This window comes from Delftia sp. PX-1 (assembly GCF_055797465.1).
On record NZ_CP184763.1, the window covers coordinates 3,094,035 to 3,209,377 of the forward strand.

Below are 115,343 nucleotides of genomic sequence, written 5' to 3' on the forward strand. Positions count from 1 at the left end.
CCAAGGTGCCGGAGCTGGGGCCGCCGCTGCCGGGCGATCTGGGCCCGGCCATCGTGAAGTCGCAGCAGCCGGTGACACCGACCTATGCGCCACCAGGCCGCGATCCAGAGGATGCACGGCGCAAGGAGGCCGATGCGGCCGCGGCATCCTCAGTGTTCTTCCGCTCGGGCACGCCCGGCAAGGGCCCAGCGCCAGGCTCGGCGCAAGTCGCCGCCGCCGGTCCGGCATCGGTCTTGGCGGGATTCGATCCAATGGCCGCCGGGCCGGCCTCGACGGCGGCCCAGCCCATCGACCCCACCGCTGCGCAGAACCGACAAGACCAGAAAGAGGCTTTCCTGAAAGGCGGCTCTACAGAAACCCGCAATTACGGCAATCTCCAGATGCCCGCCTCGCCGTACCAGGTCATGGCCGGGACGGTGATCGCCGGTGCGCTGGTGACGGGTATCAAGTCCGATCTTCCGGGCGACGTGATCGCCACGGTGACGGAGCCGGTCTATGACACGGCCACGGGCAAGTTCCTGCTGATCCCGCAGGGCTCGCGCATCCTCGGCAAGTACAACAGCCAGGTGAGCTACGGGCAAAGCCGCGTGCAGGTGGTGTGGAACCGCATCATCCTGCCAGACACGTCGTCGCTGAAGCTCGACAACCTGGCAGGCACCGATCCTACCGGCTATTCCGGCCTGGAGGATGGCGTCGATTGGCATTGGGATCGGATCTTTGCCGGCGCGGCGCTGACCACGCTGCTGGGCGTGGGCGCCGAGCTGGCCGCGCCGCAGAACCGGCAGGACGGCAACCGCGTCGTGATCGCCGGGCGCGACAGCGTGCAGGACAGCATCAATCAGGTTGGGCAGGAGATGACCCGACGCAACATGAACATCCAGCCGACGCTGACCGAGCGGCCGGGCCTGCCGGTGCGGATCATCGTCAACCGCGACCTTGTGCTTCGTCCCTACCAGCCCTTGTTTCTTCAACGTGGAGGCATGCGATGAGCACGACGAGAAAACTCAGGCTTGGGCCGCTCCCCCGGCTGGAGCCCACAAAGCTGACCTTCATCTGTCCGGCCAGCCTGAAAGACGATCTGGAGCGCTATGCAACGCTGCATGCGCAGACGTATGGCGAGGCGGCCGATGCGGTGACGCTGATCCCGCACATGCTCGAAGCCTTCATGGCCGGAGATCGGGGGTTTAGGCAAGTGAGCGTCAAGCGAAGAGTTCCCACCGACTCGGCCAAGCCGCCGTCCGGCGGCGGCGGCATGCCGGAAAGACTTCCCACGCCAACTGTTGATGTCGGGTAATAGCTTGAAGTGCACACCCATCAGCAACTATCCCGCATAGGCTAGTTGCATCAGCAATCAGATTGCCGTACATTTGTACGGTGTATCGGTATTTTTCCGTACATCTGGAGATTTGCACATGGGAAAAACTGAACGGCTGGAACTGCGCTTGGACGAGGAACTGCTGCAGCGTGTTGACGAATGGATGGAGAGAACGGGCCAAGCCAGTTCGCGCTCCGACGCGGTTCGCCAGCTCGTGGACCTGGGGCTGAATACCGTTACGGGTAACAGCATCCACTTGACTGCGGGCGACAAGCTGAACTTCATGCTGCTGCGCGACCTCGTGAAGCACCTGAAGGTGTCTACTGAGACCGATGTCGACTTCGTCGCAGAGTCGATCTACGGGGGGCACTACTGGGCGCCTACTTGGGACATGCAGGGGCTCTTCCACAACCACACGGACCGTCCGGCCGATGTCACCCTGGTGGTCAACGTGCTGGACACCTGGGACTTCATCGAGGGGCGGCTGGAGAAGCTCTCCGCCGAGGATGTGGAGAAGGTCAAGGCGGCCAACCACGGATATTTGCCGAAGTTCGCCGGCTTCGACGGCAACAATGAGAGCGGGCTGATGAGCATCGCGCGGTTCCTCGTGGAGGAGATGGGTCGGTTTTCCCGCTTTAAGGGGCGCGACTTCAACTCCCATGCTCCGACGGCAGCCAAGTATGGCCGCATGGCTGCGGCGTTCGAACCCATCCGGGCGACTCTCGGCTTCGGCCAGGACTTGAGCGTCAGCCAGATCATCGAGATTCTGAATGCAGAGCGCTAAGTCAGATCTGAGCAAACAGCGCGCTCGCTCAGCCTCGGCTTACATCCACGGCGTTGCTGCCGCCAGGACCGCGTCGATGACCTCGGCGACACCTGCTGCCGCTCGCCCCTCCAGCACGACGCCCATTTCCATCGAATGTTCAAGGGAGGCCGCTGTCACGTTGGACGAGCCGAGGTAGGCTGTGCTCCGGTCGCAAAGCACCGCCTTTGCGTGGAAGGTTTCCCGCCCGCCGTCCATGCGCGGAATCGAATAGTTGAAGACCCGCACGCCCTCCACCTTGAGCCACTGCGAGATGGCGTCGAATCCGAACGGATAGTCCTTCCGCGTGTTGTCTTCCAGGCTGCGAAGAATCAGGATGCGCTCGACCCCCGGGGAAACGTTCGACAGCAGCTCCGTCAGCCAGGTTGCGCCGGTGCTGTCAAAGAACGGCGTCATGACGACCATGCGCCTTTTTGCCGCCCGCACCATGCCGTGGAAGGCGTGCTCAGTGGCCTCCAGTTCTGTTGTTCGCCAACCCAGCGCCGATAGCTTTTGCTCCAGCATGCTCGGCCGAGGCGGCTTGGTGAGCACAACCTGCGCCACGGTTGCATCGCGGTGTACGGACGACCGATAGTGCTCAACGGTATGAAGGGCGAAGGCCAGGCGCGGGAAGCGTTCGTGCGCACCGTTGCGCGGTTTGTATCCCGCCGGCGTCAACTCAATGAGCCCCAGGCTCGTTGACCGTTCGAGTAGGCCCTGCGTTGCGCCTTCTTCGGTTACACCCAATTGCGCCGCATCGATGAGCGAGCGGGCTGACTGCGCCGAACTGGCGGGCAGGTCTGCCCACGCCTCCAGCACCGCTGCGGCGAGTCCGGCTTTCTCAGCCAGGCCGGCCAAGACGGTTTGCTCGAACGCGGTCAGCCTCTGGGTTGGCATTGCAGACCTACGGTTTGACCATGTCTAGGTAGCCGCGAATCGGCGTGCCCCGCTTGTCGAGACGAGGCCTGCCCCCAATGGACCGCAGAACCGACCGTGAGAGCAGCTTGTTGCCGGCAATGCACGACGTCTCCGGCATCATCACGCAGTCAGGGCAGGCGCCGCCGCGCTCCGTGCACAGTGAGCCGGTCCCGCATTGCGTCGCCTTGGCGCCGAGCATTGCGGTCAGCATCGCCGGGCCGGCATTACGCCAGAGCGCAGACAGGTTGCCCAGGTCCATCGTTGTGCCGTTGCGGTAGACCACGAAGGCCAGGTCAGCCGGAAAGATGTACTCGCCCAATGAACCCAGGTCCAGGCCGGAGTACTCCGACACGTGTTTCATCAGCAAGTGCGAGTAGCTGTGGAGCAGGGTGTACAGGTAGAAGTAGACCGGCGGCGTCGTGGTCTCAGGCAAGTTGTCCAGGAACGGACTCATCGGCTGTGCCGCGCCCAGCAGGCCTGCGCCAATCTTCTCTCCCGCGTTCAAGGTGAACATGTCCGGGCAGTTCAGGTCGCGGAGCCATTCGAGAACGAGTTCTTCCTTGAGGCGTACATACAAGGCCTCGTTACCCTGTTGCACGACGTAGACCGGATACCGCGTGCTATCGTTCTGCTTCACCGGTGGGAACAGGTTTAGGCGAACGGGCATGTCCATGCCCCGCTTGTCCCGCAGGATGGGCGTCGACTCCATGCGCGAGTAGCCGAAGCTGAAGCGACACAGGTCGAACTCGCGGATAAGGCCCATGTCCTCGAGACCCAGTTTATAGAGCAACGCGCGCGTCGCGGTCTGCACCTGGTCCGTCTTGTCCTTGTCTTCTGGTGCCAGGTCCTCATCCAGCCGAGTAAAGGACACATACGGCTTCTTCCCGTTGGTCCGCGTCTCCACATCCAGGCGCGTGTTCTTGAGGGCCGCGTGCTCGACGGCCAGGCGGAAAGGGTCGAACTTGGATGCGAACGTCGATTGCCTGTTCTGAAGGTTCGAGACAACCGACACCGGAAGGTCCAGCTTCGGCAGCAGAATCTGTCGTCGGCGAAGGTCATCCAGAATGCGCTGGCGACTCGTGTATGCCATTTCGATGACGCCTTTCAGCGTAGTCCGCATCGGCTCCGCAAATCCCTCGAGCGTGCGAATCTGCTCCACAGCAGCAAGGTAGTCCGCCAGGTCCTTGACGCATTCCGGCTTGCCCTCGCAGGCCTTCTGCACGTCCTCATCCGTGATGGGTTGCGCGGCAAAACCATACTCCCTCGCCACGAAGTCCTTGAGCTCTGCTTCCCGTCCAGGACGTAGTCGGGTCAGCAACTGCTGGCTGCCGTCCTTGAAGTCGATGAACAGGTCGGACTTGACGTAATACGCGCTCGACGCGCGGTAGGGCGTCGCCTGCATCCGTACCTCGGTCAGACGGTCCGGCCCCATTGCCGGTCCTAGTATGCGCAAGGTGTCTCGGTCGTTCTGCAGCCACTTCGGTGACAGCGGCTTGTCGCAGGCGGCACACTCGAAGAACCAATCGCCGATGCCGGCAGAGCGCCGATTCAGCTTGAACAGGAAGCTCCCGCAGACGCAGTTGTCGCGGCGCTTGATGACTTTGGCATCCCGGTCGCTCCAGTGCCACTGGCCCGGAAAGGCCGCCTCCCAGTGACCGGACCAGTGCACGAAGACGACATCGAGCTGCTCCCAGTCGCACTGGCCCTTCTTCTTGGGGTTGGGGCAGCGGTCGGGTGTCAAGTTCTCGAGGTTCTTGTCGAGCTCTGAGAGAGTCTCGTAGTCCTGGAACATTCCACAGGTTCGGCACACAAACGTCAGCGGCGCCGGCGTGTACTCCATGTGCGAGGGTCGGCACAGATAGAAGCGATCCTGGCCCGGCAGTTGGAACTCCGACCTGGTCGGGTCAAGCAGGACCTGGTCGACGCACTGCGCCGGCAGGATGCGTGGCTTCGTTGGGTCGCCGTCGCGTGCAGACGAGGCGGTGTTGAACCAGGCCCGACCCAACTCGTTCATGCGCTCGAACACCAAGTCCATCGTGGACTCTGTGAGCTGAATGGACTCGCCGGCCGAAGAGCGGGCAATGCAGGCCCCCATACCGCCTTCGAAGGTAAAGAAGCTCTCTGGGGCGTAGGCCGTTGCGAGCTGGTTGCGCGACCGGTTCATTGTTTTGGCTTTTGCCATCTTGTTTCTCCCTCAGCTCCGTGCTTCTGTTGCGCTATCGGTCGAATCGATATCTGCGCCGGAGCCTCGCCGAATGAAGGTCATCGCCCGCGCCGTCATTCCGTCTGCCACGCGCTTGTACGACGCATCGGCACCCGACTCGTGAATGAGGCCGGGCTGGTCCACGTCGCGCAGCGAAGTCATCGGCCGCAGCAGGCTGTTGCGCGCAGCGAAGAACTGGACCAGACGAGTACTGTTCACCAGTCGGTCCACACCCAGGTCCTGCTGGTAGTGGATGAGCTGGCCCTTGAGCAGCGAGCGGTAGTAGTTCTTCCCTTCAGGCGATGGCGAGAATGACAGCCCGAGTGCTTTCTCCATGAACGCCTCAGTGGCCTTCATGTTGGCCGGAACGGCCAGGAAGTCGCGCACGTCGGGCGCCATGGCAAAGGTGGTGCTATTGCGCTTCTTGTCGTCGTCCGCCGTGCACAGGCGCTCGATGGCGTTCATACCGCACACATACTCCTGGAAGAAGCTCGGCATAACCCGCACCAGCGCCTTCTCGGCCCAGCGATCAACCGCTGCCGGCAGAATCATTCGCTCCAGGAACCGGTGGAAAATGTCGTGAATCTCTAGCACAAACCGGTCGCGATACCGCTGCGGCACGGGCACCAGCAGCGAGAAGCCCACGTGCGTGCGGCCCACGCGTGACGACGCCTGGATGTACTCCGCGATCTCCGACGGGATGCCCGCGAAGAACATCGCGTTGAACTCTTCCACGTCAACGCCGTGCGAAATGGCGGAGGTGGCAATCACCGACCGAAGGGTGTCGTTCAGCTCCGGGAACGGCTTGTTGATACCAACACGGGTCTCGGCCCGCCGGACGATGTCCTGGATGTCGGCGGCGGACACCGCTCCCGAGATGAGTTCCGAGCTTAGAGCTTGGTCAGCGTAACCCTCGGCCTGGTGAAGCTTCTCGAACTGAACCTTTTCGGTATCGATAACCTGGTCGCCACCTTTCTTGTTCGTGACGTAGGTCAGGGCGATGCGGTGCAAGTCCACCAGTGTCAGCAATGTGGCGGCATCCGCGCCCGCCAGGAGCCGGACAAACTGAGCCCGCAGCGGGCCGGGAGACACCCACCGAATCAACTCGTCGCGAGCGGCCTTCTCCTTGGTCGGGTCCTCGCTGCGCAGGCGCTCGTACAGGCCGGTGAGCATCACGTGGTAGTGGCCGAGTACCGAGGCCATGGCAACGGTATGGCGGTGCCCATTGGTCAGGACCGAGGCGTAGACGCGCGCCCAGTGGCTGCGCAACTCCACGTCGCCTGCAGGAAGGGCCGCGCGCTCGGTGTCGTCAGACGTAGCATCTGGCTGGAGGGACGTCGCGTAGAACGAGTCATAGAGCGTGGGACCCGGATAAGGGAACTGGACCGTGTTATCGCGCTGGTAGAGGTTGCGCATCTGGCGCTGCGGCTCACTGACCGTGGCCGACGCGGCAATGACCTTGATTTTTCGACGGACCGTGGACTCGGGCTCGTATGAGAGATGACCTTTCAGCAGCGGCGAGAGTTGGTCGAGCGCTGCCTCCAGCGCTGATTCGAACAGACCCGAGAACGTCCCCAGGGACTCGTCCAGCAGGTGGGCCTCGTCCTGTATCAGCAGGGCCGGAAACGGGTCGAAGAACTTCTTTTCGCCTGCGGCGAAAGAGGGGAACAGGGCGCGCGTGCTGGTGCCAGGGTGACCATCCCAGTCCTTGGGTTTCATCGGCACGTACAGGCGCTCGCTGCCGGTCTCGACAAGCGGCGCAAAGCCGAACATCCCGAAGAACTTGCGAATGGTGCCCTGCGACTGGCCAATGGCAGCGAGCTTGTCGACCGTGCCCAGGAGTACGGACGGAGCCAAGTCGTAGATGTCCTCGTCGACGATGTAGAAGGGTAGCGGCGTGGGTTTGGCGAACCGGGCGTTCCAGGAGCACTTGTCCTTCGGGGCCGTGCAATAGTGCCCCATCGCGTTTGCACCGGTACCCGATTGACGGCGCAGCGCTAAGAGGCTCCCGTCCCTGTTGCCACAGAACGGGCACGAGGATAGCTTCAGCCAGCGCTCACGGGCGCTCTTGTAGGGCTGGACGTCTTTGTACTTGGCCTCCGCACTCGGGGCGAGTTCATCATCGCTGGGGACTTCTGTGTAGCCGTCCTCGGAATGCCAGTTTGGAGTGTTGCTGCCGCCCACCCAGAATCCGAGCGAGAACGGCTCGCCGGGATGCCCGCGCGTGTGTCGGACTTCCTCGGCCGCGCCCATCGTCGCGAAGGTGCGGCGCGCTTGTTGCAAGGTGAGCAGGCGCAACGGGTAGCGCATAAGGGCCGAGACACCTCGGTGCTTGGCCCGCAGGCGGTCGAGAAAGAGAACGAAGGCCAACAGGCCCAAGAACGCCTCGGACTTACCGCCGCCGGTGGAGAAGTACAGCAGCGTCACGGCATTGGCGTGCTTTGCAACCTCGGGGGTGTAGTAGCTGTGGAACTCTGGAATGCGCGTCGCGAAAGCCGGAATGGACGCCAGGATGAAGGCGAGCTGGAACAGGCGCCACTCGTCATAGCCCTTCGACTTCGCCACCTTGGCCATCGCGGAGTTCATCGAGACCCAGGCTTCGAACGGAATGCCGAGCGGCGACTTCTGCACGCCAGGCCCGCTCCAGCTTGCGCGGGACTTCTCGAGGATATCCAAGCCGCAGCGGATAGCGCCCAGCTCACGGCGCCAGGCGGCGACGTCCAGGTGCAGTTTTTCCTTCTCGGCCGACAGTTGCTCGGCGGCATTCGGCCCGTCCAGGCCCCGGTCCACCGGATGCTTCTCGGCCTTGGTCAGCCATTGTTCGTAGACCGTGATAAGTGGCCTCAGGTCGGCTAGGCAGTCGGGTTGCGACAGCTTCTCGATGTTTCGCTCAACGGCGCCATCGGTTGGAATGATGCGAGGCAGCACATAGCGCGGGGCCCACGTCGTGGTCAGGCGGTGCAGCGCGCCGTCGACCGTCAGAGTGATCCCGCCATTGAACCCCAGCGCCGGGTACTTGAGGTACTGGTTGTACCGGTAGGACGGCTTGACGCGGTCCAGGCGTAGGAACTGGTGGTCGGCCGCCGGCACCGCAGTTGTCACCGAGACATGGAATAGTGAGGGTTCCAGCTCCTTGAAGTTCGCCTTCGTGAGCGGAGCGGTCCAGTTTTCCAGCGCCACGTGGACGGTCATGCGAGTCGTATCGACCGGGTCCGGCACCGCCTGGACAACCCAACGCAATTCAATCTGGGGCACGATGACCGCCAGGCCCGAGGCGCGCACCCGTTCCAGGAAGCCCTTCCAGCCACGCACGTCAGACGGACGCACTCGTGTGCGCCGGTATCCCCACAACTTTCCACCTGCTTCGGGGTCGGAGCTGGCGGCCCAGTCGCCGAGCTGCTTGGCGATGGCCTCATTCAGGGCATCTGTCGCCTTCTTCGCATCGGCCTCGGCTGTTCTCGGGGTGAACTCGAAGGAGGGCAGGGCGAGCTCGAGCCGGAGCCACTTCGGCGGGGGAGGAATGTCGTCAGCCAGGCCGTCAGGAGTGGTCAGGCCGGCGGCGACCTCTTGGACTGGCCGAGCCTCGCCTTCCTCGCCACCTTCGCCATTCTCACCTTCGGTGCCCTCAGTTTCGCCATCTTCCTCTGCTGGTGCACGGTCCAGTCGGTTGTCGAACGGCAGGCCCATCGACTCGTAGACGGCCTTGCGAGCGTCGTAGCTCTTCGCAGCCCACTCCGGGTGCGTCTTGCCGCCTGGCAGTGCGGCAACGAGCTTGCCTAGTGCGTCCTTGACCTTGCTCCGAATATCGGCGCGGGCCTCCCGCGTCAGGGGGAACGTTGCCTCCAGTCGTCCGCCGGGCTTCACTTCATCCTCGGCCGGCAAAATGCGGACGTATACGGCGCCAGTTAGCGAGACACCCAGCGTGGTGCTCACAGCAGCCGAGCGAATCTGCAAGTCCATGCCGTGCGCGCTGATGCGGATGGGATCCGCCTCCTCGTCGCCGCCGCGCTCCTCTGGCGGCATCGGCACGATGAACTCCGACATCAACGCGGCGCTCGGTTTGGCCCCGTAAATGACCTTGTAAAAGTCGCCTCGGCCGGAGAGTCGCGCAGACAGTCCGTTGAGCAGGCTGTCGACAACCGCCTCTTTATAGGCCGGATGGATGTTGCGGGGATTCTTACTGAGAATGGGCAAGTGTCTCTCCCTTTGTGATCGTTGTCTCGCGCGCAAGTGGCGGCACAACATGTTCGACTCGATAGACGCAGCGCAACGCCTCCTGCTGTAGTTGCCGTATGACGTCTTCGGACACCTTCCGGTAAGTTGCGGCGCTCTCGGGCTGGAACAGAATCTCGGCGTACCGGGCGACCAGCTCCCGTCCCCGGTACTGGTTCAGACGCCGCGCATTGCGCACGAAGCCCCAGTGCTGCTCTGCAGCTTCTTCGCTGATACCCAAGGCCTTGCAGAAGACCTTGAAGTACTTGGAGTCCTTGGAGGCGTGGGGCCGTGTGTCGTCCTTCGCTTGTAGGGCTAGCCAGTAGTACACACGACCCGGCCGGCAGTCGGCGGCATTCGGGTCCAGTTCAACCATCTTGGCGTGAATCTCGCGAGCCAGCGCTGACCGCTTAGTGGACTTGAACATCAGCGCGCAGCGCCGCTGAACATCGTCGTGGTAAAGCTTGAGCAACATGCGCACTGGGTCCACCACGGAGCTCACGCCCTCGCCGTTCAGCTGCAGTGACGACTCCAGCTTGGCGCGCAGCTCGTCGCTCATGTCGAAGATGAAGTCATCGGGCTGGATAGCGCTTGCGGCCGCGCGGCGAAACGGAGGGTCCTCATCGGGTACGTGACGATAGACCCAGCCAGAAGCATATGCCCGGCCACCACCTTCGAGCTCGAACTTGTAGTACGCCTGCTCGCCGCTCTGGCCGTTGTGACCGTTGTCGTCGAACTTAAACGTGAGGGGCATCTCACGCAGCTTGTTGATGACCAGTGGGTTCGGCACCTCCGCTAGACGCCGCTCCAGCTCCTGGGCCAGCAGACCGATGCGACCGCGGTAGGCCTTGAACGCATCTACCTCCTTCATGCTGATGAGCGTTGTGAGCGTGGACTCGGCCTGACGATAGGCCACCAGCGCCACGGTGCCGTGCGGCACTTCCGGATGCGTCAACAGGATGCGGAGCACGTCGGGGTTGATGCCGATGAAGGTGAGGTGCTTGCCTTTGCGGTCGCCCGTGAGCGTCTTACCCACTGCAGAGAGCGTGTGCCAATCGATACGACCTTCAGCGGCGGCCCAATCCGCGCCCAGCTTTCGCTGTAAGAAGCGATGCGCCATTCGCACGTACCGGTTGCTCGGCAGCACCAGGGAGATGCCTTGCCGGCCAGCGACGGCTTGCTTGCGGACTTCCGAGAGCATGCGGGACGCCATTGGCGTAGCGTCATTCCAGTCGTCGAGGAGCTTCTCAGCACGCTCGATGGCGCGTTCAACCGCGTTGCGTACCGAGTTCAACGTGCCGGAGTCGAGCGCCGAGGCCAGCCGGAGCTTCACGGGTGTCCAGGCGTTCTGCTGGCTGCAGTAGTCGCCTCCGCCGGCCTCCGCCGAAGCAGCTGTCAGGTCGGTGTATCCCGCCGGCATGTTTGACAGCCGCAGAACGTACATGCAGGCTTCAAGAAGTGCTTGATAGGCCGGACTCTCATCTTTGCCTGCCGAAGCGGTCAGACGTTGGAATGCCAGCGCAAGCTGAGATGCGTCGCGGTCAACGATGCTCACGCTGAAGTTGGAGTTGCTACGCTGAGCGGGTTGCCAGTCGATAGCGACTGGGTGAGCCGAGAGCAGCACATCTTCAGATTCGGCGGCCCACACCTGCGTCTTAAGCGTGCTCACGGTATTACGAAGCCGCGCCCGCAAGATGAAGAAGGTCTTGGGGTCGTCGGTCACGACCACGGCACCTGTATCGGAAAGACTACTGTCTTGTGCAGTCGATAGAAAATCGGGAATCCGATCAACGGCAGCGTAGTTCGTACGTCGAGCCGACTCCGTGGCGTCTAGCAGCAAGATTTCTGGGCGTCCGGGGCCCTTCAAAGCTTGGGCAGCCAATGCTGCGCGCCACGACTCCTTCTTCGCGGTATGGTGCATTACCATGAGAGCGCCGGGTGCCTTCTCGGGGATTTTCCATTCCTGGCTGACCCTCTCGCGGAGATCACGCCGGAGCGCCAGACGTCCGACTTTGGCAAGGGTGCGTTCCAGAGGGTTGGAGGCTGTCGTAGCCCAGGCGCGCTTGGTTGGGTCGAAGACAAACGTCGGAACGAGCTCCGCGAGGGATGGATTCGGGGCACCGGGCGTGTGCTGGGTCAAGTCGTTCAGCGCCCACAAAGCTCCGAGGAACGCCGGTGACGTCGTGTACGACTCCGCCTCGAGTGTGCCGTTCGGTTGTTCCACCCATAAGCTGCGATAGAAGGTGCTCAATGCCTTGCGGTCGGCGAGCACGCTATGGAGTGGCGCACGGCAGGCATGCGTGCCCGGATAGAGCAAGGTGCGCATGCCGCGCAGGTCCTTGGCAAAAACGCGCTCGACGCTTGCTAGCAAGTGCAATAGAGGCAGCGCTGTTACCTTTGCCGGCCAGACCAGGCACAGTGTCACCCCGCCCTGATCGGCTACCTCAAGCACGGTGCTTACGAGCTCATTGGTCCAAGGCTGCGCTGCCACGGTCTCCCCGGCAGTCCGTGATTGGTAGGTTAGGCGGGCATTGCCGGAGCGGACCTGCGCCCAAGGCCGTTGTGGACGGACAGGGGCAGGCAGCTGCGGAGGGGGAAGCGGCACCACACGGGGTTTAACCGGTGAGTGCTTCCCTCCCACGGGCTTGGTGGCGTACTTGCGTGCCCGTTCGGCTTGTTTCTCGCGAGCCTTCGCTTGGTCTGCCTGGCGGTCGGCCAGTGATTTAAATTGAGGCATTACAAAGTCCGAACAGTTCTTGCCGTGCAGTCATCCCTCGGAAACGAGTCCGAAAGCCAGGTGCACTGCTTCCTCCATGGACCTGCTATCGGCGAGGGCCTCTCGAAGTGCCTGCGGGTCGGGAAGCGCAAGTTGATTGAGCTCAAACGCTGAGACGTTGATGGCACCCGAGATGCACCGGAAATAGCGGTCGACCGCATGCGCGCTCAGCAGCTTGGCGAGCTTAGTGGGTGGCAACGCTGGCTTGTCGCAGACCGCTTCGATGATGACGACGTGGTTCTCACCGATGAAGCCGCCGTACGTGTCGAAGACGCCCGGTGACACTGCAGCCGCCACAAGGCGCCGCGGCTGGTCGTTCGACGTCACTCGCTGCATGACCACGCATGGCGACGTGACTACGGACGTGTGCCCCTTGTCACCCAGGTCGACGAATCGATGCTCGCCGTCGTAGGCTGAGGTGTCCTCCAGCCGAACGATGCTGCCCGGGACGATGTCCCGCGACCACATAAGCGGCATCGCTGTGTGCGCCTTGGCCTTCCGGGCGTCCCGAAGCGAATCGAACTTGGGCCGTTTGTCGCGGTTCCAGACGTACGCGCCGATGCGCACCCGGTAGCCGTAGTCGGATAGGCGGAACCGGGATAGGGCGGCCGCCTTAAGCAGGGTCACGTCGTCGACGGAACGCGGGATGGGCCACACGGCGCCGGAGTTGGAGAGGGTGCATTCACCGACGCTCGTGTATTTGCCCGCCCCCGAGACGACGGAGACGTTGGCGCGCACCTGCGTGTGGTCTTCTTCGGCGCGGCGCCGTAGAACCGTCAAGGCGGTTTCTTGCTCGACGTCAATGAATACACCCTGGCGGTCGCTGACCATGCCAATGTGCTCGATGTCGGTGTTGCGCATAAGGAATTTGCGCAGTCGACCGAAGTTCTGCCCTGAAAGGAAACTGGTCGGAGTGACCAGTGCGGCATGTCCGCCGATCCGAATCAAGCGGACGCAGAGGGCGATGAAGAGGCAGTACAGATTCGGCTGGGCCTCGATTACGTCTGAGTACGTGTCGCGCAAGGGCTCCAACTCCTCGGCGGTCATCTTCCTGTAGGGCGGATTGCAGACGACGACATCCGCCGTACCGAGACAGGCGGCTAGGGTAGTCAGGGAGTTGGCCGTGTGGACGTTGAAGGATGGGACGTAGTTCGTTTTCTGGATTTCCGCGTGCAGCGCCATGCATAGGAAATGCCTGGACAACTCACACAGTGTCTTGTCCAGATCGCAGCCGCTGAGGTGCCTCTCGATGTGCTTGAGCACCTTCAGCGCCGTGAATCCCTGCGCAAACAGCGCGGTTCGCATTCGCAAGGCAATCGGTGCCAAAAAGGCCGCGCCTCCGCAGGCAGGGTCCATGAAGGACTGACTCCCAAAGTCGACGCCCTGCGCGGTAAGGTCTTCGAGTAAGCCCTCGGTCAGCGACGCCGGCGTAAAGAACATTGCCAGGCTCTTGCGGTAGCCCTCGTCGGCCAATACGGCGTAGGCGGAACTCAGCCAGTATGTCGCCTCAAGGTAGCTCAGCTGACTCAGCAGTGCCGCGAAAGCCGCAATCTGGGGCTCCGCAGCGAGCATCTTCGAATAAGGTAGGGAGGGCTGTGGGAGTGCCGGGAAAGCGGTCTTGCACCAAAGGCGAAGCACTGTCCCGACAAGCGTTGACGCGTCGCATTCGCAACGCTCAGTGACTTGGCCTAGGGCGCGGATGCGCCGGGTAATGGACAGCTTCGACGGGGGCATCATTAGAACCGGCCCCATCCTCCGCCTGCTCTTGTTGGCCTATCCTTTTGTGACTGTATGACCATTCTTTTCCTCCCTGGGCACGTTGTTGCATCTAGGTTCTTCGGCAAGGCTCGCCAGCGAGAAAGTGCGGCGGTAGTCGTCGGGTACCAGCTTCTCCAACATGTTGGTCTGCGATTGCTGTTCGCACTCTGCTGCTGCTTCCAGGCAGTCCTCCACCAGCGGCCACACCCGGAAGCTGATTGACACCGACTTCGTGGCTGGCTCCACCGAGGCCTCCCCAAGTCCATATAGTAAGTCGCAATACGCATCACCGAAACAGGCGGGAGCACGAAGCCGTGATTTTGCCCCCGTAGTTACGGACACCGTCCAGTCGCTAAGTCGTCGGAACTCCCTGGGCGACATCATCTTCAACTCGAATGCGGGTGGATCTCGTTGAAGTGCTCAAACGCACCTGGCAATTGTGCCAACACGGTCGGCGAATCGCGCAGGTCCATACGACTCATGTAGTCGCGCTTGAAGGTGTTCACAAAGCTCTCGGCCACGCTGTTGCTCTGCGGGCTACACACGGGCGTGTTGATCGGCTTCAGGCCCAGCGATCTAGCAATGCCACGCGTCTCGTGCGCGATGTAGGCGCTGCCGTTGTCAGTGAGGAACTCCAATTCACGCTCCAGGGGTACGGCTTCAACCGTGCCAAAGCGCCGCTCCACGGCTTCCACCAGCATGTCGCGCACAGGCTCTCCCGCAAGTCCCTTGCCCTCCCAAGCCCGCCAGGCCAGGATCTCCCGGTCACAGCAGTCCTTGGCGAAGGTAACTGTGACCGTCTCGCCAGAATCGCACTTGATCTCAAAGCCGTCAGAGCACCAGCGCATGCTGCTCATCGGCACACTGACCTGGCCATCGTGAATGCGGCTCGAATGCCGTCGCTTGGGTGCCTTGGGCAACAGCAGTCGATGCCGCGCCATGACCCGGTAGATGTGCTTATGGTTCAGCGCCTGTTGACCTTGCGACGTCGCTCTCGATTGAGCAGCGCATCGGCGCGGCGATAGCCATAGCTGGGCAACTCGACAATGTGGCGCCGCAGGTCAGCCAGCAATAGTCCATCCTGGGCTAGAGTACGGCCTCTGCGGCTGTCCTGCCAGTGGCCAGGGCGGTGAAGCCGCGTATGCAGATTCGAGCGCGCCACGCCCAGCACCGAGCAGACCGACTTCATTGGTCATCCCCAGGCAACAAGGGCGAGCACGCAATCCACTTTTTTGCTGCGGCAAGCTCCACGGCTTCCTCGAGGATCTCGTTCTCCAAGGTCTTTTTGCCCAGCACACGTTGCAGCTTGGCGATCTCGGCACGGACGGCTGCCAGTTTCGATGCCGGCACAACGGCCTCGCCTGCACCGACAGCCACCAGCGCGCCTTCGGGCTTCAGCCGCCGCCAAGTGAACAGCAGGCTGGCAGAGACGCCTTTCTGGCGGGCCACGAGCGAGACGCTTATGCCCGGTTCATACGTCTTGCGAACCAAGGCTGCCTTCTCGGCAGCCGACCAGCGCCGCCTGCGCTGGTCTCGGGTGATAACCTCAATCGTTTCTGTATGCCTAGTCATACGCACAGTCCTATGCCTATCTCGAAGATAAGCGATGGACCGTGTACGGAGATTCAGGGGGCTATCTCAGCCGCGATCCGCATCCACAATGCCGCGTCCGTCGCCCCCTTCGAAAAGGCATCGGGCCGTCGAAGCGGTGTCCAGCGAGAAGTTTGTTTTCTGCGTTATCCTGTGAGGTGATTGATAATGGTCTCGCTAGAGTTGCCGCCCCGCAAATCACTTCATCTCCCGCGGCAGCAAAAGGTCTGCGCTTCTGACGGTAAAAGCGACGGTAGAGACCTATGTCAATTACAGCCAATCCCTTTAACCACGTGGGTTTGGGCGTCTTGTTGATGATTGAGTGGGAATGATTGCGCAATAGGAAACGGCCGGGGTCGTCCGGCCGTATTTCCGAATCAAGCCCGCGGCACTGCGGGCTTTTTTCTGCCCGCCCGCCGTTGTTCAGTGGGATGCTGGAATAGCCGAATGCTCGCGCAGGTATGCCCTCAGCTTCGCGTCCGTGGCATACACATAGCACCCCTTCATGCCACGGGTCATCAAGGTGCGATAGGTGTTCTTGATGATGCTTTCCGCCAGCCGTGCGGCCTCGGCAGGCTGCTCCTTCGTCATCTTCACGAATCCCTTCATGGTCTTGTCATGTCTGTCCCTGGCTCGGGGCACTGCCACCAGCGTGTCGCCCATGATGGTCAGGTCTGGCCCGATGATGACTCCCACATAGTCCACTTCCAGCCCCTGGCAGGTGTGTATGCAGCCGACCTGTGCCACAGAGTTCGGTGCCACGATCCAGAGGCTGCCGTCCTGGTCCAGATTCCATTGGCGCTCGTAGTCTCCGATGACTACGTCCATAAGCTTGGGATTCTTCTTGCTGTTCCATGGCCAGCAGTAACCAGCCACAACGCGTGCCCGGTTGTTGGCGTTCTTCGTCTCGATGGCCTTGTGCAGATCCGAGGGGTCGTCAAACACCTGAAAGTCAAACGGAATATCTGCAAGGCTAGGGTTGGCGGTAGTTCGGATCTGCAACGTATGGTCTACCCAGGCCAGATAGCCGTCGGAGCCGGCGCACCGAAATTGGGAAGTCAGCGAATATTCCTCTACCTCAGCATTCCGCCCGGCTGCAAACTTGCGGATGATCTCCTTGGAACCTACATCCTTGAGAGTCACGCGCTGGTCTTCGTCGATGAAAAAGATGCTGCACTTGGCAGCTTCTATCAGCTCCTTGACCTGATGGGTGCCCAGATTCCCATAGAAGCCGCTTTTTTCGGTTAGGCGATGTGCTTCGTCCACGACCAAGACATCAAAGGCATCCTGCACGGTTTCCGTGAAGGAGCCTGATCCGCCGAAAAGATTGACCAGATGTGCGTTGTCGCGCGTCTGTATCAGCTTGTCGCTATAGACAGCGCGTGGGGCAGCGTTCTTGGAAATGTATTTGACGGTCAAGCCTTCGCGCAGAGCCGCAAGCAGGTTGACGGCGATCACCGACTTGCCGGTTCCAGGACCGCCCTCAATGATCAAGACGCGAGGCCTGCCGCTGGCGCTGGCCTGGCGGCATGCCGCCTTCGCAGCCTCGAACACTTCCTTCTGGTCGTCGATTAGCGCGAACTCGCTGTTGCCCTTCAGCAGCTTGCCGACCACATCCGCCAGCGCTTTGGATGGCCGCATCCTTCCTCGTTCAAGATCGAACAGCACCTGGCTGCCTCGGCCATGCCGGATGTGCTGTTTGATGAACTCGCGGAGTTTCTTGCGGTCTTCATCGCCTTTCAGGAACAAAGGTGCCCGCTCGATATAGGGCTGGTACTGGGGCGAGTCGATGATGCCATCGGCGGCATAGTTGTGCAGGTAGGCGCAAGGCTTCAGCTGCAGCCCGCCGTCATAGATGGCCTCGTTGAACCCCTCCAGAAATGCCGTGTACGACCACGCCTGGTAGCTGGGGTGAATGCGCGCCTGGTCAGGGCGCATTCCACCGCGCAAAAGCACGATGGCATCGCGGTCGGTGGCGCCGACCGATGACCATTGCTTGAGTTCGACCACCACCAGCCGTCGAGAGCCGTCGTCGGCATGTCCGGCAAGAATGACATCGATGCGTTTTGACGATTGCGGCAGGATGAATTCGACAGCGACCCCGATGTCGGGTGCGATTTCCGGGTCACGCAGAAGGCGGGCAATGTAGCCCAGCGACTCGCGCCATGATCGGATCTCCGCCTTGGCTACCTTGCGGTGAGTCGCTGCCTGGTACTTCGCGTAGATGACGTCTTCAATATCGCGTTCGTCGTAGTCGAGCAGGAATTGTGTCTTCTCGGCCTGATAAACGATCATGGCTCGGGCAGCTGGTCGTATTTGGTGCTGACGCCGCGCGACGCCTCGACAGGGTATTTGGCGGCGTTGGAAGCCAGCTTGCTGGCGATGGCTGCGTTGAGGTCCACGTCCAGCACATCCGCCAAGCGGATGAGGTACAGGGCGACATCGGCCAGTTCGTCGCGTACCGCCGAGGCGGTTTTAGGATTCGAGGCGGCCGAATGAGAGTCGGCCTCGGTCATCCATTGGAATATTTCGGTCAACTCACCCACCTCGCCCGAGAGAGCCATGACCAGATTCTTGGGTGAATGGAATTGCTGCCACTCCCGCTCTTGCGCAAACTGCCTCAGCGCGTGTACCGCGCCCGTCACGTCAATCAGACTTTTGTCCACATCCAGACCCTTTCGGAACGGATTGTTACCTATTCTGCAGTTCCTAGGACTCAGAGACCTGAAGTATCGCTGCGCCTAGGAAGATTCTGAGCCCGGGCGAGGCTTGGATGTAAGAACTAGCCGCCTGATTCCCAGGCCAGGTGCAAGCACTTGCGCGCAGACAGACGAGGTCCAGTGTTCCCCATGAAAGACATGGCTGCTACCAGACCAAGCATGCGTTTGTAACGTAAAGTACTATTTCTTTGCAATTTGCTGTGTGCTGCTGCGGACCTAGCCCGTGGGTATTGATTCCGCATGAAGATACTTCTCCCAAACGCTGATGGCTGTTGAAATCTCTCGCCTTCAAAGTCCTGCGGCCGTTCAGGCGGCGTTGGACGAGTTTTCACGTCTTGGTCGGACGGCATTCCTGAAGCGATACGGATTTGGAAAATCGCGCGATTTCTTGGTTCGCAATGCAAGAACCGGGCAGCTATGCGACTCCAAGGCCATCGTCGGAGCTGCGTTCGGCCATCAGTTCCCGCAGGAGGGACCGCTCAAGCCGACTGATTTCTCCGGTGGAGAGGCCACCGTCGTTCCTCGATTGCAGCATCTGGGCTTCGATGTCGTGCGCATTGGTGAAGACTGGACCTTCGATGAGGTGCAGGCCACGGTCGCGTCATATTTCGAGATGCTTTTGCTGGAGGCCGAGCAGCAGCGCTACACCAAGACCGAATTCAATGCGCAGTTGCGCCAGCGGCTGCGTGAGCGCAGCAAGGGATCGGTGGAGCTGAAGTTCCAGAACATCAGCGCCGTCCTGCATGACCTGGAGCTGCCCTTCATCCGCGGCTACAAGCCCCGGAGCAACGCTCAGCTTCTGTTGCGTCAGGCGGTGCAGCAGTTCGTCCTGAATCAGCCGGGCCTGGTTTCCCGTGTGGTGGATGCGATGGAGGAGGTCAAGACGTCTGCTGAGCAGAGCTTTCATGCCTGCCTGGTTGAACCGCCTGCGCTGGAGACAGTGGCGCAGTTAGCGAAAGACGGCGCCAAGGTCAGATTTCCACGCAAGACGAACTGGGCCCAGCGGGATGAAGCCAACCGGCATCTTGGCCGTGCCGGAGAGCAGTGGGTCATCGGATTCGAGCAGCGGCGACTTGTCCATGCCGGGTATCCGGAGCTTTTCCAGCAGCTGGACTGGGTGTCTGACCGGCTCGGCGACGGGAGCGGCTACGACATCCTCTCGCATGAGCGGCCCGGCGAGCATCGCTTCATCGAGGTCAAGACCACCAATGGCGGGCATGCCTCGTCCTTCATCATCAGCCGCAACGAACTGGATTTCGCAGCAGAGGCCGGGGATGCCTTCCATCTCTACCGGGTTTTTCAGTTCCGGGAGGAACCAAGGCTCTACATCCTGAACGGGCCGCTGGCGGACCAGCTGCACCTGGAGCCCATCGATTTTCGGGCGTCGTTCCGGCGCCTGGTGGGGTAACGCGCAGGTCGGCCGGGCCAGAGCTCCCCGCAGCTTTGATCACAGGCACATGAAAGAGGGCTGAAGAGGGCTGCCCTGCGCATCCTCTGGAGCGCGACGACAATAGCCCATGATTCAAGAAAAGCCCCTGGCGGCAACCGAACTGGAGCGGCCTGCCATGGCCTTGCGCACTCTTGCGAATGGGGTCCGGCTGCTGGCGCTGCCCATGCCGCATTTGCAGAGCGTCAGCGTGGGCGTGTTCCTGCGCGTGGGCTCCCGCGACGAGACCTCCACCAGCAACGGCATCAGCCATGTGCTTGAGCACATGGCGTTCAAGGGCACGCACACGCGTTCCGTTCAGGAGATCAACCTGGATGCGGAGCGGCTGGGCGCGGAGGTCAACGCCTTCACCGGCAAGGACATCACCGGCTATTTCATGACCGGCCTGGGCTGGCATGCGCAGGCCTTGCTGGGAATGATTGCGGACATCGTGCTGAACAGCGTGTTTCCCGAGCATGAGCTGCAAAGGGAGCTGCAGGTGATCCGGCAGGAGGCCATCGAGTACGAAGAGGACCCGGAGGACAGCGCCGGCGATCTGCTGGACCGCGCCATCTGGGGCGACGACCCCATGGGCATGCCGGTGATCGGCACGGTGGCCAATATCGAAGGCTTCACGCGGCAGGATCTGGTGCGCCATGTGCAGTCCCATTACGTGGGAGAAAAGACCGTCGTCGTCGCGGCCGGAAACTTCGATGTGCCGGCCTGGCTGGAGCAGGCGGCGCAGCTGTTCGCCGGCATGCCTGCGTCGGCCGATCCCGCTGTGGCACTGCCCCCTCAGCCCGCAAAGTATGTGGGGCAGGCCCTGGCGCAACGCTTCACGCAGGTGTCCCAGGTGTTCGTGAACCTGGCCTATCCCCTGGTGTTCGAGCCGTTGCAGGGCGAGCATCCGCAGCGTGCGCGTCTCGTGGCCTCGCTGGCGGCCCATCTGCTGGGCGAGGGGATGTCGTCGCCCCTGGTCGATACCGTGCGCGAGCGGCTCGGACTGGCCTATACGGCCTATGCGGCGATGGAGGGCGGTGACGTCTGGGCCAATTTCATCGTGCATGCCGTCACGACGCCGGACAAGCTCGAAGCGCTGGTGGCTGCGACAGGCGGCCTGCTGCGCGCCCAGGCTGCCGGCATCGACCCCGTGCATCTGGAGCGGGCCAAGAACCAGCTGGCGGTCTCGCGGGTGCGTGCGGGCGAGCGGACCTACGCCACCATGGAGCGGGCTGTCGAGGACCTCTTTGCCCATGGCAGCGTGACGTCCGTGGCCGAAACGCTGGCGATGATCGATGGCATCGGGGCCGAGGAAGTGCGCAAGGTCTTCGAGCGCATGCTGGCCCACCCCCCAGCGGTGGCCATCACCGGCAAGGGCGCCAGTGCCCGGGCCGTGCGGCAGCTGGCCGCAGGCCTGGCGGGCTGAGCCGGCAGCGCGCGGCCAGCGGCCAGCGGCCAACCGCAACACATGGCGCTTTTCCCGATGTCATGGAGTTGAGGGAACCGGCGGCGGCGTGTTCCATTGCCGCTTGAGGTAGTGCGACTTCGGGTGCTCCTGCAGGAAAACGCAGCACTGCACCCACGCCGCTGACTCCGGGGGCACTTCGAACGGGGCGATCGGGCCGATCGCACCGATCGCGCGCGCGAGATGCTCGAACACGACCTCGGCCATGGCCGAGCACATCTGCGGCGGGCGCGGGTTGGTCAGCGTCAGGGTGGCGATCAGTTGCTGCGCGTGGGGGTCCTCGCCGCACAGTCCGACGGCGATGGGTGCCACGCGCGACTTCAGGTCCGCGAGCCGTGCCCATCCGCGCTCGGCCAGCGCAAGGTGCATGGCGTGCAGGACCGGCACCCACTGGATCGACGGGAGCAAGGATGGCGATACCTCGATGGCGATGTGCGGCATGGGGCGGCGCCTTCAGTCGAGCTTGATGCCGACTTCGCGGATCAGCGTCTGCCAGCGTGCCCGCTCGCTGTCCAGCAGGCGTGCAAATGCCTGGGGCGAGTTGTCGATGGGAACCGAGCCGAGTTCGGCCAGCCTGTCTTGCGTGGCCTTGGCCGCCAGCGCCGCGCCCATGTGCTTGATCAGCCAGGCCTTGCGGTCGGCCGGGGTCGCGGCGGGCGCGAGGAAGCCGTACCAGCCGCTGATCTCGGCGTCCACGCCCGACTCCTTGAGCGTGGGCACGCCGGGCAGCGCAGGAATGCGCCTGGCGGACGTCACGGCCAGCGCCTTCAGGCGCCCGCTTTGCACATGCTGCAGGATGGCCGGCGTGGCTTCGAACACCATCTGCACCGTGCCGCCCAGCACGTCGTTGAGTGCAGGTGCGGAGCCGCGGTAGGGAATGTGCAGGATCGAGGTGCCGGTCTGGCGCTTGACGAGTTCTCCCGCCAGGTGCTGCGGCGTGCCGTTGCCGGCGGATGCGTAGGAGAACTTGCCCGGGTTCTTGCGCAGCCATTCGAGCGCCTCCTTGGCCGTGGTCGCCGGGAAGGAGGGATGCACGGCCCAGATCAACGGCACCGAGGCGGCCCATGCCAGCGGTGTGAAGTCCTTGGCCGGATCGAAGTTGAGCCTGGAGTACAGCGCCGGGTTCGCGGCCATGGGGCCGAGTGCGCCCAGCAGCAGCGTGTAGCCGTCGGCCTCTGCGCGTGCTGCCGCCTCCGTGCCGATGTTGCCGCCCGCACCGCTGCGGTTGTCCACGATCACCGTGCTGCCGCTGTCCGTCTGCAAGGCATTCGCCATCAGGCGGGAGACGGCATCGGTGGTCGCACCTGCCGGATAGGGGCAGATGATGCGGATGGGCTTGGAAGGGAATGCCTGTGCGCGCGCCGAGGGGCTTGCGCCCAAGGCTGAAATGGCCGTCGCCGTGCTGGCGTACTGAAGGAAGTTGCGTCGTTTCATCGGTGCTCTCGTGACCAGAGTTGTCTCGTGGCCGTAGTGTCGGCAGGCCCTTGTTTCTTCGCAATTCGCATTTTCTGGCCGCGCCTATCGGATAATCCGATGGCCATGTCCGCACGCAGCCGCGACCCCCTCGATCTCGTCTCATTGCGCCAGTTGCGCTACTTCGTGTCGGCGATGCGGGCGCACAGCTTCAGTGCGGCATCGCGCGATGCCTCGATCTCGCAGGCGGCGCTGTCGGAGCAGATCGCCTTGCTGGAATCGACCCTGGACGTGCAGCTGTTCGACCGTGCGAGCGGGCGCGCCGTAGCCACGGCCTCCGGACATGAGCTCGACCGCCGGGTGTCGGCCTGCCTCAGTGAGCTGCAGGCGGCGCTGCGCGACGTGCAGGCGCGTGCGAGCACCGTGGCGGGCCTGGTGCGCATCGGCCTGGTGCAGTCCTACGCGGGATGCTGGGTACTGCCCGTCGTGCGCAGGGCCCAGGCGCAGTGGCCGCAGCTGGCGATCGCACTGCGCAGGCGCACCGCACAGGCCTTGGTGGAGGGCGTGTTGCGTGGCGATTTCGATCTCGCCGTCAGCTTCGACCCGGAGCCGCATGCCGATCTGGAGATCCTGGCCTGCTTCGACGAGCCGGTGGTGGCCGTGGGATTGAAGCCCCGCCGGCGGCGACGCCTGCTGGAGCTCAGCGAGGTCGCGAACCACCCCCTGGCCTTGCTGCCAAGCGAATACGCCATGCGGCGCCAGCTCGACAACGCCTTTGCGGCGCAGGGGCTGAAGCCGGGCGTGCATCTGGAGTCCGATACGCTGGAGGACCTGGTGCATGCCGCCCGTGAAAACGGCATGGTCGCGCTGCTCAACGGTGCCGCGGCAATGAGCCTGGACGTGCAGGACGCAGTCCCGTTGGCCGAAAGAAATCTGGGCCGGCAAGCCTGCCTGGTGCGCTCACGCAGCCGTCACCACGGCTTTGCCGCCCAGTACGTATGGGACGAGCTGTCGGCGGCAACCCCCACGCTGCCGCCAGCGTGGGGGCGGCGCGTTGCAGCCGCGCGCTAGTCGTCGGCCGGGTCCGTTCCGCCCAGGCCCGTACCGCCCGTCAGGGCACTTCCTTCAGGCCCACCAGTTGCAGGGGGCGTGCCAGCAGTTCGTCGAAGCGTTTCTCGAACGCCTTGAAGTACGGCATGCTGAAGTGCGCATCCAGCGCTGCCTGGTTCCTGAATGACTCCCGCATGTAGAAGGTGCCGGGTTTGTCCGCCAGCTCGAACAGCGTGTAGTCCAGGCATCCGGCCTCTTGCCGGGTGAATGGCACCAGCGCGCGCAGGGCGTCGCGCAGCTGGTCTTGCTGGCCGGCCTTCGCCTCAAGGATGGCCAGGTTGAAAATGGTCTCTGTCTTCATGGCTCAGCCCCAGTTCTCCAGCACCACCTTGCCGCGCGCCTTGCCCGACTCGATCAGGGCATGGGCGCGCTTGAGGTTGTCGGCGTTGATGCTGCCGAAGCGCTCGGCCAGCGTGGTGCGGATCAGGCCGGCATCGACCAGTGCGGCAACCTCGTTGAGCAGGCGGTGCTGGCCGATCATGTCGTCGGTGCCGAACAGGGCGCGGGTGAACATCAATTCCCAGTGCACCGACACCGACTTGCGCTTGAGCTTGGTGATATCCAGCGACGCGGGATCGTCGATCAGGCCGAATTTTCCCTGGGGCGCGATCGCCTCGACGATCTGTGCGAAGTGCAGGTCGGTCTGCGTGAGGCTCACGATGAGGTCCACCGTGGGAAAGCCGATGCGCTTGAGTTCGTCGGCAATCGGCTGGCTGTGATCGATCACGTGGTGGGCGCCTAGCTCCTTGACCCAGGCCTGCGTCTCGGGCCGCGATGCGGTGCCGATGACGGTAAGGCTGGTCAGCCGCGTGGCCAGCTGCGTGAGGATGGAGCCCACGCCGCCGGAGGCGCCGATGATGAGCAGCGTCTTGTGGCTGGGGTGCTTGCCCGGCGCGATGCCCAGGCGGTCGAACAGCATCTCCCACGCGGTGATGGCGGTCAGGGGCAGGGCCGCCGCCTGTGCAAAGTCCAGCGACCTGGGCGCGTGGCCCACGATGCGCTCGTCCACCAGGTGCAGTTCGCTGTTCGTGCCAGGGCGCGCAATGGAGCCGGCGTACCAGACGCGGTCGCCCGGCTTGAACAGCGTGACTTCGGGGCCCACGGCCTTGACGATGCCGCTGGCATCCCAGCCCAGCACCTTGTGCGTCTGCCCCTCGGCGGGCGCGCCGCTGGCGCGCACCTTGGTGTCCACCGGATTGACGGACACGGCCCTGACTTCGACCAGCAGGTCGCGGCCGGTGGCCACGGGATCGGGCAGGGTGATGTCGATCAGCGATTCGGGTTGGCTGATGGCCTGGGGTTTCTGGTATCCAACGGCTTTCATGGTCGTGCTTTCAAAGGTTGAGGAAGAGGGGATAGCAAGGAGGGTTTCAGGCAGTGGCGAGGGCTGCGTAGTCCGAGTAGCCGCGCTCGTCGCCGCCAAACAGGGCCTTCGGATCGAATGCGGCCAGCGGCGCCTGGGCGGCGTAGCGCGCCGGCAGGTCCGGGTTGGCAATGAAGGGGCGGCCGAAGGCGACGAGGTCTGCCAGGCCCTCGTGCAGGATGGCTTGGGCGCGCTCCGCGTCGTACTTGCCCGCAACGATCACCTTGCCCTGGTAGGCGCGGCGCAGCGCGTGGCGGAAGTCTTGCGGAATCTCGGGCGCATCGTCCCAGTCGGCTTCGGACAGGTGGATGTAGGCCAGGCCGATCTCGTCGAGCCTGCTGGCCAGATGCAGGATGGTCTCGATGATCTGCGGGCAGTTCATGTTGCGCTGCGTGATGAAGGGCGCCAGGCGGATGCCGGTGCGCTCGGCCCCGACCTCGCCCGCCACGGCGGCCGCGACCTCTTCGGCGAAGCGCGTGCGCTGGGCGATGCCGCCGCCGTAGGCGTCGGTGCGGTGGTTGGAGGTGGTGCGCAGGAACTGATCGATCAGGTAGCCGTTGCCGCCGTGGATTTCCACGCCATCGAAACCGGCACGCATCGCATTGGCCGCGCCCCTTCGGAAGTCGCCGATCACGTCCTGGATGTCCTGTGCGCTCAGTGCGCGCGGCACGGGGCAGTCGACCATGCGGCCGACACCGTCGTCGCCGACCACCCAGACCTGCGCTTGGGGCGACAGCGCCGAAGGCGCGACCGGCAGGCCATCGGCGTGAAAACTGGCATGCGACATGCGGCCAACGTGCCACAGCTGCAGCACCATGCGCCCGCCGGCGGCATGCACCGCGTCCGTGACGCGGCGCCAACCGTCCACCTGCGCCTCTGTATAGATGCCGGGGGTGAAGCTGTAGCCTTGGCCCTGGCGGGAGATCTGGGTGGCTTCCGAGACGATCAGGCCGGCGCTGGCGCGTTGTGCGTAGTAGGTGGCCATCAATGCATTGGGCACGTCGCCTGGCTGGCTGGTGCGGCTGCGCGTCATGGGGGCCATCACCATGCGGTTGGGCAGGCTGAGCGGGCCGAGCTGCAGGGGGCGAAACAGGGGCGTGGAGGCGGTGGTCATGCGGTTCCTTGGCGGAGCTGTAGAGGTGTTGGGGCGGTGGCGGAAACCCGGTTCGCAAGTCGTCTGGGCATGGAGCGATGTTGACCTGGGTGTTTCAATTGAAAAAGACCCGCAAGACTGAAGGCGGCTTCAAAAGAAATTTGACGATGGGGTCCAGGCGCGGCCTGCACGACACCCGGGCGGATGGCCGTGCCGCGCCTGCCTGGCTACCATCTCCCCCATGAAGACCCAATACTTCGCCGCCACCTCACTCGACGGATTCCTGGCCACCGAGGACGACTCCCTGGACTGGCTGTTCCCGCTGGGCGACATGCAGGCCACGGGCTACCCGGAGTTCATTGCCGGCGTGGGCGCGCTGGCCATGGGGTCCGCCACCTACGAATGGATGCTGCGCCACGCGGAGACGGTGGCGCAGGAGACCGGGGCGGCGTGGCCCTATACGCAGCCTGCCTGGGTGTTTTCCAGCCGTGCGCTGCCTGGTATCCCGGGTGCCGATGTCCGGTTTGTCAGCGGTGATGTGCGTGCCGTGCATGCGCAGATGCAGGCGGCGGCCGGCGGGCGCAACCTCTGGATCATGGGAGGCGGAGACCTGGCAGGCCAGTTTTATGACGCGGGCCTGCTGGACGAGATGATCCTGAGCGTGGGCTCGGCCACGCTGGGCCGGGGCAAGCCGCTGTTTCCGCGCCGGGTGCTGCATCCGGTGCTGCGTTTGTTATCCGTGCGGCAGATTGGCGAGGGCATGGCGGTGCTGCATTACGAGGTGCGCAAGAGCACGAGCTGACAGGCCCCCTGATTCGGTCTGCGCGCCGCTCAGTTCGCCTCCCCGCGCCCAGGCGCCGTCATGCCCGGAATGTATTCATTGGAGATGAAGCTGCGGCAGCGGTGCATGAAGGCTTCCACCACATGGCGGGGCTTTTGTTCGCGGGCCCAGGCCAGGCCCAGTTTCATGGGGCGGTGGTTGCCGTTCAGGTGCAGGTTGACGATCTTCTTGCCGTCCAGCGCATGGGAGTTGCGCGGGCGCACGTTGACCAGGGAGTAGCCCACGTCGTTGGCGACCAGGGAGCGCACCACGTCGGGGCTGGCGCTGCGGGCCGCGATCAGGGGCGAGACGCCGGCTTCGCGGAACAGCGACATGAAGTATTCACGGCTCAGGGGCAGGTCCAGCAGGACCATGGGCAGCTGGGCCAGCGCCTCCAGCGTGGTGGAGCGGTGGTTGGCCAGCGGATTGAGTTCACTGACGATGACCATGGGCGGCAGCTGGGCCAGGGGCTCGAAGCAGATGTCCGATTCGGCCACCAGCAGGTCGTAGGTGATGGCGACATCGATCTGCGCGGTGCGCAGCTTGTGGATCAGGCCTTCCTGGTGGTCCTCGATCTGCGTGACCGTGGCCTTGGGGTGGGCGCGCGCGAATCCCTGGCACAGCTCGGGGGCGACCATGGCCGCCAGCGTGGTGAAGCAGCCCACGCGCACGGGGCCGCGCACCTGGCTTTGCGCGCTGCTGGCCACGTCGTACAAGGCCATGGCCTGGTCGAGCAGGCTGCGGATCTCCCGCAGGACTTCGGCGCCTGCGGGCGTGACGGACAGGCCCTGCGCATGGTGGCGCACGAACAGCGGCACCTGCAGCTCGGCCTCCACCTGGGTGATGGCCGATGAGATGGACGAGGGTGAGACGTGGATGCGGTTGGCGGCCTCGGCAATGCTGCCGAACTCGCCCGCTGCCACGCAGTATTCCAATTGTCTGAAGGTCAGTCGTGTCAGCACGGTGTGCAAGAGGTGGAGAGGGGGAGGGCGGCCAGGGTGATCCACCGCGTAGTTGACCAAGCGGCGGACCGCGCTGCAAGAGGCCCTTCCCGCAAGGCGCCTGCATTGTGCGGCGGTCGGGCCCCGGCAGCCTTCAGTCGCTGGCGTTGTGATTGCGAAACCATTGCGCCACCGCACCGTCGCCCTGGGCCGGCGCCTGCGTGGCCTTCACGCGGTCCGTCAGACCGGCGGACTTGCCCACGAAGTCCAGCGGCGCATCCCAGTTGAAGTGCCGGTACACGGCCGCCGTCTGGGCGTAGGGCGGGCATTGCGCAAACAGCTGGAAGCTGAGCCGGTGGCCGGCGTGGTCGGAGTCGAGCAGGTCGCGCGCATAGGCCAGCAGCCTGCGGCGGTCGTCGGCCTGCGATTGCGGGCCGAGGGTGTAGAACTTGCGCAGCCAGGGGCCGGTGTCCTCGTTCTCGAAGCTGGCGTGGTCCGGCGTCAGGCAGACCTGGCCGCCGCACAGCTCGCGCACGGTGTTCATCATGTGGTGCAACTGGCCGGTGGCCAGCGACCGTCCCGTGAACAGCAGCGACTGGTTGGGCATCATCAGCCCGGCCGGGCTGCGCTCGGCCAGCGCGATGGCGGCCGTGAGGTGGGCGTTGATGCCTTCGCGGTAGCAGGCCAGGCCGGCCAGCCTGTCCTGCACGGCCTGCAGCCTGTCCACTCCGGTCTGGCGCGCGTTGTGCAGGGCTGTGCCTATCAGCATGTCGGCCAGCTTGAGGCTGCGCTGCAGGAAGGTGAAGGCCGAGTAGCGGTGCAGCGTCTCGCGCAGGAAATGGGCGGCCCGGGTGTGGCGGTAGAACAGCACGTTCTCCCAGGGAACCAGCACGTCGTCGAAGACCACGATGGCGTCCACTTCGTCGAAGCGATGGCTCAACGGATGGTCCTGGGCCGATGCGCGGGCGGCCAGGCCCGGGCGGCAGATGAAGCGCAGGCCGGGCGCGCCCAGGTCGCAGATGAAGCCTATGGCGTATTCGGACTGCGCCGCGTCGCCCCAGTGCGCCAGCCCCGGCTTGGTGAAGGCCTGGTTGGCATAGGCGGCGGCGGTCTCGTACTTGGCGCCGCGCACGATGACGCCTGCATCGGTCTCCTTGACCACATGCAGCAGCACGTCGGGGTCCTGGTCCTGCGGCAGGCGCGAGCGGTCGCCCTTGGGGTCGGTGTTGGCCGATACGTGGAACAGGTCGCCACGCACCACGCGGCGGATGTGGGTGCGGATGTTGGCGGAAAAGCGCGGGTCCAGCTCGTTGAGCACGTCCTGGCCGTCGAACAGCGACCACATCTCGCCCACGCTCTCGTCGCCCACGCGCATGACCACGCCGCCCATGTCCTCCAGCAGCAGATCGGTGGCGCGGCGCTTGTCCCACCAGTCCTGGCGCGTCAGCGGCGGCTTGTGGGCGATGGGGTGGCGCTCGCCGTCGCCTTCGTCGTAGGTGAGCGCGTCGCGCAGCGCGGCCTCGTGCTGCAGGTCGTACATGCGTGCACGGATGTCCACCAGCGGCTTGAACATGGGGTGGGTGGTCACGTCGTTGACGCGCTCGCCGTTCATCCAGACCCGCCGGCCATCGCGGATGGAGTCGCGGTACTGGCTGCCTGTCCTGATCATCAGCGGCTGGCCCACTTGCCGTCTTTGACCTCGTGCAGCTGCAGCTCCACGGGCACCTGCGTCTGGCCGTTGGCATCGAAAGTCACGGTACCGGTCACGCCGTCGTAGCGTATGGCGCGGATGGCCTTGGCCACGGCCTGCCGGTCCTTGGTGCCTGCCGTCTTGAGCGATTGCAAAAGGATGCCGGTGGCGTCGTAGGCGTACTTGGTGTACGGGCTCTCGGAGTCGGCATAGCCCTTGGCGGCATAGGCGCGGCTCATGGCGTCCAGCCGGGGGTTGGTCTGCGATTTGGGCGTGCCGACGATGGTGCCGTCCGCGGCCGGGCCGGCGATCTGGATGAGCTGCGGATCGAAGATGCCGCTGATGCCCAGCATGGGCTGCTTCATGCCCAGCTCGGCCATCTGCTTGCGCACGATGCCGGCCTCGGTGATCACGCCGCCGAAGTAGACCGCGTCGGGGTTCAGGCTCTTGATCTTGGTGAGGATGGAGCGGAAATCCGTGGTGCCCACGGGGTAGCTTTCCTCGGCCACCACGCTGCCTTTTTCTGCCTTGTAGAAGCTGCCGAACGAGGCCAGGTTGGCGCGCCCGTAGTCGCTGGTGTCGGCAATGATGGCGATCTTTCTTGCGCCCAGGCCCGTGGCGGCCCAGGCGGCCAGCGGCTTGTTCTCGTTGACCAGGGTGGGCGTCACGCGCGTGGTGTTGGCGAAGTTCTGGTCGGTGATCTTGGGGCCGATGGCGCCCCAGACGATGAAGGGCATCTGCACGCGGTTGAACACCGGCAGCGTGGCCAGGGCCACGGGGCTGTTCCAGTGGCCTATGGCGCCCACCACGTCGCGGTCGTTGACCAGCTTGAGCGCGGCGGACACGCCGGTCTGCGGGTCGGAGGCATCGTCCAGCACCACGCCCTCCGCCTTGAACGGCACGCCGGCCGTGGCATTCCACTGGTCGATGGCCAGCAGGAAGCCGTTCTTCGCGCCCAGGCCCTGCTGTGCGTTGCCGCCGCTGACGGGGCCGATGAAGCCCAGCTTCACGGTGGACTGGGACCAGGCCGCGCCGCAGGCCAGCGTGGCGGCGGCCAGCGCCAGGGCGGATGCGGCAAGGCGCCGGCGCGATGGCAGGAGGGCGGTGGTTGTCGTGAAGGCTTGCATGGTCGGTCGGTCCTGTTCAGGTGAAGACGAGGGGCAGCCATGGCGGCCCGGGCGGGGCCCGGGGCGCCACGGTGCATGGCGGGCTGGCCGGCGCTGTCTGGCAACGCCGCCGGATCAATGTATCGCCGCACCGGCCCGGGACTGGATCGCGTTTTCCGAAGCAGCGCCTCGGCAAAAGCGACGCAGGTTTTGTGCGGTTTCTTGCTTCAATGGTTGTGTGACATGGAGACAAGCGAAGCCCCGCCAACCCGGCCGAACCCGACACAAGAGGAACCCTATCGATGCATGACGCGCTGTTCCAGCAACTCATCAACTGGCTGACCCTGGGCTGCATCTACAGCCTGCTTGCCCTGGGTTTCAGCCTGTTGTTTGGCGTGCTGCAGGTGATTCACTTTTCCCATGGCGACGTGGCCATGGTCGCCCCCTTCATCGCCCTGGCGGCCGTGCAGGCCCTGGCCACCGCGCTGGGCGGCTCGGCCCCCTGGCTGGTGCTGGGCCTGGCCTGCCTGGTGGCCATTGCGGCGGTGGGAGGGCTGGGCATCGCCCTGGACCGGCTGGTGATCAGCCGCTTTCGCAATGCGCCGGCCATGATGCCGCTGGTGGCCACGGTGGCGCTGGGCATCGTGATCCGCGAGCTGATCCGCCACCTGTACCCGCAGGGCAGCAATCCGCACGCGTTCCCAGCGATTGCGCAGGGGGCCGTTCCCACCCCGTTCGGGCCGCTGCCCCTGATCAGCGTGGTCTCGGTGCTGGTGGCGGTGGCGCTGGTGGGCGTGCTGCTCTATGTGCTGCACCACACGCCCATGGGCATGCGCATACGCGCCGTGTCGCAGGACCGCGAAACCGCGCGGCTGTTCTCCATTGCGCCGGGGCCGGTGTTTCGCAACACCTTCTTCATTGCCTCGGCCACCGGTGCGGTGGGCGGCATCTTCCTGGCCAGCTATGCGGGCGTGGTGCGCTTTGACTTCGGCGTGCAGGCGGGGCTGATCGGCTTTTCCGCCGCGGTGGTCGGCGGCCTGGGGCGGCTGGGGGGCGCCATTGTCGGCAGCCTGCTGATTGCGGCCATCGAGACCATCGTGCAGGGCTATGTGCCCAACGGCACCTCGTACCGGCTGGTGTTCGTGTTCGCCCTGGTGATCCTGGTGCTGATCTTTCGCCCCGCCGGCCTGTTCGGCGTTCAGAAAATGGAGAAGGTGTGATGCAGACAACGACGATACAGGCGCCGCCGCGGGCGGCGCCACGGAGTGCGGGCTCTGCCGCCATCGTGCTGGGCGTGGCCCTGGCGGGCGCCGTGCTGCTGCGCCAATTCCTGCTGGCCGAAAGCTGGATCACGGTGATGGCGCTGCTGGCCTGCTTTGCCGTGGCCCTGGTCGCGGTGCAGAAACGCCCGCTGATGGAAGACCGCATCGTGGCCGCCTTCGGCCAGTGCAGGCCGCTGGCCGTGGGCACGGGCGTGGTGCTGGCCCTGGTGTTTCCGTGGGTGCTGGGCGGTGACAGCTACGCCATGCACCTGATGATCATCGCCTGCCTGTACGCGGTGCTGGCGCTGGCGCTGAACTTCCAGCTGGGCAGCGCCAACATACCGAACTTCGCCACTGGCGCGTCCTACGGCATCGGCGCCTATGCGTCAGCCCTGCTGGCCATCCACTTCGGCGTGAGCTTCTGGATCTGCCTGCTGGTGGCCGCCGCCGTGGCCACGGTCTTCGGCTTTTTGCTGGGCCTGCCGTCCATGCGCACCCGCGACAGCTACCAGGCGCTGGTGACGATCGCCTTCGGCATCGTCGTGCACCAGCTGCTGATGAACCTGGAGTGGACGGGCGGCGCCAACGGCCTGGTGGGCATTCCTTCGCCCACATTGTTCGGGCATTCGTTCAACGACCCCATCACGCTGTGGGGCCACAGCCTGCCGGGCCAGGCCAACTTCTACTACGTGGCCGTCGCCCTGCTGGGGCTGGCCATCGTCTCGGCGCAGCGCCTGCACAGCTCGCGCGTGGGACTGGCCTGGAATGCCCTGCGCGACGACGAGATCGCCGCGCGCGCCTGCGGCATCAACGTCACCTGGTTCAAGGTCAAGGCCTTTGCGGTGGACGCCTTCCTGGCGGGCTTCGCGGGCACGGTGTATGCGTTCTATGTGAGCTTCATCTCGCCGGACAACTTCACCTTCCTGGTGTCGGTGACCATCATGACGCTGGTGATCGCAGGCGGCATGGACAACACGCTGGGCGTGATCGTCGGCGCCTTCCTGCTGACCATGCTGCCGGAGAAGCTGCGGGCGTTTTCCGACTACCGCATCCTGTTCTACGGCCTGGTGGTGATCGCCTTCCTCATCATCCGCCCGCGCGGCATCTTCCCCCAACGGGTGCGCAACCATGAGCATTGATTCCCATCCCACCCACCATGCCGCGACCGCAGGCCCGCTGGTCCTTGAGGGGCGTGGCCTGACCATGCGCTTCGGCGGCCTGACGGCGGTGCAGAGCGTGGACATCCACCTGGCGGCGGGCGAGGTGCTGGGCATCATCGGGCCCAACGGCGCGGGCAAGTCCACCTTGCTGAACCTGCTGACCGGCATCTACCAGCCCACCGAGGGCGAGGTGCTGCTGCAAGGCCGCTCGCTCAAGGGCATGGCCGCGCACGACATCGCGGGCGCCGGCATTGCGCGCACCTTCCAGACCAGCCGGCTGTTCGGCTCGCTGAGCGTGCTGGACAACGTGATCATCGGCATGCACGCGCGCACCCGCTGCGGCGTGCTCACCGCGCTGCTGCGCCCGGCCGTCTCGCGCGCCGAGATGAAGCGCTGCGCCGAGCGCGCCTGCGCGCTGCTGCAAAGCGTGTCCAGCGACTTGCACCAGCGCCGCAACGTGCTGGCCAGCAGCCTGCCGCAGGCCGACCGCCGCCGCCTGGAGATTGCGCGCGCCCTGGCCGCCGAGCCGCGCATCGTGCTGCTGGACGAGCCCTCCAGCGGCATGGACGACCGCGACACCGATGCGCTGATCGCCGACATCCAGCGCCTGCGCGAAGGCAATCCGGCGCTGGGCTTCATCATCATCGAGCACGACATGCGGCTCATCGCCACCTTGCCGCACCGCGTGATGGTGCTGGACTACGGACGCAAGATCGGCGACGACAGCTTCGAGGCGGTGCGCCGGCTGCCGCGCGTGCAGGAAGCCTATCTGGGCAGAAAGGCCAGCCATGCTTGAACTGGACTCCATCAGCACGCGCTATGGCGTGGTGAACATGCTCAACCAGGTCTCGCTGCAGGTGCCCGAGCACAGCATCGTCTGCCTGCTGGGCCCCAACGGCGCGGGCAAGACCACCACCTTCAAGGCGATCGCGGGCCTGCTGCCCGTGCACCACGGCGCCATCCGCGTCATGGGCCAGCCGCTGGCGCGCATGCGCACCGAGGACCTGGCCGGCCTGGGCGTGGGCTTCGTGCCCGAAGGGCGGCGCCTGTTTGCCGAGCTGACCGTGCAGGAGAACCTGAAGATCGGCCACGACGCGCTGCGCCCGCAGCAGGGCTTTGCCCAGGCGCTGGAGCGCGTGGTGGCCCTGTTCCCCCGGGTGGGCGAGCGCCTGTCGCAGGCGGCGGGAACGCTGTCCGGCGGCGAGCAGGCCATGGTGGCGCTGGGCCGCGTGCTCATGGGCGAGCCGCGCCTGGTGGTGATGGACGAGCCCACGCTGGGCCTGTCGCCCAAGCTCATCGAGGAGTACTTCGAGACGGTGCAGCGCATCCACAGCCAAGGCATCACCGTGCTGCTCATCGAGCAGAACGCCGAGGCGGCGCTGTCCATCGCCCACACGGGCTATCTGCTGCTCAAGGGCCAGCTGGTGGCCTCGGGCACGGCCAGCGAGCTGCTGGCCAACGACGTGGTGAAGCACCTGTACCTGTAGCGCCGCACGGGCGGCCTTCACCTCCTTTCCTTTTTTGTTGCGGACCACACCAAGGCAGTCGGCACCGCGCCGATGCGGGACGGCCTGCGCCTTTTTTTCCTGAGAGACCCACACCATGACAGCTGAAATCCAAACCATCAATACGCTCGTGGTCGGCGCCGGGCAGGCCGGCATTGCGGCCAGCGAACACCTGAGCCAGCTTGGCGTAGAGCACCTGGTGCTGGAGCGCCAGCGCATCGCCCAGGCCTGGCGCACGGGGCGCTGGGACTCGCTGGTGGCCAACGGGCCGGCCTGGCATGACCGCTTTCCGGGCCTGCAGTTCAAGGGCGACCGCGACGGCTTTCCCGGCAAGGACGAGGTGGCCGACTACTTCGAGGACTATGTCCGCCAGATCAAGGCGCCCGTGCGCACCGGCGTGGAGGTCAGGCGGGTCACGCGCAACCAGGGCCGGCCGGGCTTCACGGTGCAAACGTCCGAGGGCGTGATCGAGGCCCGCAACGTGATCGCGGCCACGGGACCGTTCCAGGTGCCGGTGATCCCTCCGATAGCGCCGGCTGCGCCCGCCGATGGCGGCCTGCTGCAGATCCATTCCGCGCACTACCACCGCCCCGCGCAGCTGCCCGAAGGCGCCGTGCTGGTGGTGGGCGCAGGCTCCTCGGGCGTGCAGATCGCCGATGAGCTGCAGCGCGCGGGCCGCAAGGTGTTTCTCTCGGTGGGCGCCCATGACCGGCCGCCGCGCGCCTATCGCGGCCGTGATTTCTGCTGGTGGCTGGGCGTGCTGGGCGAATGGGATGCGGCCATTGCCAAGCCCGGCCGCGAGCATGTGACCATTGCCGTCAGCGGCGCGCGCGGGGGCCACACCGTGGACTTTCGCGCGCTGGGCCACCAGGGCATCACCCTGGTGGGGCTGACCGAGTCCTTCGCCGATGGCAGTGTGCGCTTCCGGGACGACCTGGCCGAGAACATCGCCAACGGCGACGCCAACTACCTGGCCATGCTGGATGCGGCCGACGACTACATCCGCCGCAACGGCCTGGACCTGCCCGAGGAGCCCGAGGCGCGCAGGCGCCTGCCCGATCCCGAGTGCGTGCGCCATCCGCTGCGCGAACTCGACCTGGCCGCCGCAGGCATCACCTCCATCATCTGGGCCACGGGCTACAGGGTGGACTTCAGCTGGCTGCAGGTGGACAGCTTCGAGCCCGGCGGCAAGCCGCGCCACCACCGCGGCGTGGGCCATGAGCCCGGCATCTACTTCCTGGGCCTGCCCTGGCTGTCGCGCCGTGGCTCGTCCTTCATCTGGGGCGTGTGGCATGACGCCAAGTTCGTGGCCGACCACATCGCCAAGCAGCGCCGCTACAGCGACTACGACGCCGCCGCCCGCAGCAGGTAGCAGCTAGCGCGCTCTGAGACACCTTCCCATCCACCCCTTGCAGGAGCCAGACCATGCCCACCCATACCCGCATCCGCATGTTCAACACCAAGGACACTTATCCCAACCAGTCGCTGGACAACGACCTGTGCCAGGCCGTGCGCGCCGGCAACACCGTCTATGTGCGCGGCCAGATCGGCACCGATTTCGAGGGCAACCTGGTCGGCCTGGGCGATCCGCAAAAGCAGGCCGAGCAGGCGATGAAGAACGTCAAGCAGCTGCTGGAGGAAGCGGGCAGCGACCTGTCGCACATCGTCAAGACCACCACCTACATCATCGACCCGCGCTACCGCGAGCCCGTCTACCGGGAAGTGGGCAAGTGGCTCAAGGGCGTGTTTCCCATCTCCACGGGGCTGTGCATCTCGGCCCTGGGGCAGCCGCAGTGGCTGATGGAGATCGACGTGATCGCGGTCATCCCCGATGACTGGCAGCCGCCGGCCAGCGCCTGAACGTCGACCACAGCAAGCACCTAATACAGCCGCATCGGCAGGAGGCAGAAACCATGACTTTTTCGATTGTGGGGCGCTGCGAGCGCACCGGGCAGCTGGGCGTGGCCATCAGCTCGTCCAGCATTGCGGTGGGCGCGCGCTGCCCCTGGGTGCGCGCGGGCGTGGGCGTGGTGTCCACGCAGAACATCACGCTGCCCGCCCTGGGCCCGCGCGTGCTGGACCTGCTGGAGCAGGGCGCCGACCCCCAGGCCGCGCTGCGCCAGGCGCTGGACGACGGCAGTTGGCCGCAGTACCGCCAGGTCACCGTGGTGGACGCGCAGGGCCGCACCGGCGTCTTCAGCGGCAGCCAGGCCCTGGGCATCTTCACCAGCGCCGTGGGGCGGCAGTGCGTGGCGGCCGGCAACCTGCTGGCCAGCGAACGCACCATCGAGGCCATGGTGCCGGCCTTCGAGCGCAGCGCGGCGCTGCCGCTGGCCGAGCGCCTGCTGGCCGCCATGCAGGCCGCCATGGCCGCGGGCGGCGAGGCCGGGCCCGTGCATTCGGCCGCGCTCAAGGTGGCGGGCGAGCACAGCTGGCCCATGGCGGACCTGCGCGTGGATTGGTCGGAGCACGATCCCATCGGCGCGCTGCAAGGCCTCTGGGCCGCCTACGCGCCGCAGATGCAGGACTACCAGACGCGCGCCATCGATCCCACGGCCGCGCCCAGCTACGGGGTGCCCGGCGATGAGTGAGGCGGCCGGGTAGCCGGCACATCGCCTTGCCCGGGCGCACGGGCGTGTCGCGGCACTGGCATCGCGTTCACTTGGCGTCTGAAATCACGGGGGTATCGGGCGTCCAGCACGTGGTGCGGTTGCGGCCATTGCGCTTGGAGAAGTACATGGCGGCGTCGGCCCGCTCCAGGCAGCGCTCGACCGATGCCTCGCCCTCGTCCATGAGGCATACGCCCAGGCTCACGGTGAAGCGGATCGGGCTGTCCTGGCCCTGTACGGACACGGCCAGCGCCGCCACGGCCTCACGCAGGTTCTCCGCGCGCCGCAGTGCGGTCGGGGCGTCCACGTCCGTCAGCAAGACGGCGAATTCCTCGCCGCCCAGGCGGCCCAGCATGTCGCCCTGGCGCAGCTGCTTGGACACCGCGATCACCAGATGCCTGAGCACCTCGTCGCCCACGCCATGGCCGAAGCTGTCGTTGACGCGCTTGAAATGGTCGATATCCAGCATGATCAGTGCCGACGGATGGCTCAGTCCCAGGCGCAGATACTCCAGCTCCGACTCCATGCGCGTGATGAAGGCCCGCCGGTTGCTGGCACCCGTGAGCGCATCGGTCAATGCCAGGGCTTCGAGCTGCGTTTCGCGCCTCTTGTAGTCGGTCACGTCGTGGAATACCCAGCAGTAGCCAAGCAGCCGCTCCTGCCTGCGAAGCGGCAGCAGCTCCGTTTCTATATGGCGGCCGTTGGACAGGGCAAAGATCGTTCGTTGCGACAGGGCACCTGCCCCCGGTTGCGGTGCAGGTTGCAAGGCCGTTGCCATGGCCGGGGGCAAATAGGACAGCAAGGTCTGCAGGCTTTTCCCCACAAGGTCCGTGGCGGACAGCGGCAGCTCGAACAGGTCCACCAGCATTGCGTTGCTTGCCCTGATGCACTGCCCCGCATCGTCGGTCACCAGGATGCCCGACGGAAATTTCTCGATGATGGCCTCCAGCCGCTGCTGTACCTGGTGCAATGCGCTTTCCGCCTGATGGCGGGCATCTACGTCGAACAGTGTCCAGATCACATTGCCCTGGGGGTCTTCGGGGTCCAGCAGTGCCCCCTGCATGTCGAACCAGCGCATGTGTCCGCCCTTGACCTTCAGTGCCCACTCGGTACGCACCGTGCCCTTCAGGCTCAGGCGCTCGTACAGCGATGCGAAGCTGTCGAAACTGTCGCTGGACGGATGCAGCTGCTGGAATGAGCACTGCGGCTCGAGCGCGCCCGCGGCAAGGCCGAAGCACTCGGCTGCCCGGGCATTGGCGTAGACGATGCTGCGGCGATGGCTGGCGACAAGCACCAGGGCGCTTCCGCGCTCCAGCAGGGCGCTCACCATATGGGTCTGCTCCACCCGTTCCTGGATATCGGTGTGCATTCCCAGCATGCGCATTGCCTTGTTGTCGGCATCGCGCAGGGTCACTTCCCCGCGCGATTCGATCCATCGCCAGGAGCCATCGGCCTGCCTTATGCGCATCTCGACACGGAATGGGTCGCCGTGTTCGAGGTGGCGCCTGAGCCGTTCCTGGACGCGAGGCTGGTCCAGTGGGTGCAGCAGATGCATGAAGCCGGCCACGGTGAACGAACCGAGTGCCTGGTCCGGCATGCCCAGCATCTGGTAGCAGCGGGCATCCCACAGCACCTGGTCGTGTTCGCGGTCCCACTGCCAAAGTCCGTCACGCACGGCGCCGATGGTCAGCCGCAGCCGCTCCTCGCTTTCGTGAAGCGCCTTGCGCAGGCTTTCGTCCTGGGTGACATCGAGGATGTAGCCATGCCAGAGCACGGTTGCGTCGTCAGTGCGTTGCGGGCGTGCATGGCCCTGCAGCCAGCGCACGGAGCCATCGGCGGACTGTACGCGGTACTTGCAGGCCCAGTCCCCCTGGCTGCGCATCGCTTCGTCGATGGACCGCCTGAGCGCGGAGATATCTTCCGGATGAACCCGCTGTGCCAGGTCCTGCAAGGCAGGGTCTGCCGTATCCGGATCGATGCAGTGCATGGCATAAAAGCCGGGGTTGGCAAACGACAGGGCATAGTGGCCGGCAGGGTCCCAGCTGTACTGGAACAGGCCGCCCGGCACTTCCTGCGACAGGAGATGAAAGCGCTCTTCGGACTGGACCCGCTGGTCCTCCTCCCGCCAGCGCTGGAACGCCAGCCAGGCCGTCAGCATCCCGCCCAGAAAAATCAGCAGCGTGCCTATGCCGTTGCGCCACAGGCTCTGCCGTATGGTCTCGTTGAGCGGGCCGAACACGGCCTCGTGGTCCAGCCCCGTGCTCACCAGTATCGGAAAGCCGCTGACGCGGCTCCAGGCATACATGCGCTGTATTCCGTCGGTGCTCGCCAGCACCTCGTAGGTGCCATGCGTGACATCGGGGGCAAACAGCGCCACCCGCTTCGCGGGCAACTGGCGCCCGAGCACCCGATCCTGGTTCTGCGAGCGTGCAAGATAGGTGCCGTCCTCGCGCAGCAGCAAGATCACGTCGCGCGGGCTGTCGAAGATGGCCTGCAACTGCCGCGACAGGTACTGCGGCGACAGCGACACCACCAGCACGCCCGCAAACGCGCCACGGTGGTGCAGGGCGCGGCTCAGCTGGATACCCCATTGCCCGGAAACCCGTCCCTGTACCGGACGGCCGATGAAGGTTCCCTGCGTCAGGCCCTTCAGATGCGCCTGGAAATGTTCGCGGTCGAAAATGGACACGCCCTGCGCAGGCGGCTCCGAGGCTGCCAGGCTCGAATACACCACCTGGCCCTTCGCATCGGCCACGGCCACCTGGACGATGGTGCCGGGCGGATAGGCCTCCTGGACGCTGGCGACGGCCCGCCCGAACGCCTCGGAGTCACCCGACTCGTAGTCCTGGGCCAGGTCCCGCAGGGAATAGTTCAGGCCCGACAGCATGGTCCCGGCCTGCGCGGAAACCGCCTGGGACATCTGCGAGACGCGCAGCCATGCCTGATCCTGTGTGTAGCGCTGCATGTACTGGTGGCTGGCCAGCAACGCGGCCCAGTACAGCCCCGCTGCGAGCGCCATCAAGCAGACGCCTGCAATGACGGCCAACGATGTTCTTGCGTGCGAGCGCGAGGAAAGGGCGGGACGATGGATAGCGGTGGAACGAGAAGACATGCAACGCAGCGAGACAAGAAAAAAGATCTGCAACGCCAGCTGTCAACCGCAATGGCCCACCGATACAGCGCCCCGCACGCCACAGCGCTCGAGACGCAGGTCCTGCCTGCCGGTGGGCCAGAGCAACCGATATGACTCTGTGAATACGTCGCTCTATAAGCATGCTAACTCAGATGGGGGCCTGCGCGATAGCCAGCAAGTCAGGGCAGCAGCCGGCGCGCAGCCTATCCGCGCGTCCCGGATGTCTGGGGTGTCTTGGGTGTCTTGGGCGCCCCGGTCCTGGCAGCGTCCTGGACCTGCCCGGGCTGCGCCTGTGGAAACACCCGCGCGCACAGGAAGTCCACCAGTGCCCGCAGCTTGGGCGAGGGGTGCCTGCTGGCGGGCCACAGCACGTGGAAGACATTGGTGTGCTCCATCCAGTCCGCCAGCACGGGCTGCAGCCGGCCGTCGGCCAGCGGCTCGCGGATGGAAAAATCCGGCAGGTAGGCGATGCCCAGGCCCTGCAGCGCAAAGCACAGCCGGGTTTCGATGTTGTTGCAGATCATGGAGGTGGGCAGCTGCAGCTCGGGCGCGCCCGCTGCGCGCCGCAGCACCCAGGGCTCCAGCTTGCCGCTGTGGGGGTAGCGGTAGTGCAGGCAGCTGTGTTGCAGCAGATCTTCGGGCACCCGGGGCGTGCCGCGCTGCGCCAGATAGCCGGGCGAGGCCACCAGCAGGTAGCCGAAGGCGCCCAGCCGGCGCGCGGACAGCCGGGAGTCGGCGGGCGCGCCCGTGCGCACCACGGCATCGAAGCCTTCCTCGATCACATCCACCAGCTGGTCCGTGAAGTCCAGGTCCAGCTCGATCTCGGGATAGGCGCGCATGAACTCGCCCAGCACCGGCAGCACCAGCGAGCTGACCAGGGGCAGGCTGACCCGCAGCCGGCCACGCGGCGCGGCGCTGGCCTGCGACAGCTCCAGCTGCGCGGCCTCGATCTCGGCCAGGATACGCCGGCTGCGCTCCAGGAACAGCGTGCCCTCGGCCGTCAGCGTGATGCTGCGCGTGCTGCGGTGGAACAGGCGCACGCCCAGCCGGTCCTCCAGCCGCGCCACGCTCTTGCCGATGGCCGATGCCGAGACTCCCATCAGCCGGCCTGCCGCCACGAAGCTGCGGGTCTCGGCGACCTGCACGAACACCAGGAAACCGTTGAGGCTGTCCAAGGCCACTCCTTCATTGCGGACAGAAAGCTCCGCATAACACGGAAATCTACCCCACTTTTTCTTTAATCGAGGGCTTTCTATCGTCAGGACCCTGTTCATTGATCCCGGGAATTCCCATGACGATTGCTCTTTCTGCGGCATCTGCTGCACCCGCTGCGCTGCCTGCAGCCCCGTTGAACTCGCCCCTGTCCGACCGCATCCAGGCCGTGGTCCGGCAGGCGCTTGAGGCGCAGCGTCTGGTCGGCGCCGTGGTGCTGGTGGCGCGTGGCGGCGCCCTGGTCCACCGCCAGGCGGCCGGCTGGGCTGACCGCGAGCGCGGCCTGCCCATGGCCGTGGACACGGTGTTCCGCCTGGCCTCGGCGAGCAAGCCCATTGTTTCGGCGGCGGCCCTGGTGCTGGTGGCGCAGGGCCGGCTCGGTCTGGATGAGGGCGTGGACCGCTGGCTGCCGCAGTTCCGGCCCCGGCTGGCCGATGGCCGGCCGGCGCGCATCACCGCGCGGCAGCTTCTCAGCCACACGGCGGGGCTGGGCTACCGCTTCTTCGAGGCCGACGCACAGGGCCCTTATGCGCTGGCCGGTGTATCGGACGGCATGGATGGCTCGGGCATCAGCCTGGCGGAGAACCTGCGCCGCATCGCCAGCGTGCCGCTGCGGTACGAGCCCGGCACGGCCTGGGGCTACTCGCTGGCCACCGATGTGCTGGGCGCCCTCATCGAACAGGTGCACGGCAGGCCGCTGGAGCAGGCCGTGCGCGACCTTGTGGCCGGGCCGCTGGGCATGGCCGATACCGGCTTTGCCGTGACAGATGCGCTGGCCGCACGGCGTGTGGCCACGGCCTATGTCAGCGATGTGCCGCAGCCCCATCCGCTGGCCGAGGGCGAGACCGTGTCGCCCTTCGAGGGCGCCATCGGCATCCCGTTCAGCCCGGCCCGCATCTTCAATGCGCGGGCCTTTGCCTCGGGAGGGGCGGGCATGGCCGGCACGGCCGGCGACTTCCTGCGCCTGCTGGAGGCCCTGCGCCAGGGCGGCGGAACGCTCCTGCCCGACGCGCTGGTCGCCGAGATGGCGCGCGACCAGACGGGCGGGCTGGAGCTGCCCGATGCGCCCGGGTTCGGCTTCGGACTGGGCTTTTCCGTGCTGCGCGATCCGGCGCTGGCCGCGTCGCCCGAGTCGGCGGGCACCTGGCGCTGGGGCGGGGCCTACGGGCATTCCTGGTTCGTGGACCGGGCACAGGAACTCAGCGTCGTGGCCTTCACCAACACCTTGTACGAGGGCATGTCGGGGCGCTTCGTCAACGATTTGCGCGACGCGGTCTACGGGGTTTGTGAGGTCCAAGGGGCTTCGGGAGAGCCGCAATGAACGGAACAAGCCAGGACCGCCTGCCCGTTGCCTCCCTGCTGGCGCTGGCCATGGCAGCCTTCATCACCATATTGACGGAGGCGCTGCCGGCCGGCCTGCTGCCGCAGATGGCCCAGGGCCTGGCCGTGACCGAGGCCTGGGTAGGCCAGACCGTCACCCTCTACGCCATAGGTTCCCTGGTGGCCGCCATACCGCTGACGGCCGCCACGCAAGGCATGCGCCGCCGCCCCCTGCTGCTGGCGGCGATCGCCGGCTTTGTCGTCGCCAACACGGTCACGGCGCTGTCCACGCACTTTGCGCTGACCCTGGTGGCGCGCTTTCTGGCGGGGGTCTCGGCCGGGCTGCTTTGGGCGCTGCTGGCCGGCTACGCGGCACGCATGGTGCCCGGCCATCTCAAGGGCCGCGCCATCGCCATTGCCATGGTGGGCACGCCGCTGGCGCTGTCGCTGGGCGTGCCGGCCGGCACCGTGCTGGGCCAGTGGGTGGGCTGGCGGCTGTGCTTCGGCCTCATGAGCGTGCTGGCGCTGGCGCTCATGGTCTGGGTGCGCGCCCGCCTGCCCGACTTTGCGGGGCAGGCGGCAGGCCGCCACCTGCCGCTGCGGCGCGTGTTCACCCTGGCGGGCGTGCGCCCCGTGCTGTTCGTGGTGCTGGCCTTCGTGCTGGCGCACAACATTCTCTACACCTACATCGCGCCCTTCCTGGCGGTGGCGGGCATGGCCGCGCGCACGGACCTGGTGCTGCTGGTGTTCGGCGCCACCTCCGTGCTGGGCATCTGGATCACCGGCGTGCTGATCGACCGCCACCTGCGTGCGCTCACGCTGGCCAGCATTGCGCTGTTCGCCTTGTCCACGCTGGTGCTGGGCGTGGCCGCTGATGCGCCGGCCCTGGTGTATGCGGCGGTGGCCGTCTGGGGCCTGGCCTTTGGCGGCGCCGCCACGCTGCTGCAGACCGCCATTGCCCACACGGCGGGCGAGGCCGCCGACGTGGCGCAGTCCATGCTGGTCACGGCCTGGAACCTGGCGATTGCCGGCGGCGGCATCGTGGGCGGCCTGCTGCTGGCGCGCATGGGCGTGGGCGCCTTCACGCCCGTGCTGCTGGCGCTGCTGGGCGCATCGCTGGCCGTGGTGTGGGCGGCCAGGCGGCATGGGTTTCCTGCGGTTTGCAGGTAGGTAGGGAGGGAGCAGGACGCGGCCTGCCCGCCTCAGGGGAACTCAGAGGTGCCAGGCTGTCGCTGAAGCGCTTCATTGCGCTGGCCCAGCCAGCCCAGCAACTGCGCCTTGTCCATGGGCCGGGCAACGTGATAGCCCTGTCCCTCCTGGCAGCCCATGGCGCGCAGGGCCTGCCAGGCGCTGGCGTCCTCTATGCCTTCGGCCAGGACCTGCAGGCCGAGCTTGCGGCCCAGCTGGGCGATCATTTCGGCGATGCGCGCTTCCTGTGATTCGCCAAGCTGGCGCACGAAGCTGCGGTCGATCTTGATGCGGTCCAGCGGCAGGCGCTCCAGGTAGCTCAGCGAGGAGTAGCCGGTGCCGAAGTCGTCGATGGCAATGGTCACGCCCAGCGTGCGCAGGGCGCTGAGCGTGGCCTGCAGCAGCTGGGTGGGCAGGACCGCGACGGATTCGGTGATCTCCAGCTCCAGCTGCGCGCCCTGCAGGCCGTGCTCGGCCAGGGCATGGCGCACCGTCTGCAGGAAGCCCGGGTCCTGCAGCTGCACGGTGGAGACGTTGACGGCCATGCGCCGGGGCGCGCGGCCGGCGTCCAGCAGTTCGCGCATGGTGCGGCAGGCCGTGGCCAGCACCCATTGGCCCAGCGGCACGATGAGGCCCGAATGCTCGGCCACGGGAATGAAGCGGTCGGGCGGCACGAAGCTGCCGTCCTGCCGTGGCCAGCGCAGCAGGGCCTCCAGGCCGACCAGGGCATGGGTTTCCAGGTCCACCTGGGGCTGGTAGACCAGGAAGAGCTGGGCGCCGTCGATGGCCGCGCGCAGGTCGGACAGCAGCAGGGCGCGGTCGCGTGCCTCCATGCCCATGTGCTCGGAATACTCCAGCAGCTGGCCCCGGTGGTCGCGCTTGGCGCGCTTGAGGGCGATGGTGGCGTCCTTGACCAGGTCGGTGCCGGCCTGGCGTTCACGGGGCAGGTGCACGTAGCCGCAGGTCAGCGAGACCTTGTGCGGCACGCCGTCCACGGCCAGGGGCTGGCGCGCGCAGTCCAGCAACTGGCCCAGGGCCACTTCCCTTGTGGGGCCCAGGATGCCGAAGGTGTCCGAGCCCACGCGCGCCAGCAGCACGCCGGCGGGCAGGGCGCCGGCCAGGCGGCGGGCCATGGCTTCGAGCAGGCGGTCGCCGAAGCGGTGGCCCATCACGTCGTTGGTGGCGCTGAAGTCGTCGATGTCCACCAGGGCCAGCACATGGTCCTGCGTGCCGCGCCACACGCATTCGTCCACTTTTTCCACGAAGTGGGCGCGGTTGGGCAGGCAGACCAGGGGGTCGAAATAGGCGGACTGGTGCAGGCGCTCCAGCAGGCCGCGGTTGTGCAGCAGCGTGCGCAGGTTGGCGCAGAAGACTTCGAGCAGCTGGCGGTCCAGTGCGCTGTGCGAGGCCGGCGCGTCGATGAAGACGGCCATGTCCTGCTCGTCGCCACGGCCTATGTACAGGGCCACGCCGCGCTGCACGCCATAGATGTTGCGGCGGGTCTGCAGCGCCTGGCGCAGCAGGCGCAGCCCGCGCGAGGCCAGCACGGTGGCGATGGGCTGGTCGATGAGCCGGGCGAACGGCCCCGTGGCCGCGAGCACGCGGTAGGGCTCGGCCGGGTGCGTGCCCTCCGAGCAGACCAGGCCTTCGCTGGCCACGCCCAGCAAGGTGGCCAGCTGGGTGATCACGCCGCGTGCGAAGGCGTGCAGGTTGGTTTCCTCCAGCAGCGAGGCGCTGGAGCGCACCATCAGCTCCAGGCTGCGGCGGTTGGCCTCGATGGCGCACAGCTGCTCGTAGGAGCGCACGGCGGTCACCACGATGGCCAGCAGCCGGTCGGGCGTGAGTTCGGTCTTGGTGCGGCAGTCGTTGATGTCGTAGCGCAGCAGGGTTTCCAGATCGGGCGCCTGGCCCGGGCGGCCGGTGCGCAGCACGATGCGGCTGTTGCGCAGGCCGGCCGTGTAGCGGATGAAATCCACCAGATCCAGCCCGGCGCCCGTGCCGTCGGTCACGGCGTCGAGCACCACCACGGCCAGGTCCTGCTCGCTGCGCAGCAGGTTGCGCGCCTGCGTGCCGGAGCGGGCGTAGAGGAACACCAGCGGCCGGCCGAACAGGCTGTGGCCTTCCAGCGCCAGGCGGAAGGCGGCGTGTACGTCGGGGTCGCTGTCCACGATCAGTACCCGCCATTCAGGCCCGGGCACGGGCGATGGCGGGGGCGGCTGCAGAGCCGGCTGCAGGAGGGCGGAAGCAGGGGCGGGCGCCCTGGGCGCCCGTGCGCGCATCACGAAACTCATGCCTCAGCCCTGTCTGTGTCCGCGCCGCTCAGGCCGTGGCATGGTCTGCCGCGCGCACGACCTGGTTGCGCCCGCTGCGCTTGGCGGCGTACAGCGCCTCGTCGGCCAGGCTGTAGGCCTCGTCGAAGCGGCCGCCGCTCGGGCGCCAGCTCACGCCGAAGCTGGCCGTGATGCAGCTGGCGTCGGGCAGGCCGAAGGGATGGGCCTCGATGGCTGCGCGCACCTGCTCGGCCACGCGCACGGCGCCGTCGCTGTCGTGCTGGGGCAGCAGCACGGTGAATTCCTCGCCGCCCACGCGGCCGATGTGGGCCGTGTCCGGCACGGCGGCCTTGAGGCAGCGCACCACGCCCAGGATCACGCTGTCGCCCACGGGGTGGCCGAAGCTGTCGTTCACGCGCTTGAAGTGGTCTATGTCCAGCACGATCAGGGCCAGGCCCTGCTGGGTGAAGTGGCGGTTCACGCGCTCGATGATGGCCGCGCGGTTGAGCACGCCGGTCAGCGGGTCGTGCGTGGCGCGGTATTCCAGCTCGCCGGCCAGCTCCTGCAGGCGCTGGTTGAGCTGGGTCATCTCCAGCTCGGCGCGGTCGCTGCGGCGCACCAGCCGGCGCGTTTCGCGCAGCAGGCGGTCATAGGCGGCCAGCAGCGCGCCCAGGGCCTGGTGGCAGGCCCGGGCGCCGGCCTCCTCACCCAGCTCGTGGGCCGCGCGGGCCGCCAGCAGGGCCCGGTGCTCGGCATCGAAAAGATCTGCAGGAGCGGCGCAGGCGGCGGGTGCTGCCACGGTGTCCATCACGCGGCCTTCACGGGATGGCCGGTGAAGGCAATGGCGGCAAAGTCGTCGCGCAGCTCCTCGCCGAATTCGCAGATGGTGTCGTCTTCCTCGTCGTAGTACCAGTGCAGGGCCACGGTGCGGCCGGCCTCGGCGGCCTCGCTCAGCGCCTCGATGAGGTTGAACAGCATCTTGGTGCTGGAGCTGTTGAAGTAGGCCAGCGCGATGTGCACCTGGATCGGTGCCTGCTGCTGCGCGGGCTGCGCCAGGGCCAGGTAGTCCTGCAGGCGGGTGAGGATGCCGCCATAGAAGGCGGCGGCGTTCTCCGGATAGGACTCGCCACGCAGGTGCAGCGTGTGCGTGTCGAACCGGAAGTCCACTTCCGGGGAGCTGGGGGTCGGAGCGATGTAGAGGTTGTCCATGCGTGATCTCGGTGCGTTGTCCGTGCCTGCGCGCCCGGCCTGTCCAGGTCCGGTGCCGGAGCGTTCCTGGCTGGCCGGTGCGGCTCAGAGCGTGGCTTTCAGGTAGAAGACGGGACGACCGTCCACGGTCTGGGCGGGATCGAAGTCGAACTGCAGCGGCTCGCGCGCATCGCGAGCCAGGGTCAGGAAACCCATGCCCGCGCCCTTGCTGCCTTCGGGCGCGTCGTCGCGCAGCGACTGGCGGCAGGCCTTCTTGATCTCGTCCAGGGTCATGCTGCGCAGGGCGTCGAGCTTGGCGCGCAGCGCCTCGCCCATGCCGGGCTCGATGGGGTTGGCGCACAGCAGCACGAAGCTGCCGTCGTCCTCGCGGCGGATGCAGACCGCGCCGTGGCGCAGCTCGCCATCGTCCTGGTGGGGCGGGGTCAGTGCATCGGCCGAGTAATGGATGATGTTCTGCGCCATCTCCACGAAGGACGAGAACAGCTTGCGCCGCGTGGGGCCGGGCACGCCGGCCACTTCCAGCTGCAGCCGCACGGCCTCGGCCATGGCCGCGACGATGTTCTGCGAGAAGTAGCCCACGTAGTAGAAGATCACCTGGTGCTGGCGCGCCAGGTGGAAGAAGCTGCCGTACTTGTTGGCGATCTGTGCTTGGGGCATGGGAGGCATTCAGGTTCTGAAGCAGAAGAAGGTCAGGTCGTCACGGCGGTGGTGCTCGCCTTGCCAGGCCTGCAGGGCGTCCAGCAGGGCGCGGTTGATCTCGGCGGGCGTGCGGCCGGCCTGCTCCAGCAGCAGCTCGCGCAGGCGCTTCTTGCCGAAGGTGATGCCGCGCGGGCCGCCGACCTGGTCGATCAGGCCGTCGGTGGTGGTGAAGACCAGGGTGCCTGCGGGCAGCTCCAGGTCGATGTTGTTCCAGGCGAAGTCGAACTCGCTGTCCACATAGCCCACGCCCTTGCGCTGGCCGTCCACCACCTCCACCGCCTCGGCGCCGGGGCGCAGCAGGAACAGCGACAGGCGCGCGCCTGCAAAGCGCAGGCGCCGGTGCGCGGGCTCGAACCAGAAGCAGGCCGCGTCCAGCCCGTCGTCCGAGCCCGGCGTGCCGTCCTTGCCGTCGAGCTGGCCCAGCATCTGCTTGACGCTGCGGTTCACATGGCCCAGCAGCGCGGCCGGGTCGCGCGGGCCGTGTTCCTTGATGGCCTGGCCCAGGCTGCTGGTGGCGATCAGTGTCATGAAGGCGCCGGGCACGCCGTGGCCCGTGCAATCGGCCACGGTGGCAAACCAGCCATCGCCGTCCTGGCTGAACTGGTAGAAGTCGCCGCCGACCACGTCGCGCGGCTCCCAGACCAGGTCGGCGCCGGGGCAGGCGCGTGCCAGGGCCTCGCGCGAGCTGCGCAGCAGCGACTGCTGGATCACGCTGGCGTATTCGATGCTGTGCATGATCTGGCGGTTGCGCGCCACCTGCATGTCCGCCACCGCACGCATCAGCTGCAGGCCGTGGCCCACGCCCGCGAACAGGCCGCCGCGCGTGATGATGAAGCCGTCGGTCAGCGCCTTTTCGCCGTACTCCACGGTCTTCACGGTCAGGGTGTCGATGTCGGTGGAGGCATCGACCACCAGTGGCTCCTTGTCCATGAAGGCGATGCAGCTCTTCTTGCCGTACAGCTCCATGCGAAACGGCTTGCTGAACTGCGACAGGAAGATGCTGCGGTTGATCAGGCCGATGGGGCGGTCGCCCTCCACCACGGGCAGGCTGGCCAGATCGCGGTGGCGCGTGAAGACCTCGAGCACCTTCTCGTTGGTCTCGTCGGCGGTCATGCAGGGTACGGGGGTGCACAGGTCCGCGGCGCTGGGTGGGCGGAAACGGGGCCGGGAATCGCTCAGGTAGGCGCGGGACTCATCCATGGAATGCACATCGCAAAATTGTTAGGGAATGTTACGATTTCCCTGTTTCAGTTTTGTGACGCGGATGGGCCTGAGGGGCAGGCACCTCTTTGGAGGACTGTGAGCCGACAGCCTTCGTCCTGGCGCGGCATGGCCGTTCGCGGCCTGGGGCTGCCGTCCATGCAAGCCATCGGGGTGGACAGGCAGCCTCGCTTCAGCTCAGGCCTTCGGCGCGCCGCCTGACGGCGTCCTCGTGCAGCGACTCGCTGAGCTGGTCGACCACGATGGACCACGACGCATCGGCCTTGAGCTGCTCGGCCAGGAACTGGCGCTGCGCATCGCTCCAGTAGGGCGCATCCACCACATCCACATCGGCGGCCAGCTGGTGGGCGCGGATGAAGTCGGCAATGGCCTGGTCGCTGGCATCCAGGCCCAGTTGCAGGAAGAGGTTGGACATGCGGACGACGGAGTTGTTCATGGAGGCGTGTTCGGTGCGTGTGGGATCAAAGGGAGCCGGCGGGCCGGCTGCAGGAAGGGGCCAGGGCGCTATCTTCCCCGATTTGCAGGGCGCCGCAGGCCAGTTGCGGCAGCATGGCAGCGCGGGTAGGTGCAGGCTGACAGCCTGCCGCGCTCCGGGCCAGCGCGCGCCCGTCGACTGCCCCACTAGCATGGGGACATGAGCACTGCTTTCCCCGATCCCGCATGGCCGCCGACCTGATCGTGGCCCGTCCCGAAGGCCTGTACTGCGCGGCCGGCGACTTCTACATCGACCCCTGGCGGCCCGTGGAGCGGGCCGTGATCACGCATGGCCACTCCGACCATGCGCGCGCCGGCCACGCCCATTACCTGGCCCATGACGACAGCGCAGGCGTGCTGCGCGCACGGCTGGGCGCGGACATCACGCTGCAGACCCTGCCGTATGGCGAAGCCATCGATCACCACGGCGTGCACATCTCCCTGCACCCGGCCGGCCATGTGCTCGGATCGGCCCAGGTGCGGCTGGAGCACGGCGGCCAGGTCTGGGTGGCCTCGGGCGACTACAAGACCGAGGCCGACGGCACCTGCACCCCCTTCGAGCCCGTGCGCTGCGACACCTTCATCACCGAATCCACCTTCGGCCTGCCTATCTACCGCTGGCCCCGCCAGCCGGAGCTCATGGCCGACATCAACGCCTGGTGGCAGGCCAACGCGGCCCAGGGCCGGCCCTCGGTGCTGCTGTGCTATGCCTTCGGCAAGGCCCAGCGCATCCTGCACGGGGTGGACCGCAGCATCGGCCCCATCGTCGTGCACGGCGCGGTGGAGCCGCTCAATGCCGTGTACCGCGCAGCGGGCGTGGACCTGCCGCCCACGCTGCGCGTGACCGACCCCGGCGTGGATGCACGACTGCTCAAGACCGCACTGGTGCTGGCGCCGCCCTCGGCGCAGGGCACGCCGTGGATGCGCCGCTTTCCCGGCCATGCCGATGCCTTTGCCAGCGGCTGGATGCAGCTGCGCGGCACGCGCCGGCGCCGTGGCGTGGACCGGGGCTTCGTCATGTCCGACCATGCCGACTGGCCTGGCCTGCAGTACGCCATTGGCGCCACGGGCGCCGAGCGGGTCTTCGTCACCCACGGCAGCGTGGCCGTGCTGGTGCGCTGGCTGCGCGAGCAGGGCCTGGACGCCCAGGCCTTCCAGACCGAATACGGCGATGAGGACGAGGCTGCCGCCGCCCAGGCTGCACCGGATGAGGCTCCTGCCCCATGAAGGACTTCGCCGCCCTCTACCGCGCGCTGGACGCCAGCACCGCCAGCCGTGACAAGCAGGCCGCGCTGCAGGCCTATCTGCGCGCCGCCGCGCCTGCCGATGCGGCCTGGGCCGTCTACTTCCTGGCCGGCGGCAAGCCGCGCCAGCTGGTGCCCACCAAGGTCTTGAAGGAGCTGGCGCGCGAGGCGGCCGGCCTGCCCGAATGGCTGTTCGACGAAAGCTACGAGGCCGTGGGCGACCTGGCCGAAACCATTGCGCTGCTGCTGCCGCCACCCGGTGACGCGCACGACCTGGGCCTGGCCGCCTGGGTCACGGACCACCTGCTGCCGCTGCGCGGCATGGCGCCCGAGGCGCTGGCGGACACGCTGCGCATGCAATGGGCGCGGCTGGCGGCCGATGAGCGGCTGGTCTACTTCAAGCTGATCACCGGCGCCTTCCGGGTCGGCGTGTCGCGGCTGCAGGTCACGCAGGCGCTGGCGGCCGTCAGCGGCGTGGATGCCAAGCGCATCGCCCAGCGGCTCATGGGCTACACCCACATCGGCGCGCGGCCCGGGGCGGCCGACTACCTGCGGCTGGTGGCAGGCGAGGAAGAGGGCGATGACGCGCATTCGGGCGAAGCCCGTGGCCACCCCTATCCCTTCTTCCTGGCCCATCCGCTGCAGTTGCCGCTGGAGCAGTTCGACGCCGTGCTCGGCCCGCCGTCCGAATGGGTGGTGGAGTGGAAATGGGACGGCATACGCGCCCAGATCGTGCGGCGCGGCAGCGGTGACGCGCTGGGCACCTGGATCTGGTCGCGCGGCGAGGAACTGGTGAGCGAGCGCTTCCCCGAGCTGCAGGCCATGGGCGATGCCTTGCCTGCGGGCACCGTGATCGACGGCGAGATCGTCGTCTGGGCCGAGCAGCAGGGCGAGGCGCCCGCCCATGTGCGCCCCTTTGCCGACCTGCAAAAGCGCATAGGCCGCAAGACCCTGGGCCCCAAGCTGCTGCGCGAGCTGCCCGTGGTGCTGCTGGCCTATGACCTGCTGGAGGAGGGCGGCCAGGACCTGCGCGCCTTGCCCCAGCACGAACGGCGCGCAAGGCTGGAGCAGATGGTGGCCGCCGTGGCGCATCCGGCACTGCTGGCCAGCCCCGTGCTGCAAGGCGACAGCTGGGCCGCCCTGGCCGAACTGCGCGAGCAGGCCCGCTCCCTGGGTGTGGAGGGCATGATGCTCAAGGCCCGCGACGCCGCCTACGGCGTGGGCCGCACCAAGGACGGCGGCGTGTGGTGGAAGTGGAAGATCGATCCGCTGAGCGTGGACGCCGTGCTCATCTACGCACAGCGCGGCCACGGCCGTCGCGCCAGCCTCTACAGCGACTACACCTTTGCCGTCTGGAACGCGCCGCCCGGCACCGAGGGCCGCGCCCTCGTGCCCTTCGCCAAGGCCTACTCGGGCCTGACCGATGCCGAAATGGCGCGCGTGGACGCCATCATCCGCAAGACCACGGTGGAGAGCTTCGGTCCCGTGCGCAGCGTGCGGCCCACCCTGGTGTTCGAGCTGGGCTTCGAGGGCATTGCACGCAGCGCGCGCCACAAGAGCGGCATCGCCGTGCGCTTTCCGCGCATGCTGCGTTGGCGCGAGGACAAGCCTGTGCAGGAGGCCGACTCCATCGATACGCTGGCGGCCCTGCTGCCGCACTCCGACCCGTGACCCACCCTTGACGCACCGCGCCATGGCCACCCGTTCCCCCCATCCCCTCGCCACCGCCTGGCTTGCCGCACGGGGCTGGAAGCCCTTTGCCTTCCAGCGCGCCGTGTGGAAGGCGCTGGCCCAGGGCCACAGCGGCCTGCTGCATGCCACCACGGGCGCGGGCAAGACCTATGCGGTCTGGCTGGGCGCGCTGCAGGCCCTTGCGGGCCCGCCGCAAACCCCGATGCCGGCGCACACCGGAAAACGAAAACCGGCCTCCGCACCGCTCACCGTGCTGTGGATCACGCCCATGCGCGCCCTGGCGGCCGACACGCTCAAGGCGCTGCAGACGCCCCTGCAGGCGCTGGCCCAGGGCCATCCCGCGCTGGCGCGCTGGACCGTGGGCGCACGCACGGGCGATACGGGAAGCGCCGAGCGCAGCGCGCAGTCGCGCCAGCTGCCCACCGTGCTGGTCACCACGCCCGAGAGCCTGTCCCTGCTGCTGGCGCGCGCCGATGCGCGCGAGCTGCTGGGCTCCGTGCGCCTGGTGGTGGCCGATGAATGGCATGAGCTGCTGGGCAACAAGCGCGGCGTGCAACTGCAGCTGGCCCTGGCACGGTTGCGCGGCTGGAGCCCGCAGCTGTGCGTCTGGGGCATGTCGGCCACGCTGGGCAATCTGGACGAGGCCATGCAGACCCTGCTGGGCCTGGACGAGCATGGCCAGCCGCGGCCCGGCGTACTGGTCCAGGGCCAGGTGGACAAGCGCCTGGTGGTGGACACCCTGCTGCCCGACCGGCCCGAGCGCTTTTCCTGGGCCGGCCACCTGGGCCTGGCCATGCTGCCGGCCGTGGTGCGCGAACTGGAGGCCACGGCCGGCTCCACCCTGGTCTTTGTGAATGTGCGCTCGCAGGCCGAGCTTTGGTACAAGGCGCTGCTGGAGGCCCGGCCCGACTGGGCCGGCCTGCTGGCCATCCACCATGGCTCTCTGGACCGGGGTGTGCGCGAATGGGTGGAGGCCGGGCTCAAGGCCGGCACGCTCAAGGCCGTGGTCTGCACCAGCAGCCTGGACCTGGGCGTGGACTTCCTGCCCGTGGAGCGCGTGCTGCAGATCGGCTCGGCCAAGGGCATCGCGCGGCTGCTGCAGCGCGCGGGCCGCTCGGGCCATGCGCCGGGCCGGCCCTCGCGCATCACCCTGGTGCCCACGCACAGCCTGGAGCTGGTGGAAGCGGCCGCCGCCCGCGCTGCCGTGCGCGCGCAGCAGGTGGAAATGCGCGCCAGCCCCCGCCAGCCCGCCGACGTGCTGGTGCAGCACCTGGCCACCGTGGCCCTGGGCGGCGGCTTCGTGCCCGATGAGCTGTATGCCGAAGTGCGCCGCACCGTCGCCTATGCCGGGCTGGCGCCTGCGGTCTGGCAGTGGTGCCTGGACTTCGTGCACCGCGGCGGCCCCTCGCTGGCCGCCTATCCCGACTACCAGCGCGTGCGGCCCGATGAACAGGGCATCTGGCGCATGCCCGACGCGCGGCTGGCGCGCAGGCACCGCGCCAACATCGGCACCATCGTCAGCGACGCCAGCATGAGCGTGCAGATCCTGCACGGCGCGCGGCTGGGCAGCATGGAGGAGAGCTTCCTGTCGCGCCTGTCGCCCGGCGATGCCTTTGTCTTCGCGGGCCAGGTGCTGGAGCTGGTGCGCATCGAGGACATGACCGCCTACGTGCGCCGCGCCGCCAGAACGCGGCCCACCGTGCCGCGCTGGGCCGGCGCGCGCATGCCGCTGTCCACCGTGCTGGCCGACTTCGTGGTGCAGCAGTTGGCGCTGGCGGCAGCGGGCGACTACCACTCGCCCGAGCTGCGCTGCGTGCGCCCCCTGCTGGAGGTGCAGCAGCGCTGGTCGGCCCTGCCCACGCCCGGCACGCTGCTGGCCGAAACCCTGCGCACGCGCGAAGGCTGGCATCTCTTCCTCTACCCGTTTGCGGGCCGCCATGCCCATACGGGGCTGGCCAGCCTGCTGGCCTGGCGCGCCGCCCAGGGCGAGACGGGCACCTTCTCCATCGCCGTCAACGATTACGGGCTGGAGCTGCTGAGCGCCACCGAGCGTGACTGGGCCGCCATGCTGCCCGAACTGCTGCGCGCCGAGCCTGCCCAGGCCGTGGCAGTGCCCGGGCGCGTGTCCGCCAGCCAGGCGGTCGCCACGCGCAACACCGCCAATGCGGACCGCCACTGGGACCAGGCCGCCGACGATGCCCACCTGGCGGGTGAGGACGCCCATCACGCCCGCCATGCCCTGCTGCACGAAGTGCTGGCCAGCCTCAACGCCACCGAGATGGCGCGGCGGCGCTTCCGCGAGATCGCCCGCGTCTCGGGCCTGATCTTCCAGAGCCACCCGGGCGAGCGCCGCAGTGCGCGCCAGCTGCAGGCCTCGTCACAGCTGTTCTTCGAGGTGTTTCGCAAGTACGACGACAGCAACCTGCTGCTGCGCCAGGCCGACGAGGAAGTGCTGAGCCAGGAACTCGATGTCGCCCAGCTGCTGGCCGCGTTGCGCCGCATGCAGGCGCAGACGCTGGTGGTGAGCGCGCTGCGCCGTCCCAGCCCGTTTGCCTTCCCGCTCATGGTGGAGCGCTTTCGCGAAAAGCTCACCAACGAGCACCTGGCCGACCGCATCGCGCGCATGCTGGCCCAGCTGCACGAGGCGGCAGACGCCGGCGGTGCAGCCAGCGAGCCGCGCACGCAGGACCTGATCCCGCCCGATCCGCCGCTGCGTCCACGGAAAAAGCCCAAGGCAGACCAGCCCTCCGCCGTGGACGAGGACACGGCCGCCGTGCGCCGCACGCTGGATTTCTCGCTGCAGGCCACCGACGGCCCCGAGGCCGATGCCGCCAGCCGCCGCCCGCGCCGCGTGCGCAAGCCCTCGCGGCCCTTGCCGCTGCTGTAGAACCATTGCACCGCTGATGAAAGGCCACGCACCGTTGCCAAGTCCTGTTTCCCCCGACGCCCTGGCCGGCAGCCTGGGCATGTTCCTGGCCGGCGAGCCCGTGCACCTGCTGGCCCAGCATGCGCTGTGGTGGCCCGCCCAGGGCACGCTGTTCATCGCCGACCTGCACCTGGGCAAGGCCGCCACCTTCCGCGCGCGCGGCATTCCCGTGCCGGCGGGCACCACGCAGGGCAACCTGGAGCGGCTATCGGCCCTTCTTCTGGGCCTGCCCGTGCGGCGGCTCGTGGTGCTGGGCGACTTCCTGCACGCGGCCGAGGCACGCAATCCTGCCGTACTGGCTGCACTGGCCCGCTGGCGCAGCCGCCATGCGGCCGTGGAACTGGTGCTGGTGCGCGGCAACCATGACAGCCACGCAGGCGATCCGCCGCCCGCGCTGGGCTTTGCCATCGTGGACGAGCCCTGGCACCTGGGGCCGTTCGCCGCCTGCCATCACCCCCCGCCGCCAACCCAGGACCTGCAGGCGCAGCAGGCCCGGCCCTGGCATGTGCTGGCCGGCCATGTCCATCCCGCCATCGTGCTGCGCGGCACCGGCCGCGACAACCTGCGTCTGCCGTGCTTTGCCGTGCACGCGGGCTTTACCCTGCTGCCCGCCTTCGGCCTGTTCACCGGCATGGCCAGCCTGCCGCCCGAGCCAGGCCGCCAGCTCTTTGCCGTGGGCGCGGACCGGGTCTGGGCCGTGCCTGGGTGAGCCCAGGGATGTAATCGGGCGTAATTCTCCGCAAGGCCGTTGTTCCCTACAGTGACTCCCGCAGCAAGCGTGGCGGGACAGCAGGCAGTGCCCGGGGATGCCGCAGCGCTTTTCGTTCCACCAGGAGGAATGCATGGGCGTTCAACTCAATTTCTTCAACCAATCGAACGACGCGAACCACCCGCAGATCGTCATCTTCCAGAAGAACGTCGCCAGCGACCTCGATGCGCCTGCCGTGGCCTGGCGCGTCATCAAGTACTGCGGACAGGGCGACAACCATCCGTTCACCTTTCCGCTGGGCCTGCAGGTCGGCGCCAGCGACAGCCATGGCAACTGCACGCCGCAGCTGGAGGCGCAGTACGGCCAGCAGTTCCAGATGGCACCGTCCACCGCCGGCGATCGCCTGGCGCCCGCAGGCTACGGCGCCAGCTCCAAGGAAGTGCAGGTGCTCAACGCGCTGCCCCAAGGCGCCATCAACGCCAGCTGCTACAAGGACGGCAGGCTGCTGGCCGTCAAGACCGCGATTGCCCCCCGGCAAAAGGCCGTCTTCGAATTCAAGCCCAGCATCTGGATCGGCGTGGCCTCGCACATCCAGCAGGGCCAGATCATGAACTCGGCCATCGTCTCCCAGATGAACACCGAAATCTCCCTGCTGGGCATCTCCCGTGCCGACATCGTGATGCGCGGCGGCGGCTCGGGGGCGAATTCCCGCCCCTTCTCGTTCTCGCTGGAGAACGTCGTGATGTGCTGATGCAGGGTCGCGGCAAGGGGAGGAGGCGGAGAAAGGGCAGTGAGGGGGCGGAGAGGGGACGCAAGGGCCTGTGCATGACACCCTGATGACGGCTGTCACATCCCTGTCATGGACGCAGCCAAGAATCCCGCACTTGCCCGGCCCGCGCGGGCCACTTCCGCAGGTGCTTCCTCCTCCCCATGACCGATGCAGCCTCCCCCCTGGCACAGGCCCACGAAGACGCAGGCCTGATCTGCGGCTGGCGCTTCTTCAGTGACACACGGCAGTGCGTGCAGGCCGTGACGGCGCCATCCGCCGCGCAGTGGCTGGCCGATGCCGCAGCCCGGTCCGATGCGGGCCGGCGCGATTTCCTGTGGCTGCACTTCAACCTGACCCACACCCAGTCCCTGCGCTGGCTGCAGCGCCATGCGGGCCTGCCCGACGTGTTCTATGCCGCCCTGCGCGAGGGCCTGACCTCCACGCGCATCGAGCGCGCCGACGACAGCCTGGTCGCCGTGCTCAACGATGTGAACTTCGAGTTCAACTTCGATTCGGCCGACATCGCCACGCTGTGGATCTGCCTGGACGAGCGCCTGGTCATCACCGCGCGCACCCAGCCGCTGCGCTCTGTCGATGCCCTGCGCGACGCCGTGCGCCGCGGCGACAGCCCCGCCAGCACGGCCGAGCTGCTGGAGCACCTGATGCGCACCCAGGCCGATGTGCTGGTCAAGGTGGTGCGCGAGACCACGGCGCGCGTGGACGATATCGAGGACGCCATCCTGGCCCAGCGCTACCACCATCCGCGCGCCCACCTGGGCCGGCTGCGCCGCCTGCTGGTGCGCCTTCAGCGCCTGCTGGCGCCCGAGCCCGCCGCGCTGTTCCGCCTGCTGCAGCAGCCCCCCGGCTGGATGGGCGAGGAAGACCGGCGCGGCCTGGCCGCAGCGAGCGAGGAGTTCTCGCTCATGCTGCGCGACATGCAGACCCTGCAGGACCGCATCAAGCTGCTGCAGGAAGAGGTGGCCGCCGCCGTGAACGAGGACAACAGCAACAGCCTCTTCGTGCTGACCGTGGTCACCGTGCTGGCCCTGCCCATCAACATCCTGGCCGGCCTGTTCGGCATGAACGTGGGCGGCATACCGCTGGCCGAGCACGAGCACGGCTTCTGGATCGTGGTGTCCATCGTCGTCGCCTTCACCGTCATCGCCGCCTGGCTGGCGTTTCGCAAGAAGCGGTACAGGGATTAGGGCTCAGGCCGCCACAGCCCTTGCCCTCGCCCCGAACGCCATCGCCCGCAACTTGCCCAGCAGCGGCCACACCAGCATCAGCAGGGCCAGCGTGGTGATGGTGCCGGACAGGTCGTTGTGCCAGAAGATGCCCAGCTCGCCCTGGCTGGAGAGCATGCTCTGGCGGAATGCGTCTTCCATGCGGTCGCCCAGCACGATGGCCAGCACCATGGGCGCCAGCGGATAGTCGAGCTTCTTGAACACGTAGCCGACCACGCCGAAGACCAGCATGAGCCAGATGTCCGTGGCATTGCCGTGCACGGTGAAGGCGCCGATGGCGCAGACCATGAGGATCATGGGCGCGACGATGGAAAACGGCACGCGCAGGATGGCGGCGAACAGCGGCACGGTGGCCATAACGATGACCAGGCCGGCGATGTTGCCCAGGTACATGCTGGCGATCAGGCCCCAGACGAAGTCCTTTTGCTCGGTGAACAGCAGCGGGCCGGGCTGCAGGCCCCAGATCATCAGCCCGCCCAGCAGCACGGCCGCCGTGGCCGAACCCGGAATGCCCAGGGCCAGCATGGGCAGCAGGGCCGAGGTGCCGGCCGCGTGGGCGGCGGTCTCGGGGGCGAGCACGCCTTCGGGGTTGCCCTTGCCGAAGCTGTCGGGGTCGCGCGAGAACTTCTTGGCCAGCCCGTAGCCCATGAAGCTGGCCGCCACGGCGCCGCCCGGCGTCACGCCCATCCAGCAGCCCACCAGGGCCGAGCGCAGCATGGTCAGCCAGTAGCGCGGCAGCCGGGCCCAGGTCCTGAACACCACCTTGAGGTCGATGGAGGCCTTCTTGCCCTTGAAGGCGAGACCTTCCTCGATGGTCATCAGGATCTCGCTGATGCCGAACAGGCCGATCACCACCACCAGGAAATCAAAGCCGCGCAGCAGCTCCGTGGAGCCGAAGGTCATGCGCAGGTCGCCCGAGATGGTGTCCATGCCCACGGCCGCCAGCAGCAGGCCCACGGCCATGGCGGCCACGATCTTGGCCTTGGGCTCCTTGCCCATGCCGATGAAGGAGCAGAACGTCAGGAAGAAGACCGCAAAGAACTCCGGCGGCCCGAACTGCAGCGCGAACGAGGCCACGACCGGCGCCAGGAAGGTGATCAGCATCACGCCCGAGATGGCGCCGATGAACGAGCCCGTGAAGGCCGTGGTCAGCGCCGCTCCCGCGTGCCCCTGCTGGGCCATGGGATAGCCGTCGAAGGTGGTGGCCACCGACCAGGCCTCGCCCGGGATGTTGAACAGCACCGAGGTGATGGCGCCGCCGAACAGCGCCCCCCAGTAGATGCAAGACAGCAGGATGATGGCCGAGGTGGGCGACATGCCGAAGGTCAGCGGCAGCAGGATGGCCACGCCGTTGGGGCCACCCAGGCCCGGCAGCACGCCGACCACGATGCCCAGCAGGATGCCCGTGAGCATCAGCCCCGTGTTCTGCCAGGTGGTGACGGCCGCGAAGCCGTGCGCAAGGTATTGGAGTTCGTCCATGGTGTTGCTCCGTGGCGGCGACAGGGGTCAATAGCCGAGCCAGGCTTCAAGCGGACCCTTGGGCAGGGGCACCTTGAACTGGATCTCGAAGACGTAGAACAGCAGCACGCTGGTGAAGCCCGACAGCGCCACGGCCTTCCACCAGGGATAGCGGCCCGCAAACACCATGAAGCCCGTGATGAACAGCACCGAGGCCGCGTAGATGCCCAGCGGCGCGATCACGGCGATGTAGGCCGTCAGCGGCAGCAGCACCTGGGCCACGCGCCTGAGCTGCAGCCAGCTGGCGAACTGCTCCTGGCTGCGGCTGCGCAGCGCCTGCACGAAGACGGCGATGGCGCAGATGCCCAGCACGGCGCCCACGCGCAGCGGGAAGTAGCCGGCCTGCGGGCCGGTGTCGCTCCAGCCTGCGCCAATGCGCTGGTTGTCCCAGACCACGAGCACGGCCAGCGCCAGCAGCACGGCGGCCACGCCGTACTCCACATGGCGGCGGGACAGGCCGGGGGCCTGGGCTTCGGTGGCGGGGATGGATTCGGTGGCCGCGCTGGAGGGCTGGGCCGGGGCTGCTGCTGCCGCTGCCGCTGCATTGGAGGAGGGCGGGGCAAGGTGGATGGCGGTGTCCATGGCGCGGCTCCTCACTTGGCTGCGGCGGCGGCCACGCTGGCCGACAGGAAACCGGCCTTCTTCATGATGTCGAGGTGGCGCGTCTCGTCCTTGGCCAGGAAGTCCACGAAGGCCTGCCCCGTCATGTACTCGGGCTTGAGCGCGTTTTTCTCCAGGTACTCCTTCCACTCGGGCGTGGCCACCACCTTGTGCATCACGCCCGCATAGAACTGCGCCTGCTCGGGCGTGGTGCCGGGCGGCAGGAAGAAGCCGCGCAGCATGGTGTACTGCACATCCAGGCCCTGCTCCCTGCAGGTGGGGATGTCCGACAGCGCCTGGCTGCCCGTGACCTTGGCCGTGTACTCGATGCGCTGCGTGTCGAACACGCACAGCGCCCGCACCTGGCCCGCGCGCCACTGCGCCATGGACTCGCTGGGGTTGTTGACGTTGGAGTCGATGTGCTTGCCCACCAGCTGGGTGCTGGCCTCGCCGCCGCCCTTGTAGGGGATGTAGGTGAACTTCACGCCGGCGGCCTGTTCCATGTTGGCGGTGATGATCTGGTCCTCGCGCTTGGAACTGGTGCCGCCCATCTTGAACTTGCCGCCGGCCTGCCGCGCGGCGGCCAGGTAGTCGGCGGGCGTCTGGTAGCCGGTCTCGGCATTGACCCAGAGCACGAACTGGTCCTGGGCAATCATGGCCACGGGATTCAGGTCGCGCCACTGGAAGGGCAGGGCCGTGGCCATGGGCAGGGTGAAGATGGCCGTGGAGGCCACCAGCAGCTTGTGCGGGTCGCGCGCCGAGGCCTTGACATCCAGAATGCCCTCGGCGCCGGAGGCACCGGCCTTGTTGAGGATGACCACGGGCTGCTCGATCAGCTTGTGCTTGGTGACGATGGCCTGGATCACGCGCGCCATCTGGTCCGAGGCGCCACCGGCCGAGAACGGCACGACGAGTTCGACGGACTTGGCGGGCTTCCATTGCGCCCAGGCGGCAGGGGCGGCGAGGGTGATGGCGGCGGTGGCGGCGAGGGTGGCGACGGCAGTTGCCGCCAGGCGGTTGCGGGGCGATGTCATGTCTCTTGTCTCCTGTTATTTCCTGGTATTGGTGCAATCCACGATCAAGGGGGCGAGCCATGTGCTCCGGCTCTGCCAAGGGTTTTCGGCGCGCGGCCGATGGGTTCAGGCGGCCTTGCGCAGCGCCCCGGCTGCGGCGTGGGCCGCGAAGTAATCCATGGCCGCCTGCACGCCGCTGCCGGCCAGACGGATGCCGGACAGCTTCAGGCCCATCTCCACGCCCGCCACCATGGCCAGCAGCGTCAGGTCGTTGCTGTCGCCCAGGTGGCCCATGCGGAACATGCGGCCCTTGAGCTTGCCCAGGCCCGCGCCCAGCGACAGGTCGAAGCGCGTGTGGATCAGGCGGCGCAGGGCATCGGCATCCACGCCTTCGGGCGTGATCACGCCGGTGAGCACGGGCGAGTAGACCTGCGGATCGGCGCACTGGATGGGCAGGCCCCAGGCCTGCACGGCGGCACGCACGCCGGCCGCCCAGCGCTGGTGGCGCGCAAACACCGTATCCAGCCCTTCGGCCAGCAGCATGTCCAGCGATTCGGACAGGGCGTACAGCAGGTTGGTGTTGGGCGTGTAGGGCCAGTAGCCGGTCTGGTTCATCTCCACGATCTCGTCCCAGGCCCAGAACGACTTGGGCAGCTTCGCGCTTTTGGCGGCCTCCAGCGCGCGTGGCGACAGCGCGTTGAAGCTGATGCCGGGCGGCAGCATCAGGCCCTTTTGCGAGCCGCTGATGGTCACATCCACGCCCCATTCGTCATGGCGGTAGTCGGCGCTGGCCAGGCCCGAGATGGTGTCCACCAGCAGCAGGGCCGGGTGGCCCGCCGCGTCGATGGCCCGGCGCACGGCGGCGATGTCCGAGGTCACGCCCGTGGAGGTCTCGTTGTGCACCACGCACACGGCGCGGATCCGGCGCTCCGTGTCCTTGCGCAGCCGCGCCTCGATCAGGCCGGCCTGCACGCCATGGCGCCAGCCCGGCGCCTGGGGCAGGTGCTCGTCGGAGCCGCCATAGGACAGGAACTCGGTGGACAGGCCCAGGCGCGTGGCCATCTTCTGCCACAGCGAGGCGAAGTGGCCGGTCTCGAACATCAGCACATGGTCGCCAGGGCTGAGCGTGTTGATCAGGGCCGCCTCCCAGGCGCCCGTGCCGGAAGCCGGATAGATCACCACCGGATGCCGGGTCTTGAAGACCTGCTGGATGCCGGCCAGCACCTTCAGGCCGAGCTGGCCGAACTCCGGCCCCCGGTGGTCGATGGTGGGCAGGCTCATGGCCCGCAGGATGCGGTCGGGAACCGGGCTGGGGCCGGGGATCTGGAGGAAGTGGCGGCCCGTGGGATGGTTGTCGAGCGTGAGCATGGTGCGTCCCTTTCAAGGAAATGCCAGGTCGGTCTGTGGGGGAGGGTGTTTGCGAATTTTTGCATTCAAAATTAATAAATGCCTTGGTGATAACTATGAATGCCTTAAGAAATGCTTGCGTAAAAATGAATGCAAAATTCATTCGACCAGGAGAATCCATGGCGGAGATCATCGAGATTTCGCGGCTTGCCCTGCATGACCAGGTGGCGGCGCGGCTGCGCACCTGGCTGGTGGAGGGGCGCATACCGCCCGGCGCCAAGCTCAACGAGCGCGCGCTGTGCGAGCAGCTGCGCGTCTCGCGCACGCCGCTGCGCGAGGCCATCAAGCTGCTGGCCTCCGAAGGGCTGGTGGACCTGGTGCCCAACCGCGGCGCCGTGGCCGTGCGCCTGGGCGAGGCCGATGTGCTGCAGACCTTCGAGGTGCTGGCGGGGCTGGAGGGCATGTCGGGCGAGCTGGCCGCGCAGCGCATCAGCGAGCAGCAACTGGCCGAGGTGCGGGCCCTGCACTTCGAGATGCTGGCCAGCCATGCGCGCCAGGACCTGTCCGGCTACTACCGGCTCAATGCGCTGATCCACTCGGCCATCAACCGCGCCGCCGCCAACCCCGTGCTGGCCGAGACCTATGGCCGCATCAACGCCCGCGTGCAGTCGCTGCGCTTTCGCACCAACCAGGACGCGGCCAAGTGGAAGCGCGCCGTCCAGGAGCACGAACGCATGCTGGAGGCGCTGCAGGCGCGCGATGCCGCCGCGCTGCGCCAGGTGCTTGTCGCCCACCTGGAGCACAAGCGCGACACCGTCATCGCCCTGCTCAAGGCAGGCCAGATCTACCCACGAACCATGAACGAATGAGAGCCGCCATGCTGATGGAATCCACGCACCGCCTTGCCGCTTCCCCCGACGACACCGTGCCCGCTCCCGGCACCGTGCTGCCGCCCGACGATGTCAGCCAGATGCTGGCGCGCCGCCTGCGCTCGGACACGCGCGGCCAGGTCCTGTTCGACGCCGCCTCGCGCGGGCGCTATGCCACCGATGCCTCCATCTACCAGATCATGCCGGTGGGCGTCTTCGTGCCCACCTGCGAAGAAGACATCGCCACGGCCCTGCAGATCGCCCGCGAGCTGAAGGTGCCCGTGCTGCCGCGCGGCGGCGGCACCAGCCAGTGCGGCCAGACCACGGGCGCGGCCCTGGTGATCGACAACAGCAAGCATTTGCGCAACATCCTCTCGGTGGACCCCGATGCAGGCACGGCCGAGGTCGAGCCCGGCCTGGTGCTGGACCACCTCAACGCCCGGCTCAAGAAGCTCGGCCTGTGGTATCCGGTGGACGTATCGACCAGCGCCCAGGCCACGCTGGGCGGCATGGCGGGCAACAACTCCTGCGGATCGCGCTCCATTGCCTACGGCAACATGGTGCACAACGTGCGCGGCGCCCGCGCCTGGATGGCCGATGGCGAGCTGCTGGACTTCGGCCCCGTCGCCCAGGCCACGGGCCGCACAGCGCGCATTGCGCAGTTCGTGCACGGGCTGGCGCAACAGCACCGCGAGGACATTCATGCCCACTGGCCCAAGGTCATGCGCCGCGTGGCGGGCTACAACCTCGACATCTTCGACAACCAGAGCGAGCGGCCCTACACGGCCGACGGCAGCGTCAACCTGGCCCATCTGCTGATAGGCGCCGAGGGCACGCTGGCCTACACGCGCTCGCTCACCCTGCAGCTCAGCGCGCTGCCGCGCGCCAAGGTGCTGGGCGTGGTGAACTTTCCCACCTTCCACGCGGCCATGGACTCGGCCCAGCACATCGTGAAGCTGGGACCCACGGCCGTGGAGCTGGTGGACCGCACCATGATCGAGCTGGGCCTGGCCAACCCGGCCTTCAAGCCCACCATAGAGACCGCGCTCATCGGCCGCCCGGCTGCCATCTTGCTGGTGGAATTCGCCGGCGACGACCGCGCCGCGCTGCTGGCGCGGCTGCGCCAGCTGGTGGAACTCATGGGCGAGCTGGGCCTGCCCGGCAGCGTGGTGGAAATGCCCGAGGAAGCGGCCCAGAAAAACCTCTGGGAAGTGCGCAAGGCGGGGCTGAACATCATGATGAGCCTCAAGGGCGACGGCAAGCCCGTGAGCTTCATCGAGGACTGCGCCGTGCCGCTGCAGCACCTGGCCGAGTACACCGACGCGCTCACCGAAGTGTTCGCGCGCCATGGCAGCCGGGGCACCTGGTACGCCCATGCCTCCGTGGGCACGCTGCATGTGCGGCCCATCCTGGACATGCGCACCGACGGCGCGGCGCGCATGCGCGCCATTGCCGAGGAAGCGGCCGAACTGGTGCGCAAATACAAGGGCGCCTTCAGCGGCGAGCACGGCGACGGGCTGTGCCGCGGCGAGTGGATTGCCTGGCAGTTCGGGCCCGCCATCACCGAGGCCCTGCGCGCCATCAAGCAGCACTTCGACCCGGACAGCCTCTTCAACCCCGGCAAGATCATCGATACGCCGAAGATGGACGATGGCCGGCTGTTCCGCTTTGCGCCCGCCGATGCGCCCCGGCCCTACCGGCGCATTCCCATCACGCCCGTGCTCGACTGGTCCGCCTGGAACGTGCAGGCCGACCCGGTCACCGAAGTCACCACGGCGCCCGGCACGGGCGGCGACGTCACCGGCGGCTTTGCCAAGGCCGTGGAGATGTGCAACAACAACGGCCACTGCCGCAAGTTCGACGCCGGCACCATGTGCCCCAGCTACCGCGTCACGCGCGACGAGCAGCACCTGACGCGCGGCCGGGCCAACACCCTGCGCCTGGCCATCTCGGGCCAGCTGGGGCCGGACGCCTTCACCAGCGAGGCCATGCACGACACCATGGACCTGTGCGTGGGCTGCAAGGGCTGCAGGCGCGACTGCCCCACGGGCGTGGACATGGCCCGCATGAAGGTGGAATTCCTGGCCCACTACAAGGCCCGCCATGGCCACACGCTCAAGGACCGGCTGGTCGCCCATCTGCCGCGCTACGCCGCCACGGCCAGCCGCATGCCCTGGCTGCTGAACCTGCGCAACCGCCTGCCCGTGCTGCGCCAACTGGGCGAAAAACTGCTGGGCCTGTCCGCCAGGCGCTCGCTGCCGGCCTGGCGCAGCGACACCTTCTGGCGCGCGCCCGAAGCACATACCTTTCTTGACCGCGACCAGGCCCTGGCCCGCGCGGCGGCCGGCGAGCGCGTGGCCGTGCTCTTCGTGGACACCTTCAACGGCACCTTCGAGAGCGAAAACGCCCTGGCCGCCGCGCGCGTGCTGCAGGCGGCCGGCTATGCGCTGCACACCGCCAGCAAGTCCGCCAAAGAGGGCGGCGGCCACCACTGCTGCGGCCGCACCTACCTGGCCACCGGCATGGTCGAGCAGGCCAAGGCCAGCGCCGGTGCGCTGATCAATGCCCTGGCGCCCCTGGCCCGCGCCGGCATCCCCATCGTCGGCCTGGAGCCCTCCTGCCTGCTGACCCTGCGCGACGAAGCCCTGGTCATGGGCCTTGGCGAGCCTGCACAGGCCGTTGCCGCCCAGGCCCTGCTGTTCGAGGAATTCATTGCCCGTGAAGTCAAGGCCGGCCGCTTTGCGCTGCCGCTGCGCGCCGCCGAGGCGCCCATCCTCGTGCACGGCCATTGCCACCAGAAGGCCTTTGGCGCCGTCAGCCCCATCCTCGACGTGCTGCGGCTGATTCCCGGCGCCCAGCCCGAGCTCATCGAAAGCTCCTGCTGCGGCATGGCCGGCAGCTTCGGCTACGAGGCCAGCCACCACCAGGTCTCCATGGACATGGCCGAGGCGGCCCTGCTGCCGGCCATACGCCAGCGCCCCGAGGCCATCGTCGTGGCCGACGGCACCAGCTGCCGCCACCAGATCGCCGACGGCGCGGCGCGCGAAGCCGTGCATGTGGCGCGGCTGCTGGAAAGCCTGCTGGATGCCCGCTGACTGCCCGCTGACCGCCCGCTGACCGCCATCCTCCATCCCGCACAAGACCAAGGTACTCCCATGAAGCACAAGCCCTGCCTGGACCTCCAGGACATCAAGGCCATCGCCCAGGCCGCCGAGGCGCATGCCACGGCGCACGGCTGGGCCGTCAGCATCGCCATCGCCGATGACGGCGGCCACCTGCTGTGGCTGCAGCGCCTGGACGGCGCGGCACCGGCCTCGGCCCACATCGCGCCGGCCAAGGCCCACGCCGCAGCACTGGGCCGCAAGGAAAGCCGGCTCTATGAGGAAATGATCAATGGCGGCCGTACCGCCTACCTGAGCGTGCCCGCGCTGCAGGGCCTGCTGGAAGGCGGCGTGCCCATCGCCAGGGAGGGCCACTGCCTGGGCGCCGTGGGCGTCAGCGGGGTGAAGCCGGCCGAGGATGCGGAGGTGGCGCGGGCGGGGATTGCGGCGCTGGGGGCCGCGCCGCAGCGTTAGCGGCCCTGGGCTTCAGCGCGACTTGCGCGGCTGCAGGGCCTCGGCGCGCAGCATGGCCAGCACGGCATCGCGCTTGTGGTGCAGGTGGGTGACCAGCAGCTCGCGCAGGGCCGTGGCGTCGCGTGCGCCCAGGGCCTCGATCATGGCTTCGTGCTCCTTGACGGCCTGCTTCCACTTGGCCGTGTCCAGGTTGGTGCGAAAGCGCAGCGACTGCACGCGGTTGTTGATGCGCTGGAAGGTTTCCGTCAGCACGGGGTTCTTGGCGGCGCTGTTCAGGGCCGCGTGGATGGCGGCGTTGAGCCGGTAGTAGGCAGACACGTCGGCGCGCGCCACGCTGGCCATCATCTCGTAGTGCAGGGCGCGGATCTCGGCGAATTCCTGGTCGGTGATGCGCTGGGCGGCCAGTTCGCCCGACAGGCCCTCGATGCCGGCCAGCACCTCGAAGGCGTGCATGACATCGGCCTCGCTCAGCTTGACGGCGATGGCGCCGCGGTTGGGCAGCAGGTCGGCCAGGCCTTCGGCGGCCAGCAGCTTGATGGCCTCGCGCAGCGGCGTGCGCGAGACGCCGAGCTGCTCGCACAGCTCGCGCTCGTTGAGCTTGGCGCCCGGGGCGATGCGCCCCTCGATGAGCATGGACCGCAAACGGTCCGCCACCTGCTCGTGCAGCGCCGCCCGCGATATCTCGATGATCTCCGCCATCTAGCGGTCTCCTTGGCTGTTCCTGGCTGGTGGATGCCTCCGCCACAGGCATTGCGCCATGCGGGGCGGCGCCGATGTTAGCCGAGTTTGCATCCCCTGCGGGCCGCCGGGCGGGCGCACGCGCTGTCCATGCCAAGCACTACAGGCTTTTCAGCAGGGGCCTACGGCCGGCGGAGACTCTTGATCCCACCATGGATGCCGATCCGACAGACCAACCAGGGAAAAACAATGGCCCAACCAGGAATCAGGCTGCAGATCCAGGTGGATCTTGCCTATGACATCCGCGATCCGGCCGGGGCCGACTTCGTGTTCAACATCCATGCGGCCCACACCTCGCACCAGACGGTGGAGAACGAGCGGCTGGTGCTCAGCCAGCCGGTGGAGCCCGACATTGCCACCGAGCCCGCCACCTCCACGCGCTTCATGCGCCTGCATGCCAACCCCGGCCCCCTGCACCTGACCTACACGGCCACCGTCTGCATCGCGCACCACCGCGAGGATCCTGCGGCGCTGGGCGAGGTTCCGGTGCGCTGCATCCCGCTGGAGGTCCTGCCCTACATCTACCCCAGCCGCTATTGCCAGTCCGACCGGCTGATGCAGCTGGCCTTCCGCAATTTCGGCCACCTGGCGCCCGGCTATTCGCGCGTGCTGGCCATACAGCAGTGGGTGCAGGAGCTGGTGACCTTCGCTTCGGCCACCAGCAACTCGTCCACCTCGGCCGTCGATACCCTGGTGGAGCAGGTGGGCGTGTGCCGCGACTTCACGCACCTGATGATCGCCCTGTGCCGCGCGCTGAACATTCCCGCCCGCATCGCCACCGGCACGGACTACGGTGCCGACCCTGCGCTGGGCCCGCCCGATTTCCATGCCTACGTGGAAGCCTACCTGGGCGACAGGTGGTACCTGTTCGATGCATCGGGCACGGCCATTCCCATGGGCTTCATGCGCTTTGGCACGGGCCGTGACGCGGCCGACGTGGCCTTTGCCACCATCTTCGGCAACGTGGTGGCCATGGCCCCCATGATCCAGACACAGGCCCTGGAAGACGAGCGCAGCCAGCTGCCCCGGCAGTGCAGCGAGGCGCTGTCGACCACCGCGCCGTCGCCCGCCGTGCTGTCGGGCTGCGCATCGTTTGGCAGCACGGCGGACAGAAGGAGCTTCAGGCAGCTGCCTGCCTGAGCTGCCTGCGCTGCGTGAAATGCCTGGGCTGTGTGAGGCGCACGGCGGCGGCTCTCAGAAGCGGTGCGTTCCCGTCACCGCAAAGGTGCGCCGCTGGCCGTAGAAGCAGTCGCCGCGTGCCAGGCACTGCGTGATCTGCACCTTGTCGGTCAGGTTGACCACGTTGAAGGCCAGGCGCCATGGGCCGGCGTCATAGGACACCATGGCGTCCAGCAGGGTGGCCGAAGGCGTGTCCACCAGGCTGGTGCCCGTCCACTGCGAACCCGTGTAGCGCACGCCCGCGCCCAGACTCCAGCCGCCGCGTCCTTCGCTGGCAAAGCGGTGGGTCAGCCAGGCCGACGCCGTGTGGCGCGGCACGTTGGTCACGCGCTGGCCCTGGTCGCCGCCATTGCTGCGCGAGATGACGGCGTCGGTGTACGCATAGGCCAGGGTGGCGTCCCAGTGGCGCGCCAGGCTGGCGGTGAGCTCGGCCTCGAAGCCGTTGACCTTGACCTCGCCGATCTGCAGGCTGTTGAGCGGGTTGGCGGGGTCGGTGGTCTTGCGGTTCTTCTCGCGCAGCGTATAGACGGCGGCAAAGGCCGACAGGCCCTGGCCCGGTGGCTGCCATTTCACGCCGGCTTCCCATTGCTCGCCGCGCTGCGCCTTGTAGGGCGTGCCGTAGACGTTCACGCCGCCCAGCGGCTGGAAGGACTCGGAGTAGCCCAGGTAGGGCGCCCAGCCACCGTCCATCTGGTAGGTGGCGCCTGCGCGCTTGGTCCAGGCCTTCTCGTCCACGGCGGAGGCGGGACGGCCTTCGGTGTCCGTCTGCGCGCTGTCGTGGCGCAGGCCCAGGGTGGCGGTCCAGCGGCCCCACTTGATCTGGTCCTGGGCGTAGAAGCCCAATTGCTTTTGCGACACGCCCGGCTGGCGCACCAGCTGCGAGGCCGTGGGCGGCGTGAAATTGCCGTAGACGGGGTTGTAGACGTCAAACGGCGCGGTCAGTCCGCGCCAGGTGGACTGGCTGGTGCTGTTGCGCTGTGCGTCCATGCCGGCCAGCACGGTGTGCTCGGCCGTGCCCCAGCGCAGCCGGCCTTCGAGCTGCGTGTCGATCACCAGCATGCGCCCGCCGTTGACCTGCCAGGAGGCATCGCGGTAGACGCTGCGGTTGTCGGGGTTGAAGACCGGGCGCGCAGGGCGGCCCTGGCCGGGGATGGCGGTGAAGCTGGTGTAGATGGAGCGGTAGTCCACGTCGCTGATGGTGCGCCGCAGGTTCTGGCGCACGGTCCAGTCCGCGTTCAGGCGGTGGCTGAACAGGTAGCCCCAGGATTTGTTCTCTGTGTCGAACGAGTCCCAGCCGGGCTCGCCGATGAAGGTGCTGGTGGGAATCTGGCCGTAGGGGCTGGGCAGGCGCGTGCCCTGCCAGGGGAAGAAGCCGATCAGCGAGCCGCTCTTGTCCTTCTGGTAGAGCGCCTGCAGCGTGAGCGAGGTATCGGCGCTGGGCCGCCACGTCAGGCTGGGCGCGATCACCAGGCGGTCGTCGTTCACATGGTCCACCTGGGTGCCGCTTTCCCGGCCCACGGCCACCAGGCGGTACAGCCACTGGCCGTCTTCGGTGACGGCGCCGGTCAGGTCGGTGGCGATCTGCTTGCGCCCGTAGCTGCCCACCTGCACCTGCACCTCGCGCAGCGCCTCGGCCTGCGGGCGCTTGCTGGTCAGGTTGAGCACGCCGCCCACGCTGCCCTGGCCGTAGAGCACGGAAGAGGGGCCGCGCAGGAACTCCACGCGTTCCAGCGTGTAGGGATCGGGCCGGCTGGTGTTGTAGGTGCCGTAGGTGCGCAGCAGCCCGTCCTGGTACTGGCTCACGCTGCCGCCGCGTGCCGAGAAGCTGTCCACCCGGCTGTCGAAATAGTTGGACACCACGCCGGCGCTGTAGGCGGTGGTCTGGCGCAGCGTCTGCACGCCCTGGGCCTCGAACTGGTCGCGCGTGACCACGCTGATGGCCTGGGGCGTCTCTATCAGCGGCGTGTCGGTCTTGGTGGCCGAGATGGCGCGCTTGGCGGTGAAGCCCACCACAGGGCCGGTGGGATTTTCCTTCTCGGTGCCTGCGTTCACGGTGACCGGGGCGAGCGTGGCCTCGGGGACCTTGTCAGGCTGGGCCTGTGCGTGGGCTGCGCCGCACAGGGCAAGCAGGGCGGCATGCGCAACTGCCGTGCGCGAGAGTCTTTGGGTAAGCATGGTCAATGGTCGAGAGCTGGGAAACCTGTGCCGTGGGGCGTGCTCTGGGTGCGTCGGCGCTGCTGCCGGCCCTGGGGCCAGCAGCGCAGCCTGTCATGGCGGGTGCGGATTCTAGAATGACAATGGGAATGATTTCTTTTTCTTTTCATTTGTATGTAGCATGCAACGCATTGTTATCAATTTGATAGCGTAGAAGCTTGTTCTGAAGGTACCTGTGGGTCGATGTGCAGGGCGGTGCGATACGCGTACGGTCTTGCTTGCGGGAAGTCCGCGCAGCGTGATAGTCCTCTTCGCGCCGGGGCGCCAACCGCCCCGGTCGCCTCAGGCCTGGGCGGCCTGCAAGGGGTTGCCTGGGTGTGAAACGGCCTCGGGCCACAGCCGACCGGCCGCCGCCTGCAACGCTTGCACCAACTGCTGCGTATCCCTCTTGCCGGTGGCGTGCAGCGCTTCGGTCACGATCAGCGCGTTGACGGTGGATTCGCGCACTGCCGAGTGGCCGCTTTGGCGGTTGCACCAGCGCCGGGCGTGGGCGCGGCCAGCCGTGTCGGCAAAGATGATTTCGCCGGGCTCGGGATATTCGATCTCGCCCGAGAAGGTCTCGTAGACCTCGCTGCCGGTTGCGGGGCGCACCTGCAGGCAGCCGCTGATGCGGTCCAGGTCGAAGACGGCCACGGGAATGGCAAAGGCCACCGAGGCCGCATTGCACAGGTCCACCAGCGGATGCAGGCCGGGAAGATCACCCTCCTTGCGCAGGCGGCGCAGCAGGGCCTCGGCGGCGCAGCGGTATTGCGTGGGCTTGAGGCCCATCCTGGCAAAGCCGCGCCGCCAGGCCTGAATGGATGGCATCTCGCTTTCCGGGGTGCAGGCCAGGTTCTGCCTGGCCTGTGCCATGAAGGGGGCGATCACGGCGTGTGCGGGCACGTCGGGTGACAGGCCGCGCAGCAGCAAGGTCTGCGTGGCCAGTTCAGGAAAGTCGCGGGGGATGGAGGGTGCGTAGGAGAACGGCAAGATCGGGCCTTGTGATTGGAGAGGGGATGTGATCTCCATCCTCGCCAGGCCGGTTTGCGTGGTCTTGAAGGAAATTGCAGCGCGTCACGCAGCGCAGGCGCTTGCTGCCCTGGCATAGAAGCCGGGCGCCATGCCGAAGCTGCGCACGAACAGGCGCGTCATATGGCTCTGGTCGGCAAAGCCGCTGTGCGCGGCGGCCTCGGCCAGCGGCATGCCGCTGGCGATGAGCCCGCGCGCCTGGTGCAGGCGCCGCTGCAGCAGATAGGCATGGGGCGTCATGCCCGTGGCGCGCGCAAAGGCGCGCAGGAACTGGTAGCGGCTCAGGCCCGCCTCTTGGGCCAGGGCGCCCAGGGTCAGGGGCGCGCCGGGATCGTCGTCCATCCGGGCGCGGGCCAGGGTGATGGGGGCCGGTGCGCGGGGCGCCGGGGCAGGGCGCTGCAGCATGCCGTCCAGCAGCTGCAGCAGGGCTTCGTCCAGGTCCAGGGCGTCCGTTGCCTCGCCGCTGCCGGTCATCCTGCGGTACAGAGCCTGAAAACACGCGGCCAGGCGCGGGTCGCGCACGGCGGGCTGGCGGAACTCGAAGCCGGCCGCCGGCCCCGCGCCATCCATGTCCGCCATGAGCCCGGCCACGACCCAGGGCTCCAGGTAGAGCATGCGCCAGGCGCGACCGCCGTCGCCCAGGGGCATGCCGTCATGCAGCTCGCCGGGGTTGACCATGATGAGGTCGCCAGCCCCGGCCTCGTAGAGACCTCGTCCGCTGGCGGACTTCTGCGCGCCACGCTCGATCAGGCCGATCCCGTACTGCTCGTGGGTATGCCGCCCAAAGTGCCTCGCCGTGTCGGCGGCCACGGCCTCCACGCCTGCGCTGCGGCAGCGCAGCCAGCTGAAATGCCCATCCGTGGTCGATACCATGCCGCAGCCTTTCCTATCCACCCTGGCGCGCCAGCGTGATCGCCAGGCCGGCCAGCCCCGCGCCCACCACCACGGGGATCACGCCCACCTTCCAGCGCAGCAGCGCGGCCGCCGCAGCCAGGCCCAGCAGTGCGGACGGCCAGTCGAAGGGACCCGCCCAGCCCTGTGGCCACAGCACATGCCAGGCAAAGAACACGGCCAGGTTGGCGATGACGCCCACCACGGCGGCCGTGATGCCCGTCAGCGGCGCGGTGAAGCCCAGCCTGCCATGGGTGGACTCGATGAAGGGGCCGCCCAGCAGGATGAAGGCAAAGGACGGCAAAAAGGTGAAGAAGGTCACGACCAGGGCGGCGGCGGCGCCGGCAGGCAGCAGCGCATCGGGGCCGAACACCTGCGTGCTCCAGCCGCCCAGGAAGCCCACGAAGGACACCACCATGATCAGCGGCCCCGGCGTGGTCTCGCCCAGGGCCAGCCCGTCCATCATCTGCGTGGCCGTGAGCCAGTGGTAGTGGTCCACGGCGCCCTGGTAGAGGTAGGGCAGCACGGCATAGGCGCCGCCAAAGGTCAGCAATGCCGCCTTGGTGAAGAACCAGCCCATCTGGGTGAGCGCGCCCTGCCAGCCGAAGGCGGCGGTCAGCAGGCCCAGCGCCAGGGCCCACAGCCCCAGGCTGGCCGCCAGCACCTGGCTGAAAAAACGCCAACTGAACCGTGCATGGGCCGGTACGGGCGTGTCATCGTCGATGACGGCCGGGCCGTGGCTGCCGCCGCTGTGGCCGTGCCCGCCTGCAGGGGCGAAGTGGCGCGGCGCCAGCCTGCCCCCCAGGTAGCCCAGCGCGCCGGCCGCCAGCACGATCAGCGGAAAAGGCAGCTTCAGCGCGAAGATGGCCACGAAGGCCGCCGCGGCAATCCCCCACAGCCAGCCGTTGCGCAGGGTGCGCGAGCCCACGCGCCAGGCCGCCTGCACCACCAGCGCCGTCACGGCCGGCTTGATGCCATAGAAGATGCCGGCAATGGCCGGCACATGGCCGAAGGCCACATAGATCCAGGACAGGGCGATGAGCAGCAGCAGCGAAGGCAGCACGAACAGGCCGCCGGCCACGATGCCGCCCCAGGTGCGGTGCAGCAGCCAGCCGATGTAGGTGGCCAGCTGCTGCGCCTCGGGGCCGGGCAGCAGCATGCAGTAGTTGAGCGCATGCAGGAATCGGCCCTCGGATATCCAGCGCCGCCGCTCCACCAGGTCCTCATGCATGATGGCGATCTGCCCGGCCGGCCCGCCAAAGCTGATGCAGCCCAGCTTCAGCCAGTAGCGCAGGGCTTCGGCGCGGGTGGGGGCCACAGGGGCCACAGGGGCCGCGGGAAGGGGCGCGGGCGGGTTGGGTGCGGTCTGCAGGCTGGAGGGCATGCCGCAAATGTCTCATACGGCAGCCGCCCCCGATGCCTGAAGGCACCCGCGCTGCGCAGGCGCTACATCTGCCGCGCGGCCTGCTTGACCAGCACCGGCTCGGCCCGGTAGCTGTCCGGGAACAGGCGCTTGAGCTGTTGCACCTTGGGCAGGTCGTTGATGACGATGTAGGGATGGCGCGGGTTCTCGGTCATGAAGTCCTGGTGGTAGTTCTCGGCAGGGAAGAAGCTGGGCTTGTCCTCCAGCCGGGTCACGATGGGCTTGCCGAAGACCTTGGCCGCGTCCAGCTGGGCCACATAAGCCTGGGCGGTCCTGAGCTGCGCGGCGTCGGTGGCGAAGATGGCCGAGCGGTACTGCGGGCCCGTGTCCGGCCCCTGGCGGTTGAGCTGGGTCGGGTCATGGGCCACGGAAAAGTAGATCTGCAGCAGTTGCCCGTAGCTGACCTGGGCCGGGTCATAGGTGATCTCGACCGACTCCGCATGCCCGGTGCGGCCGCTGCTCACCGCCGAATACGAAGCCTGGGCCGCCGTGCCGCCGCTGTAGCCCGAGACGGCGCGCTGCACGCCCTTGACATGCTGGAACACGCCCTGCACGCCCCAGAAGCAGCCGCCCGCAAAGATGGCTTTCTGCGGCCCCTGGCCCGTGGCCGGCATGTCCTGCGCGGGTGGCGGAATGCGCACGGCCTGCTCGGCCGCCTGCAGGTCGCTGCCCTGCCACAGCAGGGCGCCGCCCAGCAGCACGGCGCTGCCGGTCAGCAGTTGGAGAAGGCCGCGGCGGCGGGGTGCGGCGGCGAGGGGGGAATCGTTGGTCATGGTGTCTCTCCGGTGAAAGTGAAGCGGCCAGGGATCAGCCAAAGGTGAAGGCATAGGCGGAGATGCCGGGGTCCAGGAATTCGATGCTGAAGGTGCGTTCGGCTGCGCCGCCGTCCTGGCGCACCAGCTGGTACAGGCGCTGCGCGGTCACGCTGCCGCTGCCGTCGGCGGCCACGTCCATGCCGCGCGAGGCGCCGGGCGCCTTGCCGTCGATCAGCACCTTGAAGCGCACGGGCTTGCCATCGCTGCCGGGGCCCAGCACCAGGTGCAGGTCGCGTGCCTGGAAGCGGTAGGTGATGCGGCCGGTGGCGCCGTCCAGCGTGGCGCTTTCCGGGCCCACCGTCCATTGGCCGCTCAGGCCCCAGGCGTTCAGCGGCAGGCGCTCGGGCGTGGCATAGGCGGTGGCCTGGTCGTGTACGGCGGCAGGCGTGGCGGCAAATTGCTCGGCGCGCTCATAGCCCAGGTAGGTCTCGTGCGAGCGCACGGCTGCCATGTCGGCTGCCTGCTGCACGCCCTGGGCCTGCACGTCGATCAGGCCCAGGTCCATCTGCTTCGATCCGGCTTCCTGCAGCAGTTGCTGGATCACGCGCTCGGACTCGGCATAGCCGCCTTCGCCAAAGTGGTGGTGCCGGATGCGGCCCTGGGCATCGATGAAGTAGTGCGCCGGCCAGTACTGGTTGTGGAAGGCGCGCCAGATCTTGTAGCCGTTGTCCACGGCCACGGGGTAGCTGATGCCCAGGTCCTTGATGGCCTTTTCCACGTTGGACAGCTTGCGTTCGAAGGCGAACTCCGGCGCATGCACGCCCACCACCACCAGGCCCTGGTCGCGGTACTTCTCGGCCCAGGCCTTCACATAGGGCAGGGTGCGCAGGCAGTTGATGCAGGAGTAGGTCCAGAAATCCACCAGCACCACCTTGCCGCGCAGTTGTTCGGCCGTCAGCGGGGTGGAGTTGAGCCAGTCGGTGGCGCCGTCCAGCGCAGGGGCCAGCCCTTCGTCCGGCAGGGCGGCGCGGGACGGGCCGCCGGCCATGCGCATGGCGCCGCCTGCGGCCATCATGGCCGGGCCAGCACCGGAGCCCCTGTCCACGGCGGCCATCATTGCGGGACCGGCCTGCATGGCCATGGCACCACCCTCGGGCCTGCCGCTCAGGCGGTCCACCAGCCTTTGCTCCAGGCCGCCGGTGGAGGCCGTGGACACTTGCGCCAGCACGCCCGTGTCCAGCCCCAGCGCAATCGCGCCCACGCCGGCCAGCATGGCTGCACCCAGCCCGCGCCGCACCCATTCGCCCGCGCCCAGCATGCGCTTGAGCGCCGCAAACACCTTGCCGCCCAGCAGCAGGGCCGCCGCCATGGAGGTGGCCGCACCGGCCGCATAGGCCAGCAGCAGCAGGCTGGAGGTGGTGTTGGCACCCTGCAGTGCGGCGCCCGTGAGGATCAGGCCCAGGATGGGGCCCGCGCAGGGCGCCCACAGCAGGCCCGTGGCCACGCCCAGCAGCAGCGAGGCGCCGGGGCGGGCACCGCCGTCCGTGCCCTGGGCACGCTCGGACAGGCGCGAGCCCGCCGCCACCAGCGGCCGCGTCAGCCGCTCGGACAGGCCGGGCCACAGCAGGGTCAGCGCAAACACGGCGACCAGGCCCAGGGCCAGCCAGCGGCCGTATTCATTGGCGGCCACCACCCAGCCGCCGCCCACGGCGGCCAGCGAGGCCACCAGGGCGAAGGTCAGCGCCATGCCCGCCAGCAGCGGCAGGCCGCTTTTGGCGAAGGGCTGGTCGGCGCGTGCAAAGACGAAGGGCAGCACCGGCAGGATGCAGGGGCTGACGATGGTCAGCACCCCGCCCAGATAGGCCAGGACGATCAGCAGCATGGCGTGGCTCCCGGGTTCAGGCAGGCTGGGGCGTGAACGTCAGGGACAGCCCGTTCATGCAGTAGCGCAGGCCCGTGGGCCTGGGGCCGTCGTCGAAGACATGGCCCAGGTGGCCACCGCAGCGGCGGCAATGCACCTCGGTGCGCAGCATGCCGTAGGTGCGGTCCTGGCGCGTGGCCACGGCCTTGTCCAGCGGCTGCCAGAAGCTGGGCCAGCCCGTGCCGCTGTCGAACTTGGTCTTGGAAGAGAACAGGGGCAGCGCGCAGCCCGCGCAGGCAAAGGTGCCCGCGCGGTGCTCCTTGTTCAGGGGGCTGGAGCCTGCACGCTCCGTGCCTTCCTTGCGCAGGATCCGGTACTGCTCGGGCGTGAGGCGGGCGCGCCACTCGGCATCCGTGTAGCTGACCTCGAAGACCTCGCTGGAGGCGGCCGCTGGCGCGCGGCGCGGGAACAGGCTGGCCGCCAGCACGGCGGTGGTGCCGGCGCCTGCAGTCCACAGAAGATGGCGTCTGGTGGTCATGGTGTGCTCCTGAAGGTTGCGTGCGTCTGAAAACGATGCGATGCCAGTCAGGTTAGGGCGGCGGCCTCCCGAAGTCTTCACGCAGAGTTCAAAGATTCGTGATAACTCCCGGCCCCGGTATTGCGCACAATGGCAGCCACTCCCGCCACTTCCAGGAAACCGCATCCGATGACCGCCACGCGCCGCGTACTTCTCGTCGAGGACGACGCCCATATCGCCGACCTGCTCACGCTGCACCTGCGCGACGAAGGCCTGGAAGTCATGCACTGCGCGCGTGGCGACGACGGCCTGCGCCAACTGGAGCGCGGCGGCTGGGACGCGCTGGTGCTGGACATCATGCTGCCCGGCGTGGACGGCCTGGAGATCTGCCGCCGCGCCCGCGCCATGGCGCGCTACACGCCCATCATCATCATCAGCGCGCGCTCCAGCGAGGTGCAGCGCATCCTGGGCCTGGAGATCGGCGCGGACGACTACCTGGCCAAGCCGTTTTCCGTGCTGGAGCTGGTGGCGCGCGTCAAGGCGCTGCTGCGCCGCGTGGAGGCGCTGGCCCAGAACGCGCGGCTGGAGTCCGGCAGCCTGTCCATTGACGGCCTGGCCATGGACCCCGTGGCGCGCGATGCCCGGCTTCATGGTGCCCGGCTGGACCTGACCCCGCGCGAGTTCGACCTGCTGTACTTCTTTGCGCGCCAGCCCGGCAAGGTGTTCTCGCGCATGGACCTGCTCAATGCCGTCTGGGGCTACCAGCACGAGGGCTACGAGCACACCGTCAACACCCACATCAACCGCCTGCGCGCCAAGATCGAAGCCGACCCGGCCCAGCCCGCGCGCATCCTCACCGTCTGGGGGCGCGGCTACAAGTTCGCCGAAGCGGGCGAGGGCGCATGACCATGAAACTGCGCCTGACACTGACCCAGCGCCTTTCCCTGGTCTTTGCCGTGCTGCTGCTGGTGTGCAGCGGCACCTCCGCCTGGATGCAGCTGCGCGCCAGCCGCATGCACGAGCTGGAAGTGGTGCAGGGCCTGTCGCGCGACGTGGCCGAAAGCATTGCGCGCGACGCCCAGCTGACCGACGCCAACGGCCTCATGCCCGGCGCCGTGCGCAGCTTCTTCAACCAGCTCATGCTGGTCAACCCCAGCGTGGAGGTCTACCTGCTGGACGCCGACGGCCGCATTGCCGGCCATGCCGCCCCCGACGGCCGCGTGCGCCGCGAGCGCGTGGACCTGGCCCCCGTGCACCGGCTGCTGGAAGGCGGCACCCTGCCCATCCTGGGTGACGACCCGCGCAGCACCGAAGGGCGCAAGGTCTTCAGCGCGGCGCCGCTGCGCGTCAACGGCAAGGAAGTGGGCTTCATCTACGTGGTGCTGCAGGGCGAGGCGCATGACCAGCTGGTGGCGCAGGGCTCGGCCAACTCGGTGCTCAGCACGGCGCTGTGGTCCATCGGCCTGGTGGCGCTGCTGTGCCTGGTGGCCGGCCTGGTGGCCTTTGCGCTGATCACGCGGCCGCTGCGCCGGCTCACCGAAGAGGTGGCCGGCTTCGACATCCATGGCACCCCCCCGGACCTGCCGGCCCCCCAGCCCGGCGCCGCGCAGGACAGCCGCGACGAGATCGCCGTGCTGGACGCGGCCTACCGCCGCATGGTGGCGCGCATCGGCGAGCAGTGGCGCGCCCTCACGCGCCAGGACCAGGAGCGGCGCGAGCTCATCGCCAACGTCTCGCACGACCTGCGCACGCCGCTATCGTCCCTGCACGGCTACCTGGAAACGCTGCTGCTCAAGGACGCCGTGCTCGACACCACCGAACGCCGCCGCTACCTGGGCATTGCCCTGGCACAGAGCCAGAAGGTGGGCGAGCTGGCGCAAAGCCTGTTCGAGCTGGCGCGCCTGGAATACGGCTTTGTCCAGCCCGAGCCGGAGCCGTTTTCCATGCCCGACCTGGTGCAGGACGTGTTCCAGAAATTCGAGCTGCGTGCCGAGGCGCGACAGGTGGCGCTGCGGGCCGACTTCCCAGCCCGCCTGCCCGTCGTCCAGGCCGACCTGGGGATGATCGAGCGCGTGCTGGGCAACCTGCTGGACAACGCGCTGCGCCACACCCCCGAAGGCGGCAGCATCCTGGTGGCGCTGGCGGCGGCGGGCAACGCCGTCGAAATCACCGTGGCCGACACCGGCCCCGGTATCCCGGCCGATCTGCGCGAAGGCCTGTTCGAGCGGCCCTTCACCGTGGGCGGCGCCCGCCGCGGCGGCGGCCTGGGCCTGCGCATCGTCCACCGCATGCTGGAGCTGCACGGCTGCCGCATCGAACTGGTGGACCCGCCGGGGCAGGGGGCGAGCTTCCGGTTCGTGCTGCCTGCGGCCGCGCAGGCAACGGGCGCCGGCGCCCGGCCGCGCCAGGGCTGACGCGGATCGTGGGTTAACCTTGTGCATAGCGCGCCCTCGACGGCGCGGCATGCACAAGATCGTCAACTCGTTCCGAGGACCCACGCCATGTCAACGTCTGCCTCTCCCGTTCATCGCCTGCCCGCATGGGTGCCGCTGCGCTACACCACGTTCTGCCTGAGCCTGGTCGGCAGCGCGGGGCTGCTGGTGGCGGCGCTGGTGTGGGGAGGGCTGTGGTGGTGGCTGGGCTTCGGCGTGTGCGCCGCGCTGGCGCTGCTGGGCGTGCGCGACATGACCCAGGTGCGCCATTCGGTGCTGCGCAACTACCCCATCATCGGCCACCTGCGGTTTCTGCTGGAGTTCATCCGGCCCGAGATGCGGCAGTACTTCATCGAGTCCGACCATGAGGCGCTGCCGTTCTCGCGCGCCCAGCGCTCCCTGGTCTACCAGCGCGCCAAGGGCGACCCGGACAGCCGCCCGCTGGGCACGCAGCTCAATGTCACGGCCCAGGGCTATGAGTGGGTGAACCATTCCATGCAGCCCACCAGGCTGGCCTCGCATGATTTCCGCATCACCATCGGCTGCGCCGATGAAGGTGCCTCGCCCTGCACCCAGCCCTACAGCGCCAGCATCTTCAACATCTCGGCCATGAGCTTTGGCGCGCTGTCGGCCAATGCCATCCTGGCGCTGAACAAGGGCGCGAAGATGGGCGGATTTGCGCACGACACGGGCGAGGGCTCCATCAGCCAGCACCACCGCGTGCACGGCGGCGACCTGATCTGGGAGGTGGCCTCGGGCTACTTCGGCTGCCGCAACGACGATGGCACGTTCAGCGAGGAGAAATTCATCGCCAATGCCACCGACCCGCAGGTCAAGCTCATCGAGATCAAGCTCAGCCAGGGCGCCAAGCCCGGCCACGGCGGCATGCTGCTGGGCGCCAAGGTCACCCCCGAGATCGCCGCCGCGCGCGGCGTGCCCGTGGGCGTGGACTGCATCAGCCCCTCCAGCCACAGCGCCTTCAGGACGCCGGTGGAGATGATGCATTTCATCGCCCGCCTGCGCGAGAAGTCGGGCGGCAAGCCCACGGGCTTCAAGTTCTGCGTGGGCCATCCCTGGGAGTGGTTCGCCATCGTAAAGGCCATGCAGGAGACGGACATCACGCCGGACTTCATCGTGGTCGATGGCGCCGAGGGCGGCACGGGCGCGGCGCCCGTGGAGTTCACCGACCACGTGGGCGTGCCGCTGCAGGAAGGCCTGCTGCTGGTGCACAACACGCTGATCGGCGTGGGCCTGCGCCACCGCATCAAGATCGGCGCGGCCGGCAAGGTGATCACGGCCTTCGACATCGCGCGCATGATGGCGCTGGGCGCCGACTGGTGCAACGCCGGGCGCGGCTTCATGATGGCCCTGGGCTGCATCCAGGCGCAGAACTGCCACACCGGCCACTGCCCCACGGGCGTGGCCACGCAGGACGCGGCGCGCCAGAAGGCCCTGGTCGTGCCCGACAAGGCCACGCGCGTGGCCAACTTCCATGACAAGACCCTGCATGCGCTGCAGGAGCTGGTGCAGGCGGCGGGCCTGGAGCACCCCTGCGACATCACGGCCCACCACATCGTGCGGCGCATCTCCGACACCGAGGTGCGCCAGCTCGCCAACCTGGTCCTGCGCGTGGAGCCCGGCGCTCTGCTGGGGCCGCTGGACAAGCAGCACAACGTGTTCAAGCTCTACTGGCCAGGGGCGCGCGCGGATACCTTCCAGTTCGTGCCGCCCACGCTCAAGCCTTCGGCACCGCAGGCCAAGGCGCAGGCGGCAGGCCAGCCCGCATAGGGACACCACGGCCGATCACGGGTTTTGACGGCGCTCGGGGATAATGCGCCCCGAGCACTTTGGTCCACGACTGTATTTTTCTTTGTAAATGAAAACTATTTTGGTTCGCATTGCAGCTGCCGTCTTCGGCGGCTATGCCTTCACCTGGGGCTTCATCGCCCTGGGCGTGGCGCTGATGTTTGCCGCCGGAATGGAGTTCCACGATGCCGAGCATCTGGGCTACATCCTCGGCTTCCTGGTGTTTCTGACGGTGTTCCTCTGGGCCTTTGCGGCGCAGAGCCTCCCGCGCGTCTGGGCCGTGCTGGCCGGCGGCGGCATTGTCATGACCGGTTGCGCATCGCTGCTCCAGCAGATGCTGCTGCCCTGAATCCGGAGAACGCCCCATGTTCCAGAACTTCCGCCTCTCCATGGCCTGGCTGCACACCTGGTTCGGGCTTGCGCTCGGCTTCGTGCTCATGGCCGCCTTCTTCTTCGGCGCGCTGTCGGTGTTCGACCGCGAGATCGACCGCTGGGCCATCCCGGCCTCGCGCTTCGAGCCCACGCCCATGCCCTCGTACGACCAGATCCTCAAGCCGGTCTTCGAGTCCATGCAGCCCAACGCCCAGGCGCGCGATGCCATGCGCGGCGAGGTCAACGGCCCGCTGCCCGAGCGCTTCGACACGCCCCAGCGCTGGGGCGCCTACACCACCCACCGCGATCCCGTGCTGGGCCTGTTCGCCGGCTACGAGGTGCCCAACGCCAAGAAGCCCGAGACCCTGATCTGGGCCATGCGCACCATCGACCCGCGCAATGGCGAATCCCTGCCGGACGACCACCTCAAGATCGGCAGCCAGTTCTTCTACCCGCTGCACTACAGCCTGACGCTCAACTGGATGAACCTTGGCTACTGGATCGTGGGCTTTGCCGCGCTCATCATGCTGGTGGCCCTGGTCAGCGGCGTGGTCATGCACCGCAAGATCTTCCGCGAGCTGTTCACCTTCCGTCCGAAGAAGGCCACGCAGCGCAGCGTGCTGGACCTGCACAACCTCACCGGCGTGGTGGCGCTGCCCTTCCACTTCTTCTTCGCCTTCACGGGCCTGGTGATCTTTGCGGGCATCTACTTCCCCATCACCCATACCCAGCTGGAGCCCCTGCACGAGTTGCACGAGAAGATGGAGGCCGAGGAAACCGGCCTGCCGCACGACCGCGCCGGCGTGGCCGCACCCATGGCCTCGGTGGACGCCATGGTGGCCGAGGCGCAGCGCCGCTGGGCCGCCAAGGGCATGGCCGGCGACGTGGGCTTCCTGTCCGTCACCCATGTGGGCGATGCCAACGGCTACGTCAGCGTCTACCGCGCCGGCACCGACCGCATCGCGCTCACGGGCGAGGGCATCCACTTCAAGGCCAGCACGGGCGCCCTGCTGCGCGAAGATCCTCCGCGCACGGCCGTGGACAGCATCAACACCTTCCTCACCGGCCTGCACCTGCAGCACTTCCGCCACTGGCTGCTGCGCTGGCTGTACGTGCTGGGCGGCCTGGCCGGCTGCGTGTGCATTGCCACCGGCTTTGTCTTCTTCGTGGAAAAGCGCAAGAAGCAGCACGCCAGACAGGGCGTGCAGGGCGCGCGCGTGGTCGATGCCCTGGCTGTCACCACGGTCACCGGCATGCTGGTGGCCACGCTGGGCATGCTGATCGCCAACCGCCTGCTGCCCGAGGCCATGCCCCAGGGCTGGCCGGGCCGGGGCGACATGGAACGCTATTTCTTCTGGGCCACCTGGCTGCTGGCCATGGCGCATGCCTTTGTGCGCAGCGCCCCCGTGGCCCGGGGCCTGCCCAACCCCGCCTGGCGCGAGCAGTGCTGGGCCGTGGCCGCCATGGCCGTGGTGGCCGTGCTGCTGAACTGGCTGACCACGGGCGACCACCTGTTCAAGACCCTGGGCGCGGGCTACTGGCCGGTGGCCGGCGTGGACCTGTTCATGCTGGCCAGCGCCGTGCTGGCCGTGGTGGTGGCGCGCAAGCTCAAGACGCGCGCCGCGCCCGCCATGCCCTCGCGCGCCGCGGAGGTGGCCCATGTCTGAGGGACTGATGGACGCACTGCTGCTGGCCGCCGCCTTTGCGGCATCGCTGCTGGGCATGGCCTGGTTTGCGCTGGCCAAGGACGTGCACTGGGAGCAGGTGCACGGCGACATGCCCCAGCCCGATGGCAAGGTCAGGCTGCTGCGCTGGCTGGGCGCCTCAGGCCTGGCCGCCTCGCTGGGCCTGTGCCTGGCGGTGGACCATGCCTCCATGGCCTCCCTGGTCTGGATCATGACGCTGGCAGCCGCCGCCCTGGCCATTGCCTTCACCCTGACCTGGCGGCCGCGCTGGCTGCGCTGGTTGCCGGCCTGACGTTTGCGCGGGACCTGCGCCCGCTGCGGGCTCAGGCCTGCCTTTTCCTCATCCTGCGGCTGGCCAGATAGGCCATGCCGCACAACAGTGCCAGCATGCCACCCTGGCCCAGGCCGGGAACGGCCTGGACATTTCCGGGGCCGGGACCGGGTCCTGGGTCCGTGCCCGGACCGGGGTCGGGATCGGTGCCCGGGCCGGGATCGGGAGGATCGGCAGCGATCACCTCGATGGTCACGGATGCCGGTGCGGCAGCGCTCTGGTGCCCGTCGGATACCGTGAAGGCGAAGGTATCGGGCCCGGAGTAGCCGGCCGCCGGCGTGTAGACCAGCGTACCCGTCTGGGGATCGAAGCCGCTGATGACGCCATGGGCGGGGCCGGCGGTGATCTCGAAGCGCAACGGGTCCGACTCGAAGTCCGTGCCAGCGAGGGTGATGGACAGCGCCGTATCCTGCGGGGTCGTGACGGCTTGCGGCAGGGCCACGGGGGCGGCGTTGGCCGCCATCGCGTTGGAAAAGCGCGAGGTGTCACCGGTGGAAATCCGGGTGGCGGTCGCCGTGACAGCGGCCTGGTCGCCCGGGGGCATGGCGCCCTTGAACACCAAGGGCGCATGGCCGGATGCATCGGTGGTCACGGTCTGCGAGCCGAGCAGAACCTTGCCGGCGGCGCGCTCCACCAGCCCGTCGGGCAGCCTGGGCGTCGAGAAATACTCGATGCGCATGCTCTCGTTGGCAACGCTGTCCAGCGTGCCGGACAGGCCCTCGGGCGTCACCGTGAGCAGCACCGGCTCGGCAGGATCTCCGTTGGCCAGGCTGGTTCGTGCGATGCCTCCCTCGGTATTGCCGTAGATGGCATTGCCGAGCATGGAGACGCCCTTGACTTCGTCCCCCCGCAATCCCACGCCGAACAGCCTGTTGTGCGCAATCACGTTGGCATGTGCCGCGTCGTCACCGCCGACCAGGGTGTCATGGGCCTTCTGGAAAAAGGAAACGCCTTCCCCATTGGGCAGGGCGGTTCCCTGGGGACTGACGCCCACGTAGTTGCCCTGCACGAGGTTGTTCTTGCTGGCGCCCTGGAACTGTATGCCGGACGCCTTGCTGCCACCGACGATGTTTGCGCGCACGGTCACCTCATCCGAATCCTTGATGACGATGCCCCATTGATTGGGCAGCATGGTGCTGGCATCCAGGCTGGTTCCCACGATATTCCCGGCAATCAGGGTATTCGGGTTGCGTGCGCCGTAGTTTCCATTCAATTCAATGGCCGTTTCCTTGTTTCCGGCAATCAGGTTGCCGTCCTCAGGGCCTGTGCCAATGCGATGTCCGCCCTCCGACGAAAAGAATACGGCAATGCCTGGCCCATTGTTGGGAATCATGGCCGTGCCGGCTGCATTGGTTCCGACTCGGTTGCGGGTCACCAGCGTGTGGGCGCCGGAAATGGAAATCGCGGAGGAGCCGCCTGTTTGCCTGACATTGCCGGAGACGAGGTTGCTGTCGATCAGCGTGCCGGTAAAGTCGGATGCCACGCTGATGCCGTTTCCCTGGTTTCCCAGGGCCACATTGCCGGTGATATCGGTGCCTATGTAGTTTCCCTGAATGATGTTTCCTGTACCTGCACCTGGCCAGGAAAGCCATATTCCGGAATTCTCCGCCGCGGAAATGACATTTCGCCCGCCAATATCCAGATTCCCGATGCGGTTGCGGTTGCCGGAGTGGACAAGGATGTTGCTGCGATTGCCCATGGCAACCGTTCCCGATGCGTCAACGCCTATATGGCAGCCCAGCACGGTGTTGCCGTCGCCGGTCACCGCCAGGGCCGTATTGAAGCCGCCTATCGCCAGGCCGCGCACCGTGATGGCGCCTGCCAGCTCGAGCCCTATGCCGAACTCGGGGCTGCCTGACTGCAGCGTGATCAGGGGGCGGCGTGGCAAGTGGTCCTCATAGCCGGGCTGCGTGCTGGCGTCCACGGTGAGCGATGTGGCCTGTGCAATGGGCTGCATGAGCCTGCCATTCCAGTTGCTTTGGGTGACGATGGTCTGCTCTCCCCCCGCACCGATGCGGAACTCGATGCGGTTGTCGCCGCCTTTGTTGCGGTTGGCGTTGGCGTAGGTGATGGCATCGCGCAGCGTGCAGGGTCCCAGGCCGGTGCTGGCGCACGGGCCGGTTGCGTCGGCGGCGCTGTCCACCACGACGGTCCATGCGTGGGCCGTGGCGATGCAGCCTTGCGACAGCAATGCCAGGGCGAGCAGGCGCAGGGGCCTGCGTGCCGCCGTGGGAGTGAATCGTTGCCTGTATATGCTCATTGCCTTTTTACTTTCCCTGAAATGGACTGCCGAAACGCCTTGCGGGTATTGATTGCGCAATTGCTGGAAAGGGCGCTGCGATTTCGCATGTGCGGCGTCTGTGTGGAATATCCCGGGGCCTGACCCAAGAAAATGAAGCAGCCCTTGTTGATGAATCAAGCCTGCAATGATCCCCGGGGCATCCGAGTTTGGGTCTAAGAATTTTCTTAAATCATCAAGACTGCTGAAATCGCTGAAGAGATCGGACAAGGTCTTTGATGACGAAGCGAGGCGGGCGATATTCCCGGGTGAAGCGGCGTGCACGGGTTTGCAGGATTAAGAAAATTCTTAGCCCTGTTTCTTCATCCGATTCCTATGATTTGGCAATGCGCCAGTTTCAAGACCTTCTGTTTTCTTCCCGCTCGACTCGGCACGGGTGGTGCCCGTCCATGGCACTGCGCGATTGGATGGCGTCGCTGCGTGATTGGACGGTATTTGCACTGGCAATCATGGCCATGCTGGCCTGCGCCTTGCACAGCGGCAGGGACGATGCCGCCCAGGCACCGCCATCCCGCAGCCGCGCGCATGTGCCTGTGGGGGACATGCAGCTGTTTTTCATGGACCGGTATTTCCTGCTGCTGGACGCTGCCGTGGGCGCGACCCGCGCGGCCGTCCATTCCCAGGCCGGTCTGGCATGGCCGTGGCGCACCAGCGCACCGCAGGACCACCTCGTGCCGCTGTATTCGCTGATGCATGTGGGCCGGGGCCTTCCCGAATCGCTGCTGCTGCGCAAATCCGTGAACAACGCCGCATGGCTTGCAGACCGCTGGGAGCCCGTGCGGCAACTGGTCAGGGCCCACGCCTGGCTGCTGCTGTGGTCCGTGTCGCTGGGACTTGCCCTCATGGCTGCACTTGCATGGTGCGTGGGCCGGCTGCGACGCGGCGTGCCGGCTTCGGCCTGGAGCCGGGCAGGGGCCTGCGCCGCCGGTGATGCACTCTGCCGAAAGCTGCTGGACACGGCACCCGTGGGCCTGGCGCTGGTGCGGTGCAGCGATCGCAGCCTGCTGCTGTCCAATGCGCTGGCCCGGCAGTGGGTGTGCAGTGATGCTTCCTGGTTCGAGCAGGCCGTGGCCGGGGGCACGCAGCAGGGCCCGCGTGAGCTGGCGCTGGGGGACGGGCGATGGGTGGAGGTCCGCACCACGCCCACGACCCACGGGGGCGAACCGGTGGTTTTCTGCCTGGTCAGCGATGTGACGGCGCTCAGGCAGGCGCAGGCAGCGCTGGTCGATGCCAAGCAGCGCGCCGAATCGGCGAGCCAGGCCAAGACGCAGTTTCTGGCGACCATGAGCCACGAAATACGCACACCGCTCTTTGGCATCCTGGGAACGCTGGAGCTGCTGGCCCTGTCCAGGGTTCCTTCCGAACAGACCCGCTACCTGGGGGCCATGCAGCAGGCATCGGCCTCCTTGCTGCGCATCGTCAACGACAGCCTGGACCTGTCGGCCATCGAGGCGGGCCGGCTGCAGCTGGAGGCCCAGGCGTTCTCGGCCACCGAACTGCTCGACAGCGTGGCCGCAGGCCTGCTGTCGCGTGCCGAGCAAAAGGGCCTGCAGCTGTATGCCGTCTCCGATGTGAAAACGCCGCCCCTGCTGGTGGGCGATGCCTTGCGGCTGCGGCAGATCCTGGACAACCTGGTGGGCAATGCCATCAAGTTCACGTTCTCCGGCCACGTGGCCCTGCGCCTGCAGGTCATGGGTGACAGCGAGGAAGGCACCGACCTGCGGTTCCAGGTGCAGGACACGGGCATCGGCATCGACCCGGAGCAGCAGCCCTTCCTGTTCGACCCGTACTTCCGTGCCCATGCGGCCACCCAGCAGCAGGTCCAGGGCGCGGGCCTGGGGCTGTCCATCTGCCTGCGCCTCAGCCAGGAGATGGGCGGGCGGCTGACGGCCGCCAGCCAGCCGGGACTGGGGACCTGCGTGTCATTCGAGCTGCGCCTGCCGCGCGAGAGCGCGGCAGGCTATGAGGCAGTGCCCAGTCTGTTGCCGCACACCGTCTACGTGGATGGCGCCATTCCGGAAGTCGTGCACAACCTGTGCGCCTGGCTGCGGCATTGGGGCGCCATGGCCCAGCCCTACCGGGACCAGGTGCAGGGTCCCAATGAGCAGGCCGTGCTGGTGCAAGCCTGGCCGCGGTCGCTGCGCCGTCCGCAATGGACGGGCAAGTGCGTTCTGGCGCTGGCGCCGGGCGAGAGCCCCCGCGAGACCGTGCAGGCCTGCGTGTGGGAGGCCAGCGCGCCTGGCGTGCCGGCAGTGGGCCATGCGCTGGGCCTGGCCCAGCAGGGCATTGCGCCGGGTGCGCGCCCCGACCTGTATGCCGCCGCCGCCCAGGTCCACGAGCCCCTGGGGCTGAGGGTGCTCATCGTCGAGGACAACCCCATCAACAGGATCATCCTGCGAGAGCAGCTGCAATTGCTGGGCTGCGAGGTCCAGCAGGCCAGCAATGGACAGGACGCGCTGTCCCTGCCCGGCCTGCTCGAATTCGATGCCGTTCTCACCGACCTGCACATGCCGTTGCTGGACGGCCCGGCCCTGGCGCGTGCGCTCAGAAAGCGCGGGTATGTCCGCCCGATCGTCGGGCTGACGGCCAATGCGCAGCCGCAGCCGCAGCCGCAGCCGCAGACCCAGACGCAGGCGCAAGAGCAATCGCAAGGGCAGGGGCAGGGGCAGGGGCAGGGGCAGGGGCAGGGGCAGGGCGACGGACTGCCGGCCGGCTTCGACAGCCTGCTGTGCAAGCCATTCACGTTGGCGGTGCTGCGCACCACCTTGAACAACATCAAGCAAGGCAGGACCTGAACCCATGCTGGCCCCATTCAAAGTACTCATCCTGGACGACCATCCCCTGTGCTGCGAGCACGCGCGCAGCCTGCTCATGGAGGCGGGACTCACGGACACGCACATGGCCTGCAACGCGCGGGAGGCCCTGGAGAAGCTGGGCGACGGCGGATTCCATCTCGTCATCACCGACCTGAAGATGCCTGACATGGACGGCCTGCAGTTCATCGATGAATTGAGCCGGCGCGACCTGCATCCCATGCTCGTGATATCCACCTCCTGCTCGCGCCGGCTGATGAACAGCGTCAGTCTCATGGCCAAGGAGTCCGGCTTTTCCGTCATCGGGATGTTCCAGAAGCCGTTCGGCACGGACCATGTCCAGGCGCTGGTCAGCCAACTCAGGTCCGTCCATGCAAACGAGGGGAAAACCGCTGCCGGCATCAGGGAGCGGCCGATTTTCGCCAAGGCCCACCTGGTGCAGGCTTTGCAGGAGAAAACCATACAGGCCTGGTTCCAGCCCAAGAAATCCCTGCTCACGGGCCACATCGTCGGCGTGGAAGCGCTGGCGCGCTGGAACGATCCGCAGTTCGGCTTCATGATGCCGGGCTCGTTCATGTCCGCCATCCGGTTCCATGGGCTGGACCATGCCTTGCTGGTGCGGATGATGGAAGATGCCATGTCGGCGCACCTGGCCTGGCGCAGTGCCGGACATGTCGTGCCTGTGTCCGTCAACCTGCCGATACCGCTGCTGGACGATATCGGCCTGCCGGACGAGTTGCACGGCATGGCGGCCCGGTGCGGCATTGCTGCGGAGAACATCACGTTCGAGCTTCTGGAGGACCAGGCCGTCGGCATACCCGCCAACTACTACATGAGCGCGAGCCGGTTGCGCCTCAAGGGCTTCGGCCTGGCCCAGGATGACTACGGGCGCGGATACAGCTCGATGTACAGCCTCATCTCCACGCCCTTCACCGAATTGAAGATCGACCGGGCCTTCGTGGCCGGTGCGGCAGGTGACGAGGTGCGGACTGCGGCCTTGACGTCGTCGGTGCAACTGGGGCGGCAGCTGGGCCTGACGGTGACGGCGGAAGGCGTGGAGACCACCCGGGACCTGGAGTTGCTGCGCAGCATCGGATGCGATTGCGTGCAGGGCTATCTGCTGTCCGCCGCGGTGCCTGCGGTTGAATTTGCCCTTATGCTGGCGTCCGAACCCCGGCACCAAGGCAACCCCACCTGACCCAAGCACGCAAGGCGTCCATGCCCGACTCCCCGTTCAGCAAGATCACACGCACCACACGCTGGCAGAACCGGGTACTGTTTGGAGCGCTTCCCCTGGCGATCTTCCTCATCGCCGTGCTGCTGTGGGGTTCGGAGAGGATCTTCGAGCAGGAGCAGGGGCGCCTGGCCTTGAACTTCTCCGCCATCGTCGGCTCGCTGCAGGAGCAGGAAATCTTCCTTCGGCGGCTCAAGGGCCGCAACGAGTCCTGGAAAGCGCTGCCGGACCAGAGGATAGCCACCATCGTCGACGTGCCCGCACCTGCGCAGGCGGACTACCGCATGTTCCGTGGCCGCGAGGCCATCGGCGGCATTCCCTTTTCACTGCAATGCTCTGCGCGCGTGGCCTGCGACACGCTCCCGGACCGGCTTTTCTCGCTGGGCAGCTCCCTGGCCGCAGGCTATTCCTCCTTCTGGGCAGGCTCCTACTTTCCGGCAGCCGCTGCCTTCTTCACCAAGGAGGACGGGGCGATCAGCATCGGCGTGCCGGCCATCGACGTGCCCATCGGCAACGAGAGCGTCACGCAGGAAATGTTCGACAGCACGATTGCCGCCGTCAAGGCGCATCTGCGGGCCAGGGCCGCCGATGCCCGGCCGGGCGCCGGCTCCACGGCGCCGGCGCAGGAAATCGTCTGGTTCCGGTCGCCCCAGTTCCCGGAGAAGATGATCGGCATGGTCGCCGCCGGCTTTTCAAGCCATCTCGAAGCCGGCGACGAAGCCGCCACAAGCCCGATCTACGCCGCCATCCTTTTCAGCCGCCAGCGCATCAGCGCCATAGAAAGAACCATCCATACGCTGCCCAGGCATCTTTTCTGGCTGGAGCACCGGGACTTCGGCGTGCTCATGGGCACCGGCCCCGTCCCGCAGGTGGACAACACGGGGATGCAGTACACGCGCAATGGCCTGATCCTCAAGACCGAGGATGCCTCCGGCCGGTGGACCGGCTACTACCAGGTGGACTACGCCACCTTTTTCCAGGGCAGGCTGTTCGCCCCTTCTGCCGGCCTGGTGCTGGCCCTGCTGCTGAGCCTGCTGGCCGGCGTGGCCTATACCCGGTGGTTCAACCGCAAGGTGATTGCGCCCGCGCAGGAGGCGCAGCGGGTCATCGTCGAGAGCAATGAATTCAACAGGACGCTGATCGAAACCGCTCCCGTGGCCATCTGCCTTGTGGCCTACGGCAGCGGGAAAATCATCTTCAGCAACTCGCTGGTGCAGGAGTGGCTGCACTCGGCCGATGGCTACCTGCGTCCCGGCTCGCCGGAGAACAAGGCGGCGCTGGAGGAGATTGTCCATGCCCGGGCCGCAGGCACCATGGAGCGCCTGGTCACCGAGCAGGGCAGGACGCTTCATGTGGCCTATGCGCCCACGCGCTACCTCGGCCAGGATGTGACGCTGTGCATTTTTGCCGACGTCAGCGCGCGCGCGGAGATCGAGAGCAACCTGGAGCGGGCAAGAATCGCGGCGGACGAGGCCAACGAGGCCAAGTCCACCTTTCTGGCGACCATGAGCCACGAAATCCGCACGCCGCTGTATGGCGCGCTGGGCACGCTGGAGCTGCTGGGCATGACCGAGCTCACCCAGCTGCAGAGCAAATACGTGGACCGTATCGAAGCGTCCTCGTCCATCTTGCTGCAGATCATCAGCGACATCCTGGACACCAGCAAGATCGAGGCCGGCCAGCTGCAGCTGGAAAAGGCCCCGTTCAATCCCCGGGAGCTGGTGCAAAACTGCACCAGTTCCTACGCCGCCATGGCGCAGCAAAACGGCCTGCTGCTGTTTTCCTGCGTGGACGCGCAGGTGCCCGAGTCGGTGCTGGGCGATGCGGTGCGCATCCGCCAGATCCTGGGCAATCTCATCAGCAACGCCATCAAGTTCACGGAGGCCGGCCATGTGATCGTCCGCCTGCGCAGCATGCCGGGCACGGCTTCGCAGGCCCGGCTGGTGTTCGAAGTCTGCGACACGGGCGTGGGCATAGAGAAATCCCTGCATGGCGAGCTTTTCACGCCCTTTTATCTCGTCAAGAACAGCAGCCGCACCGCCCGTGGAGCGGGCCTGGGCCTGTCCATCTGCTGGAGCCTGGCCCGGATGATGTCCAGCTCCATCCAGGTCTGGAGCGAGCCCGGCCTGGGCAGCAGGTTCTGGTTCGAGCTGGGGCTGGAGACCGTCGCGCAGGAGCAGGGGCCGGAGCAGGAGGAGGCTCCCGCGCTGCAGGGCGCCCGGATCGCGGTGCGCACCCCCCACCCGGAACTGACGGACAACATCTGCGCCTGGCTGCGGCGCTGGGGCGGCCAGGCCCGCGCGGCGGCAGCCGCCCCGGTGGCGGCCCATGACGATGAGCTGCTGCTGGACGTCCTGCTGCCGGCGGACAGCCCCGCGCCGCAGTGGAAGGGGCGGCACCTGAACCTGTCCTCGCCGGACAACCGGGGCATCGACGGGCACAACGTCCTGAGCATCGGCCAGGGCATTGCGCAGGTGCTTGGCGGTGCGCAGCGCTCTGCCAGCGCCGGCACCGATCTGCCCCTGTTCGACCTGCGCGTGCTGGTCGCCGAGGACAATCCCGTCAACCAAGTGACGCTGCGCGGCCAGCTCGAGAGCCTGGGCTGCGAAGTCACGGTCGCCGACGACGGGGAGGAGGCGCTGGCGCTGTGGGACATCAGCCCGCACGATCTGGTGCTGACGGATGTGAACATGCCCTACCTCAACGGCTACGAACTCGCCGAGCGGCTGCGTTCGGAGGGGGTTGCCTGCCCCATCGTCGGCGTGACCGCCAATGCCATGCTGGACGAGGAAAACCGCTGCCTGAACGCCGGCATGAATGCCTGGCTGGTCAAGCCCATCCAGTTGCGCACCCTGGTCCGCACCCTGGAGAAGTTCGCGCCGAGAAAGCGCCTGCGTCCGGCGCCTGCCCAGGCCGGCGCTGCGGCGGCGGACATTCCCCCGCCCCCGGCCCTGTCGGAGCCCAACGTTTTGCAGACGCACAGGCAGGTCTTCGTGCAGTGCATGAACGACGACATCGCAATGCTGGCCCGCGGCCTGGATGAGCGCCGGCCCGACCTGGCCGCCCAGGCCCTGCACCGCATGCGCGGCGCCTTGCTGCTGGCCAGGATGCAGGAGCTTGCCGCCCGCACCCAGGCGCTGGAGGAGCGGCTCCTGAACGGCGCCCCGGAGCCCGGCCTGCAGGCCGCGCTGTCAGTCCTGCTGGACGACCTCCTGGCCGACCTTCGCGCCATGATGGCGCAATTGCCCCAGCCCTAACCCTTTGCTTGCGATCCCATGAAACTGAAACTGCGCATTGCTGTCGTGGACGACCACGCCGTGGTCCTGCTTGGCGTCAAGGACTTCCTGGAGCAGGACCCCAATCTCCAGGTCGTGGCCACGTTCGATACCCCGTCGTCCTTGATGGAATACGCCAGATCGAACCCCCTGGACGTGGTTCTGACCGACTACTCCATGCCGGGCGATGACCTCTACGGAGACGGCCTGCGCTACGTGGACTACCTGATACGCCATTTCCCGCACATCAAAGTGCTGGTGCTGACGACCGTCTCCAACCCCATGATCATCTCGGCCCTGTATGACGCGGGCGTCGCCGGCGTGCTGCTCAAGGAAGATCCGCTCAGCCAGATCATGGCGGCGCTGCAATGCGTGCGCCTCAACACGCGCTACTACTCGCCGTCGTTCCAGGCAGGCACGCCCAGGCAGGAGAGGACGGTTTTCCTGAGCGAACGCGCCAACAACCTCTCGCCGCGCGAATTCGAAGTCCTCAGGCATTTCGCCAAGGGGGAATCCATCACGGAAATCGCCGCACGCCTGAGGCGCAGCGTCAAGACCGTCAGCCTCCAGAAGAACTCCGCCATGCGCAAGCTGAACGTGGACAGCAACCAGGACCTGGCCGCCTTCTGCGCCGAGCACCATCTCTTCGACTGACCGGCCTGCGGGCTGCACCAGCCGGTCAACCTTCCAGCGCCTGGCCTTGCGCCTGGCTGCCGCCCTCGGCGTCCACCTCGCCCAGGCGATAGTGCGGTTCGGACGGCATCAGGCGAAACCCCAGAAGTGCCCCGCGCCGGCTTGTCTTCATCGCCAGGGGCGCCTGGCAATGCACGCAGCCATAGTTCACGAAATTGGCATCCTGCTCCAGCGAGTAAAAGCGGAACCTCAGTCCGGGGTGGGGCTTGGACAGGGATGTATTGCTCAGCAATTCGTAGCATGGGTCGCACAGTTTCTCGGTTGTTTTCGGCTGCATTTCTGGAAATAAAACGGATCGATATACCGCTGTCCAGTCTTGCCAGAACCTGCGCAATCCAGGTTAAGACGATTCTTATCGTCGGCTGTCATATCCGTTGCAATGAATGCCGCCGCCGGCGGCAATCCGGCAGTTTCCGCTGCTGTTGCAACACTTGGTTACTTCCTTGACCCATCTCAAATCCCCCAGGCGGCGGCGCCGATACGCTTCGGCCCATGAATCGCCACGGCTTGACTTGGGTCAGCCTGGCCGGGCACGCAGGCATTCCATGCCGATACCGCGTGCGCACACAACAGCGGCGCCCTACGCCGCACAGGAGATGCATCAATGCACATCGGCCAACGTTTCTGGCGCCGCCAAGGGCTGGGCACCAAACTGTCCATCACCAATTTCGTCTGGGTCGCCTCCATCCTGGGCCTGCTGGTCCTGGGCATTGCCTGGGATGTCAGCAAGTCCCTGCAGTCCAGGATGAACAGCGACATGCAGCAGGGCATACGGACGCTGCACAACTTCATCGAGTCCAACGACAAGGAGCTGCGCCAGCGCACCCAGTTCCTGGCCGACAGCCTGGCGCACAGCCTGCAGGGCACGCTCAGCCTGGACACCGGCGGCAGCGAGCCGGTGCTGAGCCTGGACGGCCAGCCGCTCAACGGCAACGATGCGCAGCTGCAGGCCTTCACGCGCAGCACCGGCGCCGTGGCCACCGTGTTCGCGGCCCAGGGGCAGGGCGACTTCGTGCGCATTGCCACTACCCTGAAGAACGACAAGGATGACAAGGGCGCGGCCGTGCTGGGCAGCCGACTGGACCGTGCCCATCCCGCCTACGCCGCCATCCAGGCCGGCCAAAGCTACATGGGCCTGGCCCACCTGTTCGGCCGCCAGTACATGACGCACTACCGCCCGCTCAAGGACGCGGCGGGCGCCACCGTGGGCATTGCCTTCGTGGGCCAGGACTTCTCGCAACTGCTGGAGCACTTCAAGGACTCCATCCGCGCGCTCAAGGTCGGCCAGACCGGCTACTACTTCGTGCTCAACGCCGAAGACGGCCCCCAGCGCGGCCAGCTGGTGGTGCATCCCGCCATGGAGGGCAAGAACATCAGCGAGTCCAGGGACGGCGACGGCCGCTTCTTCATCCGCGACATGCTGGACCGCAAGCAGGGCAGCATCGCCTATCCCTGGACCAACCCGGGCGAGGAGCAGCCCCGCGACAAGCTGGTCGTCTTCAGCCACTACGCGCCCTGGAACTGGGTCATCGCCACCAGCGCCTACGTGGACGAATTCGTCTCCGAGACCCGCAGCCTGATCCTGCAGTTCGCCCTCATGGGCCTGGGCGCCGTGCTGCTGCTGTCGGCCGCGTGGTTCTGGCTCATCCGCCGCATGATCGTGCGCCCCTTGAAGCAGGCCAGCCACATGGCCTACGCCATTGCCGATGGCGACCTGACCGTGCGCATCGCCAGCGACCGCCATGACGAAATCGGCCACCTGCTGGAAGCCATGAACACCACCAGCACGGGCCTGACCCGCGTGGTCGGCAGCGTGAACGAACAGGCCCACAGCGTGGCCCTGGCCAGCGCGGAAATCGCCCAGGGCAACCAGGACCTGGCCGCCCGCACTGAAAGCGAAGCCAGTGCGCTGGAGCAGACGGCCGCCGCCATGGAAGAGCTGGGCTCCACCGTGGCCCACAACGCGGACCACGCGCAATCGGCCGACCGCATCACGCGCGAGGCCCAGCGCGTCGTCACCGAAGGCGGGCAGGCCGTGCGCAAGGTCGTGCAGACCATGCAGGGCATAGACGCCAGCAGCAAGAAGATTGCCGACATCATCGGCGTCATCGACGGCATTGCCTTCCAGACCAATATCCTCGCCCTCAACGCTGCCGTGGAAGCTGCCCGGGCGGGCGAGCATGGCCGCGGCTTTGCCGTGGTGGCCGAGGAAGTGCGCGCCCTGGCAGGCCGCAGCGCCGAGGCCGCCAAGGAAATCAAGCAGCTCATCAGCCACAGCGTCGCCGAAATCCACACCGGCAACCAGGAGGCCGCGTTTGCCGGGGAAACCATGGAACAGGCCATGGAGGAAATCCGCAAGGTCACCCAGCTGATATCGGACATCAGCCACGCCAGCGCCGAGCAGAACAGCGGCGTCGCCCAGGTGGCCGAAGCCATCACCCACATCGACCAGACCACGCAGAAAAACGCCGCCCTGGTCGAGGAAATGGCCGGCGCCGCCGCCGGCCTGCGCCACCAGTCCGATCAACTGGTGCGCGTGGTCTCCATCTTCAGGCTGCCGGGCGGCAGCAATGCCCAGGCGCAGGCGGCGCCCCGTGCACCGTCGCTGGCGCCCGGCGCGGCCAAGGCATCTGTGCCCCAAGCCGCCCCGCCTGCCGTTGCCAAGCCTGCCACCCCGGCCGCGTCGGCTGCCTCGGCAAAACCGGCTGCCGCCAAGCCCATCGCCATGGCCTCCACGGCCGATGACGACTGGGACAGTTTCTAGGCGTCGCGCCCGCCTCAGTCGTGCCGCGCCATCAGGTCACGGCGGCGGCGCTCGTAGTAATGCCGCTGGCACTCGGCCGCCTCCTGCCAGGCCTGCCTGTCGATGGCCTCCTGCACATGGTCCGGCAGCGGCCGGGGCGCAGCCGCAGTCGCCAGCATGGCCTCCATGCCCTCCAGCGGCGCAAAGCCCAGGCAGGGCAGCTCGAACGGCAGCATGGGCTCCTGCGCATTGGCAAGAATGGCCCCCAGCGCCCAACGCGCCATGCGGTCGAAGAAGCCGTCAGGGTGCCCATGGTTCCAGTACCGCGCCATCTCCGGCCCCGCAAACCGCATGGCGTCATAGGCATGCCTGGGGTTGTGGCGGGCCAGCTCCACCACCTCGCTGAACCAGATCTCTCCAATCCCGTAGTGCTCATGCCCGCTGTTCACGCGCGGCGGCACAAACCACTGAATGCGCTCCCCCTTCGCATTGCGCCGTGTGAAAGACAGGTCATCGCAGGTGCGGATGCGGCGCAAGACCTTGGACGCAGGCCCCGGGATCAGGCTCTGGGGCGGGTGCATGGCATCGTGCCCGGGCTTGGTCTTGTACTTGGGTTTGCTGTCTTTGGCCGGGGCATCCACGCCAGTCAACACCTTGCGCTGCACCCAGCGCCTGAAGGGCTTGGCCTCAGGTGATGGGCTGGCTTGAATCAGCGCCTGCAGGCCGTTCGCATTGACAGCTGCCAAGGCTTGGCGCCTGGGCATGCGGCCGGGCTCGCTGGCAAGGCGGACGGTGCAGCGGTGGTCTTCAGCGAGCTTGCCGATGGCCAGCTTGTGGCGGGAGATTCCCAAAGCTGTGCACACATCCTTGGCCATGAACCAGGTCACGCCGTTCCTGCGGAATGTGCGGATCGGGATGTCGCCGAAGTGGAGGGTTTGGGGAGTGGTGTCGTCTGCAGGGATTCCACGGACGGACGGGGTCTGCGTAGCCATGACTGGCGTCCTATGATTCGTTGGACTACCAACTTCGCCTCCTGTTGAGAGAGGCGGCCGAGTGCTTCAACACGGTCATAGGGCCGCCCGCAGATTTCCCCCGAAGGGTCTTGTATAGCTGCGCGCCACCCGGCCATAAGCAAGCCTTGCCCCGGAGCTCGAGGCAAGACGAAACGTATGGACGAAAAAAAGCCACTGGACTTACGGGAGTGACTTCCGCCTATGAGGTGTGTTGAGCACCGGGGAGGATCGTAGCAGGTGTGGGCGTGCGGGAGCTGCCCAAAGCTGTTACGTAGGCGTGCTGAATGGAGTGTGCAGGTACGGGGCTTTGCAGTGAGTTGCGAGGGCAACGTCACAAGGCCTGTGCGTCAGCAGTAGGCCACCGCAGACGTTTGAACGACGGCTTCAGGCAGTGGATTCAACCGGTCAACGCAACACACTCATCAAACATTTCAGCAGGTGTTCTGAACCCCAGCGTCTTCCTGGGACGCTGGTTCAACTGCCTTGCAATCGCATCCAAGCTCTCCTGTGAGTAGCCCGACAGATCCAGGCCTTTGGGAAGGTACTGCCTGAGTAACCCGTTCGTGTTCTCGTTGGTGCCCCGTTGCCATGGATGGTGCGGGTCGCAGAAGTAGACCTGGATGTCGGTCGCCAACGTGAAGCGCTTGTGCCCCGCCATTTCCGAGCCGCGATCCCAGGTCAAGGAGCGGTAGAGCTCATGCGGCAGGCTCCTGGCATGTCTGGCTAGGGCCGCAGCCACGGTGTACGAGTCTTTGTCCACCAGCTTGACCAGCATCACATAGCGCGTGTGTCGCTCCACCAAGGTCGCGATCTGGCTATGAGCATCGCCGAACAGCAAGTCTCCTTCCCAATGCCCTGGCACGGCTCGATCTTCTATACAGGCCGGACGTTCGCTGATGGGGACGGCACCGACGATTCGGCCATGGATACTGGTCTTTTGCGTGTAGTGCCGTGAACGACGCATGCCTCTGGTGCGCCGCAAATGCTCCAGAAGCTCCTTCTTCAAAGCGCCCCGCGTCTGGACAAAGAGCGTGCGATAGATGGCTTCGTGGGACACCTGCATGCTCCTTTGCTCTGGGTAGGTCCGTTTGAGCCAACCGGCGATCTGCTCAGGCGACCATCGATGCTGCAGTTTGCCAGCCACGATCTGCGCCAGGGCTGGATTGCTCGCCAGCTTGCAAGGCTTGGGGCGGTGCGCACGCTCCCAGGCTGCTTCATCGGCGCGCGCAGCCCTGTAGCAACTCTTGCCACCGTTGCGGTGAAGCTCACGGCTGACAGTGGATGCAGCTCGCCCCAAGCGCGCGGCAACGCAGTGGATGGATTCGCCCGCAGCCAATGCCCGCGAGATCTCCTCGCGCTCAGCGAGAGTCAGTGCCAATCGTGATCGATGGCGCGCTGGCGGGCGGATTCCGCCGGTTGCGGCCAGGATGTTCTGAATGGAGGTATGTGGCCGATCGAACAGCTTGCCGATCTGGTGCAGGGTATCGCCCTTGCTCCAGCGATCCCACATCATCGCCTTCTGTGCTTCGGTGTAGTAGATCCGAGGTCGTTGCTTCATGGCCAGCACTCCTTGCGCCAGGTGCAGTCATTGTGTTGCATCGACCGGTTGAATTCACAGCCGGTATCAGCCTATGACCGAGGGCTGCTCACGACCCAAGCGCGACAGCCGCCGTATCGCATGGGACTTCATTTAGCTGGCATCTGCGCCATTGAGCCCTGCTTTGAGGTGGCGATACACACCAGCTGGTTCTGCTTAGCCTCAGGGCGTTTGACGGCGTGTCCTTCTGAGGTGCCGATGCTCTTCAAGCTTCTGCTGAAGCCAGCATGCCAGCTGTTCAGTGTGGTCAATTGCCTCCAACAGCCTCTCTCGGCTGATGTGGATCGTCGGGGAGAGGAAACTGACGGCAGCAGGGCCCATTCCTTCGTCCTCAGGCCGTACGAAAAATGGCTTTGGATACGCCAGCAGCGACTTGTCGTCGTGGGTCAAGTGATCCAGAACTAGATCCGGGTGCTGCGCCCGATTTCGCGCCAGCACAACTTGCTTCAACACATCCAGGTTGGCAGGGCAAGTGGACCAGTCGAGTCCGAAACCTTCGGTGAAGCATTCAATATAGCCGACGATGAAGCCTGACTTGAAGGCTTTCTCAAAGCACTTGGCGCATGGCGGCTCAGACCACATGTGCCGCTCCCAAGTGACGAAGAACTGCTTCAGCGCCTCGGACAGTATAGAGACTGCTGCCCTGCCAACTAACTCATGCTCTACGTCAGCTTGCAGCCACTCGCTTAGGAATGCCGGCTCTCCACTTTCATCGTATGGCGGATCATCGAATGGTGGGAGTGCCTTCTCAATGCACCATTTCGTTTCGACAAATGGTGCTGAGGCAGCTTCGTAGAAGTGACGAATGAGGTCGGTGCGCTGCTTGAGGAAGAAGTATATGTCCATGAATCAAGGTATTTTTGAGGATTTGCACCGCCACGGTTATTTCCGGGCTCGGATGTTAAGGAATGCTACTCGCGGTATGGCAATCTCAACCGAATAAAGTTCAAAGTTCGTTCTGGCGCTGTCCCCTCAAAGCACTCATAGTACGTCTCACTGTCGTAGCCAACTGGGGTGAAGCCCGTTGAGTCCAGCCAGCCACGTACACGGCGAACAGCAGACATGAATGCAGGCATTACATCAACATAGACCTGGTCTTCCGGATAACGACCTTCCACGCCCTCTCTTGCTATTGATGCAAATTGCAGCTCATTATCCCAAAGATTCCTCTGATTTTCGTAATTTTTAAGCACTTTCAGTCGAGTGTAAAAATCGTTAAGTAAGTAATAAAAGCGCACAGTCATTTCATCTTCAGACGGAGTTGTACTGCCCAGTAAAAACTCCGCACCAGCCAATCGCTTTATCCCATCATCCAAATAAATACGAGCATTCCAGCTCCGGAAAAGCTCATGGTCTTCGTGATGATGGATTGCGTTGCGTAGTGCGATTAAAAGGGAAGTATCTCCATGCTCGAAGTAATTAAAGCCAGGCAAATTCTTCGTTACATCGTAGAGTGTGTGGAATTTTTCGAGCTTTGCTTCAATCGCTAAATCTTGATTCTTTACGGCCTCTTCTCGGTCAAGCGCAAATATTTCTTTGAATCGCATCCTGCTCTCAACATAGAGACGCATGCTATTGGATAAGCCCTCCCAGGCTCTTTGTGCTGCTGTAGTCATGTCACGTACTCTACAGCATGCTTGACGACCAGTGCCAGCATCTCATTCATGCGATCCTGGCCCCTTGCAAGTCCGGTTGTTGGTCACGATGCATCTCGTTTGGCCTGTCCTGAATGAACCCTCTCTGCCTGAAATCGTCGGACAAGCGAGCATCGCTACTGCTCATGGCCGAGACCGACATTTCTCGAGCATGGAAGTCAGCCGACGTCGAGAACTCCCGCGTAGCCGCCGTGGAGCACCGGCAACGCGGCGACTTCGGTCCGTTGAGAAGTGCATCCTGTAGTGTTCTTTACTCGATGGGAGACCATCATGGGAACCACAGCCAACTTCATTCATCGCGAGCCATGGAACAAGGGCAAGATCGTCGGCCAAAAGGTGCCCTTCAAACTCGAGGACATTTGGGCGCTACGCGTTCGGCTCCAAATGGACGGCAGGGTTCGTGAACTCGCCTTGTTCAACCTCGGCATCGACAGCAAGCTGCGCGGCTGTGACCTCGTCGCTCTCAAGGTTCGGGACGTGTGCCATGGCGAACAGGTGGCGACGCGCGCCATCATCATGCAGCAGAAGACACGGCGACCGGTCCAGTTCGAAGTCACTCAGGCAACGCGATGTCGGCTGATGGAGACGCCTTTCTCGATGAGCTCGGCCCTCACGCGCGGCATGCCGTAGGACTCGTATGAGTCCTTGTGAATCTGGCGTATTCGTTCGGTCATTACCGCGTTGGTAATGCTGCGCTGGGAAGGCCTGCGCTCTCGCCAAGCGTAGAAGCCGCTGGCGGATACGCCTAGTACACGGCACATGGTGCGCGCAGGGAAGTCGGCCTGGTTTGCCATCACGAGTCCGAAGACTTCATCGAAGTCGCATCGCTGCGACCGGCAAACCAAGCCGTAGCCTTTGCCAAGATGTCGCGCTCCTGCTGAACTTGACGCAGTTGACGGTACGGGCGTACCAACTCCTAGCGCTCGACGCAGGTCAAGCCTTCCTTGCCGGGCAGCGGCTTGCCGCTATTAATGGCGGCTTGACCGACCCAGTTGGTGATGGACTGTGCGATTACGTTGAATTCGCGTGAGAGTTCGGCGGGGGTGCAGCAGGCCCGCACCAACTCGACCATCTGCGGCCTGAACTGCGCAGGATACGGCAACCTGACTTTGGACATTTGCGGCTCCTTGAACACAAAGAATGATGTGTCCAGGGAACCGGGTCAACTCCAACTCCAGTTAGCGCAGTCAAAACTCGTTACTGAGGCCATTCACATAGGTTACCTCCGCTCTTCATCAATGTCTGTCCATTTATAAAAGACTGTTAAAAGTGAATGATCCTAGCCATCGTCATGCTGACGCTTGCTCACCGCCATGTAGAAAGCACGTGCTCATGTGGGCTTCCCTCTGCATCTTGGCAGCCTCTGCCGAGAAATCTGATATTGCTTGCAACCAAAAACTCTGCTCGATAGGATTTTTTGTGTTCATGAGGTGTACATTCATCTCATGGATCCGACCCGCCACTGCGGCGTCCGCACATGCGTAGCCCGCGAAACTAAACAAAAACCTCAGTAGACCACACATTTCTACTGTCGCACGCCCTTTCTCATTAAGAGGCAAATAGAATCCAGCAAGTTCAATGATTTTTATATTCTCCTCATAAATATCAAAATGCGCATGAAAAATTTTGTAGGCTTCCTTGTTTTTTGGAAATGTCTTCCTTTTATTGTATATTAGAACGTTTTTATTCCATTTATCGCCATTGCAATCCTTACATGCAACACAAAGGTTAGCGCATTCAAACATAAATTCCGGTCGAACGTCCTTAGGTATTATGTGTTCGATATCCCAAGCCCCATGGTGTTCAACTACAATTCGCTGCTGGCAATAGACGCATTTGAAGTTTTGAGCTTTCAAATAAAATTCCTTGATGGCCGCCTTCAACTCCGACAGAGGCCCGTCAACGTCAGTTTTCTCCCAATAACCGCGCTGTTTTTCATGCGGCAATATTTTAAATTCGTTGACCAGACGCTGCTCTGCAGCTGTTAAAACGTAGGAGGAGCTGATCATTTTTCCTGCGAAGCCTTCAAAGCTTTTTCACAGATATCCATCAGACGCTTTATAGGATCATCGGGACTAATCACATTTTTGAGATGCAAAATCTGATGAACCTCGTGAGACTTCAGTTGATCGTACTTAACGCCGCCACTTAAAGCCTGAAGTGCATCGATAAGCGTGCGGGACAAGTATTCATTCTTGAAACCAGGTGCTTTGAAAAGACGTGCCAGCTGATAGTCAGCGGAGCGCAAATTGTATTCAGCTGCCTGAGTAGTTACACCATTCTCTAGGTCGAGAACGAAGCAATTATCATCTTTCAATTGAGCAATCACTTGAGGTGAATGTGTTGCAATGATAAAGTGGCAACCCTTGAACTTCGAAAACACGTTCATGAGCAGACTAACATACTGCTCCTGCCAAGCAGGGTGCAAACATATTTCCGGCTCATCTATGCAAATCAATGTGCCATTTTTTATATGACTTGCGATTCCCAGTAGAGACATAACAACACATTGCTCTCCACTGCTTGCATCGGTTATTCTTATCGGATTCGGTAGCCCATTTTTTATAACACCAACGTCCCGAAGCTGGAAGAATCCCATTTGAATCAACAACAAAAAATTCAGGTCTAGACTACTGCCGCGCTGAAGATCAATAAGGCCATCTTTAGTGATTTTTAAGTCCAGACGAGGCTTCACTCCAACTGATGCCCAATGCCGACAAGCAGCCTCAAATCTTGAAACCTCGTATGCTGAGAGTTTTGTCATGTGATACCTCCATCTTTCAGACATCGCATTAACTCTATTGTTATTATTTATCAGGTATTCAATAAAATTATTCGATTCAAGTGCCTTCTCAAGTTTGGCTGGCGAAAGCGAAGCGACCAATCGAATCTCTAAGAATGGATAATAGCCCAAGTGACTGAGTACTTCGTTTATGGTATTGATATGATTAGGGTCATCAACCACAGAAGTTATAAGCGCACCAATAGTTCTCGAAAGAAATGCCAAGCTTAGATTTCTACTGCTCAACCCTCGTAGGCCAAGATATTGGTAATCAGTGCAAATCGGGCCAAACATTTTCTGCAAAGGGAATCTATCAAAAGGACTTGTAGATAAAGCGATCACTGAGCTAGGTGCCCTGTGAGAATCGATATCAAATTTTTCTCTACTGACTTGCGCTCCACGATACGAGATTCGCGCGTCGTCAATTTGCTCGATATCCACATACGCCATGCATATTTCGCGCAGCAACCGACTTTTACCAACGCCATTCCTCCCAACGATCACCGTGAATTTGTTGGGTGCATGCAAGGAATCTGAGTAGTCCCCCGCTTGAAAGCTCAGTTTTCTATTGTTATACGTGCAATTATTAAGCATATATTTGTTTCATTCTCAAACATTTTTACCAATTTGCGAATCCACTTCGCCAGAATTTGACCTGTAGACCGAACGTCATGGATTCGAAAGGATGGATATTAGCAACGCTATGCGTGCGCCATCATCGACGGCGGAAGTTGACCACGCTCAGCACTCAAGCGAAACGACGCTGTTAGATTCATGGGATGTCTAAGGATTTCCCACTTCTTAACCGTCTCAGTTTAGCGTGAGTTCGAGCGCAGCAGGTCAATGACGAAAACCGCACTGCTATCGTTCAGCTTCTCAAAGCTGCAGGCTGCAACCGGCGCGCAGCGCCAATTCGCTCTGGGCGGCAGCGGTCACAGGGCCGCCAGATTCTCAAGAGAGTCGAGCGAAGATTGCCGGGATGATTGCAGGGGACCCCAGTTCGGTCGTTCGAGCCACACAAGCGACACAAACCTCAGCGACCACAAACTAGCTGAGATCGCTCGCTTTTACTTTGCAACGGCGGCAAACGCAGCAAAGCCGACACCTGACGGCAAAGGTCGAACGGCTGCAGCGGTTAGTGGATTCACCCGGCCAACCCAACACATTCGTCAAACCTCAACCGGCTTGAGTCGCTTTACAGCGCCCGCACCGGAATGCAAATGTCGCAGCAGAACTCCCCGGTCTCGGCATCCATGGCGGTGGCCGCAGAAAACATCTCAAAGCAAGGCCGGTCGTCACATTGCATGCCGCTGGACGGCATCCATTCGCGCGTCAGCCACATCCAGGCGTTGGCCAAGCCCTCGGGTTTTCCTTTGAACCTTGCCACGGCGTAACGGCCGCCCGGCAGGGATTGGGTGTCCACCTGGCCGCTGGCGACAAAATGTGCGGGGACTTCCACGCAGGCGTCATAGCGGCATTTGCTGGCGGGTGTGAGAGAGGGGTCGTCATAGCCTATGCCGTAGCACGTTTGATCGCTGAGGCCATTGGAATGCATCCACGGCGCAATGGTGCCTCGCCAGAATTGGCCTATGGCTGGCCCATAGGGGCCGATCAAGCGTTGATAGGCGACATGTGCTTTGGGTAGATCAATGATGCGGACGTCCATGGCGATTTCTTCCTTCAGGTGACAAGAGCCCTGAGGTTCGCCGAACGCGCATGGGTCTGTCTGATGGAGATTGCCGAAGACCTGATCAGGATTGCTCTCCTGGCTGCCTGGCGGCTGCCCGATGGCGGCCGCCTGGGTTTGCAGCCGCTCAAGCGTGGCGGAGCGCCAGGCCGATGGCGTGCAGCCAAACTTGAGCTTGAAGGCGCGCGCAAATGCTTCACCCGATTGGAAGCCGGTGGCCAGCGCGGTTTCAAGCACGGTTTCCTTGCTGCCGCAGGACAGCCGGAATGCCGCTTTCTCGAGCCGTCGGCGCTGCGCATAGCTGCCCAGCGTTTCTCCCATCCATGCCGCGAAAATTCGGTGAAAGTGGAAGCGCGAGAAATTGGCGATGTCGGCCAGATGCGCACCATCCAGAGGCTGATCCAGGTGGGCATCGATGTAGTTGAGCACGCGATTGATCCGTCGCGCGTACTCGGCGCGGGATGCCTGCTCGGAAGGCTTGTTCGTCATGGTCGTTGTTCCGGAAATCACCGTGCATGCGGCGATGGGGCCTGCCTGTCAGCAGGGGGGTGGATGTAGACAACCAGCCGGTGCAGTCCTCGTCAGGCCAGCGCCTTCCCCTTCACCCACAATCCAAACTCCTTCATCACTTCCACCACGGGCTTGAGCCGCTCCCCATCGGGCGTCAGCTCGTACTCCACCTTGATCGGCGCCGTGGGGTAGACGGTGCGCTTGACTAGGCCCGCTTCCTCCAGCGCGCGAAGGTCCAGGGTGAGGGAGCGTTGGGAGATGCCGGGCATGTCGCGGCGCAGGTCGTTGAATCGCCGGGGGCCGTCGATGAGGTAGGAGGCGATGAGCAGCCTCCAGCGGCCGCCCAGCAGGCGCATGGCTTCTTCCACGGAGCAGCCGGAGATGTTGGATTTCATAGCACATTCATCATAGGCAGGCGGCAGGTATATTTTTTTAACCTATGGGCAGTTTTATTGCCTTCTTCCAGATTGTTCCCTGGTGCATGACATTGGCCAGGGGCTGTGCCTGAACGCGCAGGCCCCTTGTTCCATCACCAGAGAAATTCCATGAAGCTGTATTACCTGCCGGGCGCCTGTTCGCTGGCGCCGCACATTGTCCTTAACGAGCTGGAGCTTGATTTTCAACTGGTCCGGGTGGACCACAAGACCCACCAGACGGAAGACGGCAGGGACTTCCGTGCGCTCAGCCCGTTCGGCTATGTCCCCCTGCTGGAATTGGACGACGGCAGCTTGCTGCGGGAAGGGCCTGCCGTCCTGCAGTACCTGGCGGACCTGCGGCCTGCGTCCCATCTGGCGCCGGCCCATGGCAGCCTGGAGCGCTATCGGCTGCTGGAGTGGCTGGCCTTCCTGAATTCGGAGATCCACAAGGGCTTCATCCCGCTGCTGTATGCGGCGGCGGCGGGAAAGTACGGCGTGGAGACGGCCAAGCCCAAGCTGGAGCAGCGGTATGCCTGGGTGAACGCGCAACTGGCCGGCAAGCGCTACCTGATGGGCGATGGCTTCACCGTGGCCGATGCCTATCTGTTCGCGCTTACGCAGTGGGGGCAGGCGCCGTGGCTGGAGTCGGTCTACAAGACGAGCATTCGCTTCGATGGCCTGGAGCATCTTGCCGGCTGGTATGGGCGGATGCGGGAGCGGCCTGCCGTGCGCCAGTCGCTGCAGGCGGAAGGTTTGCGATAGGGCCGGTGGCCGCCACGCATGCGGCCACCACGCACTTTGCTGCGTCATGGCAAGCAGCCCGCGCCTTGCGGCCTTGAGGGTGCCCAATGCAAATTGTCTGACGGGAAGTGACGTGGTGTGGACGTGACGGATCACGCCAAGGTTTCAAGGCTCACGGCCACGATGACGGGGGCAGGATCGGTGTTCACGAGGCGCAAGGCCTGGTTTGGCTGTCCGTCTCCGCGTGCGCGCTGAACCGTCACACCCATGGCCTGCACGGTGTCAGCCTCATCCAGCGTCTGGCGCAGCGAGGCGGGGATCGGCGCTGCGGCAGTGAAGTCGAAGCGGGGTTTCAACGCGACGTAGAAAGTTGACACACGGCACGCCATCAGGCCGCCAGGCCCGAAGAATACGCCTGCATCCGGCACCAGGCCGCGACCCAGCGCCACCATCGAGGCGTCGTACCAGCTGCCGGGGTAGATCGGCACTTGGTCCCAGCATTCAGAGGTGATCGTCACCGTCTCCAGCGAAGCTGCGGGTAGCGCAAGGACGCGGCCGGAAGCGTCCAGGGCCTGCAGGGAAGCCGGAGCCTGCGGCCCTGCGCCGGATGTGTCGTTGAGATTCAAGCGCAAGGTGCCGGGGTTTGCGATCGTGCCGACAGCCACTGCTGCGCTCCACTCCGAAGAACTCTTGGGCAGTGTCCAGATCGGTTTCCACTGGAGGTAGCCGGTCTCGTACACCTTGGTCCATCCCACCGGAGTGGGCGAGTATGCAGGTTCGCCTGGAGGCGTTGCCATCTTCTGCATGGCGCCTGCAAGCATCGACTGATAGGGAAATTTGCAGGCTTCGAGTACCTGCAGAAAGGTCTTGTATCCCTGCGAAAAGCTGCGCCCCGACGCTTGGTACAGCGCGCCATTGGCAGCGGACTGGGGCACCGTGTCTGCAAAGAGAAACTGCGCGTCGGCCATGGTGCCGGTCACTGGATCCGGCCAGTTCCATGCGGTCACCGGCATCAGCATCTGCCCCCGCACCAGCGGCGCCGAAATGGATGCCGAGCGCTTGAACACCATGCCGGTTTTCGGCCCGCTCGATACGCTTGGAGCCCTTGGGGGCGGAGGCACCAGATCAGCCAGGCCGCCGAGGAACTGATGGATCACGTTCATGAACGCTGTCTCCGGTTGACGGGGGTGGGCGGGGTGGGCAGGACCGGCCGCGGCGTCCCGCCCACCCGCTGGTCTTCAGGTCAGTGGATGCCCGGGAAGTCGACGATCACGCCGATGATTTGCGGGTTCACCGAGGTGCTGCTGCCCTTGAAGGTATTGGCCTGTGCGGTGCTCTTGGTGTACTCGGACTGGTGACCGCCCGTGCCACCGAAGGTGAAGGGCCCGATGCGCACACCCGCGCTGGCCTCGAAGGCCTGCTTGTTCTGCTGATAGGTGTTGGCGCTCATCGTGATCTCGAACGAAGGCTTGTAGACGACCAGCAGCTCGGACACCCTTGCCGCGACGATGCCGTTCGGGCCGAACAGGGAGCTCGATCCCGGGCCGCCGTTGGCCACCCACGGGGCGACGATGGTGTAGCCCTGGCCGCCCGGCCCCTGCTGTGCCTTGGCCAATTCGCTCATGAAGCCGCCCGGGTACCAGTCGCCCGGATTCACCTTCACGCGCGTGGAGGACTCGCAGCTGATCTTCACTGCCGAGCTCGAGTCCTGGTTGAACAGGTCGGACTTGCTCCAGCCGCCCGATGCGTTGACGCTCCAGAAGAAGTTGCCAACGCTGGTCGAGCCCTTGGCAAACGAGGACTTGAAGTCGCTGCTCGATTGCGAAGATTTCATCGCGATCGAGAACGCGCCTGCGCTGCCATTGCTGAGCGCTGCGCGCCAGTCCGCGCCCGTCGTGTCGATGTGGAAGTCCGGCTGCCAGCGCAGGATGCCCGAGCCATCCGGCACCTTGGTCCAGCCTGCCGGTGCGTTGTTTGAGGCAGGGTCGCCCGACGGAATCTGCATCATGTCGATGGCGCGCTGCAGATCGCTGGGCATGCTGGCCCGCTCCAGCTCCATCTTCATCTTGACCGCCTGGTTGTAGGCGTTGGTGGCCGCCTGGATGGCGGCAACGTAGGCAGCAGCCTCCGGCGCGTTGTTGAGCCAGGTGTTGATGTCAGGGTAGCGGGCCGCGAATATCAAGCCGCCGTTCTGCTTTGAACTCAGGTAGAACTGGTTCATGTCGCTGTTGGCCTTGGCCATCGCATTGCTTTTCTGGACGCACAGGTTGGCCAGCTCCGTCTGATTGGCCTGCTGCTCGGGGCTGACCTTGAATGTCACGTGACCAAAGATCTGGCGAACGGCGTCGAAGAGCGTCGCATCGAGGCTGCCGTACTGGCCGATCGCGGACCACTGCGGCATGCCGCTGACGATCTGATAGGCGGCCGGGTCCCATTGCCCGGTCGGAGCCGTGCCCCAGCTGAAGTCCTTGGGGGTGCCAAGCAACTGGAAATTCGGGGTGCCGAGATTATCGACAAGGGCGTTGTACAACTGGCTGAACATGGCTTGATCTGACATGGCGTGCAATTCCTGAAATTGAATGGATAGGGAGCGACATGAGGTTTGAAGTCATGAACGCTTTTCTTTGCCAATGAGAATGATTGCCCGGTATTGGGCCTAAGGCATGTGGTGCTTGGGAGAAATCGCAGGGGGTGACCGCGAAGAATGATTCATGGCGGGATACTCCTTTGAGTTGCGTGCAAGGATCCGACACGTGGGTGCCGGGAGGATGCCTCGACGGATGCGGACCGTAGAGGCGGAAAAAATAAAAGGCGAAGAGACCAAAAGGCGAAGAGATATGAGCTTCTGCAGTCGTTCAAGGCTCGCGCGGATATTCCATGTCAACCGCGCAAACCTCAAATGCAATGGTGCCTGCTGAAGCCGCCATAAGGAGATTGCTCACCCTCCGGTTGATCCAAAGTCGCGAAAGTCAATGTCCGAGATTCGTTGTGCTCATCATGCCCAATTGCACCAGAAGGGTGGAATACTTCCAATGTCGTATTCGGTGGGTACGGACAGGCGATGCACGCTGGCCTGGATATCAGGTGTCGCCGCCATTGCGAGTTGCCGTTGGCGCGAATGTCTGCAACTGGGCGGTGCTTGTCAGGCCCAGTTTGCGCAGAATGTTTTCGCGATGCTTGCGCACGGTCAAGTCGCTGAGGTAAAGCGAACGTGCGATCTCCTTGCTGGTGTGTCCCGCCAGCACGTGCGCCAACACCTCCTGCTCGCGCGGAGACAGAGGGAGCGGTGAGCGGGCAGCGCTCAACCAGCCTTGCCGCCTGGCATGCGTGACGAGTTCTACGGCATTGCGCAGGCCCAGCCGTGTACACATATTGCTGCGGTGCTTGCGTACCGTGTGTTCGCTGATGCCCAGCGTGTGCGCAATGTCCTTGCAACCAAGGCCTTTGGCCATCGCTTCGAGTACATCGATTTCGCGCGCAGTGAGTGCAGACGCGATGACTTCATCTGCTGTTGGATGCTCAGCATCGAGATGGCATTCGCTATTTGCCAAAGCTATTTCCGATATGTCCATGGTATGTCTCCCATTTTTTATGTGCCGATGCCATAGGGCCATTCCACGCCGAAGCCTCGGCGAGACTGCTTTGCACAGTGCCGTTTGAAAGATTGAATAACTCGCTAAAGCGCCTGTTTACCGACTGAATAAACTGGCGTCATGCCATTCGTGTAGAAATTGTGCGGTAAAGGATCAGCCGAAAAAAGCCTGAACATTGGACGATTGAAAATCGCGCGCATTCAGCCTGCGGCAGCCTTTTGTATCCAAGGCGGGAGATTAGTAAACCATTATCAAGATGGTATGGTGCGTTGAGGGAGTATCAAAGTCGTTTGAGAATCTGTTATCGCCATTTCACCGGTGGAATGGACATCTTAGTGGAAATCTCTGGCGAAATCATTACATCTAGCTACAAAAGTTCGACACCAAGGTTTTTGCAGCAGATTGTGGGAAAGCCAATGGTCTTCTGTGGGTCGCGCTTGTGTGATCAGGATTTTCTGGCACTGCCCATCCGAGTCCAGGATGCGGGCTGTAGCGCAGGTCTTGAGACATGCGGGTAAGCAATTGCTGCCATGGCGTATCGAGAAGCGGCTGGGTGCCTGCGATGTGCTTCAAGGGAAGCACCTCTTTTGCCAAAAGCGTTCCCGGGTCATGACGAAGGGCGTGAGCACCACGACCGTCGCCAGTTCCAACGACCTGGATAGACGCCATTTCAAGGGGCAGGGCGGGTGCCCTCGTCAGGCCCGCCCTCCAGCACGCGCAGCAGCAGGGAGAGCCTCTCATCCAGCTCGGCCAGTTCGGCGGCAGGCATGGGCGCCAGCATGGCGCGCTCGTTGTCCAGGTGCGCTTCCACCGCGCGGTCTATCAGCTCCAGCCCCTGGTCGGTGAGCTGCACCAGCATGCTGCGCGCGTCCTGCGGGTTGGGCAGGCGCTGTACCAGGCCGCGCGTCTCCAGGCTTTTCATGCGGTGGGTCATGGTGCCCGAGGTGACCATGAGCGTGGAGAACAGGGCCGTGGGCGTGAGGCAGAAGGGCGCGCCCGAGCGGCGCAGCGTGGCCAGCACGTCGAACTCCCACATGGTCATGCCGAAGCGTGCAAAGCATTCCTCCAGCCGCTGCTCCAGCAGGGCGGCGCAGCGCTTGATGCGGCCTATGGGCCCCATGGGGCTGGGGTCCAGGTCCGGGCGTTCGCGGCGCCATTGGGCCAGGATGGTGTCGACATGGTCGGGCAGGCGTTGGGAGGAGGGTTGGGAGGGGGGTTGGGTCATTTTTCTTGATTTTAAGATAAATCGTGCATAATGGGTTTGTCTTGAATTGAAGATAAATCCATGTCCTCCTCCTCATCGTCCTGTGCCTCCACGGCTCCTGCTGCAGCCAGCGCTGCCATGTCATGGCGCGACATCCTGCTGACCGCGCTGGCCCCCGCCATCTGGGGTTCCACCTACATCGTCACTTCCGAACTGCTGCCGCCGGACCGGCCGTTCACGGCCGCGCTGATCCGCGTGCTGCCGGCCGGGTTGCTGCTGGTGCTGTTCACGCGGCGGCTGCCAGCGGGTTCGGGCTGGTGGCGGCTGGCGGTGCTGGGCGGGCTGAACATCGGCGTGTTCCAGGCGCTGCTGTTCGTGGCGGCCTACCGTCTGCCGGGCGGGCTGGCGGCCGTGCTGGGCGCCGTGCAGCCGCTGCTGGTGATGGCCCTGGCCTGGGGGGTGGACGGGCGCTCCCCCGCGCGGCTGACGCTGTGGGCCGCCGTGGCGGGCATTGCGGGCATGGCAGTGCTGCTGCTGTCGCCGCAGACGGTGTTCGAGCCCGTGGGCATGGCGGCGGCATTGGCCGGCGCGGTGTGCATGGCGGCCGGCACGTGGCTGACGCGGCGCTGGCGCGTGGACTTGCCGGTGCTGGCGCTGACGGGCTGGCAGCTGCTGTTTGGCGGGCTGATGCTGCTGCCGCTGGCCTGGTGGGTGGATGCGCCGCTGCCCGCGCTGTCTCTCACCCAGCTGGGCGCCTATGCCTACCTGTGCCTTGCCGGCGCGCTGCTGGCCTATGTGCTGTGGTTTCGCGGCATCGGGCGCCTGCCTTCGGTGGCCGTGTCGTCATTGGGCCTGTTGAGCCCGCTCACGGCCGTGGTCCTGGGCTGGGCGCTGCTGTCGCAGTCCATGACGGGCATGTCCTTCCTGGGCCTGCTGGTGGTGCTGGCCAGCGTGCTGGTGGTGCAGTGGTCGGCTTCGCGCGGCGCCTGAGTTTCTGGCATCGAGGTTCCTCTTTTTTCCCACCGAGCGTTTCACATGACTTCTTCCGAACTTTCCTCCATGCCCATCGGGCAGGCCATCGCTTCGCGCATTTCCGCAGACCGTTTCGAGCCGGGCAGCCCGTTGGCCGATGAGACGCTGGCCGCGCTGGTGGCCCAGGCCTCGCTGTCCCCGTCGGCCTACAACCTGCAGAACTGGCGCTTCATTGCCGTGCGCACACCCGAGGCCAAGGCGCGGCTGAAGGCCGCCGCCTATGGGCAGCAGAAGGTGGAGGATGCCTCTGCCGTCTTCATCGTCTGCGGCACGCTGGCCGCCCATGCGCGGCTGGCGGAGTTCTTGCAGCCCAGCGTGGCCAGCGGCGTGATGAGCCAGCGCACGGCCGATGGCTGGGTGGCGCAGGCCCATGCCGCGCATGCGGACAACCTGCAGTTGCAGCGCGACGAGGCCGTGCGCTCGGCCTCGCTGGCGGCCATGACGCTGATGCTGTCCGCCCAGGGCCTGGGGCTGGCCAGCTGCCCCATGGTGGGGTTCGACGCCCAGGCGCTGGCGGCGGGCTTTGGCCTGCAGGCCCACGAACTGCCCGTGATGCTGGTCGCCGTGGGCCACGCGGCAGGCACGCCACGCCCGCAGAAGGCACGCAGGCCGCTGGCCGACATCCTGGCCTACGCCTGAGCGTGGGATGGGTTGGCCGGGTGCAGGCTCAGCTGGCAGGCTGCAGCTGCATGCCCAGGCGCGAGAACAGGATCTGCCGGCCGTCGCCCTGCAGGCGCTGTATCACCATGCCACCATCGCGGTGCAGGTAGATGCGCAGGGCGCTGCCGTTGCCGGGATCGTGGTCCAGGTAGCAGGGGTCCTTGTCCAGGTCCTTCCAGCCATGGGGTTCGACCAGCCGGCGGCCGGCGATGCGGCGCAGCTCGGACTCGGGCGCCGCGAAATAGGTGTGGGTCTGCAGCCACAGCGTGCGCAGCTGTTCGAAGGCCTGGTCGCGAGAAGAACAGGCGGGCGCAGCCTCCAGCAGGGACAGCAGCATGTCCAGAAGCTGATCGAATGAATACTGCATGCCGCGCCCCTTTCAGCGATCGACGGTGCGCACCGCGCATCCTCGATCAGCGTAACCGGATATGGCGCGAATGTGAACAAAGCATGACCGTGGTGGTTTGTCGCTATTGCCAGTCCGTACCGACAGTGATTGGCGCGGCTGTTGCATGTGGGGCATGTGAGGCATGTGGGGCAAGGGCCTGGATGGCCGGACAATGGCCGGCAGATCCGGCGTGATGCCTGTCTTTTGCGCCTGCCCCGCTGTTGCCGCCATCTTCCTGTTTCCCTTCACTTGTGCTGCCCATGGAACGCTTCACCATCTCCATCGACGACGACCTGGCCCGTGATTT

General features: G+C 65.8%; 91 protein-coding genes and 3 pseudogenes (2 of these 94 cut by a window edge). 42 read left to right on the top strand and 52 right to left on the bottom strand.

Features of this window, described 5'->3' with window-relative positions:
• The 3 genes from ACN20X_RS14355 to ACN20X_RS14365 form a co-directional block, all read left to right on the top strand.
• Positions 1–989, top strand: partial view of a TraB/TrbI/VirB10 family type IV secretion system protein gene (locus ACN20X_RS14355; RefSeq protein WP_473210779.1) — the 3' portion only. The gene continues 280 nt to the left of window position 1, outside the view; the window shows 989 of its 1,269 coding nt (coding positions 281–1,269); the start codon falls outside the window, past its left edge; it ends in the stop codon at positions 987–989.
• Positions 986–1,294, top strand: coding sequence for a DUF2274 domain-containing protein (locus ACN20X_RS14360; protein WP_473210780.1), 309 nt, complete (start codon positions 986–988; stop codon positions 1,292–1,294). Before ACN20X_RS14355 ends, ACN20X_RS14360 begins: the two co-directional genes overlap by 4 nt.
• A 118-nt stretch (positions 1,295–1,412) precedes the next feature.
• Positions 1,413–2,099, top strand: a complete 687-nt coding sequence (locus tag ACN20X_RS14365; protein ID WP_473210781.1) for a YfbU family protein — start codon at positions 1,413–1,415, stop codon at positions 2,097–2,099.
• Positions 2,100–2,138: 39 nt separating this feature from the next.
• On the opposite strand, the gene ACN20X_RS14370 is transcribed toward ACN20X_RS14365, so the two are convergent.
• The 8 genes and pseudogenes from ACN20X_RS14370 to ACN20X_RS14405 all read right to left on the bottom strand — a co-directional run bounded on the left by ACN20X_RS14370 (position 2,139) and on the right by ACN20X_RS14405 (position 18,240).
• The gene (locus tag ACN20X_RS14370) at positions 2,139–2,975 is read right to left on the bottom strand and encodes a phospholipase D-like domain-containing protein (protein ID WP_473210782.1); all 837 of its coding nucleotides are present in this window, start codon (positions 2,973–2,975) and stop codon (positions 2,139–2,141) included.
• Positions 2,976–3,021: 46 nt separating this feature from the next.
• Positions 3,022–5,217 carry a hypothetical protein gene (locus ACN20X_RS14375; protein WP_473210783.1) on the bottom strand — a complete coding sequence of 732 codons (2,196 nt, stop codon included), beginning with the start codon at positions 5,215–5,217 and terminating at the stop codon, positions 3,022–3,024.
• 12 nt (positions 5,218–5,229) lie between these two features.
• The gene (locus tag ACN20X_RS14380) at positions 5,230–9,432 is read right to left on the bottom strand and encodes a C-terminal helicase domain-containing protein (protein WP_473210784.1); all 4,203 of its coding nucleotides are present in this window, start codon (positions 9,430–9,432) and stop codon (positions 5,230–5,232) included.
• The gene (locus tag ACN20X_RS14385; RefSeq protein ID WP_473210785.1) at positions 9,416–11,902 is read right to left on the bottom strand and encodes a hypothetical protein; all 2,487 of its coding nucleotides are present in this window, start codon (positions 11,900–11,902) and stop codon (positions 9,416–9,418) included. The genes ACN20X_RS14380 and ACN20X_RS14385 overlap by 17 nt, the downstream gene beginning before the upstream one ends.
• A gap of 315 nt (positions 11,903–12,217) precedes the next feature.
• Complete coding sequence (locus tag ACN20X_RS14390; RefSeq protein ID WP_473210786.1) at positions 12,218–13,798, bottom strand: HsdM family class I SAM-dependent methyltransferase; 1,581 nt, start codon at positions 13,796–13,798, stop codon at positions 12,218–12,220.
• Positions 13,799–14,341: 543 nt separating this feature from the next.
• A pseudogene (locus ACN20X_RS14395) lies at positions 14,342–15,556 on the bottom strand (IS3 family transposase); the annotation flags it as partial.
• 441 nt (positions 15,557–15,997) lie between these two features.
• On the bottom strand, positions 15,998–17,869 hold the full coding sequence (locus ACN20X_RS14400; protein ID WP_473210787.1) for a DNA/RNA helicase domain-containing protein: 1,872 nt from the start codon (positions 17,867–17,869) through the stop codon (positions 15,998–16,000).
• On the bottom strand, positions 17,866–18,240 hold the full coding sequence (locus ACN20X_RS14405; RefSeq protein ID WP_016448215.1) for a nucleotide pyrophosphohydrolase: 375 nt from the start codon (positions 18,238–18,240) through the stop codon (positions 17,866–17,868). The genes ACN20X_RS14400 and ACN20X_RS14405 overlap by 4 nt, the downstream gene beginning before the upstream one ends.
• Before the next feature lie 319 nt (positions 18,241–18,559).
• Between ACN20X_RS14405 and ACN20X_RS14410 the strand changes: the two genes are divergently transcribed.
• Positions 18,560–19,702, top strand: coding sequence for a protein NO VEIN domain-containing protein (locus ACN20X_RS14410; RefSeq protein WP_016448214.1), 1,143 nt, complete (start codon positions 18,560–18,562; stop codon positions 19,700–19,702).
• Between the two features lie 157 nt (positions 19,703–19,859).
• Positions 19,860–21,146: a M16 family metallopeptidase gene (locus tag ACN20X_RS14415; protein WP_133073054.1), complete on the top strand. Its 1,287-nt coding sequence runs from the start codon at positions 19,860–19,862 to the stop codon at positions 21,144–21,146.
• 60 nt (positions 21,147–21,206) lie between these two features.
• On the opposite strand, the gene ACN20X_RS14420 is transcribed toward ACN20X_RS14415, so the two are convergent.
• Together ACN20X_RS14420 and ACN20X_RS14425 are read right to left on the bottom strand one after the other, a co-directional pair.
• Entirely contained in the window at positions 21,207–21,626 is a 420-nt protein-coding gene (locus ACN20X_RS14420) for a 5-carboxymethyl-2-hydroxymuconate Delta-isomerase (protein WP_473210788.1), read from the bottom strand.
• A gap of 12 nt (positions 21,627–21,638) precedes the next feature.
• Entirely contained in the window at positions 21,639–22,619 is a 981-nt protein-coding gene (locus ACN20X_RS14425; protein ID WP_209669531.1) for a Bug family tripartite tricarboxylate transporter substrate binding protein, read from the bottom strand.
• A gap of 105 nt (positions 22,620–22,724) precedes the next feature.
• On the opposite strand from ACN20X_RS14425, the gene ACN20X_RS14430 reads away from it, so the two are divergent.
• On the top strand, positions 22,725–23,669 hold the full coding sequence (locus ACN20X_RS14430; RefSeq protein WP_227468457.1) for a LysR family transcriptional regulator: 945 nt from the start codon (positions 22,725–22,727) through the stop codon (positions 23,667–23,669).
• Positions 23,670–23,709: 40 nt separating this feature from the next.
• Here the strand turns inward: ACN20X_RS14430 and ACN20X_RS14435 are convergent, their stop codons facing one another.
• From ACN20X_RS14435 to ACN20X_RS14445, 3 genes are read right to left on the bottom strand one after another with little or no spacing between them, the layout of a single operon-like run.
• Positions 23,710–24,009 (bottom strand): putative quinol monooxygenase, encoded by a 300-nt coding sequence (locus ACN20X_RS14435; RefSeq protein ID WP_310038446.1) that lies wholly within the window; start codon positions 24,007–24,009, stop codon positions 23,710–23,712.
• A gap of 3 nt (positions 24,010–24,012) precedes the next feature.
• A complete protein-coding gene (locus ACN20X_RS14440; protein ID WP_016448208.1) occupies positions 24,013–25,032 on the bottom strand; it encodes a zinc-binding alcohol dehydrogenase family protein in 1,020 nt (339 codons plus the stop codon).
• Between the two features lie 46 nt (positions 25,033–25,078).
• The gene (locus ACN20X_RS14445; protein ID WP_074923461.1) at positions 25,079–26,185 is read right to left on the bottom strand and encodes an alkene reductase; all 1,107 of its coding nucleotides are present in this window, start codon (positions 26,183–26,185) and stop codon (positions 25,079–25,081) included.
• Between the two features lie 220 nt (positions 26,186–26,405).
• Between ACN20X_RS14445 and ACN20X_RS14450 the strand changes: the two genes are divergently transcribed.
• Positions 26,406–26,966, top strand: coding sequence for a dihydrofolate reductase family protein (locus tag ACN20X_RS14450; protein ID WP_133073045.1), 561 nt, complete (start codon positions 26,406–26,408; stop codon positions 26,964–26,966).
• A gap of 29 nt (positions 26,967–26,995) precedes the next feature.
• Here ACN20X_RS14450 and ACN20X_RS14455 read toward each other — a convergent pair whose 3' ends face one another.
• The 3 genes from ACN20X_RS14455 to ACN20X_RS14465 form a co-directional block, all read right to left on the bottom strand.
• The gene (locus ACN20X_RS14455; RefSeq protein ID WP_016448205.1) at positions 26,996–27,946 is read right to left on the bottom strand and encodes a LysR family transcriptional regulator; all 951 of its coding nucleotides are present in this window, start codon (positions 27,944–27,946) and stop codon (positions 26,996–26,998) included.
• A 133-nt stretch (positions 27,947–28,079) separates the two neighbouring features.
• Complete coding sequence (locus tag ACN20X_RS14460) at positions 28,080–29,594, bottom strand: 4-hydroxyphenylacetate 3-hydroxylase family protein (RefSeq protein WP_133073044.1); 1,515 nt, start codon at positions 29,592–29,594, stop codon at positions 28,080–28,082.
• On the bottom strand, positions 29,594–30,742 hold the full coding sequence (locus ACN20X_RS14465; protein WP_017406794.1) for a branched-chain amino acid ABC transporter substrate-binding protein: 1,149 nt from the start codon (positions 30,740–30,742) through the stop codon (positions 29,594–29,596). The genes ACN20X_RS14460 and ACN20X_RS14465 overlap by 1 nt, the downstream gene beginning before the upstream one ends.
• A 281-nt stretch (positions 30,743–31,023) precedes the next feature.
• Between ACN20X_RS14465 and ACN20X_RS14470 the strand changes: the two genes are divergently transcribed.
• From ACN20X_RS14470 to ACN20X_RS14500, 7 genes are all read left to right on the top strand, one after another.
• Complete coding sequence (locus tag ACN20X_RS14470; protein ID WP_016452303.1) at positions 31,024–31,941, top strand: branched-chain amino acid ABC transporter permease; 918 nt, start codon at positions 31,024–31,026, stop codon at positions 31,939–31,941.
• Positions 31,941–33,122 carry a branched-chain amino acid ABC transporter permease gene (locus ACN20X_RS14475; RefSeq protein WP_473210789.1) on the top strand — a complete coding sequence of 394 codons (1,182 nt, stop codon included), beginning with the start codon at positions 31,941–31,943 and terminating at the stop codon, positions 33,120–33,122. Before ACN20X_RS14470 ends, ACN20X_RS14475 begins: the two co-directional genes overlap by 1 nt.
• A complete protein-coding gene (locus tag ACN20X_RS14480; protein WP_016452301.1) occupies positions 33,112–33,939 on the top strand; it encodes an ABC transporter ATP-binding protein in 828 nt (275 codons plus the stop codon). The genes ACN20X_RS14475 and ACN20X_RS14480 overlap by 11 nt, the downstream gene beginning before the upstream one ends.
• A complete protein-coding gene (locus ACN20X_RS14485; RefSeq protein WP_016448200.1) occupies positions 33,932–34,630 on the top strand; it encodes an ABC transporter ATP-binding protein in 699 nt (232 codons plus the stop codon). Before ACN20X_RS14480 ends, ACN20X_RS14485 begins: the two co-directional genes overlap by 8 nt.
• A gap of 115 nt (positions 34,631–34,745) precedes the next feature.
• Entirely contained in the window at positions 34,746–36,020 is a 1,275-nt protein-coding gene (locus tag ACN20X_RS14490) for a flavin-containing monooxygenase (RefSeq protein WP_133073042.1), read from the top strand.
• A 53-nt stretch (positions 36,021–36,073) separates the two neighbouring features.
• A complete protein-coding gene (locus ACN20X_RS14495) occupies positions 36,074–36,508 on the top strand; it encodes a RidA family protein (protein ID WP_012204875.1) in 435 nt (144 codons plus the stop codon).
• A 53-nt stretch (positions 36,509–36,561) separates the two neighbouring features.
• A complete protein-coding gene (locus ACN20X_RS14500; protein WP_017406790.1) occupies positions 36,562–37,239 on the top strand; it encodes a DUF1028 domain-containing protein in 678 nt (225 codons plus the stop codon).
• A gap of 67 nt (positions 37,240–37,306) precedes the next feature.
• Here ACN20X_RS14500 and ACN20X_RS14505 read toward each other — a convergent pair whose 3' ends face one another.
• Both ACN20X_RS14505 and ACN20X_RS14510 read right to left on the bottom strand, forming a co-directional pair.
• Positions 37,307–40,276, bottom strand: coding sequence for a diguanylate cyclase (locus tag ACN20X_RS14505; RefSeq protein ID WP_133073041.1), 2,970 nt, complete (start codon positions 40,274–40,276; stop codon positions 37,307–37,309).
• A 317-nt stretch (positions 40,277–40,593) separates the two neighbouring features.
• A complete protein-coding gene (locus ACN20X_RS14510) occupies positions 40,594–41,565 on the bottom strand; it encodes a LysR family transcriptional regulator (RefSeq protein WP_016448196.1) in 972 nt (323 codons plus the stop codon).
• 116 nt (positions 41,566–41,681) lie between these two features.
• Between ACN20X_RS14510 and ACN20X_RS14515 the strand changes: the two genes are divergently transcribed.
• On the top strand, positions 41,682–42,923 hold the full coding sequence (locus tag ACN20X_RS14515) for a serine hydrolase domain-containing protein (protein ID WP_133073040.1): 1,242 nt from the start codon (positions 41,682–41,684) through the stop codon (positions 42,921–42,923).
• Positions 42,920–44,092 (top strand): MFS transporter, encoded by a 1,173-nt coding sequence (locus ACN20X_RS14520; RefSeq protein ID WP_133073039.1) that lies wholly within the window; start codon positions 42,920–42,922, stop codon positions 44,090–44,092. Before ACN20X_RS14515 ends, ACN20X_RS14520 begins: the two co-directional genes overlap by 4 nt.
• A gap of 32 nt (positions 44,093–44,124) precedes the next feature.
• Here ACN20X_RS14520 and ACN20X_RS14525 read toward each other — a convergent pair whose 3' ends face one another.
• The 6 genes from ACN20X_RS14525 to ACN20X_RS14550 form a co-directional block, all read right to left on the bottom strand.
• Positions 44,125–46,401: a putative bifunctional diguanylate cyclase/phosphodiesterase gene (locus ACN20X_RS14525; protein WP_212645926.1), complete on the bottom strand. Its 2,277-nt coding sequence runs from the start codon at positions 46,399–46,401 to the stop codon at positions 44,125–44,127.
• A gap of 28 nt (positions 46,402–46,429) precedes the next feature.
• A complete protein-coding gene (locus tag ACN20X_RS14530) occupies positions 46,430–47,188 on the bottom strand; it encodes a GGDEF domain-containing protein (protein WP_016448192.1) in 759 nt (252 codons plus the stop codon).
• A complete protein-coding gene (locus ACN20X_RS14535) occupies positions 47,188–47,589 on the bottom strand; it encodes a DUF1987 domain-containing protein (protein WP_016448191.1) in 402 nt (133 codons plus the stop codon). Before ACN20X_RS14535 ends, ACN20X_RS14530 begins: the two co-directional genes overlap by 1 nt.
• An 84-nt stretch (positions 47,590–47,673) precedes the next feature.
• Entirely contained in the window at positions 47,674–48,246 is a 573-nt protein-coding gene (locus ACN20X_RS14540; RefSeq protein ID WP_189354152.1) for a SiaB family protein kinase, read from the bottom strand.
• Between the two features lie 9 nt (positions 48,247–48,255).
• Positions 48,256–49,488 carry a SpoIIE family protein phosphatase gene (locus ACN20X_RS14545; protein WP_016448189.1) on the bottom strand — a complete coding sequence of 411 codons (1,233 nt, stop codon included), beginning with the start codon at positions 49,486–49,488 and terminating at the stop codon, positions 48,256–48,258.
• 193 nt (positions 49,489–49,681) lie between these two features.
• On the bottom strand, positions 49,682–49,945 hold the full coding sequence (locus ACN20X_RS14550; RefSeq protein ID WP_017404395.1) for a DUF2789 domain-containing protein: 264 nt from the start codon (positions 49,943–49,945) through the stop codon (positions 49,682–49,684).
• 224 nt (positions 49,946–50,169) lie between these two features.
• Between ACN20X_RS14550 and ACN20X_RS14555 the strand changes: the two genes are divergently transcribed.
• The 6 genes from ACN20X_RS14555 (at position 50,170) to ACN20X_RS14580 (ending at position 58,528) form a co-directional block, all read left to right on the top strand.
• A complete protein-coding gene (locus ACN20X_RS14555) occupies positions 50,170–51,210 on the top strand; it encodes a ligase-associated DNA damage response exonuclease (RefSeq protein WP_133073037.1) in 1,041 nt (346 codons plus the stop codon).
• Positions 51,207–52,898, top strand: coding sequence for an ATP-dependent DNA ligase (locus ACN20X_RS14560; RefSeq protein WP_473210790.1), 1,692 nt, complete (start codon positions 51,207–51,209; stop codon positions 52,896–52,898). The genes ACN20X_RS14555 and ACN20X_RS14560 overlap by 4 nt, the downstream gene beginning before the upstream one ends.
• A gap of 22 nt (positions 52,899–52,920) precedes the next feature.
• Positions 52,921–55,806: a ligase-associated DNA damage response DEXH box helicase gene (locus ACN20X_RS14565; RefSeq protein WP_473210791.1), complete on the top strand. Its 2,886-nt coding sequence runs from the start codon at positions 52,921–52,923 to the stop codon at positions 55,804–55,806.
• A 16-nt stretch (positions 55,807–55,822) separates the two neighbouring features.
• Positions 55,823–56,554, top strand: a complete 732-nt coding sequence (gene pdeM, locus ACN20X_RS14570; protein WP_267178630.1) for a ligase-associated DNA damage response endonuclease PdeM — start codon at positions 55,823–55,825, stop codon at positions 56,552–56,554.
• Positions 56,555–56,687: 133 nt separating this feature from the next.
• Positions 56,688–57,305 carry a hypothetical protein gene (locus ACN20X_RS14575; RefSeq protein ID WP_016448183.1) on the top strand — a complete coding sequence of 206 codons (618 nt, stop codon included), beginning with the start codon at positions 56,688–56,690 and terminating at the stop codon, positions 57,303–57,305.
• 179 nt (positions 57,306–57,484) lie between these two features.
• Positions 57,485–58,528, top strand: a complete 1,044-nt coding sequence (locus ACN20X_RS14580) for a transporter (RefSeq protein WP_016448182.1) — start codon at positions 57,485–57,487, stop codon at positions 58,526–58,528.
• A gap of 3 nt (positions 58,529–58,531) precedes the next feature.
• On the opposite strand, the gene ACN20X_RS14585 is transcribed toward ACN20X_RS14580, so the two are convergent.
• The 4 genes from ACN20X_RS14585 to ACN20X_RS14600 all read right to left on the bottom strand — a co-directional run bounded on the left by ACN20X_RS14585 (position 58,532) and on the right by ACN20X_RS14600 (position 63,066).
• Positions 58,532–60,046 (bottom strand): tripartite tricarboxylate transporter permease, encoded by a 1,515-nt coding sequence (locus tag ACN20X_RS14585; RefSeq protein ID WP_473210792.1) that lies wholly within the window; start codon positions 60,044–60,046, stop codon positions 58,532–58,534.
• Between the two features lie 27 nt (positions 60,047–60,073).
• Entirely contained in the window at positions 60,074–60,667 is a 594-nt protein-coding gene (locus tag ACN20X_RS14590; protein WP_133073033.1) for a tripartite tricarboxylate transporter TctB family protein, read from the bottom strand.
• An 11-nt stretch (positions 60,668–60,678) separates the two neighbouring features.
• Positions 60,679–61,719 (bottom strand): Bug family tripartite tricarboxylate transporter substrate binding protein, encoded by a 1,041-nt coding sequence (locus ACN20X_RS14595; RefSeq protein WP_047474697.1) that lies wholly within the window; start codon positions 61,717–61,719, stop codon positions 60,679–60,681.
• Positions 61,720–61,824: 105 nt separating this feature from the next.
• Positions 61,825–63,066, bottom strand: a complete 1,242-nt coding sequence (locus tag ACN20X_RS14600; RefSeq protein ID WP_154834623.1) for a pyridoxal-phosphate-dependent aminotransferase family protein — start codon at positions 63,064–63,066, stop codon at positions 61,825–61,827.
• 158 nt (positions 63,067–63,224) lie between these two features.
• Here ACN20X_RS14600 and ACN20X_RS14605 point away from each other — a divergent pair, with 158 nt between their 5' ends.
• The 3 genes from ACN20X_RS14605 to ACN20X_RS14615 are packed head-to-tail and all read left to right on the top strand — an operon-like array spanning position 63,225 to position 67,489.
• Positions 63,225–63,914: a GntR family transcriptional regulator gene (locus ACN20X_RS14605; protein WP_012204897.1), complete on the top strand. Its 690-nt coding sequence runs from the start codon at positions 63,225–63,227 to the stop codon at positions 63,912–63,914.
• Between the two features lie 8 nt (positions 63,915–63,922).
• Entirely contained in the window at positions 63,923–67,009 is a 3,087-nt protein-coding gene (locus ACN20X_RS14610) for an FAD-binding and (Fe-S)-binding domain-containing protein (protein ID WP_133073031.1), read from the top strand.
• Between the two features lie 60 nt (positions 67,010–67,069).
• Positions 67,070–67,489 (top strand): heme-binding protein, encoded by a 420-nt coding sequence (locus ACN20X_RS14615; RefSeq protein WP_133073030.1) that lies wholly within the window; start codon positions 67,070–67,072, stop codon positions 67,487–67,489.
• Between the two features lie 12 nt (positions 67,490–67,501).
• Here ACN20X_RS14615 and ACN20X_RS14620 read toward each other — a convergent pair whose 3' ends face one another.
• Entirely contained in the window at positions 67,502–68,188 is a 687-nt protein-coding gene (locus tag ACN20X_RS14620) for a GntR family transcriptional regulator (RefSeq protein WP_013802958.1), read from the bottom strand.
• A gap of 228 nt (positions 68,189–68,416) precedes the next feature.
• Here ACN20X_RS14620 and ACN20X_RS14625 point away from each other — a divergent pair, with 228 nt between their 5' ends.
• On the top strand, positions 68,417–69,367 hold the full coding sequence (locus tag ACN20X_RS14625; RefSeq protein ID WP_061287799.1) for a transglutaminase-like domain-containing protein: 951 nt from the start codon (positions 68,417–68,419) through the stop codon (positions 69,365–69,367).
• 54 nt (positions 69,368–69,421) lie between these two features.
• On the opposite strand, the gene ACN20X_RS14630 is transcribed toward ACN20X_RS14625, so the two are convergent.
• The 7 genes from ACN20X_RS14630 to msrB all read right to left on the bottom strand — a co-directional run bounded on the left by ACN20X_RS14630 (position 69,422) and on the right by msrB (position 78,096).
• Positions 69,422–71,581: a TonB-dependent siderophore receptor gene (locus ACN20X_RS14630; RefSeq protein WP_016453702.1), complete on the bottom strand. Its 2,160-nt coding sequence runs from the start codon at positions 71,579–71,581 to the stop codon at positions 69,422–69,424.
• A gap of 321 nt (positions 71,582–71,902) precedes the next feature.
• A complete protein-coding gene (locus ACN20X_RS14635) occupies positions 71,903–72,589 on the bottom strand; it encodes a B3/B4 domain-containing protein (RefSeq protein WP_016453701.1) in 687 nt (228 codons plus the stop codon).
• 84 nt (positions 72,590–72,673) lie between these two features.
• Positions 72,674–73,501 carry an AraC family transcriptional regulator gene (locus ACN20X_RS14640; protein WP_473210793.1) on the bottom strand — a complete coding sequence of 276 codons (828 nt, stop codon included), beginning with the start codon at positions 73,499–73,501 and terminating at the stop codon, positions 72,674–72,676.
• 13 nt (positions 73,502–73,514) lie between these two features.
• The gene (gene chrA, locus ACN20X_RS14645) at positions 73,515–74,903 is read right to left on the bottom strand and encodes a chromate efflux transporter (protein ID WP_016453699.1); all 1,389 of its coding nucleotides are present in this window, start codon (positions 74,901–74,903) and stop codon (positions 73,515–73,517) included.
• 62 nt (positions 74,904–74,965) lie between these two features.
• Positions 74,966–75,715 (bottom strand): peptide-methionine (S)-S-oxide reductase MsrA, encoded by a 750-nt coding sequence (gene msrA, locus ACN20X_RS14650; RefSeq protein ID WP_310038339.1) that lies wholly within the window; start codon positions 75,713–75,715, stop codon positions 74,966–74,968.
• Between the two features lie 34 nt (positions 75,716–75,749).
• Entirely contained in the window at positions 75,750–77,579 is a 1,830-nt protein-coding gene (locus ACN20X_RS14655; protein WP_473210794.1) for a cytochrome c biogenesis protein DipZ, read from the bottom strand.
• Between the two features lie 16 nt (positions 77,580–77,595).
• Entirely contained in the window at positions 77,596–78,096 is a 501-nt protein-coding gene (msrB, locus tag ACN20X_RS14660; RefSeq protein ID WP_016448169.1) for a peptide-methionine (R)-S-oxide reductase MsrB, read from the bottom strand.
• 168 nt (positions 78,097–78,264) lie between these two features.
• Between msrB and ACN20X_RS14665 the strand changes: the two genes are divergently transcribed.
• The 6 genes from ACN20X_RS14665 (at position 78,265) to ACN20X_RS14690 (ending at position 84,662) form a co-directional block, all read left to right on the top strand.
• On the top strand, positions 78,265–78,981 hold the full coding sequence (locus ACN20X_RS14665) for a response regulator transcription factor (protein WP_016448168.1): 717 nt from the start codon (positions 78,265–78,267) through the stop codon (positions 78,979–78,981).
• A 2-nt stretch (positions 78,982–78,983) separates the two neighbouring features.
• A complete protein-coding gene (locus ACN20X_RS14670; RefSeq protein WP_209669919.1) occupies positions 78,984–80,489 on the top strand; it encodes a sensor histidine kinase in 1,506 nt (501 codons plus the stop codon).
• Between the two features lie 87 nt (positions 80,490–80,576).
• Positions 80,577–82,295, top strand: a complete 1,719-nt coding sequence (locus ACN20X_RS14675; protein WP_034364403.1) for an FMN-binding glutamate synthase family protein — start codon at positions 80,577–80,579, stop codon at positions 82,293–82,295.
• A gap of 88 nt (positions 82,296–82,383) precedes the next feature.
• Positions 82,384–82,662: a hypothetical protein gene (locus tag ACN20X_RS14680; protein WP_016448165.1), complete on the top strand. Its 279-nt coding sequence runs from the start codon at positions 82,384–82,386 to the stop codon at positions 82,660–82,662.
• A gap of 16 nt (positions 82,663–82,678) precedes the next feature.
• Complete coding sequence (locus ACN20X_RS14685; protein WP_473210795.1) at positions 82,679–84,352, top strand: PepSY-associated TM helix domain-containing protein; 1,674 nt, start codon at positions 82,679–82,681, stop codon at positions 84,350–84,352.
• Positions 84,345–84,662 (top strand): DUF3325 domain-containing protein, encoded by a 318-nt coding sequence (locus ACN20X_RS14690; protein ID WP_046984647.1) that lies wholly within the window; start codon positions 84,345–84,347, stop codon positions 84,660–84,662. The genes ACN20X_RS14685 and ACN20X_RS14690 overlap by 8 nt, the downstream gene beginning before the upstream one ends.
• A 31-nt stretch (positions 84,663–84,693) precedes the next feature.
• Here the strand turns inward: ACN20X_RS14690 and ACN20X_RS14695 are convergent, their stop codons facing one another.
• Positions 84,694–87,210 (bottom strand): Ig-like domain-containing protein, encoded by a 2,517-nt coding sequence (locus ACN20X_RS14695; RefSeq protein ID WP_473210796.1) that lies wholly within the window; start codon positions 87,208–87,210, stop codon positions 84,694–84,696.
• A gap of 179 nt (positions 87,211–87,389) precedes the next feature.
• On the opposite strand from ACN20X_RS14695, the gene ACN20X_RS14700 reads away from it, so the two are divergent.
• Genes ACN20X_RS14700 through ACN20X_RS14715 form a run of 4 tightly spaced genes read left to right on the top strand, consistent with a single transcriptional unit; the run spans position 87,390 to position 94,976 of the window.
• Complete coding sequence (locus ACN20X_RS14700; protein ID WP_473210797.1) at positions 87,390–89,795, top strand: ATP-binding protein; 2,406 nt, start codon at positions 87,390–87,392, stop codon at positions 89,793–89,795.
• Between the two features lie 4 nt (positions 89,796–89,799).
• Positions 89,800–91,011 carry an EAL domain-containing response regulator gene (locus tag ACN20X_RS14705; protein ID WP_133074214.1) on the top strand — a complete coding sequence of 404 codons (1,212 nt, stop codon included), beginning with the start codon at positions 89,800–89,802 and terminating at the stop codon, positions 91,009–91,011.
• Positions 91,012–91,031: 20 nt separating this feature from the next.
• Positions 91,032–94,304 carry a hybrid sensor histidine kinase/response regulator gene (locus ACN20X_RS14710; RefSeq protein WP_473209517.1) on the top strand — a complete coding sequence of 1,091 codons (3,273 nt, stop codon included), beginning with the start codon at positions 91,032–91,034 and terminating at the stop codon, positions 94,302–94,304.
• An 18-nt stretch (positions 94,305–94,322) separates the two neighbouring features.
• Positions 94,323–94,976 (top strand): response regulator, encoded by a 654-nt coding sequence (locus ACN20X_RS14715; protein ID WP_016448158.1) that lies wholly within the window; start codon positions 94,323–94,325, stop codon positions 94,974–94,976.
• Between the two features lie 25 nt (positions 94,977–95,001).
• On the opposite strand, the gene ACN20X_RS14720 is transcribed toward ACN20X_RS14715, so the two are convergent.
• On the bottom strand, positions 95,002–95,247 hold the full coding sequence (locus tag ACN20X_RS14720) for a hypothetical protein (protein WP_223275363.1): 246 nt from the start codon (positions 95,245–95,247) through the stop codon (positions 95,002–95,004).
• Between the two features lie 372 nt (positions 95,248–95,619).
• Here ACN20X_RS14720 and ACN20X_RS14725 point away from each other — a divergent pair, with 372 nt between their 5' ends.
• Entirely contained in the window at positions 95,620–97,779 is a 2,160-nt protein-coding gene (locus ACN20X_RS14725) for a methyl-accepting chemotaxis protein (protein ID WP_473209518.1), read from the top strand.
• Between the two features lie 14 nt (positions 97,780–97,793).
• Here the strand turns inward: ACN20X_RS14725 and ACN20X_RS14730 are convergent, their stop codons facing one another.
• The 4 genes from ACN20X_RS14730 to ACN20X_RS14745 form a co-directional block, all read right to left on the bottom strand.
• Positions 97,794–98,750 carry a BRO-N domain-containing protein gene (locus ACN20X_RS14730; protein ID WP_473209519.1) on the bottom strand — a complete coding sequence of 319 codons (957 nt, stop codon included), beginning with the start codon at positions 98,748–98,750 and terminating at the stop codon, positions 97,794–97,796.
• Positions 98,751–99,168: 418 nt separating this feature from the next.
• On the bottom strand, positions 99,169–100,329 hold the full coding sequence (locus ACN20X_RS14735) for an IS30 family transposase (RefSeq protein ID WP_016448150.1): 1,161 nt from the start codon (positions 100,327–100,329) through the stop codon (positions 99,169–99,171).
• A gap of 201 nt (positions 100,330–100,530) precedes the next feature.
• A complete protein-coding gene (locus ACN20X_RS14740) occupies positions 100,531–101,214 on the bottom strand; it encodes a hypothetical protein (RefSeq protein WP_151019697.1) in 684 nt (227 codons plus the stop codon).
• A 65-nt stretch (positions 101,215–101,279) separates the two neighbouring features.
• Entirely contained in the window at positions 101,280–101,984 is a 705-nt protein-coding gene (locus ACN20X_RS14745; protein ID WP_016453682.1) for a hypothetical protein, read from the bottom strand.
• A 309-nt stretch (positions 101,985–102,293) separates the two neighbouring features.
• Between ACN20X_RS14745 and ACN20X_RS14750 the strand changes: the two are divergent.
• Positions 102,294–102,593: pseudogene (locus ACN20X_RS14750) on the top strand (site-specific integrase); the annotation flags it as partial.
• On the opposite strand, the pseudogene ACN20X_RS14755 reads toward ACN20X_RS14750, so the two are convergent.
• The 5 genes and pseudogenes from ACN20X_RS14755 to ACN20X_RS14775 form a co-directional block, all read right to left on the bottom strand.
• Positions 102,584–103,140 (bottom strand): annotated as a pseudogene (locus ACN20X_RS14755) (IS3 family transposase); the annotation flags it as partial. The pseudogenes ACN20X_RS14750 and ACN20X_RS14755 overlap by 10 nt on opposite strands.
• 172 nt (positions 103,141–103,312) lie before the next feature.
• A complete protein-coding gene (locus ACN20X_RS14760; RefSeq protein WP_473209520.1) occupies positions 103,313–104,032 on the bottom strand; it encodes an HNH endonuclease in 720 nt (239 codons plus the stop codon).
• Entirely contained in the window at positions 104,029–105,333 is a 1,305-nt protein-coding gene (locus ACN20X_RS14765) for an AAA family ATPase (RefSeq protein WP_191625536.1), read from the bottom strand. Before ACN20X_RS14765 ends, ACN20X_RS14760 begins: the two co-directional genes overlap by 4 nt.
• 667 nt (positions 105,334–106,000) lie before the next feature.
• Positions 106,001–106,981: an AraC family transcriptional regulator gene (locus ACN20X_RS14770; protein WP_473209521.1), complete on the bottom strand. Its 981-nt coding sequence runs from the start codon at positions 106,979–106,981 to the stop codon at positions 106,001–106,003.
• A 92-nt stretch (positions 106,982–107,073) separates the two neighbouring features.
• Positions 107,074–107,397 carry a winged helix-turn-helix transcriptional regulator gene (locus ACN20X_RS14775; RefSeq protein WP_473209522.1) on the bottom strand — a complete coding sequence of 108 codons (324 nt, stop codon included), beginning with the start codon at positions 107,395–107,397 and terminating at the stop codon, positions 107,074–107,076.
• A gap of 150 nt (positions 107,398–107,547) precedes the next feature.
• Here ACN20X_RS14775 and gstA point away from each other — a divergent pair, with 150 nt between their 5' ends.
• On the top strand, positions 107,548–108,180 hold the full coding sequence (gene gstA / locus ACN20X_RS14780; protein WP_473209523.1) for a glutathione transferase GstA: 633 nt from the start codon (positions 107,548–107,550) through the stop codon (positions 108,178–108,180).
• Between the two features lie 131 nt (positions 108,181–108,311).
• On the opposite strand, the gene ACN20X_RS14785 is transcribed toward gstA, so the two are convergent.
• The 4 genes from ACN20X_RS14785 to ACN20X_RS14800 form a co-directional block, all read right to left on the bottom strand.
• The gene (locus tag ACN20X_RS14785; protein ID WP_026062936.1) at positions 108,312–109,322 is read right to left on the bottom strand and encodes a hypothetical protein; all 1,011 of its coding nucleotides are present in this window, start codon (positions 109,320–109,322) and stop codon (positions 108,312–108,314) included.
• A gap of 80 nt (positions 109,323–109,402) precedes the next feature.
• Positions 109,403–110,716, bottom strand: coding sequence for a hypothetical protein (locus ACN20X_RS14790; RefSeq protein WP_016453672.1), 1,314 nt, complete (start codon positions 110,714–110,716; stop codon positions 109,403–109,405).
• A 523-nt stretch (positions 110,717–111,239) separates the two neighbouring features.
• On the bottom strand, positions 111,240–111,731 hold the full coding sequence (locus ACN20X_RS14795; RefSeq protein ID WP_046988640.1) for a response regulator transcription factor: 492 nt from the start codon (positions 111,729–111,731) through the stop codon (positions 111,240–111,242).
• A gap of 691 nt (positions 111,732–112,422) precedes the next feature.
• Positions 112,423–112,977, bottom strand: a complete 555-nt coding sequence (locus ACN20X_RS14800; protein WP_277848597.1) for a MarR family winged helix-turn-helix transcriptional regulator — start codon at positions 112,975–112,977, stop codon at positions 112,423–112,425.
• Between the two features lie 117 nt (positions 112,978–113,094).
• On the opposite strand from ACN20X_RS14800, the gene ACN20X_RS14805 reads away from it, so the two are divergent.
• Positions 113,095–113,946: an EamA family transporter gene (locus tag ACN20X_RS14805; protein WP_392414263.1), complete on the top strand. Its 852-nt coding sequence runs from the start codon at positions 113,095–113,097 to the stop codon at positions 113,944–113,946.
• Positions 113,947–113,991: 45 nt separating this feature from the next.
• On the top strand, positions 113,992–114,627 hold the full coding sequence (locus tag ACN20X_RS14810; protein ID WP_392414213.1) for a nitroreductase family protein: 636 nt from the start codon (positions 113,992–113,994) through the stop codon (positions 114,625–114,627).
• 28 nt (positions 114,628–114,655) lie between these two features.
• Here the strand turns inward: ACN20X_RS14810 and ACN20X_RS14815 are convergent, their stop codons facing one another.
• The gene (locus ACN20X_RS14815; protein WP_016448140.1) at positions 114,656–115,015 is read right to left on the bottom strand and encodes a hypothetical protein; all 360 of its coding nucleotides are present in this window, start codon (positions 115,013–115,015) and stop codon (positions 114,656–114,658) included.
• 281 nt (positions 115,016–115,296) lie between these two features.
• On the opposite strand from ACN20X_RS14815, the gene nikR reads away from it, so the two are divergent.
• A protein-coding gene (nikR, locus tag ACN20X_RS14820) for a nickel-responsive transcriptional regulator NikR (protein ID WP_043781638.1) crosses the window boundary here: on the top strand, positions 115,297–115,343 show its beginning. Its footprint extends 412 nt past the window's final position; the window shows 47 of its 459 coding nt (coding positions 1–47); it begins with the start codon at positions 115,297–115,299; its stop codon lies beyond the right edge, outside the window.

What these genes read in the sequence shown, in the direction of transcription:
- ACN20X_RS14360 (WP_473210780.1), top strand. Translation starts at nt 986, where the DNA reads ATGAGCACGACGAGAAAACTCAGGCTTGGGCCGCTCCCCCGGCTGGAG.
- ACN20X_RS14365 (WP_473210781.1), top strand. Translation starts at nt 1,413, where the DNA reads ATGGGAAAAACTGAACGGCTGGAACTGCGCTTGGACGAGGAACTGCTG.
- ACN20X_RS14375 (WP_473210783.1), bottom strand. Translation starts at nt 5,217, where the DNA reads ATGGCAAAAGCCAAAACAATGAACCGGTCGCGCAACCAGCTCGCAACG.
- ACN20X_RS14390 (WP_473210786.1), bottom strand. Translation starts at nt 13,798, where the DNA reads ATGCTCGCTGCGGAGCCCCAGATTGCGGCTTTCGCGGCACTGCTGAGT.
- ACN20X_RS14400 (WP_473210787.1), bottom strand. Translation starts at nt 17,869, where the DNA reads ATGATCGTTTATCAGGCCGAGAAGACACAATTCCTGCTCGACTACGAC.
- ACN20X_RS14410 (WP_016448214.1), top strand. Translation starts at nt 18,560, where the DNA reads ATGGCTGTTGAAATCTCTCGCCTTCAAAGTCCTGCGGCCGTTCAGGCG.
- ACN20X_RS14415 (WP_133073054.1), top strand. Translation starts at nt 19,860, where the DNA reads ATGGCCTTGCGCACTCTTGCGAATGGGGTCCGGCTGCTGGCGCTGCCC.
- ACN20X_RS14420 (WP_473210788.1), bottom strand. Translation starts at nt 21,626, where the DNA reads ATGCCGCACATCGCCATCGAGGTATCGCCATCCTTGCTCCCGTCGATC.
- ACN20X_RS14425 (WP_209669531.1), bottom strand. Translation starts at nt 22,619, where the DNA reads ATGAAACGACGCAACTTCCTTCAGTACGCCAGCACGGCGACGGCCATT.
- ACN20X_RS14430 (WP_227468457.1), top strand. Translation starts at nt 22,725, where the DNA reads ATGTCCGCACGCAGCCGCGACCCCCTCGATCTCGTCTCATTGCGCCAG.
- ACN20X_RS14435 (WP_310038446.1), bottom strand. Translation starts at nt 24,009, where the DNA reads ATGAAGACAGAGACCATTTTCAACCTGGCCATCCTTGAGGCGAAGGCC.
- ACN20X_RS14440 (WP_016448208.1), bottom strand. Translation starts at nt 25,032, where the DNA reads ATGAAAGCCGTTGGATACCAGAAACCCCAGGCCATCAGCCAACCCGAA.
- ACN20X_RS14445 (WP_074923461.1), bottom strand. Translation starts at nt 26,185, where the DNA reads ATGACCACCGCCTCCACGCCCCTGTTTCGCCCCCTGCAGCTCGGCCCG.
- ACN20X_RS14450 (WP_133073045.1), top strand. Translation starts at nt 26,406, where the DNA reads ATGAAGACCCAATACTTCGCCGCCACCTCACTCGACGGATTCCTGGCC.
- ACN20X_RS14460 (WP_133073044.1), bottom strand. Translation starts at nt 29,594, where the DNA reads ATGATCAGGACAGGCAGCCAGTACCGCGACTCCATCCGCGATGGCCGG.
- ACN20X_RS14465 (WP_017406794.1), bottom strand. Translation starts at nt 30,742, where the DNA reads ATGCAAGCCTTCACGACAACCACCGCCCTCCTGCCATCGCGCCGGCGC.
- ACN20X_RS14470 (WP_016452303.1), top strand. Translation starts at nt 31,024, where the DNA reads ATGCATGACGCGCTGTTCCAGCAACTCATCAACTGGCTGACCCTGGGC.
- ACN20X_RS14475 (WP_473210789.1), top strand. Translation starts at nt 31,941, where the DNA reads ATGCAGACAACGACGATACAGGCGCCGCCGCGGGCGGCGCCACGGAGT.
- ACN20X_RS14480 (WP_016452301.1), top strand. Translation starts at nt 33,112, where the DNA reads ATGAGCATTGATTCCCATCCCACCCACCATGCCGCGACCGCAGGCCCG.
- ACN20X_RS14485 (WP_016448200.1), top strand. Translation starts at nt 33,932, where the DNA reads ATGCTTGAACTGGACTCCATCAGCACGCGCTATGGCGTGGTGAACATG.
- ACN20X_RS14490 (WP_133073042.1), top strand. Translation starts at nt 34,746, where the DNA reads ATGACAGCTGAAATCCAAACCATCAATACGCTCGTGGTCGGCGCCGGG.
- ACN20X_RS14495 (WP_012204875.1), top strand. Translation starts at nt 36,074, where the DNA reads ATGCCCACCCATACCCGCATCCGCATGTTCAACACCAAGGACACTTAT.
- ACN20X_RS14500 (WP_017406790.1), top strand. Translation starts at nt 36,562, where the DNA reads ATGACTTTTTCGATTGTGGGGCGCTGCGAGCGCACCGGGCAGCTGGGC.
- ACN20X_RS14505 (WP_133073041.1), bottom strand. Translation starts at nt 40,276, where the DNA reads ATGGCGCTCGCAGCGGGGCTGTACTGGGCCGCGTTGCTGGCCAGCCAC.
- ACN20X_RS14515 (WP_133073040.1), top strand. Translation starts at nt 41,682, where the DNA reads ATGACGATTGCTCTTTCTGCGGCATCTGCTGCACCCGCTGCGCTGCCT.
- ACN20X_RS14520 (WP_133073039.1), top strand. Translation starts at nt 42,920, where the DNA reads ATGAACGGAACAAGCCAGGACCGCCTGCCCGTTGCCTCCCTGCTGGCG.
- ACN20X_RS14525 (WP_212645926.1), bottom strand. Translation starts at nt 46,401, where the DNA reads ATGAGTTTCGTGATGCGCGCACGGGCGCCCAGGGCGCCCGCCCCTGCT.
- ACN20X_RS14530 (WP_016448192.1), bottom strand. Translation starts at nt 47,188, where the DNA reads ATGGACACCGTGGCAGCACCCGCCGCCTGCGCCGCTCCTGCAGATCTT.
- ACN20X_RS14535 (WP_016448191.1), bottom strand. Translation starts at nt 47,589, where the DNA reads ATGGACAACCTCTACATCGCTCCGACCCCCAGCTCCCCGGAAGTGGAC.
- ACN20X_RS14540 (WP_189354152.1), bottom strand. Translation starts at nt 48,246, where the DNA reads ATGCCCCAAGCACAGATCGCCAACAAGTACGGCAGCTTCTTCCACCTG.
- ACN20X_RS14545 (WP_016448189.1), bottom strand. Translation starts at nt 49,488, where the DNA reads ATGGATGAGTCCCGCGCCTACCTGAGCGATTCCCGGCCCCGTTTCCGC.
- ACN20X_RS14550 (WP_017404395.1), bottom strand. Translation starts at nt 49,945, where the DNA reads ATGAACAACTCCGTCGTCCGCATGTCCAACCTCTTCCTGCAACTGGGC.
- ACN20X_RS14555 (WP_133073037.1), top strand. Translation starts at nt 50,170, where the DNA reads ATGGCCGCCGACCTGATCGTGGCCCGTCCCGAAGGCCTGTACTGCGCG.
- ACN20X_RS14560 (WP_473210790.1), top strand. Translation starts at nt 51,207, where the DNA reads ATGAAGGACTTCGCCGCCCTCTACCGCGCGCTGGACGCCAGCACCGCC.
- ACN20X_RS14565 (WP_473210791.1), top strand. Translation starts at nt 52,921, where the DNA reads ATGGCCACCCGTTCCCCCCATCCCCTCGCCACCGCCTGGCTTGCCGCA.
- pdeM (WP_267178630.1), top strand. Translation starts at nt 55,823, where the DNA reads ATGAAAGGCCACGCACCGTTGCCAAGTCCTGTTTCCCCCGACGCCCTG.
- ACN20X_RS14575 (WP_016448183.1), top strand. Translation starts at nt 56,688, where the DNA reads ATGGGCGTTCAACTCAATTTCTTCAACCAATCGAACGACGCGAACCAC.
- ACN20X_RS14580 (WP_016448182.1), top strand. Translation starts at nt 57,485, where the DNA reads ATGACCGATGCAGCCTCCCCCCTGGCACAGGCCCACGAAGACGCAGGC.
- ACN20X_RS14585 (WP_473210792.1), bottom strand. Translation starts at nt 60,046, where the DNA reads ATGGACGAACTCCAATACCTTGCGCACGGCTTCGCGGCCGTCACCACC.
- ACN20X_RS14590 (WP_133073033.1), bottom strand. Translation starts at nt 60,667, where the DNA reads ATGGACACCGCCATCCACCTTGCCCCGCCCTCCTCCAATGCAGCGGCA.
- ACN20X_RS14595 (WP_047474697.1), bottom strand. Translation starts at nt 61,719, where the DNA reads ATGACATCGCCCCGCAACCGCCTGGCGGCAACTGCCGTCGCCACCCTC.
- ACN20X_RS14600 (WP_154834623.1), bottom strand. Translation starts at nt 63,066, where the DNA reads ATGCTCACGCTCGACAACCATCCCACGGGCCGCCACTTCCTCCAGATC.
- ACN20X_RS14605 (WP_012204897.1), top strand. Translation starts at nt 63,225, where the DNA reads ATGGCGGAGATCATCGAGATTTCGCGGCTTGCCCTGCATGACCAGGTG.
- ACN20X_RS14610 (WP_133073031.1), top strand. Translation starts at nt 63,923, where the DNA reads ATGCTGATGGAATCCACGCACCGCCTTGCCGCTTCCCCCGACGACACC.
- ACN20X_RS14615 (WP_133073030.1), top strand. Translation starts at nt 67,070, where the DNA reads ATGAAGCACAAGCCCTGCCTGGACCTCCAGGACATCAAGGCCATCGCC.
- ACN20X_RS14620 (WP_013802958.1), bottom strand. Translation starts at nt 68,188, where the DNA reads ATGGCGGAGATCATCGAGATATCGCGGGCGGCGCTGCACGAGCAGGTG.
- ACN20X_RS14625 (WP_061287799.1), top strand. Translation starts at nt 68,417, where the DNA reads ATGGCCCAACCAGGAATCAGGCTGCAGATCCAGGTGGATCTTGCCTAT.
- ACN20X_RS14630 (WP_016453702.1), bottom strand. Translation starts at nt 71,581, where the DNA reads ATGCTTACCCAAAGACTCTCGCGCACGGCAGTTGCGCATGCCGCCCTG.
- ACN20X_RS14640 (WP_473210793.1), bottom strand. Translation starts at nt 73,501, where the DNA reads ATGGTATCGACCACGGATGGGCATTTCAGCTGGCTGCGCTGCCGCAGC.
- chrA (WP_016453699.1), bottom strand. Translation starts at nt 74,903, where the DNA reads ATGCCCTCCAGCCTGCAGACCGCACCCAACCCGCCCGCGCCCCTTCCC.
- msrA (WP_310038339.1), bottom strand. Translation starts at nt 75,715, where the DNA reads ATGACCAACGATTCCCCCCTCGCCGCCGCACCCCGCCGCCGCGGCCTT.
- ACN20X_RS14655 (WP_473210794.1), bottom strand. Translation starts at nt 77,579, where the DNA reads ATGCTGCTGATCGTCCTGGCCTATCTGGGCGGGGTGCTGACCATCGTC.
- msrB (WP_016448169.1), bottom strand. Translation starts at nt 78,096, where the DNA reads ATGACCACCAGACGCCATCTTCTGTGGACTGCAGGCGCCGGCACCACC.
- ACN20X_RS14665 (WP_016448168.1), top strand. Translation starts at nt 78,265, where the DNA reads ATGACCGCCACGCGCCGCGTACTTCTCGTCGAGGACGACGCCCATATC.
- ACN20X_RS14670 (WP_209669919.1), top strand. Translation starts at nt 78,984, where the DNA reads ATGAAACTGCGCCTGACACTGACCCAGCGCCTTTCCCTGGTCTTTGCC.
- ACN20X_RS14675 (WP_034364403.1), top strand. Translation starts at nt 80,577, where the DNA reads ATGTCAACGTCTGCCTCTCCCGTTCATCGCCTGCCCGCATGGGTGCCG.
- ACN20X_RS14680 (WP_016448165.1), top strand. Translation starts at nt 82,384, where the DNA reads ATGAAAACTATTTTGGTTCGCATTGCAGCTGCCGTCTTCGGCGGCTAT.
- ACN20X_RS14685 (WP_473210795.1), top strand. Translation starts at nt 82,679, where the DNA reads ATGTTCCAGAACTTCCGCCTCTCCATGGCCTGGCTGCACACCTGGTTC.
- ACN20X_RS14690 (WP_046984647.1), top strand. Translation starts at nt 84,345, where the DNA reads ATGTCTGAGGGACTGATGGACGCACTGCTGCTGGCCGCCGCCTTTGCG.
- ACN20X_RS14700 (WP_473210797.1), top strand. Translation starts at nt 87,390, where the DNA reads ATGGCACTGCGCGATTGGATGGCGTCGCTGCGTGATTGGACGGTATTT.
- ACN20X_RS14705 (WP_133074214.1), top strand. Translation starts at nt 89,800, where the DNA reads ATGCTGGCCCCATTCAAAGTACTCATCCTGGACGACCATCCCCTGTGC.
- ACN20X_RS14710 (WP_473209517.1), top strand. Translation starts at nt 91,032, where the DNA reads ATGCCCGACTCCCCGTTCAGCAAGATCACACGCACCACACGCTGGCAG.
- ACN20X_RS14715 (WP_016448158.1), top strand. Translation starts at nt 94,323, where the DNA reads ATGAAACTGAAACTGCGCATTGCTGTCGTGGACGACCACGCCGTGGTC.
- ACN20X_RS14725 (WP_473209518.1), top strand. Translation starts at nt 95,620, where the DNA reads ATGCACATCGGCCAACGTTTCTGGCGCCGCCAAGGGCTGGGCACCAAA.
- ACN20X_RS14730 (WP_473209519.1), bottom strand. Translation starts at nt 98,750, where the DNA reads ATGGCTACGCAGACCCCGTCCGTCCGTGGAATCCCTGCAGACGACACC.
- ACN20X_RS14735 (WP_016448150.1), bottom strand. Translation starts at nt 100,329, where the DNA reads ATGAAGCAACGACCTCGGATCTACTACACCGAAGCACAGAAGGCGATG.
- ACN20X_RS14740 (WP_151019697.1), bottom strand. Translation starts at nt 101,214, where the DNA reads ATGGACATATACTTCTTCCTCAAGCAGCGCACCGACCTCATTCGTCAC.
- ACN20X_RS14745 (WP_016453682.1), bottom strand. Translation starts at nt 101,984, where the DNA reads ATGACTACAGCAGCACAAAGAGCCTGGGAGGGCTTATCCAATAGCATG.
- ACN20X_RS14760 (WP_473209520.1), bottom strand. Translation starts at nt 104,032, where the DNA reads ATGATCAGCTCCTCCTACGTTTTAACAGCTGCAGAGCAGCGTCTGGTC.
- ACN20X_RS14770 (WP_473209521.1), bottom strand. Translation starts at nt 106,981, where the DNA reads ATGACGAACAAGCCTTCCGAGCAGGCATCCCGCGCCGAGTACGCGCGA.
- ACN20X_RS14775 (WP_473209522.1), bottom strand. Translation starts at nt 107,397, where the DNA reads ATGAAATCCAACATCTCCGGCTGCTCCGTGGAAGAAGCCATGCGCCTG.
- gstA (WP_473209523.1), top strand. Translation starts at nt 107,548, where the DNA reads ATGAAGCTGTATTACCTGCCGGGCGCCTGTTCGCTGGCGCCGCACATT.
- ACN20X_RS14785 (WP_026062936.1), bottom strand. Translation starts at nt 109,322, where the DNA reads ATGAACGTGATCCATCAGTTCCTCGGCGGCCTGGCTGATCTGGTGCCT.
- ACN20X_RS14790 (WP_016453672.1), bottom strand. Translation starts at nt 110,716, where the DNA reads ATGTCAGATCAAGCCATGTTCAGCCAGTTGTACAACGCCCTTGTCGAT.
- ACN20X_RS14795 (WP_046988640.1), bottom strand. Translation starts at nt 111,731, where the DNA reads ATGGACATATCGGAAATAGCTTTGGCAAATAGCGAATGCCATCTCGAT.
- ACN20X_RS14800 (WP_277848597.1), bottom strand. Translation starts at nt 112,977, where the DNA reads ATGACCCAACCCCCCTCCCAACCCTCCTCCCAACGCCTGCCCGACCAT.
- ACN20X_RS14805 (WP_392414263.1), top strand. Translation starts at nt 113,095, where the DNA reads ATGTCATGGCGCGACATCCTGCTGACCGCGCTGGCCCCCGCCATCTGG.
- ACN20X_RS14810 (WP_392414213.1), top strand. Translation starts at nt 113,992, where the DNA reads ATGACTTCTTCCGAACTTTCCTCCATGCCCATCGGGCAGGCCATCGCT.
- ACN20X_RS14815 (WP_016448140.1), bottom strand. Translation starts at nt 115,015, where the DNA reads ATGCAGTATTCATTCGATCAGCTTCTGGACATGCTGCTGTCCCTGCTG.